The organism is Sphingobium sp., assembly GCF_003248505.1.
GTDB lineage: Bacteria > Pseudomonadota > Alphaproteobacteria > Sphingomonadales > Sphingomonadaceae > Sphingobium.
The window spans coordinates 1-114111 of the sequence record NZ_QFOA01000004.1 but is presented as its reverse complement, the minus strand read 5'-3'; the positions used below and the strand labels follow the sequence as shown (position 1 = coordinate 114111).

Annotated in this window: 111 protein-coding genes (1 of these 111 only partly in view); 51 read left to right on the top strand and 60 right to left on the bottom strand. The window is 64.5% G+C overall.

The window, feature by feature from the left end:
- From DI606_RS03290 to DI606_RS03275, 4 genes are all read right to left on the bottom strand, one after another.
- Positions 1-79: the 5' portion of a DUF2218 domain-containing protein gene (locus tag DI606_RS03290; protein WP_161731355.1), read on the bottom strand. 212 nt of this gene lie to the left of the window's left edge; 79 of the gene's 291 nt are visible here — the first part of the coding sequence; its start codon is at positions 77-79; the stop codon falls past the left edge of the window.
- 69 nt (positions 80-148) lie between these two features.
- Positions 149-439 carry a DUF1330 domain-containing protein gene (locus DI606_RS03285; protein ID WP_168847397.1) on the bottom strand — a complete coding sequence of 97 codons (291 nt, stop codon included), beginning with the start codon at positions 437-439 and terminating at the stop codon, positions 149-151.
- 61 nt (positions 440-500) lie between these two features.
- A complete protein-coding gene (locus DI606_RS03280) occupies positions 501-932 on the bottom strand; it encodes a heme-binding protein (protein WP_168847345.1) in 432 nt (143 codons plus the stop codon).
- A gap of 76 nt (positions 933-1008) precedes the next feature.
- On the bottom strand, positions 1009-2022 hold the full coding sequence (locus DI606_RS03275; RefSeq protein WP_168847344.1) for a zinc-binding alcohol dehydrogenase family protein: 1014 nt from the start codon (positions 2020-2022) through the stop codon (positions 1009-1011).
- Positions 2023-2211: 189 nt separating this feature from the next.
- On the opposite strand from DI606_RS03275, the gene DI606_RS03270 reads away from it, so the two are divergent.
- From DI606_RS03270 to DI606_RS03225, 10 genes are all read left to right on the top strand, one after another.
- Positions 2212-3332 (top strand): IS3 family transposase gene (locus tag DI606_RS03270; RefSeq protein WP_168845128.1). Its coding sequence is split into 2 segments (ribosomal slippage): positions 2212-2461 and positions 2461-3332, totalling 1122 coding nucleotides; the frame shifts between segments, so codons are not numbered across the junction.
- A gap of 505 nt (positions 3333-3837) precedes the next feature.
- Positions 3838-4443 (top strand): sulfite oxidase-like oxidoreductase, encoded by a 606-nt coding sequence (locus DI606_RS03265; RefSeq protein WP_168847189.1) that lies wholly within the window; start codon positions 3838-3840, stop codon positions 4441-4443.
- Positions 4436-5182 carry a ferredoxin reductase gene (locus DI606_RS03260; RefSeq protein ID WP_168847188.1) on the top strand — a complete coding sequence of 249 codons (747 nt, stop codon included), beginning with the start codon at positions 4436-4438 and terminating at the stop codon, positions 5180-5182. Before DI606_RS03265 ends, DI606_RS03260 begins: the two co-directional genes overlap by 8 nt.
- 66 nt (positions 5183-5248) lie before the next feature.
- Positions 5249-6514, top strand: coding sequence for a thiolase family protein (locus DI606_RS03255; protein ID WP_168847187.1), 1266 nt, complete (start codon positions 5249-5251; stop codon positions 6512-6514).
- A gap of 14 nt (positions 6515-6528) precedes the next feature.
- Positions 6529-6801 carry a glutaredoxin 3 gene (gene grxC / locus DI606_RS03250; RefSeq protein WP_168847186.1) on the top strand — a complete coding sequence of 91 codons (273 nt, stop codon included), beginning with the start codon at positions 6529-6531 and terminating at the stop codon, positions 6799-6801.
- Between the two features lie 65 nt (positions 6802-6866).
- On the top strand, positions 6867-7148 hold the full coding sequence (locus DI606_RS03245) for a DUF427 domain-containing protein (RefSeq protein ID WP_168847185.1): 282 nt from the start codon (positions 6867-6869) through the stop codon (positions 7146-7148).
- Positions 7149-7172: 24 nt separating this feature from the next.
- Entirely contained in the window at positions 7173-8915 is a 1743-nt protein-coding gene (gene argS / locus DI606_RS03240) for an arginine--tRNA ligase (RefSeq protein ID WP_168847192.1), read from the top strand.
- Between the two features lie 542 nt (positions 8916-9457).
- Entirely contained in the window at positions 9458-9952 is a 495-nt protein-coding gene (locus DI606_RS03235; RefSeq protein ID WP_168847191.1) for a DNA starvation/stationary phase protection protein, read from the top strand.
- A gap of 166 nt (positions 9953-10118) precedes the next feature.
- Positions 10119-11096 carry a phosphogluconate dehydrogenase (NAD(+)-dependent, decarboxylating) gene (gene gnd / locus DI606_RS03230; RefSeq protein ID WP_168847183.1) on the top strand — a complete coding sequence of 326 codons (978 nt, stop codon included), beginning with the start codon at positions 10119-10121 and terminating at the stop codon, positions 11094-11096.
- A 27-nt stretch (positions 11097-11123) separates the two neighbouring features.
- Positions 11124-12419, top strand: a complete 1296-nt coding sequence (locus DI606_RS03225) for a phospholipase D family protein (protein ID WP_168847182.1) — start codon at positions 11124-11126, stop codon at positions 12417-12419.
- 354 nt (positions 12420-12773) lie between these two features.
- On the opposite strand, the gene DI606_RS03220 is transcribed toward DI606_RS03225, so the two are convergent.
- Together DI606_RS03220 and DI606_RS03215 are read right to left on the bottom strand one after the other, a co-directional pair.
- Entirely contained in the window at positions 12774-13709 is a 936-nt protein-coding gene (locus DI606_RS03220; protein WP_168847181.1) for a nucleotidyl transferase AbiEii/AbiGii toxin family protein, read from the bottom strand.
- Entirely contained in the window at positions 13687-14277 is a 591-nt protein-coding gene (locus tag DI606_RS03215; protein WP_168847180.1) for a hypothetical protein, read from the bottom strand. The genes DI606_RS03220 and DI606_RS03215 overlap by 23 nt, the downstream gene beginning before the upstream one ends.
- 238 nt (positions 14278-14515) lie before the next feature.
- Here DI606_RS03215 and DI606_RS03210 point away from each other — a divergent pair, with 238 nt between their 5' ends.
- From DI606_RS03210 to DI606_RS03165, 10 genes are all read left to right on the top strand, one after another.
- Positions 14516-15445, top strand: coding sequence for a hypothetical protein (locus DI606_RS03210; RefSeq protein WP_168847179.1), 930 nt, complete (start codon positions 14516-14518; stop codon positions 15443-15445).
- Between the two features lie 155 nt (positions 15446-15600).
- Positions 15601-16332: a damage-inducible mutagenesis protein gene (locus DI606_RS03205; RefSeq protein ID WP_168847178.1), complete on the top strand. Its 732-nt coding sequence runs from the start codon at positions 15601-15603 to the stop codon at positions 16330-16332.
- On the top strand, positions 16253-17809 hold the full coding sequence (locus tag DI606_RS03200) for a DUF6504 family protein (protein WP_168847177.1): 1557 nt from the start codon (positions 16253-16255) through the stop codon (positions 17807-17809). Before DI606_RS03205 ends, DI606_RS03200 begins: the two co-directional genes overlap by 80 nt.
- Entirely contained in the window at positions 17806-21123 is a 3318-nt protein-coding gene (locus DI606_RS03195) for an error-prone DNA polymerase (protein ID WP_168847176.1), read from the top strand. Before DI606_RS03200 ends, DI606_RS03195 begins: the two co-directional genes overlap by 4 nt.
- A 6-nt stretch (positions 21124-21129) precedes the next feature.
- A complete protein-coding gene (locus tag DI606_RS03190; RefSeq protein ID WP_247650886.1) occupies positions 21130-22116 on the top strand; it encodes an endonuclease/exonuclease/phosphatase family protein in 987 nt (328 codons plus the stop codon).
- A gap of 250 nt (positions 22117-22366) precedes the next feature.
- The gene (locus tag DI606_RS03185; protein ID WP_168847175.1) at positions 22367-22558 is read left to right on the top strand and encodes a hypothetical protein; all 192 of its coding nucleotides are present in this window, start codon (positions 22367-22369) and stop codon (positions 22556-22558) included.
- Positions 22555-23886, top strand: a complete 1332-nt coding sequence (gene dcm / locus DI606_RS03180) for a DNA (cytosine-5-)-methyltransferase (RefSeq protein WP_168847174.1) — start codon at positions 22555-22557, stop codon at positions 23884-23886. Before DI606_RS03185 ends, dcm begins: the two co-directional genes overlap by 4 nt.
- Before the next feature lie 41 nt (positions 23887-23927).
- A complete protein-coding gene (locus DI606_RS03175) occupies positions 23928-25733 on the top strand; it encodes a DUF262 domain-containing protein (protein WP_168847173.1) in 1806 nt (601 codons plus the stop codon).
- Between the two features lies 1 nt (position 25734).
- Positions 25735-28587, top strand: a complete 2853-nt coding sequence (locus tag DI606_RS03170) for a Z1 domain-containing protein (protein ID WP_293979729.1) — start codon at positions 25735-25737, stop codon at positions 28585-28587.
- Positions 28584-29642 (top strand): PD-(D/E)XK motif protein, encoded by a 1059-nt coding sequence (locus tag DI606_RS03165; protein ID WP_293979727.1) that lies wholly within the window; start codon positions 28584-28586, stop codon positions 29640-29642. The genes DI606_RS03170 and DI606_RS03165 overlap by 4 nt, the downstream gene beginning before the upstream one ends.
- Before the next feature lie 628 nt (positions 29643-30270).
- Here the strand turns inward: DI606_RS03165 and DI606_RS03160 are convergent.
- The 3 genes from DI606_RS03160 to DI606_RS03150 are packed head-to-tail and all read right to left on the bottom strand — an operon-like array spanning position 30271 to position 32803.
- Positions 30271-31554: an SPOR domain-containing protein gene (locus tag DI606_RS03160; RefSeq protein ID WP_293979725.1), complete on the bottom strand. Its 1284-nt coding sequence runs from the start codon at positions 31552-31554 to the stop codon at positions 30271-30273.
- Between the two features lie 14 nt (positions 31555-31568).
- Positions 31569-32069: a hypothetical protein gene (locus DI606_RS03155; protein WP_293979723.1), complete on the bottom strand. Its 501-nt coding sequence runs from the start codon at positions 32067-32069 to the stop codon at positions 31569-31571.
- A 14-nt stretch (positions 32070-32083) separates the two neighbouring features.
- Positions 32084-32803: a ParA family protein gene (locus DI606_RS03150; protein ID WP_293979776.1), complete on the bottom strand. Its 720-nt coding sequence runs from the start codon at positions 32801-32803 to the stop codon at positions 32084-32086.
- A 185-nt stretch (positions 32804-32988) separates the two neighbouring features.
- On the opposite strand from DI606_RS03150, the gene DI606_RS03145 reads away from it, so the two are divergent.
- Positions 32989-33978 carry an SPOR domain-containing protein gene (locus DI606_RS03145; protein ID WP_293979721.1) on the top strand — a complete coding sequence of 330 codons (990 nt, stop codon included), beginning with the start codon at positions 32989-32991 and terminating at the stop codon, positions 33976-33978.
- Here DI606_RS03145 and DI606_RS03140 read toward each other — a convergent pair.
- Positions 33975-34877: a LysR substrate-binding domain-containing protein gene (locus DI606_RS03140; protein WP_293979719.1), complete on the bottom strand. Its 903-nt coding sequence runs from the start codon at positions 34875-34877 to the stop codon at positions 33975-33977. The genes DI606_RS03145 and DI606_RS03140 overlap by 4 nt on opposite strands.
- 86 nt (positions 34878-34963) lie before the next feature.
- On the opposite strand from DI606_RS03140, the gene DI606_RS03135 reads away from it, so the two are divergent.
- Positions 34964-35980 (top strand): DUF1338 family protein, encoded by a 1017-nt coding sequence (locus DI606_RS03135; RefSeq protein WP_293979717.1) that lies wholly within the window; start codon positions 34964-34966, stop codon positions 35978-35980.
- 5 nt (positions 35981-35985) lie between these two features.
- A complete protein-coding gene (gene astD / locus DI606_RS03130; protein ID WP_293979775.1) occupies positions 35986-37386 on the top strand; it encodes a succinylglutamate-semialdehyde dehydrogenase in 1401 nt (466 codons plus the stop codon).
- 53 nt (positions 37387-37439) lie between these two features.
- On the opposite strand, the gene DI606_RS03125 is transcribed toward astD (DI606_RS03130), so the two are convergent.
- The 5 genes from DI606_RS03125 to DI606_RS03105 all read right to left on the bottom strand — a co-directional run bounded on the left by DI606_RS03125 (position 37440) and on the right by DI606_RS03105 (position 41774).
- Positions 37440-37595, bottom strand: coding sequence for a hypothetical protein (locus tag DI606_RS03125; protein ID WP_293979716.1), 156 nt, complete (start codon positions 37593-37595; stop codon positions 37440-37442).
- A 468-nt stretch (positions 37596-38063) separates the two neighbouring features.
- Positions 38064-38270: a DUF2093 domain-containing protein gene (locus DI606_RS03120; RefSeq protein WP_293979715.1), complete on the bottom strand. Its 207-nt coding sequence runs from the start codon at positions 38268-38270 to the stop codon at positions 38064-38066.
- A 4-nt stretch (positions 38271-38274) separates the two neighbouring features.
- The gene (locus DI606_RS03115; RefSeq protein WP_293979774.1) at positions 38275-39678 is read right to left on the bottom strand and encodes a nitronate monooxygenase; all 1404 of its coding nucleotides are present in this window, start codon (positions 39676-39678) and stop codon (positions 38275-38277) included.
- Between the two features lie 88 nt (positions 39679-39766).
- Positions 39767-40912: a glycosyltransferase gene (locus DI606_RS03110; RefSeq protein WP_293979713.1), complete on the bottom strand. Its 1146-nt coding sequence runs from the start codon at positions 40910-40912 to the stop codon at positions 39767-39769.
- On the bottom strand, positions 40905-41774 hold the full coding sequence (locus DI606_RS03105) for an alpha/beta hydrolase (RefSeq protein ID WP_293979711.1): 870 nt from the start codon (positions 41772-41774) through the stop codon (positions 40905-40907). The genes DI606_RS03110 and DI606_RS03105 overlap by 8 nt, the downstream gene beginning before the upstream one ends.
- A 37-nt stretch (positions 41775-41811) precedes the next feature.
- Between DI606_RS03105 and DI606_RS03100 the strand changes: the two genes are divergently transcribed.
- The 8 genes from DI606_RS03100 (at position 41812) to DI606_RS03065 (ending at position 50597) form a co-directional block, all read left to right on the top strand.
- A complete protein-coding gene (locus tag DI606_RS03100; RefSeq protein WP_293979709.1) occupies positions 41812-43203 on the top strand; it encodes a protein adenylyltransferase SelO family protein in 1392 nt (463 codons plus the stop codon).
- Between the two features lie 43 nt (positions 43204-43246).
- Entirely contained in the window at positions 43247-44680 is a 1434-nt protein-coding gene (astD, locus tag DI606_RS03095; protein WP_293979707.1) for a succinylglutamate-semialdehyde dehydrogenase, read from the top strand.
- Between the two features lie 85 nt (positions 44681-44765).
- Positions 44766-45548, top strand: coding sequence for a uroporphyrinogen-III C-methyltransferase (gene cobA / locus DI606_RS03090; RefSeq protein WP_293979705.1), 783 nt, complete (start codon positions 44766-44768; stop codon positions 45546-45548).
- Positions 45545-45841 (top strand): DUF2849 domain-containing protein, encoded by a 297-nt coding sequence (locus tag DI606_RS03085; protein ID WP_293979704.1) that lies wholly within the window; start codon positions 45545-45547, stop codon positions 45839-45841. The genes cobA and DI606_RS03085 overlap by 4 nt, the downstream gene beginning before the upstream one ends.
- Positions 45842-45844: 3 nt before the next feature.
- Positions 45845-47476 (top strand): nitrite/sulfite reductase, encoded by a 1632-nt coding sequence (locus DI606_RS03080; RefSeq protein WP_293979703.1) that lies wholly within the window; start codon positions 45845-45847, stop codon positions 47474-47476.
- Positions 47469-47909, top strand: a complete 441-nt coding sequence (locus tag DI606_RS03075) for a DUF934 domain-containing protein (protein WP_293979702.1) — start codon at positions 47469-47471, stop codon at positions 47907-47909. The genes DI606_RS03080 and DI606_RS03075 overlap by 8 nt, the downstream gene beginning before the upstream one ends.
- A complete protein-coding gene (locus DI606_RS03070; protein ID WP_293979701.1) occupies positions 47902-48693 on the top strand; it encodes a phosphoadenylyl-sulfate reductase in 792 nt (263 codons plus the stop codon). Before DI606_RS03075 ends, DI606_RS03070 begins: the two co-directional genes overlap by 8 nt.
- A gap of 95 nt (positions 48694-48788) precedes the next feature.
- A complete protein-coding gene (locus DI606_RS03065) occupies positions 48789-50597 on the top strand; it encodes a DUF885 family protein (protein ID WP_293979700.1) in 1809 nt (602 codons plus the stop codon).
- Positions 50598-50649: 52 nt separating this feature from the next.
- Here the strand turns inward: DI606_RS03065 and DI606_RS03060 are convergent, their stop codons facing one another.
- Positions 50650-52134 (bottom strand): replicative DNA helicase, encoded by a 1485-nt coding sequence (locus DI606_RS03060; RefSeq protein ID WP_293979698.1) that lies wholly within the window; start codon positions 52132-52134, stop codon positions 50650-50652.
- Between the two features lie 116 nt (positions 52135-52250).
- Here DI606_RS03060 and DI606_RS03055 point away from each other — a divergent pair, with 116 nt between their 5' ends.
- The 5 genes from DI606_RS03055 to DI606_RS03035 all read left to right on the top strand — a co-directional run bounded on the left by DI606_RS03055 (position 52251) and on the right by DI606_RS03035 (position 54944).
- Complete coding sequence (locus tag DI606_RS03055; protein ID WP_293979697.1) at positions 52251-52733, top strand: UPF0262 family protein; 483 nt, start codon at positions 52251-52253, stop codon at positions 52731-52733.
- A 28-nt stretch (positions 52734-52761) separates the two neighbouring features.
- Complete coding sequence (locus DI606_RS03050; protein WP_293979773.1) at positions 52762-53430, top strand: GH25 family lysozyme; 669 nt, start codon at positions 52762-52764, stop codon at positions 53428-53430.
- Entirely contained in the window at positions 53430-53888 is a 459-nt protein-coding gene (locus tag DI606_RS03045) for a cytidine deaminase (RefSeq protein ID WP_293979696.1), read from the top strand. The genes DI606_RS03050 and DI606_RS03045 overlap by 1 nt, the downstream gene beginning before the upstream one ends.
- Positions 53889-53891: 3 nt before the next feature.
- Positions 53892-54446, top strand: a complete 555-nt coding sequence (gene dcd, locus DI606_RS03040) for a dCTP deaminase (protein ID WP_293979695.1) — start codon at positions 53892-53894, stop codon at positions 54444-54446.
- 87 nt (positions 54447-54533) lie between these two features.
- Entirely contained in the window at positions 54534-54944 is a 411-nt protein-coding gene (locus DI606_RS03035; RefSeq protein WP_293979694.1) for a hypothetical protein, read from the top strand.
- 76 nt (positions 54945-55020) lie between these two features.
- On the opposite strand, the gene DI606_RS03030 is transcribed toward DI606_RS03035, so the two are convergent.
- From DI606_RS03030 to DI606_RS03020, 3 genes are all read right to left on the bottom strand, one after another.
- The gene (locus tag DI606_RS03030; protein WP_293979772.1) at positions 55021-55635 is read right to left on the bottom strand and encodes a methyl-accepting chemotaxis protein; all 615 of its coding nucleotides are present in this window, start codon (positions 55633-55635) and stop codon (positions 55021-55023) included.
- A 145-nt stretch (positions 55636-55780) separates the two neighbouring features.
- Positions 55781-56488 carry a response regulator transcription factor CtrA gene (ctrA, locus tag DI606_RS03025; RefSeq protein ID WP_293979693.1) on the bottom strand — a complete coding sequence of 236 codons (708 nt, stop codon included), beginning with the start codon at positions 56486-56488 and terminating at the stop codon, positions 55781-55783.
- Between the two features lie 277 nt (positions 56489-56765).
- Positions 56766-57659, bottom strand: coding sequence for a LysR family transcriptional regulator (locus DI606_RS03020; RefSeq protein ID WP_293979691.1), 894 nt, complete (start codon positions 57657-57659; stop codon positions 56766-56768).
- A gap of 104 nt (positions 57660-57763) precedes the next feature.
- Between DI606_RS03020 and DI606_RS03015 the strand changes: the two genes are divergently transcribed.
- On the top strand, positions 57764-58486 hold the full coding sequence (locus DI606_RS03015; protein WP_293979689.1) for a pirin family protein: 723 nt from the start codon (positions 57764-57766) through the stop codon (positions 58484-58486).
- Between the two features lie 81 nt (positions 58487-58567).
- The gene (gene wrbA / locus DI606_RS03010) at positions 58568-59167 is read left to right on the top strand and encodes an NAD(P)H:quinone oxidoreductase (protein ID WP_293979687.1); all 600 of its coding nucleotides are present in this window, start codon (positions 58568-58570) and stop codon (positions 59165-59167) included.
- A gap of 52 nt (positions 59168-59219) precedes the next feature.
- Here the strand turns inward: wrbA and DI606_RS03005 are convergent, their stop codons facing one another.
- From DI606_RS03005 to uvrC, 10 genes are all read right to left on the bottom strand, one after another.
- Complete coding sequence (locus tag DI606_RS03005; protein WP_293979686.1) at positions 59220-60011, bottom strand: LysR family transcriptional regulator; 792 nt, start codon at positions 60009-60011, stop codon at positions 59220-59222.
- Complete coding sequence (gene apaG / locus DI606_RS03000; protein ID WP_293979685.1) at positions 60008-60406, bottom strand: Co2+/Mg2+ efflux protein ApaG; 399 nt, start codon at positions 60404-60406, stop codon at positions 60008-60010. The genes DI606_RS03005 and apaG overlap by 4 nt, the downstream gene beginning before the upstream one ends.
- Positions 60407-60439: 33 nt before the next feature.
- Positions 60440-61648, bottom strand: coding sequence for an aminotransferase class I/II-fold pyridoxal phosphate-dependent enzyme (locus DI606_RS02995; protein ID WP_293979683.1), 1209 nt, complete (start codon positions 61646-61648; stop codon positions 60440-60442).
- The gene (locus DI606_RS02990) at positions 61645-62643 is read right to left on the bottom strand and encodes a threonine dehydratase (protein WP_293979682.1); all 999 of its coding nucleotides are present in this window, start codon (positions 62641-62643) and stop codon (positions 61645-61647) included. Before DI606_RS02990 ends, DI606_RS02995 begins: the two co-directional genes overlap by 4 nt.
- 61 nt (positions 62644-62704) lie before the next feature.
- Positions 62705-63118, bottom strand: coding sequence for a hypothetical protein (locus DI606_RS02985; protein WP_293979681.1), 414 nt, complete (start codon positions 63116-63118; stop codon positions 62705-62707).
- Between the two features lie 76 nt (positions 63119-63194).
- Positions 63195-64238 (bottom strand): 3-isopropylmalate dehydrogenase, encoded by a 1044-nt coding sequence (gene leuB / locus DI606_RS02980; RefSeq protein ID WP_293979680.1) that lies wholly within the window; start codon positions 64236-64238, stop codon positions 63195-63197.
- Positions 64239-64287: 49 nt separating this feature from the next.
- Complete coding sequence (recO, locus tag DI606_RS02975) at positions 64288-65022, bottom strand: DNA repair protein RecO (protein WP_293979678.1); 735 nt, start codon at positions 65020-65022, stop codon at positions 64288-64290.
- A gap of 51 nt (positions 65023-65073) precedes the next feature.
- A complete protein-coding gene (locus tag DI606_RS02970; RefSeq protein ID WP_293979676.1) occupies positions 65074-66438 on the bottom strand; it encodes an NAD-dependent succinate-semialdehyde dehydrogenase in 1365 nt (454 codons plus the stop codon).
- 81 nt (positions 66439-66519) lie between these two features.
- Positions 66520-67137, bottom strand: a complete 618-nt coding sequence (locus tag DI606_RS02965) for a hypothetical protein (RefSeq protein WP_293979674.1) — start codon at positions 67135-67137, stop codon at positions 66520-66522.
- 88 nt (positions 67138-67225) lie between these two features.
- On the bottom strand, positions 67226-69139 hold the full coding sequence (uvrC, locus tag DI606_RS02960) for an excinuclease ABC subunit UvrC (RefSeq protein ID WP_293979672.1): 1914 nt from the start codon (positions 69137-69139) through the stop codon (positions 67226-67228).
- A gap of 122 nt (positions 69140-69261) precedes the next feature.
- On the opposite strand from uvrC, the gene DI606_RS02955 reads away from it, so the two are divergent.
- Entirely contained in the window at positions 69262-70314 is a 1053-nt protein-coding gene (locus DI606_RS02955) for an NAD(P)-dependent alcohol dehydrogenase (protein WP_293979671.1), read from the top strand.
- 36 nt (positions 70315-70350) lie between these two features.
- Here the strand turns inward: DI606_RS02955 and DI606_RS02950 are convergent, their stop codons facing one another.
- From DI606_RS02950 to DI606_RS02925, 6 genes are all read right to left on the bottom strand, one after another.
- Positions 70351-71079: an SDR family NAD(P)-dependent oxidoreductase gene (locus DI606_RS02950; RefSeq protein ID WP_293979670.1), complete on the bottom strand. Its 729-nt coding sequence runs from the start codon at positions 71077-71079 to the stop codon at positions 70351-70353.
- A gap of 128 nt (positions 71080-71207) precedes the next feature.
- A complete protein-coding gene (locus tag DI606_RS02945) occupies positions 71208-71825 on the bottom strand; it encodes a F0F1 ATP synthase subunit B (RefSeq protein WP_293979669.1) in 618 nt (205 codons plus the stop codon).
- Positions 71818-72312, bottom strand: coding sequence for an ATPase (locus DI606_RS02940; protein WP_293979668.1), 495 nt, complete (start codon positions 72310-72312; stop codon positions 71818-71820). The genes DI606_RS02945 and DI606_RS02940 overlap by 8 nt, the downstream gene beginning before the upstream one ends.
- An 88-nt stretch (positions 72313-72400) precedes the next feature.
- Positions 72401-72628 carry a F0F1 ATP synthase subunit C gene (locus DI606_RS02935; RefSeq protein WP_004207392.1) on the bottom strand — a complete coding sequence of 76 codons (228 nt, stop codon included), beginning with the start codon at positions 72626-72628 and terminating at the stop codon, positions 72401-72403.
- 52 nt (positions 72629-72680) lie between these two features.
- Positions 72681-73466: a F0F1 ATP synthase subunit A gene (locus DI606_RS02930; RefSeq protein ID WP_293979667.1), complete on the bottom strand. Its 786-nt coding sequence runs from the start codon at positions 73464-73466 to the stop codon at positions 72681-72683.
- A 38-nt stretch (positions 73467-73504) separates the two neighbouring features.
- A complete protein-coding gene (locus DI606_RS02925; protein ID WP_293979666.1) occupies positions 73505-73837 on the bottom strand; it encodes an AtpZ/AtpI family protein in 333 nt (110 codons plus the stop codon).
- A gap of 191 nt (positions 73838-74028) precedes the next feature.
- On the opposite strand from DI606_RS02925, the gene DI606_RS02920 reads away from it, so the two are divergent.
- A complete protein-coding gene (locus DI606_RS02920; RefSeq protein ID WP_293979664.1) occupies positions 74029-74379 on the top strand; it encodes a metalloregulator ArsR/SmtB family transcription factor in 351 nt (116 codons plus the stop codon).
- Here DI606_RS02920 and DI606_RS02915 read toward each other — a convergent pair.
- The 3 genes from DI606_RS02915 to DI606_RS02905 are packed head-to-tail and all read right to left on the bottom strand — an operon-like array spanning position 74358 to position 78168.
- Positions 74358-74756 (bottom strand): YdbL family protein, encoded by a 399-nt coding sequence (locus DI606_RS02915; protein WP_293979662.1) that lies wholly within the window; start codon positions 74754-74756, stop codon positions 74358-74360. The genes DI606_RS02920 and DI606_RS02915 overlap by 22 nt on opposite strands.
- Positions 74753-74941 (bottom strand): YnbE family lipoprotein, encoded by a 189-nt coding sequence (locus DI606_RS02910; protein WP_293979660.1) that lies wholly within the window; start codon positions 74939-74941, stop codon positions 74753-74755. The genes DI606_RS02915 and DI606_RS02910 overlap by 4 nt, the downstream gene beginning before the upstream one ends.
- Positions 74938-78168 (bottom strand): YdbH domain-containing protein, encoded by a 3231-nt coding sequence (locus DI606_RS02905; protein ID WP_293979658.1) that lies wholly within the window; start codon positions 78166-78168, stop codon positions 74938-74940. Before DI606_RS02905 ends, DI606_RS02910 begins: the two co-directional genes overlap by 4 nt.
- A 156-nt stretch (positions 78169-78324) precedes the next feature.
- Between DI606_RS02905 and radC the strand changes: the two genes are divergently transcribed.
- Entirely contained in the window at positions 78325-79020 is a 696-nt protein-coding gene (gene radC / locus DI606_RS02900) for a DNA repair protein RadC (protein WP_293979657.1), read from the top strand.
- 4 nt (positions 79021-79024) lie between these two features.
- Here radC and DI606_RS02895 read toward each other — a convergent pair whose 3' ends face one another.
- On the bottom strand, positions 79025-79993 hold the full coding sequence (locus tag DI606_RS02895) for an acyltransferase family protein (RefSeq protein WP_293979656.1): 969 nt from the start codon (positions 79991-79993) through the stop codon (positions 79025-79027).
- A 67-nt stretch (positions 79994-80060) separates the two neighbouring features.
- Between DI606_RS02895 and DI606_RS02890 the strand changes: the two genes are divergently transcribed.
- The 3 genes from DI606_RS02890 to DI606_RS02880 are packed head-to-tail and all read left to right on the top strand — an operon-like array spanning position 80061 to position 82832.
- Positions 80061-80738 (top strand): RluA family pseudouridine synthase, encoded by a 678-nt coding sequence (locus DI606_RS02890; protein ID WP_293979655.1) that lies wholly within the window; start codon positions 80061-80063, stop codon positions 80736-80738.
- Entirely contained in the window at positions 80725-81129 is a 405-nt protein-coding gene (arfB, locus tag DI606_RS02885) for an alternative ribosome rescue aminoacyl-tRNA hydrolase ArfB (RefSeq protein ID WP_293979653.1), read from the top strand. Before DI606_RS02890 ends, arfB begins: the two co-directional genes overlap by 14 nt.
- Positions 81130-81134: 5 nt before the next feature.
- Entirely contained in the window at positions 81135-82832 is a 1698-nt protein-coding gene (locus DI606_RS02880; protein WP_293979652.1) for a hypothetical protein, read from the top strand.
- Here DI606_RS02880 and DI606_RS02875 read toward each other — a convergent pair.
- From DI606_RS02875 to DI606_RS02860, 5 genes are read right to left on the bottom strand one after another with little or no spacing between them, the layout of a single operon-like run.
- Positions 82779-83924 carry a glycosyltransferase family 4 protein gene (locus tag DI606_RS02875; RefSeq protein WP_293979650.1) on the bottom strand — a complete coding sequence of 382 codons (1146 nt, stop codon included), beginning with the start codon at positions 83922-83924 and terminating at the stop codon, positions 82779-82781. The two genes, DI606_RS02880 and DI606_RS02875, sit on opposite strands and share 54 nt — an antisense overlap.
- 5 nt (positions 83925-83929) lie before the next feature.
- Positions 83930-84190, bottom strand: coding sequence for a hypothetical protein (locus tag DI606_RS20310; protein ID WP_367119456.1), 261 nt, complete (start codon positions 84188-84190; stop codon positions 83930-83932).
- Positions 84187-84588, bottom strand: coding sequence for a GtrA family protein (locus tag DI606_RS20305; RefSeq protein ID WP_367119455.1), 402 nt, complete (start codon positions 84586-84588; stop codon positions 84187-84189). Before DI606_RS20305 ends, DI606_RS20310 begins: the two co-directional genes overlap by 4 nt.
- Positions 84585-85328: a methyltransferase domain-containing protein gene (locus DI606_RS02865; protein ID WP_293979770.1), complete on the bottom strand. Its 744-nt coding sequence runs from the start codon at positions 85326-85328 to the stop codon at positions 84585-84587. Before DI606_RS02865 ends, DI606_RS20305 begins: the two co-directional genes overlap by 4 nt.
- Positions 85276-86529 carry a glycosyltransferase family 2 protein gene (locus DI606_RS02860; protein ID WP_293979646.1) on the bottom strand — a complete coding sequence of 418 codons (1254 nt, stop codon included), beginning with the start codon at positions 86527-86529 and terminating at the stop codon, positions 85276-85278. Before DI606_RS02860 ends, DI606_RS02865 begins: the two co-directional genes overlap by 53 nt.
- A gap of 96 nt (positions 86530-86625) precedes the next feature.
- Between DI606_RS02860 and DI606_RS02855 the strand changes: the two genes are divergently transcribed.
- Both DI606_RS02855 and DI606_RS02850 read left to right on the top strand, forming a co-directional pair.
- Complete coding sequence (locus DI606_RS02855; protein ID WP_293979644.1) at positions 86626-87111, top strand: GAF domain-containing protein; 486 nt, start codon at positions 86626-86628, stop codon at positions 87109-87111.
- Between the two features lie 128 nt (positions 87112-87239).
- Positions 87240-88277, top strand: coding sequence for an RcnB family protein (locus DI606_RS02850; protein ID WP_293979643.1), 1038 nt, complete (start codon positions 87240-87242; stop codon positions 88275-88277).
- A gap of 49 nt (positions 88278-88326) precedes the next feature.
- Here the strand turns inward: DI606_RS02850 and DI606_RS02845 are convergent, their stop codons facing one another.
- Entirely contained in the window at positions 88327-89142 is an 816-nt protein-coding gene (locus DI606_RS02845) for an arginyltransferase (RefSeq protein ID WP_293979641.1), read from the bottom strand.
- A 112-nt stretch (positions 89143-89254) separates the two neighbouring features.
- Entirely contained in the window at positions 89255-90502 is a 1248-nt protein-coding gene (locus DI606_RS02840) for a threonine ammonia-lyase (RefSeq protein WP_293979639.1), read from the bottom strand.
- Positions 90503-90598: 96 nt separating this feature from the next.
- Between DI606_RS02840 and DI606_RS02835 the strand changes: the two genes are divergently transcribed.
- Both DI606_RS02835 and DI606_RS02830 read left to right on the top strand, forming a co-directional pair.
- On the top strand, positions 90599-91468 hold the full coding sequence (locus DI606_RS02835; RefSeq protein WP_293979638.1) for an NAD(P)-dependent oxidoreductase: 870 nt from the start codon (positions 90599-90601) through the stop codon (positions 91466-91468).
- 8 nt (positions 91469-91476) lie between these two features.
- Positions 91477-93165 carry an amidohydrolase gene (locus tag DI606_RS02830; RefSeq protein ID WP_293979768.1) on the top strand — a complete coding sequence of 563 codons (1689 nt, stop codon included), beginning with the start codon at positions 91477-91479 and terminating at the stop codon, positions 93163-93165.
- A gap of 22 nt (positions 93166-93187) precedes the next feature.
- On the opposite strand, the gene DI606_RS02825 is transcribed toward DI606_RS02830, so the two are convergent.
- The 13 genes from DI606_RS02825 to DI606_RS02765 all read right to left on the bottom strand — a co-directional run bounded on the left by DI606_RS02825 (position 93188) and on the right by DI606_RS02765 (position 110191).
- Positions 93188-94555 (bottom strand): exopolysaccharide biosynthesis polyprenyl glycosylphosphotransferase, encoded by a 1368-nt coding sequence (locus tag DI606_RS02825; protein ID WP_293979637.1) that lies wholly within the window; start codon positions 94553-94555, stop codon positions 93188-93190.
- A 45-nt stretch (positions 94556-94600) separates the two neighbouring features.
- Entirely contained in the window at positions 94601-96496 is a 1896-nt protein-coding gene (locus DI606_RS02820) for an XrtA/PEP-CTERM system amidotransferase (protein WP_293979635.1), read from the bottom strand.
- Positions 96497-96507: 11 nt separating this feature from the next.
- On the bottom strand, positions 96508-98040 hold the full coding sequence (gene xrtA / locus DI606_RS02815) for an exosortase A (protein ID WP_293979766.1): 1533 nt from the start codon (positions 98038-98040) through the stop codon (positions 96508-96510).
- Entirely contained in the window at positions 98040-99257 is a 1218-nt protein-coding gene (locus DI606_RS02810; protein WP_293979633.1) for a TIGR03087 family PEP-CTERM/XrtA system glycosyltransferase, read from the bottom strand. Before DI606_RS02810 ends, xrtA begins: the two co-directional genes overlap by 1 nt.
- Positions 99254-100324, bottom strand: coding sequence for a FemAB family XrtA/PEP-CTERM system-associated protein (locus tag DI606_RS02805; protein WP_293979631.1), 1071 nt, complete (start codon positions 100322-100324; stop codon positions 99254-99256). Before DI606_RS02805 ends, DI606_RS02810 begins: the two co-directional genes overlap by 4 nt.
- Positions 100321-101166 (bottom strand): XrtA system polysaccharide deacetylase, encoded by an 846-nt coding sequence (locus tag DI606_RS02800; protein ID WP_293979629.1) that lies wholly within the window; start codon positions 101164-101166, stop codon positions 100321-100323. The genes DI606_RS02805 and DI606_RS02800 overlap by 4 nt, the downstream gene beginning before the upstream one ends.
- A 29-nt stretch (positions 101167-101195) precedes the next feature.
- Entirely contained in the window at positions 101196-102566 is a 1371-nt protein-coding gene (locus tag DI606_RS02795) for an XrtA/PEP-CTERM system-associated ATPase (protein ID WP_293979627.1), read from the bottom strand.
- 25 nt (positions 102567-102591) lie between these two features.
- Positions 102592-104145 carry a hypothetical protein gene (locus DI606_RS02790; protein ID WP_293979764.1) on the bottom strand — a complete coding sequence of 518 codons (1554 nt, stop codon included), beginning with the start codon at positions 104143-104145 and terminating at the stop codon, positions 102592-102594.
- A gap of 41 nt (positions 104146-104186) precedes the next feature.
- Positions 104187-105098 (bottom strand): P-loop NTPase, encoded by a 912-nt coding sequence (locus DI606_RS02785; RefSeq protein WP_293979625.1) that lies wholly within the window; start codon positions 105096-105098, stop codon positions 104187-104189.
- A 32-nt stretch (positions 105099-105130) separates the two neighbouring features.
- Positions 105131-106651 carry an XrtA system polysaccharide chain length determinant gene (locus DI606_RS02780; RefSeq protein ID WP_293979623.1) on the bottom strand — a complete coding sequence of 507 codons (1521 nt, stop codon included), beginning with the start codon at positions 106649-106651 and terminating at the stop codon, positions 105131-105133.
- A complete protein-coding gene (locus DI606_RS02775; RefSeq protein WP_293979621.1) occupies positions 106651-107301 on the bottom strand; it encodes an XrtA/PEP-CTERM system exopolysaccharide export protein in 651 nt (216 codons plus the stop codon). Before DI606_RS02775 ends, DI606_RS02780 begins: the two co-directional genes overlap by 1 nt.
- 134 nt (positions 107302-107435) lie before the next feature.
- On the bottom strand, positions 107436-108665 hold the full coding sequence (locus DI606_RS02770) for a pyridoxal-dependent decarboxylase, exosortase A system-associated (protein ID WP_293979619.1): 1230 nt from the start codon (positions 108663-108665) through the stop codon (positions 107436-107438).
- Positions 108662-110191: an acyl-CoA ligase (AMP-forming), exosortase A system-associated gene (locus DI606_RS02765; RefSeq protein WP_293979618.1), complete on the bottom strand. Its 1530-nt coding sequence runs from the start codon at positions 110189-110191 to the stop codon at positions 108662-108664. Before DI606_RS02765 ends, DI606_RS02770 begins: the two co-directional genes overlap by 4 nt.
- Before the next feature lie 69 nt (positions 110192-110260).
- On the opposite strand from DI606_RS02765, the gene DI606_RS02760 reads away from it, so the two are divergent.
- Together DI606_RS02760 and DI606_RS02755 are read left to right on the top strand one after the other, a co-directional pair.
- Positions 110261-111268: a GNAT family N-acetyltransferase gene (locus tag DI606_RS02760; RefSeq protein WP_293979762.1), complete on the top strand. Its 1008-nt coding sequence runs from the start codon at positions 110261-110263 to the stop codon at positions 111266-111268.
- Between the two features lie 27 nt (positions 111269-111295).
- Entirely contained in the window at positions 111296-111595 is a 300-nt protein-coding gene (locus DI606_RS02755; protein ID WP_293979616.1) for an acyl carrier protein, read from the top strand.
- A gap of 22 nt (positions 111596-111617) precedes the next feature.
- On the opposite strand, the gene trxB is transcribed toward DI606_RS02755, so the two are convergent.
- Positions 111618-112580 carry a thioredoxin-disulfide reductase gene (trxB, locus tag DI606_RS02750; RefSeq protein ID WP_293979614.1) on the bottom strand — a complete coding sequence of 321 codons (963 nt, stop codon included), beginning with the start codon at positions 112578-112580 and terminating at the stop codon, positions 111618-111620.
- Positions 112581-113068: 488 nt separating this feature from the next.
- Between trxB and DI606_RS02745 the strand changes: the two genes are divergently transcribed.
- A protein-coding gene (locus DI606_RS02745) for an IS5 family transposase (RefSeq protein ID WP_293979760.1) occupies positions 113069-113829 on the top strand; the annotation gives its coding sequence in 2 pieces (ribosomal slippage) (positions 113069-113405 and positions 113405-113829; 762 coding nt in all).
- Positions 113830-114111: the final 282 nt, after the last annotated feature.

Sequence of the window (114111 nt, the reverse complement as noted above, 5' to 3'; positions counted from 1 at the left end):
TGTGAACCCACGCCTCAGCGAGTTTCGTCAGGTATCGACTCGATTCGATCGTAGCGATGCGTGCCTCGGCCTCGATCATCTAGAAACTCCTGGTTTTCGTGCTTGGACATATACCTCGCGGTCAGCGCCGACGTTATTTGCTGGTGTTTTACTTCCGCCCCTCAACGATGAATCCGCGGTAGCGGGAACCGGCAAAGCGATGCGCGGCGATCGTCTGGTAGGCGGGGCTATGATACCAATCATGGGCGGCCTGCATCGTCGGAAACCGCAAGATGACGGCCCCCTCGATGGGCGGCCCCTCCAATTGCTCCATAGCGCCATAGGCGGCCAGAAAGGTTACGTCGTGGCCGTCGAACGATGGGCCGACGCCCGCGGAATATGTTGCGAGTTCGTGCGGATCGGTGGTTTCCTCCCGCGTGAAGACGACGAACGCTTCCATGACATGATCTTTCACAAGGTTGGATTCGCAGGCCATCGCGCCGGCGATGGCCTGATAGTCGTCAGGCTGGCAGCTCAAAGCCGATTTTCTGAAGCGCCTCGACGCAGGCATCCTGATCCTGCTGATAGTTGCCGCCGGAGATGCCGATCCCGCCGATCAACTTGCCGTCCTCCAGGATCGGATAGCCGCCGCCGACAGCAACCATCCTGGGGCGATAGGCCAGCGGCGCCACTTTCGGATCGTTGCTTACATAGTCGTTCCAGACATGGGTCGGGAACCCGAACGAGGCTGAACTCCAGGCCTTGTCGATGGCGACATCGACCGTCAGAAACGGCGCATCGTCGGTGCGCTCGAACGCGCGCAGGTTACCGGTGGCGTCGACGACGGCGACGGCGGCCGGGATGCCGATCGCACGGGCCGCGGCGATCGCCGCGTCGATAAGGGCGACCGCGGTTTCGCGGTTGATCGAGGCGGTGGCAATGGATTTGCTCATGGGATTTTCCTTCGCCGGAGGCGTGATCGGTCCGGCATACTTGAGGTCGGGGATAGATGTTTGGCGGTGGCAGCCGTCAGAAGCCTTCGAGGACGATCTTGCCCTTGGCCGCCCCACTTTCGATCAGCGCATGCACCGTCTTCAGATTGGCGGCATTGATCGGCGAGAGTCGCTTGGTCAGCGTCGTGCGGATCTTGCCAGCGTCGACCAGCACCGCCAGCGCATCGAGGATCTTGCCCTGCTCATCCATGTCGGGCGTGCCGTAGAGCGACCGTGTGAACATCAGCTCGTGGTGGATCGACACCGCCTTTCGCTTGAACAGCATGACGTCGAGTGCCTTGGGATCGTCGATGAACGCGAACCGTCCTTGCGGGGCGATCAGCTCGGCGATGTCGGCGGCATGCTGCTCGGTATGCGTGGTCGAGAACACGAAGGCGGGAGCGCCGATCCCGAGCTCGGCAATCTGTGGCGCGAGCGGCCGGGAATGGTCAAGGACGTGGTGAGCGCCGAGTCCCCTCACCCACTCCTCCGTTTCGGGCCGGGAGGCGGTGGAGATGACGGTGAGATCCGTGCGCTGTCGCGCGATCTGGATGGCGATCGACCCGACCCCGCCCGCGCCACCGATGATGAGGATCGCCGCCGCCGCACCGGGGACGGGCTTCGTCACGTCCAGGCGATCGAACATCGCTTCCCAGGCCGTCAACGTAGTGAGCGGCAGCGCCGCCGCCTCCGCCCAGTCGAGCGACGCCGGCTTGCGACCGACGATCCGGGCGTCGACGAGATGGAACTCCGCATTCGTGCCGGGCCTTATGAGCGATCCGGCATAGTAGACCTCGTCGCCTTCCACGAACTGCGTCACTTCGGGGCCGACCCCGCGCACGATCCCGGCGGCATCCCACCCGATCACCTTCCACTCGCCATTGGCGGGGGGCGTGCTGCCGCGGACTTTGTAATCCACCGGGTTGACCGAGACGGCCTTCACCTCAACGAGGATATCGAGCCCCGCAGGGACAGGCCGGGGAAGATCGATATCGACCAGCGCGGCATCCTCGGTGATTGGTCCTGGAACCTTGTAACCAACGGCTTTCATCAGCGTCTCCAGCTGCAGCACTCCGAACTCTCGATCGCTCGGATCGAAAATTCTTCCGGCATGCATTCTTTATTCAGAGGTTTCTCGCCCCGGACTATGAAGATACGGGTGCAGTATTTCCAATAGCGACTGACCTGCTCCCCAGAATTCATGCCATTGGTAAGTTAGCTCGTCAGATGGAGACGAGCGATGCGGCGAAGCCGATTTACCGAGGATCAGATCATTGGGGTGCTGCGGGAGCATGAGGCTGGCGTGAAGACGCCGGACCTTTGCCGAAAGCACGGGATCAGCGATGCGACCTTCTACAACTGGAAGTCGAAGTACGGCGGGCTGACGGTGTCCGACGCTGCGCGGTTGCGAGCGCTCGAGGATGAGAACCGACGGCTGAAGAAGCTGCTGGCGGAGTCGATGCTCGACGTGTCGGCGCTGAAGGATCTGCTGGGAAAAAACTGACCCGGTCTGCGGAGCGCTACGCTGCGGTGGAGAAGCTGATGGCCGATCACGGCTTCTCCGAGCGTCGCGCCTGCAGGCTGGTCGGGGTCAACCGGTCGGCATGGCAATATGAGCCGCTTCGCGGGCAGGACGATGTTGTCCGCGTTCGGATGCGTGAGATCGCGAACGAGCGCCGTCGGTTCGGCTATCGGCGACTGGCGATCCTGCTCAAGCGTGAGGGGAAAGGCATGAACCTGAAGAAGGTCTATCGGCTGTATCGCGAGGAACGGCTGACGGTGCGCAAGCGTGGCGGCCGGAAGCGCGCGCTGGGAACGCGAGCGCCGATGGCGATCCCGCAAGAACCCAACCAGCGCTGGTCGCTCGACTTCGTATCGGACTCGTTGGCCTGCGGCCGGCGGTTCCGCATGCTCAATGTGATCGACGATTACAGCCGGGAGTGCCTGGCCTGCATCATCGATACCTCGCTGTCCGGTCGGCGGGTCGTTCGCGAGTTGAGCGCCATCGCCGAACGTCGCGGGCTGCCATGCATAGTGGTCAGCGACAACGGGACCGAGCTGACCAGTCACGCGGTGCTGGCGTGGTGCCAGGACACCGGGGTCGAGTGGCATTACATCGCGCCGGGCAAGCCGCAGCAAAACGGCTTTGTGGAATCGTTCAATGGTCGCTTGCGCGACGAGTGCTTGAACGAGCACCTGTTCCCATCGCTGGCTGTAGCGAGACGGATCATCGAGGCATGGCGGACGGACTACAATACCGTGCGTCCGCATAGCAGTCTTGGCGGGTTGGCACCCGCCGAGTTTACGAACCGCCCCCGCCAAGGGCATATGGACACCGAAGCTAAGTTATCAACGGCCTGAAAATGGGGAGCAGGTCACGACGAAACATAGTTTCCATACCCTTAGTCGCCGTTAGGTTCGGGGATCGCACTAACGACGGGGTAGAGCGATGCAGGCAGCAGCCTCCAGGATTGAAGCCGGGCAAAGCCGGCCATCAGCGGGCATCTCGCAAAGCGTTCCGAAGACCCCTTCCCCCTTTGGCCGGCGGTTCCAGCGATTGGCAGTCGGCGTGCGCGCACCTTGCCTCCTTCGACGGGCTGGGATGAGGAAGATGCCCCTGCAGCACTGTTCCCAAGCTATAAAAACTATAGCGACGGGGTATTGGGAAATCAGACAAGCCTGGCGCTATAGTCGACGTGGAGTCATCACGTTTCATGGTGTGCGAGATCATAGCTATTCTGATTGAGCGTGTGGCCTTTTAAGTTCCAGTCGACGATCCGATCGGCAATTGCGCCGGCAAAGATCTCGCACGAGATCCTGAGCTAAAGCCGGTTCCGGTCTGTCGTGCCAAGCAAGGGGATTAGCCATGGTCACAAGAGGATTCACCGGCCGCGGCTCGGGCGGCGACCAGTCGGGTCGCATCCCCCCAGGCCAGCACCTCGTCGAGAATTTCCCGGTCCTCTCGGCCGGACCGACCCCGAACGTGGAAACCGCCGACTGGAAGTTCACGGTCAAGATCGGCCCAAAGCCCGTCAAGGTGTGGAACTGGATCGAGTTCAACGCCCTCCCGAAGACCAAGGTGACCAAGGACATCCACTGCGTCACCTCCTGGTCCAAGCTCGATACCGCCTGGGAGGGGGTACTCATCGAGGACATCCTCGCAGACGCTGGGCTCGACCATCCCACCGATTTCGTCCTTGCGCACAGCTACGATGGGTATTCGACGAACGTGCCGCTCGCGGACCTGCTCTCGGGCAAGGCGATGATCGCCCTCACCTATGCGGGCAAGCCGCTTCCCCGCGACCATGGCGGGCCGGCGCGCCTTCTGGTTCCCCACCTCTACCTCTGGAAGTCGGCCAAGTGGGTGAATGCGCTGCAGTTCACAACGCGGGACGAGGCGGGCTTCTGGGAGCTACGCGGCTATCACATCTACGGCGATCCCTGGCGCGAGCAGCGATACACCAATGACTGAGGGCGGCGCACAGCTCGCGTCGTGGCAATCATGCGTGATCGAAGAGATCGTCCAGCAGACGCCTAGCATCAAGAGCTTCTTCCTGCGGTTGAGCAAACCGTTCGCGCACATCGCTGGCCAGCACGTCGATGTTCGGCTGACCGCGCCCGACGGCTACAGCGCGATGCGCAGCTATTCGATCGCGTCGTCAGCAGCCTCGTCCCCGATCATCGAACTCGCCATCGAGCGCCTGCCGGATGGCGAGGTCTCGTCGTTCTTTCACGATGTCGCGGCGATCGGCGACGAAATCGAGCTCCGCGGTCCGCTCGGCGGTCATTTCCTGTGGCCCGAACCAGCCGTGGACGCAGTGCTGCTGATCGGCGCCGGCTCCGGCCTCGCGCCGTTGATGGCAATGATCCGACAGCGCCACGCGCTAAAGCCGGCCGTGCCGACAGCGCTGCTCCTGTCCGCACGAACCGCCGAGGACGTCCTCTTTTCGGAAGAGCTTCATTCCACCGAGATCAACGATGCGGCCTTCGTCCTGGCGCTGGCGATCACGCGCGAGGAACCGGTCCGCGCATCGGACTTCGGGCGCCGGATCGACGGCGCGATGGTCCAGGAAATTGTGGCCCGGCTTCACCGAAAGCCGACCCAGGTGTTCGTCTGCGGCTCGAACGGCTTCGTCAACATCGCGACCGAGGGCGCACTGCTGGCCGGCCTGGACGCCTCCATCATCAAGACGGAACGCTACGGTGGCTGACGGAACGAGCCGCCTCGCGTTCCGCCCATCGCGAACGTGCAGCCCGGAAATAGTTTGGAAACCAGCATGAGCCGCTTTGCCGAACCCGTCTTCGTGGCCGCCGGCCTCCGGACCCCCTTCGGCCGCGGTGGCGGAGCGCTGGCCGCCTACGACGCAGTCTCCCTGTCCGTGCCCGTGGTGCAGGCGATGGCGGCACTCGCAGAACCTGATCTGCTCCTCTGGGGAACCGTGATCCCGAATTTGGGCTGGAGCAACATCGCCCGGGAAACCTGGCTCGATGCCAAGCTCAATCCGAACGTGCCGGCACTATCTGTCGTCCTGGCATGCTCTACCAGCATGGTGGCGACCTTCGCTGCCGCAGGGATGCTGGGCGAAGGGACCGACCTCACAATGGTCGGCGGGTCCGAAGTCATGAGCCGCCCTTCCCTCGCTCTGACGGCCGATGCCTCGAAGCGGCTTACCGACCTTTTCGCGCAGGATGCCGCGGCCGCGCTTGCCGCTCTCCAGGCCCTTACTCCACGCGACTATGTGCTTCCCACCAAGGGCTGGGCCAACCGGATCACCGGCAGGACCATGGGCGATCATATGGAGGAGACCGCCAAGGCCTGGCGGATCTCGCGCGAGGCGCAGGACGATTGGGCGCTCAAGAGCCACCAGCGGGCAGTCGCTGGCTGGGAAGGCGGCTTTTTCGACGATCTCGTGATTTCACTACCAGAGCTTGCGCGCGATGCGAACCCGCGTGCCGACACGTCCGCGGAGCGGCTTGCCGCACTCAAGCCGGTATTCGATCGCGACAGTGGGAGGGGCACCCTGACCGCCGGCAACAGCTCACCGATTACCGACGGAGCCGCCGGGTGCTGGGTCGCCACTGAGGCCGGCGTGGCGAGACTGCCGGCAGGCACTCCCTACGCCCGGCTCGTCGACTATGAGGTTTCGGCCGTCGATTACCACACCGAGGGCCTGCTGATGGCGCCCTCCTATGGCATTCCGCGCCTGCTCGCCCGCCACCAAATCGGCTTCTCAGACATCGCACTTTGGGAAATCCACGAAGCCTTCGCAGCCCAGGTGCTGGCGAACGTCGCAGCCATCACCGATCGGGAGTGGGTGCGCGAAACAGCCGGTGTCCAGGCCGCCATGGGTGACTTCGATTGGGACCGCGTCAATCCAAACGGAGGCTCGGTGGCTATCGGTCATCCGTTCGGCGCCACGGGCGCGCGCGACCTCAGCCAGGCGGTGAAGGAACTCTGGGCATTGCCGGGCGGATCGCGCGCGATCGTGAGCATCTGTGCCGACGGCGGTCAGGGTACCGTCGCACTCCTCGAACGCCCCTGATCGGAGATCAGAACATGAAACCTGATATCCTCCTCTACACCATGAACTGGTGTCCATTCTGCCGACGGGCGAAGACGCTCCTCAAGGAAAAAGGAATGCAATGGAAAGAGTTCGATATCGAGGCAGATCCAGCTCACCGACCAGCCATGATTAAAGCTTCGGGTCGAAACACCGTGCCCCAGATCTTTATCAACGGCACGCATGTCGGTGGCTGTGACGAGCTTCTCGCGCTCGATGCCAAAGGCGGGCTCGACGAACTTCTCGCGCGCACGCCGGCACCGAACTGATCCTTTCGCCCGGGCCAGACAGCCCGCAAACCACGCGCCGTTGGCAAATACGAGAGGATATTCCGTTGGTCTCAGCAGTCTGGAAAGACACCACCCTCGCCACAAGCGACGAGACAATCGTCGTAGAGGGAAACCATTACTTCCCGCCCTCCTCGGTCGACCGGACCCTCCTTGAGGCGACCGCGCACACGTCCGTCTGCCCGATCAAGGGCACAGCGCGATACTTCAATGTCCGCGTGGGCGACGCGGTCAACGCCAACGCCGCCTGGACCTATCCCGATCCAAATCCGGTTGCCGAAGCCATCCGGGATCATATCGCTTTCTGGAAAGGCGTGGTCGTTGCGTAGCAATCCGGACAGGTGGCGCCGCTGATGGCGGCGGCGCTTCACACTCGCTTCCTCGATCATCTGGCGCGCGAAATCGATGCCCTACGATCGTCGGGGGATGTTCCGGCCGGCGTTGAGTTGAATGGACTGACCGTGGAACGGCCGCACGACCCGGCACACGGCGATCTATCGACCAATGCCGCGATGGTACTCGCAAACCTCGCCGGCACTCATCCGCGCCACATCGCCGAGAAGTTGGCGGAGCGGCTCGCCACGCTGTCGGAAGTTGCCGAAGTACGCGTTGCGGACCCCGGCTTCATAAATCTCCGTCTGACCGACCAGGCCTGGCGAGATGAACTGGCAATCATCGCGGAGCAGAAAGATCGCTACGGGATGTCACCAATCGGCGCGGGCAGGACGGTGAACATCGAGTTTGTCTCGGCCAACCCGACAGGCCCCATGCATATGGGACACTGCCGCGGGGCGGTCGTCGGAGATGCGCTTGCCAACCTGCTCGCCTTCACTGGCCACCGCGTCATACGCGAATATTATGTCAACGATGCCGGCGGCCAGGTCGATACTCTAGCTCGCTCTGCACACCATAGATATGGAGAGGCCCTGGGCGAGATACTCGGCGAAATCCCGGAAGGCTTGTACCCAGGTGATTATCTGAAACCTGTCGGTGAGGCGCTGGCTGCCGATTTCGGTGACCGCTACGTCCACGCCCCAGAGTCAGCTTGGCTCGCGATTTTTCGTGCGCGAACCGTCGCTGCGATGATGGAGACGATCCGCGAAGATTTGGCGCTGCTCGGCATATGCCACGACCGCTTCTCATCAGAGGCAAGCCTCGTTGCTGCCGGGAAGCCCGATGCCGCCGAGGCCTGGCTGCGCGAGCGGGATCTTGTCTACGATGGCATCCTTGAGCCGCCGAAGGGTGAAGGCTCTGAAGACTGGGAGCCGATCGAGCTGCCGCTATTCCGGTCGACGAATTTCGGTGACGACCAGGATCGGCCGATCCGCAAACCGGACGGCAGCTGGACCTATTTCGGTGTCGATCTTGCCTACCACTTCGAGAAGGCGCGCGATGCCGACGAGCTGATCGACATCTGGGGCGCAGACCATGCCGGAACCGTGAAGCGCATCGTCGCGGCCGCCGACGCTCTCACCGAAGGCCGAAAGCGGTTCGACGTCAAGCTGGTGCAGATCGTGCGGCTCCTGCGTGCGGGCGAGCCGGTCAAGATGTCCAAGCGCGCAGGCACGTTCGTTACCTTGGCCGAGGTCATCAGGGAGGTCGGAAGGGACGTTGTTCGGTTCATGATGCTGACCCGCAAGCCGGAAGCGCAGATGGACTTCGACTTCGCGACGGTGGTGGAGGCATCGAAGAGCAATCCGGTCTTCTATGTCCAGTATGCCCATGCGCGCATCTGCTCGCTTGCGAGCCGAGCGGCCGAAATTGGCATCGGGCCAGAAGACGAAGCCGATCTTGCTCTCCTGGACAGCCCGAGCCTCATGCTCGTCAAGCGTGCGGCGGAATTCCCGCGCATCGTCGAGGCCGCTGCCGCAGCGCGCGAGCCGCACCGGATTGCCTTCTTCCTTGAGGGGCTGGCCTCCGAGTTCCACACACACTGGAACTTGGGGAATGACGACCCGCAGCGGCGGTTCCTCTACCCGGAGAACGCGCCGCTTAGCCGAGCTCGATTGTTCCTGGCGGCCGCGATCGGACAGGTCATCCGGAATGGGCTGGGGGTGATGGGGGTTGAACCGAGGCATCACATGGAAAGGGCCTAATCCAGTGCAATCTCTGCCGAGAGGTCGTCGCTGGTGGCTTGAACACGCTGCGCGTCGGCTGAACTGAGATAGGTGTATGTGATGCAGCTTACGGAGTTCGATGCAGCCTTCAGAGGGCTCCCCGAGGGATACAGTCAGGGTGTGTATGAAGGCCGGCGTTTCGGCTTGACCGTCCGGCGATCAGAGGACGGTCGCCGCAACAGTCTGTTTGCCAGGGAGTTGGCAGGGACCGACCTCGTAAGCTTCAACCTGTATCGGCTCTCATCAGGCAAAACATCGCTCAAGCCATGTGAGATGTCGGCGGAGAAGGTCGTGAGCTTCGTGCTGGGCTTTCAATCAGACAGGTTGGAAGGAGAATCAGCGGTCTAATGCCCCGTGCGCGATGCCTGTCGCTCTGCACTGCAAATGTCGCTCAAGGGTATCGAAACTATAGTCGCGGGTCATTGGACTTCGCATGACGATGAACTCATCCTCCAGACTTCGCTGCCCGCGGGGAAACGGCGCTGGCTGTCGTTCAAATCATGATTGAGAAAGTAGAACCGATGACGAAAACTGGAGCTACCACCGTTTCGACGCCTTCCGATCTCGACGGATGTGCGACCATGACGGTCGCTGACGCTCTGAGAGTCATTCTGGCTGACGCCTATGCGATCTACCTGAAAACGAAGAGCTTCCACTGGCACGTCTCCGGGCCCTACTTCAGGGATTATCACCTGCTCCTCGATGAGCAGGCCGCAGAGATCCTCGCTGTCACCGATGCGATCGCCGAACGCGCCCGAAAGACGGGCAACACGACCATTCGATCGATCGGAGATATCGCCCGCCATCAGACGATCAAGGACAACGATGCCGAGTTCGTCACCCCGCAGGACATGCTGAGCGAGCTCCGCGCCGACAATCTCCACCTGGTCGAGTCGCTTCGTAGCGCCAAGGATGTCGCAGACGCGGCAAAGGACAATGCAACGTCCGGCCTGATCGATGCCTGGACGGATGAGGCGGAGCGCCGCGCGTGGTTCCTCTTCGAAGTCAGCCGCTAAGTCATCGCCCAGTCGCGACCGAGGCGCGGGACTGATCCACAGCGACGGCCCAAGGTCCGGCGTTTGTGAATCAGGCGCATTCCACGATCTAGCCCGACGCAAGACGGACGTGCACGCGCCGCGGCCGTCCGTGTAGCCGTGAAATCCTGACAGAAGGAGTAGGATAGTGCGTCTTGCAATGATCGGCCTCGGCCGGATGGGTGCCAATATCGCGCGTCGACTGATGCGCGGGGGCCATGAGATCGTCGCCTTCGACCGCGACCTTGCCGCAGTTGCTACGCTCGACGATGAAGGCGCCATCGGCGCGAATTCGCTCGCGGAAGTCGTCGCCAAGCTCACTACCCCGCGGATCTTCTGGGTGATGCTCCCGGCAGGTGTTCCCACACAGAGCACTGTCGACGAACTGACGGAATTGTCCGAGCCTGGCGACATCATCATCGATGGCGGCAACAGCTTCTACAAAGACGACATCAAACGCGGAGCCGCAGCAAAGGGGAAGCAGCTTCATTATGTCGATGTCGGCACGTCGGGCGGGGTCTGGGGGCTCGAACGCGGCTATTGCATGATGATCGGCGGCGACAAGGAAACCGTCGACCTGCTAGATCCGATCTTCGATACGCTCGCGCCGGGCTATGGCTCGATCGTCCGCACCGCCGGACGCGACGCGACCGACGATCGCGCCGAACGCGGCTATATCCATGCCGGCCCCACCGGCGCCGGCCATTTCGTCAAGATGGTCCACAACGGCATCGAATACGGCCTGATGCAGGCTTATGCCGAGGGCTTCGACATCCTCAAGGGCAAGTCGTCCGAACGGCTCGCGCCCGAGGAACGCTTCGACATCAACCTGACCGATGTAGCCGAGGTCTGGCGCCGCGGCAGCGTGATCTCGTCGTGGCTGCTCGACCTGTGCGCGATCGGCCTGGTCGGGGATCCGATGCTCGAGCAATTCACGGGCAAAGTCTCGGATTCGGGCGAGGGCCAGTGGACGATCGACGCGGCGATGGAGGAAGCCGTCCCGGCCTATGTCCTCTCGGCGGCCTTGTTCGCGCGCTATCGCAGCCGCGTTGACCACACCTTTGGTGACAAGCTTCTCTCGGCTATGCGTTTTGGCTTTGGTGGGCACGTCGAGATGCCGCAATGAGCGAGGCACCGCGCGCGCCTTCTGCTGGTGACGGCGATCGTCAATCTGGCGCGTGACGGCGATCGGGAGGGGAACGATATGGGGCGCGCACCGACGCAGCTTTTGGCTTCACTGCTAGAGAATGGCGATGACGAGCGTCATACCGACGAAATTCATCGCCACCTCGCACACGCGACTCACCTCATCTGCATCGTCGCCTTCGCCAAATTCTCCGGCTGGAAGCTCATCAGGAAAGTCCTGGGGGAGCGGGCGAAGAAAGGCTTGCAGGCGACCTTCGTCGTCGGCCTCGACTTCTATCAAAGCGAGCCGTCGGTGCTTCGCGCGATCCGGCGTCTCCAGTCCAAGGCTGCCGCTGCCGGAGGCGAGATCAACCTCTACATGGGCCAGGAACGAAGTAGGCATACGCTTCATCCCAAGGTCTATTGGTTCAAAGGGCCTGGCGGCCAGACTGCGATCGTCGGCTCGGCCAACCTGACCTCGGGCGGGCTCGCCGGTAATCACGAGTTCTCAGCTTCGCTATCGGGCCCGAACGCCAAATTGCGGGCCTGGCTTGAGCGCTGGATCGACGACCGGATCGAGGCAGAAGATATAGTCGAGGCGACCAGGGATCTGATCAATGGCTACGAAAAGCGCCGTGACATCTACCAGACCGCGATGAAGATCGCAGAGCGCCGCGCCTCCCACTCAATAGATGCCAAACCTGGCGATACCCTTGCGCTGGCGGACCTCCTGGCCGAGATGCGCGCCAACAAAGGCGCCGAAGGCTTCGACAAGTCCGTAAAGCGCCGTCGTCAAAATCTCCCCAAAGCCCGTGCGCAGCTTGCCACCCTTGCTCGTACGGCCGACCTCAAGGGTCGCGCGTTTCTCAAGGCTTATGAGGAGCTGATCCAACATTGGCACTCGGGCGGGATGCAGCGCGGCAAGACCGCGATTGCGAAGAAGCCCACCCAATTCCAGGCGGCCATTCGCGCGCTGGCAACCGAGCGATCGGATGATCCTGCCGTCCTGTTTGATCTCCTCAAGGCACATTTCGACAAGATCCCGCGTGCCGGCACCAACGTTCTCACCGAGATCCTGCACACCCGCGATCCTGGCCGTTTTCCGGTTATGAACCGCAACTCGGTAAAGGGAATGGGGCTCGCCAATATCACTGGCTATCCCCGCACACCGGCCAAGGCCTCGGTCGACGGGGCACGCTACGCGCAATTTGCTGAGGATGCCGAGCGCCTACGGCAAAGTCTTCGCCTTACAGACCTTAGCGAACTCGATGCGCTCTTCAACTTCGCTTATTGGAAGACGGACGAAGACTCAGACGAGGAGTAGGCATCGACATGGGCCGAGACGATTTCAGGTGTGACGCTTGTGGCTGGATCGTGCCGCCGCACGCACCCGACTGCGTCATCGCCGAAGCCAATCGACGCAAAGAAGCGGAACTAAAGAAACCGAGAAAATCACGGTCGAAGCGGACGTGATCGGCAACTCTCGCGCCAACGGCAAAAGGTCGATATTGCGTTGATTGCATGGCGGTTGACGTAGCAGCGCGGCCACCGGCTGCACCACCTGATCGCGCCGGCGGCACAGAGAATGCATTGGGATGCCAGAAGCTGCTGCGCCCACACTCATTCTTATCAGGCCCCGCGACGAGCCTGCTCGTCTACGCGTCCGGGATATGCACCGTCAGCTTGGCAACAGCGCAGACAGCCGCTTCACGGCCGCCACCGCTTCCTCGAATGACGGCACCTCGCTGTCGCCCGCGAATGCCATGCCTTCGACGAAGCGCGCATATTCGAGAGGATAGAGCGCGTCGGCGCGCAGGGTATCCAGCATCGCCGCCAGCCGATCGGCGGGTGCCAGCTTCGCGGTTGCCTCCCCGCCACGTCCTGTGTCTGTGACAAGCGTCTCGGCGAGCAAGGCGGGGAAATCGCTGCTCGCCGACACCGCGGCTTCAAGTGCGGCAAGATCATGAAGGTGACGCACGATCGCGGGGTCGTCCTTCGCCGATGCCCGGTCGCGCACCAGCGATCTCCAGCTGAAGGCACTGAGCTTGTCTGCGGCGGTCTCGACGGGGTCCACGCATGCGATCGCGCCGACTTCCGGATCTGCCCGGCGGAATTGCGCAACATAGGACGCCAGCGGGCGGCCTTGCACAGTGAGACGGGGCGGCTTCGCGGAGAGTTCGGCAAGGATGTGCGGACGCAGCGCGTCATGCGCATCCAGGATCGAGGGGTAATCCATCTCGAACTGGAGAAATCCATTCGCATCGCGCGCCACGACATCCGTGACGTTGAAACCGGCGGCTTTCCACGCGTCGGCCAATTTGTCCCGAAAGTCGCCGAGCGCCCTGCGCCGCTGCCCGCCGGAGAGCTCCGCAAAGGCGGCGGACAGGTTGAGCTTGAAGTCGATGTCCTCGGAGAACCGCTTGATCAGGCCGTAGCCCTTGAGCAGCGAGGTGCCGCCGGAGAATACAGGCACGATGTCCTCGCCTCCGACAGCGACGAGCACGGCGATCGCCTGGACGACAAACCAGTCCTTTTCGACAAAGGCTTCATCGACCGCCAGCGCACCGGCAACGCGGCCAAGCGTGATCGCGTCAGGCGCGTTCGAGAACGACATAATTGCCGTCGTAGCCGATACGGCGGCGAACGCGATCCTTCACGGCCAGGGTACGACCAGTCGGCACCTGCGTCGAACGGCCGCTGTTATACGCCTTGTCGAAGCTCGAAACATCGACCGCCTTGCCGAGCCGCCCAAGCGCTTCGATCGCGAGCCGGCGGATACCGACGAGAGGCGCCGGCTTGCCGTTGAACGGCGACACTTCAGCCTTGGCATAGAGGCCGTAGCCGATCTGGACGAGCTTGCCGGTCCGGGTGAGTTGCTTGAGCGCGCGTCCGACCCCATCGTAACTGCCGAGCTTATCGAAGTCGCCCCGCAGGAAAACGTTGCGCTTCGAGCGGCTGACCTTCCGGCTGATCGCCTCTGCGATCGTCCCACTCGACAAGGGCACGCTGCTGGTCGCCAGCTTGTAACGGCCCCGTCCCACCCGCGTGATCTTGCGCGCCTTGACAAGATCGCCCAACGCCCGGCCCACCGAGTCATAATTGGCAGGCAGCGTGAGATCCGCACGCGCGATCGTATCGCCGCCCGTGAAGCGCTCCAGAATCTGCTCGGTCAAGCTTGACATCGGTGCTACCAAAATACGTCGTTTCCGACATGGAGATACGCTTCATGCAGATAATTATCAAGGTGACGTTTGAGCTTGGGGCCAGCCATGCAGCCAGCGGGCGACCGGGAATTCGGAACGGTGCCCATTCCTGCGGGTTTCGGGGCCTCGCACGATCCTGGCCGGCCTCGGTTGCCAGTCGCCCGGACCGACCCAATGCCACCCCGATCCGCTGGGACCGCGGCGGCGCGCCAGCGCTATGACGCAGCGAGAAGAGCCTCTCTGGGAAGGCCGCAAGCCGCACTACACCGATCCACTGCGGGGCCGGCTGCCGGAGCTGGAACGCTGCATGATACGGCACCGCGCTTTGCAGATGATCCTGATCATCTACCATGCCGAAGAGCTGAAGCGCGAGGTGCTCGAGATCGTCGCCGCCCAGCGAGACTGCAAGAATGCCGTCAACGACGAGGATCGCCCGGCCGAGGAGGAGGTGCCCGATCGCAAGAAAGTGAAGCGTGCATTCGATGCCCTTGTACGAGACGGCGTGCTGACCCCGGACGAGCGGCGCGAGATGGTCGATTTAATCGGCAGGCGGAACAGCATCGCGCACCATCTCGACCAGGTGACCGCTGACCTCAGCACCGACGCCTGGGTTCGCGACCACCTCACGTACATGCCGGACCGGCAGGAGCACGACTATGAGGCGCTCGATCGCTTGGAGGCGATGCGCAGGCTTTTAGAGGAGCGCACCATCGCCAAACACTATGTCGGCGTGATGAGCATGCGGGGAATCTTTTTCGAGGCCACAGAGAAGGCACTGCGCGACGACATCAGGCGCCTCGATCGGAGAATTCGCAAGCTCGTCCGCGAGCGGCGGACTGCGATCCAGGCTTTGAACAAGGAGATGTCGATCGAAGCCACCGAGCTTGTCGGCGATTTCCATCCGCGCTGGCCCGAGAACCGCTATCATCGCGGCCGCCTGACACCGCGCGGCGTCGAGGTTTGCTACCGGCTATTCGACATGGGCAAATCTGCCATGGCCGTCGCGCACATTATGGAATTGTCGCTTTCCTCTGCCCGCGCCCGCGAACGTCAATGGCGCACGCTGGGTGGTGAGACACGTGCGGTTCCACAGCTGGAAAGCATCCCAAAGGTGCATATCCCGGTTCGATACGAAGATATGCGCTGACGATTCGACGATGGCCGATAGCGGACGAGGATCTCCATCCCGCACGAGCAGTTTACGGGGTTCTCTCCGCAGCGACGCGATGACCGCTTGACTCTGCTTGGCTGCGACTAGAACATAAAGGGAACGAATCAACCGCTCCCGAGTCTCATTATGTCATGCGCCAATCGACCGTCCTCGAAGATCTGCGTGCGCGTATCGCGCAGATCGAAGGCGTGGGCGCGCGTCATGACGCGATTCCCTTTGGTTTAAGCGCAATCGACGATCGACTGCCCGGCGGGGGAATCGCCAACGGCGCACTTCACGAGATCACCGGCAGCCCCGACCTTGCAGACGACGCAAGCGCGACCACTTTCTTGGCCGGCATCCTTGCCCGGATCGAAGGCCCTGTCTTCTGGTGCCTGCGCTGGCGCGACCTGTTCGCGCCGGCCCTCCATCTTGCCGGGCTCCATCCCGACCGCGTCATCTATGTCGAGGCGGGCAACGACGCCAATGTGCTGCTCGCGATGGAGGAATGCCTCCGCCATGCGGGCGTTGCCGGCGTGGTCGGCGAGATCACCAAATATTCGACGACCGCCTCGAAGCGCCTGCAGCTTGCGGCGGAAGGCTTGGGCGTGCCGGCCTTTGTCTTTCGCCGCGCCGCAAAGCTCGAGGAAGTGGGCGAAGGCTCCGCCGCCATGACGCGCTGGCGGATCACGGCGTCGCCGAGCGAAGATCTGGGCATTCCCAGTCTCGGACGCGCCCGCTGGCACGTGGCGCTCGAGCGCGTACGCGGCGGCAACCCGCATAGCTGGATTGTGGAGGGGTGCGATGCGACGGGTCGTATCGGTCTTCCTGCCGCACTGGTCGACCGACCGGCTGCGGCGGAAGAGCGCCAAGTCGCCGCCTGACGGCGCGGCGTCTCCCAGCACCATTCCACTGATCACGGCGATACCCGATCATGGGCGGCGCATCGTCGCGTCCGTGGACGGCGCCGCGCGTTCGCTTGGCATTCGGGCAGGCATGACGATCACTAAGGCGCGCTCGTTCGCGCCGGAGCTCGAGGTGGTCGACGCCGATCCCGATGCCGATTTCGAAGGCCTGCGGCGGCTCACACTCTGGGCCGGGCAGCGTTATTCGCCGGTCGTCGCGCCCGACCCGCCGGACGGAATCTGGCTCGACATCACCGGCTGCGCGCATTTGTTCACCAGCGAGCGGGCGCTGCTCAAGGATCTCCATCGGCGCGTTGCCGCATTCGGGCTCTCCGTCCAGATCGCCGTCGCCGACACTGCGGGCTGTGCGCATGCCGTGGCGCGCCACGTGCCTGCGGGGCGGCCGGTCACGATCGAGCCGGGCAAGCATCGCGAGGCGCTGGCACTCCTGCCGATCGCATCGCTGCGCTTCGAGGCCGATGCCGTCGAAGGCTTGCGGAAGCTGGGTTTCGAGCGGATCGAGCAGCTGATCGGAACGCCCCGCGGGCCGCTCGCGAAGCGGTTTGGCCGCAATCTGCATCGGCGCCTCGACCAGGCGCTGGGAACACTGCCCGAGCCGATCGACCCGATCTTTCCCGACGCCCTCCCCCGCGCCCGCCGCCGTTTCGTCGAGCCGCTCGTGACCGCGGAGGCGTTCGGGCAGGTGATCCACGATCTCGTCGCGGACATCGTCGACCAACTGAACAGGCTCGGCAAAGGTGCGCGAAGGCTCGACTGTTCTTTCCACAGGGTCGATGCCCATAACCAAGCCATCCGCGTCGGGACGGCGGCGCCCTCGCGCGATGTCCCGCATCTCGCGAAACTCCTGTGCGCCAAGCTGGAGACCGTCGACCCCGGCCTCGGGATCGAGGCGATGACACTGGTGTCGCCGCTGGTGGAGCCGATGGCGGCCAGGCAGGGCGAAGGCCTTGAAAGCTTGACGCGCCGCGGCCCCGATCTGGCGTCCCTCGTCGATGCGCTCGCCAATCGCTTCGGCCAGAACAGCCTCTATCGCTCTGCCCCGCGCGCAAGCGCGATGCCGGAGCGATCGGTCAGCGCCGCCGCCGCACTGGCAGGCGCCAGCGGCGCGGCCTGGGACGACGATCTTCCCCGCCCCTGTCGCATGCTGACGCCGCCCGAGGCGATCGACGTCACGGCCATGCTCCCCGACCATCCTCCCGCGATGTTCGTCTGGCGGCGCCAGCGCTTCCGGGTGACCCGAGCTGACGGACCTGAGCGGCTCCACGGCGAATGGTGGCGCGATGCCGGTCATGAAGCCGAGCGGCCCCACACCGTCCGCGACTATTACCAGGTCGAGACCGTGACGGGGGGGCGCTATTGGCTGTTCCGGCTTGGCGACGGCGAGAACCCCGCGACCGGTCCCATGCGCTGGTTCATCCATGGCGCCTTCGCATGAGCCAAGCTGCGCCGGCTTATGTCGAGCTTCAGGTCACGACGCATTTCAGCTTCCTGAGAGGCGCGTCGTCGCCGGAGGAGCTGTTCGCGGCCGCCGCGCTGCTGGGGCTGCCGGCGCTGGGCGTCGTCGACCGCAATAGCGTTGCGGGTATCGTCCGGGCGTGGGATGCGGAGAAGACAACCGGCGTGCGCGCCATCATCGGGTGCCGTCTCGATCTAACCGATGGCACGGCGCTGCTCGTCTATCCGACCGACCGCGCGGCCTATGGCCGGATGTGTCGCTTGCTCAGTGTCGGCAAGGCCCGCGCCGGCAAAGGGGCCTGCCATCTCGATTGGTCGGACATCGAGGAATGGAATGAAGGGCTGATCGCGATGCTGGCGCCCGACCGCGCCGATGCCGTGACGGAGGAAGCGCTCGCCCGAACGCGCCGCATCTTCGGCGACCGAGCCTATATGGCCTTGTCGATCCGCCGCCGCCCGCGCGATGCCATCCGTCTGCGCGACCTGTCGGCGCTGGCGGCCGCCGCCCGCGTCCCCACCGTCGCGACAGGCGATGTCCTCTATCATTCGCCCGATCGCCGGTTGCTGCAGGACGTCGTTACCTGCATCCGCGAGAAATGCACGATCGATGAGTTGGGCGCCCGGCGCGAGAGGTTCGCGGACCGACACCTCAAGACTGGCGCGGAGATGGAGCGCCTGTTCAGGCGCTATCTGAAGGACAGTTCGCCCGTCGCGCGCAGCGTGGAATTGGCGTCGCGCTGCACCTTCAGTCTCGAACAACTCAAATACCAATATCCCGATGAGATCCAGGTGCCCGGGCGGACGCCGCAGGAGGAACTCGAGCGCCTCATCTGGGAGAAGGCACCCGTTCGCTATCCAGAGGGGATCGATGGAAAGGTTCGGCAGCAGCTTGAGCATGAGCTCAAGCTCATCGCAGACCTCGACTATGCCCCCTATTTTCTGACCGTGCATTCGATCGTGGCGGAGGCGCGGCGGCGCGAGATCCTCTGCCAGGGCCGCGGTTCGGCCGCCAACAGCGCCGTCTGCTATGTGCTTGGGATCACCTCGATCGACCCGGTCCGATCCGAGCTGCTCTTCGAGCGCTTTGTCTCGGCCGAACGCCGCGAGCCGCCCGATATCGACGTCGATTTCGAGCATGAGCGGCGGGAAGAAGTGATCCAGTGGATCTATGAGACATATGGCCGGACGCGTAGCGCGCTGACCGCCGTCGTGACGCGCTACCGTGCGCGCGGCGCGGTCCGCGAAGTCGGCAAGGCGCTGGGACTTTCCGAGGATATTACCGCCGGTCTGTCGTCATCGGTCTGGGGCTGGAGCCGCGAGGGCGTCGAGGAGAAGCACGCCGAGGAACTGAACCTCGATATGGGCGACCGACGCCTCGCGCTCACGCTGGAACTCGCGCGCCAGCTCATCAACACCCCGCGCCATCTCTCGCAGCATCCTGGCGGGTTCGTGCTGACCCGGGATCGCCTCGACGAACTGGTCCCAATCGAACCCGCCGCGATGGAGGATCGGCAGGTTATCGAATGGGACAAGGACGATATCGACGCCCTGGGGTTCATGAAGGTCGATGTCCTCGCGCTCGGCATGCTCAGCTGCATGCGCCGAGCGTTCGAATTCATGGCCAATGACAAGGACGTCCATCTCGACCTCGCGACCATCCCCGCCGAGGACCCAGCGACCTACGCCATGATCCGCAAGGCCGACACGCTCGGCGTCTTCCAGATCGAGAGCCGCGCCCAGATGGCGTCGATTCCGCTAATGGCACCCCGGACCTTCTACGATCTGGTGATCCAGGTCGCGATCGTGCGCCCCGGCCCGATCCAGGGCGACATGGTCCATCCCTATCGACGTAGGCGCAACGGCGAGGAGGAAGTCACCTACCCTACCCCCGAACTGCGCCGTGTCCTCGAAAAGACATTGGGCGTGCCTTTGTTTCAGGAGCAGGCGATGCGCGTCGCGATCGAATGCGCGGGGTTCACCCCGAGCGAAGCGGATCTTCTCCGCCGGGCCATGGCGACCTTCAAGCTCACCGGCGGCGTCTCGCATTTCCGGGACAAGCTAATCGAAGGGATGGTCGCGCGCGGCTATGATCGCGAGTTTGCGGAAAAGACCTTCAAGCAGATCGAGGGCTTCGGCTCTTATGGCTTTCCCGAAAGCCACGCCGCCAGCTTCGCCCTTATCGCCTACGCCTCGTCCTGGGTGAAGTGCCATCACCCGGATGCCTTTTGCGCAAGCCTCCTCAACGCCCAGCCCATGGGCTTCTACGCCCCCGCGCAGATCGTGCGCGACGCACGGCAGCACGGCGTCGAGGTACGCCCGATCGACGTCAATCACAGCCGCTGGGACTGCACGCTCGAGCCGGGAAGCGGCCGCTACATGGCGGTGCGCCTGGGACTCTGCATGGTACGCGATCTTGCCAACGCCGACGGTGCTGCGATCGTCAGCGCGCGAGGCGATCAGCCCTATTCATCCGTCGAGGAGATCCAGCGACGCGCCCATGTCGGCCGCGGTGCACTGGATCGTATCGGCGATGCCGATGGGTTCGGGTCCCTCGCCCTTTCCCGCCGCGCAGGCCTTTGGGGCGTCAAAGGTCTCGGAAGCGAAGTTCTGCCACTCTTCGCCGCGGCCGACGAACGCGCGGGCAAGCTGCTCGCCGAGGCGATGGAACCTGAGGTCCTGCTCGCGCCAATGACCGAAGGATCGCAGGTCGTGGAGGACTATCGCGCGTCCGGCCTGAGCTTGCGAGCGCATCCTCTCGCCTTCCTCCGCGACGAGCTCAGGGCGAGGAAAATGATTACCTGCGAGCAGTTGCAGAGCGTCAAGGACGGGCGGTGGATCGAACTCGCCGGGATCGTGCTCGTCCGGCAGAAGCCCGGCTCGGCCAAAGGCGTGATGTTCATCACGCTCGAGGACGAAACCAACGTCGCCAACCTCGTCGTCTGGACCAAGATATTCGAGGCGAACCGGCGCACCGTGCTCGGCTCGTCCATGATGGGCGTTCGCGGCCAGGTGCAACGCGAAGGCGAGGTCATCCATCTGATCGCCCAGCGGCTTGAAGATCTGTCGCCGATGCTCGCAAGCGTGGGCAGCCGCCGCGATGTGTCCGACATCTATCGGGTCAGCAGAGCAGACGTTGCCAAAAGTCCGATATCGCCTGACCCCCGCGACCCGGCGAACAAGACCCTCGGACGCGATGCGCGCACCATCTACGTGCCGGACTTGCGGTTGGGATCTGGCATCATTCCCGGCCAGCCGACCGACGGCATCAAGATCAAACCCCGGGATTTCCGTTAGGGCTGCTTGAAGTCGCTCGCCGCCCTTCAGATCAAGAGTGGTCTCTTGCATTGCGGACGTGCGCTGTGGTCGCCACAAGGCCGTATGATCTCCCATCGTCTTCCCCTGTACGCGATTCTGCTGGCGCTCGCCGGTTGCTCAACGCAGCCCGGCCCGCCCCCACAAATCGCCGCCGCCGCCGCGCGGCCGCTGAAGCTCGCCAGCTGGAATTTGGAATTCCTCGCCGAGAAGGAGGGGACCGGCTGCGAGCCACGCGCCGCGAATGACTATCTCGCCATGCGGCGGATCGCCGACAGCCTCGATGCCGATGTCATCGCCTTCCAGGAGGCGGAGAGCGTCAAGGCGGCCGAACGGGTTTTCGACCCCGCCCGCTACACGGTGGTGATGGAGAAACGGCCGGGCGAAGCAAGCGGGACCTGCGGCGGCCGGCATCCGGACCAGGCCTTCATTCGCCAGGCTGTCGGCTTTGCGATCCGGAAAGGCATCACCTTCGATCGCAACCCCGACGTCACCAGACTGATGCTCGGCAATCCCCAGCTACGCTCGGGCATCGATATCACCGTGCGCGCACGCGGCCACGATCCGATCCGGCTACTTGGGATCCATCTGAAGTCGGGCTGTTTCGAAGGCAGCGAGGCCAAGGCTTGCCCTGTCCTCCTCCAGCAAGTTCCGGCAGTCGAGGCGTGGATCGATGCCGCGGCCACTGGGCCCGAGCGCTTCGCGGTACTCGGCGACTGGAACCGGCGCCTGGGCAGCCCCGGCGACCGCTTCTGGAGCGAAATCGACGATGGCCAGCCCGCCAATGCCGATCTCAGGCTCGCCGATGCCGGCACTCCAACCAGCTGCGACCCACGCTATGATGCATTCATCGACCATATCGTACTCGACAGGCGCGCTGGCGCGGCCATGACGGGTTTCACCGAGGCGCACTATGCCAATGGCGAAAAGCATTATTCCGACCATTGCCCGATCGCGGTGACACTTGCTCGCTAGCGTCACAGAGATTTCGCGCGCTTCAGGGGCAGTTCGAGCGACGGTGACTTGAGCAACTTTGGCGCTTTGACGTGCGGACAAGCCATAAGCCTTCCAACCGTTAAGCCGATGGTTGGGCGCGACGCGCGCATTCTTCGCCACCGTCTGGGCTGCCTAGAAGGCGTGTGGAAACAACATTTCGCCAGGGCGTCGTAAGAGCGTGCAACTTGATGAAATTTGGTGCATCATGGTGCAGGGAGGACCGAGTGGCATGGCACACCTTAAACACCAAAAAAGATTCACGGTGTCGGTCGACCAGGCTGACTACGATGCGCTCCAACAGCTCTGTTCGACCGCGACACCACCCGTCAATTTGCAGTATGTGATGCGGCTCGCCGTCCGCAATCTGCTCGAACAGCATGCATCCAGGCAATTGACCTTTCCACTGGAGCGGCGACCGTGAGGTTCATTGACCTTTTCGCGGGCCTCGGCGGGTTCCACCAGGCGCTTGAACGTCTCGGACACGAGTGCGTCTTCGCATCAGAACTCAACTCGAATCTGGCCGACCTCTACGAGCGTAACTTCGGCATTCGCCCCCATGGCGACATCCGCGAGGCCTTTGCGCTCGTGCCGGCGCACGACATTCTTTGCGCAGGCTTCCCCTGCCAGCCGTTCTCGAAGGCCGGAGACCAATTGGGCTTCGACTGTCCTCAATGGGGCGATCTCTTCGATTACATGATCAAAATCCTAGAGCGGCACGAACCTCGCTTTCTGATAATCGAGAACGTTCCGAACATCATGCGACACGATGGTGGTAACACCTGGAATAGGGTCCGGCAGCGCCTGCGCGACCTCGGCTATGAGATCGACTCCGCCCTTATGTCGCCCCACATGTTCGGAGTGCCGCAGCTTCGGCAGCGCGCGATTATTGTTGGCGCGCGCAGCAGCCTCAGTGCGTTCGAGTGGCCAGAGCCAACCCACGACTCCAACGCCGTCGATATCCGTTCGGTTCTCGACAGGAACCCAGTCGGGGCGAAACCGCTGCCCTTGGCGTTCGTGACATACCTCAACGCGTGGCAACAACTCTTGGACGCTTTGCCAGCGGACGCGGAGCTACCCTCATTCCCGATCTGGGCGATGGAGTTCGGCGCGACCTACCCCGCGCGCACTGCCACGCCGATTGGACATGGTCTCTCGGAAATAAGGTCGTTCCGCGGCTCGTTCGGGCAACCGCTGCGCAACATGACCGACGCAGAGGTCCTGGAGGCGCTGCCGCCGTACGCGCGCGATGGCAACGCTCGATTCCCGGAGTGGAAGATCCAGTTCATCGAGCAAAACCGCCGCTTCTACCAGCGCCACAAGGCCATCATCGATCCTTGGCTCCCATCCATCCGCGGCTTTGCCCCGAGCTTCCAGAAGCTCGAGTGGAACTGGAAGGATGGCCCGCGTGACCTGAGCCAGTGCATCATCCAGTTCCGCGCCTCCGGCATTCGCGCGAAGAGGCCAACCGCAGCGCCCTCCCTGGTCGCTCTGACGACTAGCCAAGTGCCCGTGATCCCTTGGGAAGGCCGCTACATGACCATGCGGGAGTGCGCACGGCTCCAGAGCATGGGCGACCTGAAGCACCTACCCGACACACAGACAGCCGCCTTCAAGGCGCTCGGGAACGCGGTGAACGTCGATGTAATCGGTGCCGTTGCCGCGGCGCTGCTTGAGGAGAAGCCGCCAACGCAGACCAAGTTGCGCCTTCCCTTCGCCAGCCGATCGGCTCAGATCGAAGCCGTTGCCTGAACCTCATAAGGGGTTCTGGCAAATTTAGAGGGGATTGCGCGTTGGAAGACCTAGACTTCGACCAGGTTGCTACGCTCCTCTCCGAGCTGTCGCAGCCCGGCGCTCTGCCAAAACTCGATGGACGGCGAAAGGTGCCCAGCCCATTCGATCCATCAGAGATAGACTTCGCGTCGAGCGCGTGGCTAGCCCGGGTGCTCGAGGTGGCAACGTGGCTCAACTTAGACTCAAGCTTCGACCAGCAGGACCCGCCAAAGGCGGTCGCCCTGCGCCTTTTCGACGAACTCTCGCCGGGCAAGGCAGAGGCTAGCTTCCAGAGCGAGGATGGCCACATCGTGCTCAATGAGATGGGCGCTCAGGTCCTCGAGGAACGACTGAGCCGGGCCGTGAGCAACCGCACCAACTTCCTACAGATGCTCGATGAAGAGCTATCGGTCGCGGCGGCCACGGAGGCGTGGGTTGACGCATGGAACGAGGCACCTGCTACCGAGCCCCTGTCGATCAACGCGACCGTCGATAAGTGGCGCATCTACGATCTTTCCGGCCGAGCTCTTCAAAATCAGCTAGAACTGAACCCGACCTACCAACGCGACTTCGTCTGGTCGAACTCCGACTCGCAGATGCTGATCGAGTCCATCCTCCGCGGCATCCCGCTTCCCTCAATCATTCTCGCGAAGGTGTCGAACAGCCAGCGATTCCAGATCGTCGACGGCAAGCAACGAGTCACTGCAATCCTCCGCTTCATGGGTGCGCATCCAGAGGGTCGCGCCAAGGCCAAGGAGTTGAAGGAATGGGAGACGTTCGACACCAACTTTGCACAGTTTGCCAGGCGGAATAACCTGCGTGCGACGGACATCCGCGAGAAGTACCTGCCCTTCAAGACGAAGAAATATACCGACGACCTTGATCCCCTCAAGCCGCTCGGCGGGCGTTACTACTGCGAGATCAAGGACAAGCAGGTCCGCATTGCCGGGGAGACGATAACCGTCGCCGAACTGTTTGAGCGGGCGTGCGACTACTTCATCCCGGTGCTCATCTACCGCGATACCCAGGTGAGGGACATCCACAAGGTTTTCCGGCTCTACAACCAGCAGGGGATGAAGCTCAACGCGGAGGAGATTCGCAACGCCGTCTTCAACCACCTGATGATCTCGCGGCTAATGCTGTTCGTGGGCGGCGACCGCCCCGAGCCCGAGATCGCGCCGGAAATGGTCAAGGCCGGGATTGATCCCACTACCGCCCACGAGAACATCAAGGCTCTCGGCTTCGGGATCACGCGGTTTAAGCGCACGAAGGTCCTATTGTGGACGGTCGCCACACTGATCTTGAAACCGGCGCAGGGCCCGGACAAGTCCTACCGAACCCCTTCGACCGCGAGCCACATCGACGAGTTCCTTAGGTCGATTGACAGCGACAGGCTCGCGCAGTTCCGATCGAGGACGACGCTTGAGAACCTCGCCAACGACCTCATCACCGCCCTCGAACTCCACCAAGCGGCCTCCGACGCCTGGCATCCGAAGTTCCGGCGCAAGGGTAAGAGCGAGATGGCGTCGCGGTGGGAGGAACTGCCAGTCGTCGCCAGTCTGCTCGCCTGCCTCGTCCTGGTCATCACCGGGCAACAGGACAGGCTCGAGGAGGAGATCGATGCGGTGCGGGAACTCACCGCCCGCATGGTCGGACCCAGCAGCACGCAGAACAAGACGCAGTGGGCGCACATCGCCAACTCCGCGACCAGCATCCTCGAGACGCTGGGCCTCAGCCTCGCGGACGCCGACGCCGCCGTGCGCGAGCGCTACGGCGACAGCGCGATCGGGGCGCTGCTCGAGATCCGCAAGATCACTATAGATTGATATGGTCGAGGGTGAGCCCAGCCTCGGCCCGGCCGCGATCGTTCCTGTTGGCGATGCGCCTTCGGCCGATTTCGAGAGATCAGGCACAACGATCGGGGGCGCGCCCTGGTGGGCGCGATACCGTGCCAGCGTGGAGGGACGGCTCTCCCCGACCGCGCTTGAGGTGCTGGAGGACGACGCACGCTACATCGTTAGGAGTGCCCTGCCGAAAGGCGGCGAAGAGTTCGACCCGGCATCCTGGCCCGAGTCCCGGGTCCGGACCGGGATGGTCGTCGGCTCCGTCCAGTCCGGCAAGACGGCCAGCATGCTGGGCGTTGCGGCATTGGCGCTCGACGCAGGCGTCGATCTGTTGATCCTGCTGGCTGGCACCCGCGTGAGCCTTTGGCTCCAGACATACGAGCGTCTGCTCGGCCAACTCGATGGGTCGACCGCGGACAACGCATACCGTCGCCGCGCGGAGCGCCTGATCCTGCCGCAGCCCGCCGACATCCTCCACGAGCAGCGGGCCGATCCGTCGCGATACCTGCAGAGGCCGCTCGCGCGGCAGGCGCTGAAAGCCGGGCGGCCCATCATCTGCGTCGTCCCCAAGGAGGACGATCACCTCCTGACGCTCAGGCGGTTCCTCGGAGAGGTCATCTCCGACAATTTCCTCGACGGCCGGACGAAGCCCTACACCATCCTAATCCTGGACGACGAGGCGGACGACGCAAGCGTGCTCGACAGCGACCGCTCGCAGAAGCTTACGCCCCGGCTGATCACGGCGCTGTGGAGTGGCGATCCCGACGTGGCCGCGACGCGCCATCCGGCGCTTCTGGCGAGCTACGTGGCCTACACCGCGACGCCGCAGGCCAACTTCCTGCAGGCGACGCACAACCCGTTGAGCCCGCGGGACTTCAACGCCGCCCTCCGCACGCCGGGACCAGTCGGGTCGGTGAGACCGCGCTCGCTCGGCTATGCTGAGACGGCGGGCATCCGCTCCTACTACTGTGGCGGCGAGATGTTCTACGAGCGGCTGCGGAAGGCGGGCGACGGCGCATTGTGCCGCACGTCGCTCTTCCCCGATCCGCGCCCCGGCGAGTCGGACGCGGAACTCGCAGACCGGCGCGAAGGCCTACGCTGGTCGATGCTATCAGACGCGCTCCGCTGCTACATGGTCGGGGCGGCGATCAGAAGCCTTGAGGCCGGCTGGGAATCTGCGTTCGATCGCGGGCGCGTCTACACCTCGGCCGAGGACGCGCGCGCCGCCGCGCGAGGTCCGCACACGATGCTGATCCACCCCTCGGCGCGCAAGGAGGACCACTTCAACACGGCGATCGACGTGGTCCGCTGGGCCATGTCGGAGCCGGGGTTCGAGGCCGCGGTGGAACCGAACGAGGAGATGGCGGAACGGCTCGACATCTCGACCGAAGGCCTGACGCGCAGGCTCGGCCTCGAGGAGGCCGAATGGTCGGCGTGGCTCGCGCGCTTTGAGGCCTCCCGAATGGCCCTATCTACCCTTCCACAGGCCCCATACACCCCGATACCGATGGCCAGGTGGCCCGAGGTTCGGAGCGCTCTGCTGGAGAGGGTCTTCCCAAACGTCCGCCTACGCGTCCTCAACAGCGACCCGGCGTCGGATGACCGCCCGCGCTTCGAGGTCGAGGATGGCGCGGACGGAGACTTCCGAATCCCCCCGGACAGCCTGTCGATATTCGTGGCAGGGAACGTGCTCTCACGCGGCCTTACCCTGGAGGGCCTGACGACGAGCCTGTTCCTCCGCGGCGCAGCCGAGCCAGCCGCTGACACGCAGATGCAAATGCAGCGCTGGTTCGGCTACCGGGGTGGCTTCCTACCCTTCTGCAGGGTCTTCACCTACGAGGACCAACTTGAGCTGTTCAGACGCTACCACGTGAACGACAACGCGCTGAAGTCGGAGGTGATCGCCTCGATGGACTGTGGTGGCGAGGCGATCGGGCCGGCGCTCGTCCTCCAGGGCGCCTCATTCGTCGCGACGAGCAAGGTCGAGGCGCGCAAGGTTCCGCTGTCGCCGGGGCCCAGGCCCTCCATCCGGCTCGTCGAATCCGAGGACGACGTCCTCGCACGGCACAACATCGATGTCGCCGCGCGATTGCTCGACGATGGGGAATGGGTGCCCCTCAGGGACGACAACGGGCTGGAACGAGGTCTGATCAGAACGGAGCCGGTCAGCCTCCAACGCATCGCCGCGACGCTCAACGACCTGCGGTTCACCCGCCACGATCCCGACCTCGGCAACGAACTGAGCCAGCGGTGGGATCACTACTCCCGGCTGCTCGGCATCGACGACCAACTCTTCACGCCGCCCATGCGGAATCCGCAGGATTACGGGGCCGAGCCCCAGTCCTGCCCTTATTCAATCGCGGCCTACCTCAGGCTGTGGTCCCACCTCACAGGTGACCACTCGGCGCCCGGATTCTACCCGACGGACCGACCGGAGGTTCCATGGAACTACGCAGACACCCTTCGCTCGGCGACGCCCATGTTTTACATCGCGTTCAGGCATGGCCAGAACATCGCACGTGACGCCCGCTTGGCGGTGAGAGGAATAAAGGCCGTGACGCGCGAACGGACACCGAACGGCCGCGCACTGCAGACCCTTTGGGGCACCCGCGGATACGGTGGCACCTACTTCGGCGACGAACTGATTGACTATTACTTCCACCGTACTGCGCCCGTGCCGAGCATCCAGGGGGGCGCAAGCTGGCGTCCCCGCGGCCATCCCGGTCTCGCCCTCCTACACGTGGTCAACGCGCCCGATCTTCCCACCGACCAGTTGGCGATCGGCCTTGGCCTGCCGCACGGCGGCCCCGACCATATCGCGGCCCTCCGAACATGAGCGACACCCACTTCGAGTCGCTTCGCAACGACCTCGAGGCACTCGCCGTTCCCGAAGGTCACACCCGGAACCTGCGGTGGTTAGGCCTGCCGCTGGCGATCGGCCGCACCGCGTCGGGCGACTACGAGATCTTCATCCGGGGTGACGAATTGAGGGCGTCGTCGTCGCTCGTCCGGCGCCACGTGCAGCACGGCGACTGGCGGCCCGAGGAGGGTGGCGACCCGTTCTCGGCGAGCAGAATTGTCCTGCCCGCGGCGCCCCATTTCGCGTCGGTCGCGGCTCTGATCGCAATCGAACTGCTCCGGGCGGGCATCGGTGGACCAGCCGGAGTCCAGCCGGCATTCACGGACGTCGAGCCCATCATCGAGATGGCGATCCGTCGCGGCGCGCTGTCGGAAGAGGTGATCATTGGACTGATCGGCGAACTGACTCTCCTTCGCCAACTCCTCCTTGCGCGTGCCGGCGAGCCGGAGAAGATGCTGCGCTGCCTAGACTACTGGCACGGGTGGAGAGAGGGCGGCCGCGACTTCCGCATCGGCAATCACGCGATCGAGGTGAAGACGACGCAAGCGAGCGTCTCCATCCACGAGTTCAGCGGTCTTCACCAACTTGAGCCGGCCCAGCTTCCGTCAGGCGAGATCGAGAGCCTACACATGATGAGCATCGGCCTCGCCGCATCAAACTCGATCGGCGAGAACCTTCCTGCGATCGTAAGCACTATCGTCAACCTGCTCTCCGCTCCAAAAATGGGCGCCGAACTGGCTGACGAGTTCCTGCGACGGGTGTCGCTCTACGGCACGGTATCAAGCAGCGGATATTCCCATTGTACCATGCAGGAGTGGAGCGCCTACGGAACGCGCTACACGCACACTTTCCTGCCGCGGCTCTACCGCGTCGACGACCCGGCGATGCTCACGCTAAGTCGGAACCTCCTCGCCCAGACATTCGTCCAAGCGCAGGGGCTTTCCTTTACGATGCACATTCCCGAGCAGGTCTCCGCCTTCAACCCCGCGCCGAGTTGGGAGGCCGAGTTGGAAACGATGGTAATAGATTGACGCCTCGTCCGCCGAGCCAATGTCGAGTGCTGGGCCCGACGCGTTCAAGCGCGCGGAGCCGCCGATTGGGCCCAAGAATCCGCTCTATGATGCGGATCGAGATGCGATTCACCACTGATTAGCGCAGGTCGCAGACCCGCCTGCCCTGAAGATCGTTCGTGCCGAAGCGGCATTTCAGTGCCGCTTCGGCACTTAAATGCCCTACCCATTGCAGCGCATTTGTCCCTTAGCCATTATCGCATCGGATCGAACCGAGAGCCAGCCGAGCTACACGTTCTCTTGAACGATGAACCGCCGGACCTCGTGCCACGATCGATTGTGAGGCCCGGTGCGAGCGCCGCGCATCGGGGATTGCCAGCCATCGCCGTAGACGATGACCAGCGATCTTCTGTCGATGGAGCAACGTTGAATTACGGGGCTATGAGAACCTATGCTGCGTTCCCGAACGTGGCACGATAACGCGTGACAATTTTCCGCGCTTCGAGCGTCGGATGCTTGAAGAAGTTCGCGATGTGAGCCAACGTGGGAGCCAGTTTTCCTTACGCATCGTACCGTCCGCCGCGCGCCAAAAAAAACGCGCGAAGCCCAATGGGCCGCGCGCGCTTCAAGGTGCTGCTGGGAGAAGGTTTCAGCGACCGGCGAACTGCCGCCCGTGGGTGGCAAGCGCCCAGCGCTGTAAGGTGGCGTCGGGGCCGGTCTGACGCACGAAGCACTGGCCATGCTGTGCCCGGATCGAGCGGCACAGGCCAAGCGCGTCGGCCCGGCCGCCAAAGCCGCTGACAGCTAGGCGATGATAGGCCTTCCCACTGACTGTCACCTGGCTCGTCACCACCGGGAAAGCCGCGATCGTGCCGCTGCGGCGTGCCATAGCGAACCATTTTTCCTTGGCCACGGCGGCGCTGTCATACGCGCCCAACTGCACTACCCAATTGCTGGCGGCACCGGCGGTGGGACGGTAAGCGGCGACCTTCGCAATGTGCGCGGTCAGCTTTTGGGAAGCGGGCTCGTCCAGGCGTGCCTTGATCGCCGCACGCTCGGCAAAGCTGATCGGTGCAGGCGCGGCTTCCTCGACCGGAACGGCAGCGGCAACGGGTTCCGCCCGCGCCATTTCGACCGGTGCGGATGCCTGGGGCGCGGCATCGGTCTGCGCCAGCGCCATCGGTGCGTCGACCGGAGCGGCCAGTGCCAGCGCGACGGGCTGACCCGGATCGGCGGCGGGCGTCACGCCCATCAGCGCGGCCACGCGCAGCGGCGCGAGCGACGGTTCGGCCATTTGGGCCCAGTCGGAAATCCGCTTGTTGGCGGCGAGCGGCTCCATGTCGAAGCCCGCCATCAAGCGCGCATCCTTCCACCGGCCCGCCAGTGCGTAAGCATAGGCCAGATTCTGGCGCGTACGGGCGGTTGCGGACGGATCGTGGATCGCTTCGGACAGGATGCGCACGCCCTCGCCGGGATCGCCCGCCATCGCCATGGCGAGGCCATAGTCCCCGGCAGGCACGATATCGGCGTGCGCCGCCAGCAAGGCGCGCGCCTCTTCCGCGCGGCCCTGCGCCACCTGCACCAGCGCCAGGCTGACGATTGTCGACGCGTCGGCATTGCCAAGCGCCATCGCGTCAGTCAACGCGCTCTGTGCCGAAGCGAAGCGTCCGGCGGCGATATAGGCGCGTCCCAGCAAGTGGCGGTAGGCGGCATTCTGCGGCGACAACTGCACGGCCGCTTCCGCCGCCTCGACCGCCTTGGCGCCGTTGTGGGCCGTGATCGCCTTGTCGGCGGCAGCGGCCAGCTTGTCCGGATCGGCCTTCGCCTGCACAGCGGACGCCGACGGACGAAACGCCGCGCCGGTGCAGCCGACCATCGTCGTGGCGATCAGCAGCGACGACAGCGCCGCCCTATGCAACATCTTACGGTTCATGGCTCTACCCACCCTTATACCTTGCCGCCGCGCACGCGCGGGAGTTGTTCGGCCAGCCGGTCGATCTCCGGCTGGTCGCTGAGAAAATCGTCGAGCGCCTGCGTCACGACCTGCTGGGCGGACCGTCCGCTGACCGCGCAGGCCAGACGCAGCTTAAGATGCCGTTCGGTATCGAGACGCAGTGTGAAAGCCGCCTTGCGCCCTTTTGCGGGTGCCGCGTCCGGCGCGATCCCCCCGGCCGCCAGACGGCGCGCCAGCGACTTGCGCTGCACGACAACAGGCGGCTCGACCGCTAAGGGCGTTATCGGCGTCAGGCCGATGGGTGATGCGGACTCCTCCACCGGATGCGGCGCGGATTCGACATCGAAGCCCATGTCGTTCCAGCCAAGATCGTCCTGCGGCATTGCAGCGGGACGCCCGAAGCCGATCGTCGGACGGCGCATCGCGGGCTGTGCCGCGCCTTTGCGCGCCAGCAAACCGGAAGTGAGGGAAGCGAGGGGTTTGGGTTCGGACATGGTCCTGACGCTCCTCACTGGCCCATCACACGGCGACCGAAGCCCTGTCCCGGCTGGCGGGTCGGCACGGTGCCGACGCTGCCTTGCGGCACGCTGAACACCGTCCGGCGGAAATTGCGCTCCAACCGGTCGGAGACATAGGTCCACAATGCCGTCACCTCGGCGGCCGAACGCCCCTTGGGATCGACCTCCATCACGGTGCGGCCGTCGATCATGGAGGCGGCGAAATCGGTGCGGTGATGCAGCGTCACCGGCGCGACGGTTCCGTGCTGCGACAGCGCCACGGCGGCTTCGGACGTGATGCGCGCCTTGGGCGTCGCAGCGTTCACGACGAAGATCAGCGGCTTGCCCGCACGTTCGCAAAGATCGACGGTAGCGCCGACCGCGCGCAGATCGTGCGGGCTGGGACGGGTCGGCACGACGATGAGTTCGGCGACCGAAATGACGCTCTGGATCGCCATGGTGATGGCGGGCGGCGTGTCGATGACGGCGAGCTTGAACCCCTGCTCCCGCAAGGTTTCCAAATCCGTCGCGAGCCGCGAGACGGTGGTCTGGGCGAAGGCGGGATACTCCGCTTCCCGCTCGTTCCACCAGTCGGCCAGCGAACCCTGAGGATCGATATCGATCAGTACGACCGGACCCGCCCCGGCGATCTGCGCCTGCACGGCAAGATGGCCCGACAGGGTGGTCTTGCCCGATCCGCCCTTCTGCGATGCCAATGCCAATATCCGCACGCGCATGTCCCCCAAGGAAATCCAGTTCCGTTACGGAATGCCACGGGCCCACCTAAAAAATGGTTAACTGAGCATCCTCGCCGGAAGCGGGCCAAAGCGGGACAGTACTTCGCGTCACTAACAGGACTTTAACCTTGTGCGCTGATAAGCATCCCTCGATCTTTGACTTGGTGGAAGTGGCGCACATGAAGCGGATGTGGAAAGGCCTGATGGTAACGGCGATGATCGCGGGGGCAATGCCCGCGCTTGCGGACGTGAAGGCCGGCGTCGATGCCTGGCAGCAGGGCGATTATGCCAAGGCGATTGCCCAGTGGCGTCCCCTTGCCGAGGCGGGCGATCCCGATGCGCAATTCAACCTGGCTCAGGCCTACAAGCTGGGACGCGGGGTGCAGCCCGACTTCAACGCCGCTATCGACTGGTATCGCAAGGCGCAGCGTCAGGGGCATCTGCGCGCCGAAGACAATCTGGGCGTGCTGCTTTTCCAGCAGGGCGACCGCGCCGGGGCGATGCCATTCCTTCAGAAATCCGCCAGCCGGGGCGAACCGCGCGCGCAATATATCGTGGCGACCACGCTCTTCAACGGTGACCTGATCGGCAAGGATTGGGTGCGCGCCTATGCGCTGATGACCCGCGCATCCGCGTCGGGCCTGCCGCAGGCCTCCAGCAGCTTGGCCGAGATGGACAAATATATCCCCGAGGATCAACGGCGAAAGGGTCTGGCGCTGGCCGCGGGGATGGAGCGCGGCGACAAGGATGTGCTGGCCGCCGCTGCTACGCCCCCGGCCCCGACGCGCGATCAACCCAAGCCGGTCCGCAAGGCCGAACTGCCGCCCGCGGCGACAGAACCGACGCCAGCACGCCCCTCCCCGCCCAAGCCCGTACGAACAGTCGTGGCCAGCAAAGCTGTCGCCGCTCCCGCCCCCGCCCCCGCTCCCGCCGCCTCGGGCGGATGGCGCGTTCAGCTGGGCGCATTCGGCGAGGAAGCCCGCGCCCGCGCGCTGTGGGGCCAACTCACAAAAAGCGTCAGCGGCCTGTCCGCCTACAAATCCTATTATGAAAAAGCGGGCAGGGTGACGCGGCTTCAGGCCGGGCCGGTCGCCAGCGCCGCCGACGCCGCGCGTCTGTGCGGGCGGATCAAGGCAGCGGGTTCGGACTGCATGCCCAAAAAGCTTTAGGCCGCTCCCCTGCCCGCCTGATCGATCAGCCAGTCGCGAAACGGCCGCAGCGGACCGTCGAGGGCGGATGACGGATAGACGAGATAATAGGCTTGGTCGGTCGACAAAGGCCGGACGAAAGGCACGACGAGCGCGCCTGCTTCCAGTTCCGGCTGGATGAGGAAGCTCGGGATCAGCGCGACCCCGGCGCCCGCCGCCGATGCCTGCGCCAGCATCAGGAAATGTTCGAACGCGGGCCCCGGCTCCAGCGCGGACGCATCGACACCCGCCGCCGCCAGCCAGCGAGGCCAGGCGTCGCGCCGCGAACTCTGGCTGAGCAGCGGGACGCTGAGCAGGTCGGCAGGCGTGCGCAGCGGATGGGCGGCCAGCCAAGCGGGAGAGCAGACCGGCACCGCCTCCTCGCGAAACAGGAAGTCCGCAACGACGCCGGGCCATTCTTCCGCGACACCGAAGTGGACAGCTGCATCGAAATCCTCATGCCCGAAATCGAACGGTTCCGACCGGGCGGCAAAGTCCACGACCAGGTCGGGATGGCGCGCGGTCAGTTGCGGCAGGCGGGGGGCAAGCCAGCGCATCCCGAAGCTCGGCAGGGTAGCGATGCGCAACGCCCTGCGCTGCCGCTGCGCCGAAGCCCGGGCGGTGGCGCGGCGAATAGCGTCAATCGCGGGCAGCAGATCGTCGGCATAGGCACGCCCCGCCTCGTTCAGTCGCACGCGGCGCCCGATCCGGTCGAACAGCGGCGTCTGGAGCATCGCCTCAAGCTGCGCGATCTGGCGGCTGACCGCGCTTTGCGTCAGGCCGATCGCTTCCCCCGCGCGGGAAAAGCCACCATGATGCACTGCCGCTTCGAAAGCGGTCAGCGCCGACATCGGCGGCAGCCATTTCGGATCGTTCTTCATTCCCATTTCGCATCTACAGATGACGATGCACCATTTGGCATCGGCTTAAATCTCTATCATATTGGCGGTGCGAAGTGGAGCCGATGATGCAATTGAAGAATATGGGCCATGTCGAGGCGATCCTATGCGCGACCCTGGGGGACCGGGCCGGGCGCGACACGCTGGCCATGCTGGACATTCCGCAGGCGCTGCTCGACCAGCGGGGCGATGCCGTGTCCCGCGCGGCCTTTGCTATGGCGATGAACGTCGGCCTGTTCCACGATCTGCTGGACCGGGTGCCGAGCGGCAGGGCCTATGTCGCCGACACGCTGGCACAGGGGCGGCGCATTCATTTCGACCATGGCGCACTTCGCACGATCCGCTTCGCCGATGGCCCGACCGGTGGGCTTCCGGGTGGTGAGGACGCCTTCACGCGCATCTTCCTGCCGCTGGGCTATGCCATGGCGGCGGTCTATCCGCTCGACCGGCTGCGCATGACCGGGCGCGCCTACCGCCACGTCGACATGCCCGATGCGATCCCCCAATTCTTCCTGTCCGAACTGCATGTCGACCGCTTCGACCCGGCGTTCGGTGAGGCGGCGCAGCGCGTCTTCGGCACGTCGCGCGATCCGCTCGACGATGCGGCGAAAGATGTCCTGCGTCGTTACGAAGCAGTTGAAGCTGTCCACATCGCTGTCGCAATAGAGGCCATGCCGACGATCCTTTCCGCCTTCGACCGGCATCATGCGCCGCCGAGCTTCGACGATTATCAGGCGCTGCTGGCACAGTCGAACGAAGCCGCCTGGATCGCGACCGAAGGCAACGCCTTCAACCATGCGACTGACCGGGTGGCCGATGTCGCCGCGCTCGCCGAGCGGTTGAAGGCGCAGGACCGCCCGATGAAGGAGCGGCTGGAAATTTCCTCGAGCGGACGGGTGCGCCAGACCGCTTTTCGCGCCGACCGGGTAGACCGCCCCTTCGCCGATGGGGAAACACGCACCGTGTCCGGCTCCTTCTTCGAATTCATCAGCCGCGACATCGACCCCGATACAGGACTGATCGACCTTGCCTTCGACACGGGCAACGCGACCGGTATCTTCGCCATGACCGGCGCGGGACGGTGAGCGCCATGCTGCAATCCTTCGACCCCGCTTCGCGCGAACTCGTCTGGGAAGGCCCGGTGTCGAGCGCCCGGGACTGTGAAGCCGCCGTCGCCCGTGCCCGCCGTGCGCTGGCGCACTGGCGTGGCCTGCCGGTGGACGAACGCATCGCGGTCGCGCGCCGCTATGCACTGGTTCTGGGCGAACGACGCGCCGCCCTTGCCGAACTCATCTCCCGCGAAACGGGGAAGCTTTTGTGGGAAAGCGACGCCGAGATCGGCTCCATGATCGCGAAGGTCGACGTGTCGATCAAGGCCCATGCCGAACGCACCGGTGAGCGGGCCGCCGACATGCCGTTCGGTCGTGCCGCGCTGCGTCATCGCGGCCATGGCGTGATGGCCGTGCTGGGCCCCTATAATTTCCCCGGCCATCTGCCCAACGGGCATATCGTCCCGGCACTGATCGCCGGCAACACGGTCGTATTCAAGCCGTCCGAAATCGCGCCTGCCACGGGCCAGGCAATGGCCGACGCATGGGCCGCCGCCGGGCTCCCCGACGGCGTGCTCAGTATCGTGCAGGGCGGGCGCGCGACGGGCGAGGCTTTGGTCGCGGCGGATATCGACGGACTGCTCTTTACCGGATCGGCGGGGGCCGGGGCGGCGCTACGCCGCGCGCTGGTCGATCGACCGCATGTGATCATGGCACTGGAACTGGGCGGCAACAATCCGCTGATCGTCTGGGATTCGCCCGAAGCGGCAGCGTCGATCATCGTCAATTCGGCCTTCATCACCACCGGCCAGCGCTGTTCCTGCGCGCGCCGCCTGATCGTTCCCGAAGGGACGATGGGCGACGCCATCGTCGAAACGACGAGGGCGCTGACCGCACGCCTGCCGATCGCGGCATGGAACGCGCCGGGCGATGCTTTCATGGGGCCGCTCGTGTCGGATCAGGCCGCCGCCGCCGCGCATCGCGCCGTTGGCGATCTGGTCGCGCGCGGAGCACGCGCAATCCTGCCGTTCGAGGGTATGGGCGGAGACAGCAGCGCCTTCGTGACGCCCGCCCTGCTCGACATGACAGGGATAGAAGCCCCCGACGCGGAGATTTTCGCACCCGTCCTGTCTGTCATCCGCGTGCACGATTTTGACGCCGCCATCGCCGCTGCGAATGCGACTGCGTTCGGCCTTTCGGCGGGACTGGTCTCGCAAGACGAAGGGTTGTGGCAACGCTTTGTCGAGGAAAGCCGGGCGGGCGTCGTCAATCGCAACCGACCCACCACGGGCGCAGCGGGCAACATGCCCTTCGGCGGTCTGGGCGCATCGGGCAACCACCGCCCGAGCGCCTATTACGCCGCCGATTATTGCGCCTATCCCATCGCGAGTTTCGAGGCGGCGTCGGTCGAGGCGGTGGCCGTGGCTGGGATCGGCGGTTGACAATTAGGGGCGTCAACGCGCCGGCGGCATCGCCCTCTACCTAAAAAGAATGGCTAAAGGCCAAGCTTCGTCCAGAAATCGTCCGCGCTGATGGCAGCATCGCGACGCGTGGGCGGCTCCCTGCGAGTCCAGCTATGATGCGGAAGGAAGATGCGCGCACCGGCGCGGGGGCTGAGCGATTCGCGATTCGGTCGGGCTCTCGCAGTCATTCGTCTTCTCCTCGTCAGGGAACACGAAACCCGCGTCGTCGCGTCGGTACCGTGCGCTTTAGCCGTTGGTGACGCGGAGCAAGCTGACATCCATCAAAAGCCGCGAAGCGATAACGCTTGAAGCTTTTTTAACATGTCTTTGAAATAGGTCGAAAAAGCTTTGGTTGGCCGCCGGGCAGCTCAACTTTATCGGTCGCGTTGAATGCGATCCGATCAGGCGACGATGCTGTAGAGGAACCAGCCGACAATTAGCAAGCTCGACACGATACAAACCCGATCACCGAATACGTCGATACGCGACATGAGGCATCATCCTTCCAAATCATGGGCGATCTCCGTCGCCTCGTGATGGAAGAATACAATAAATAGACCAACTGGCAAAGAAGAAAGTTACCGATTTCTCCGAAATCCCGTCGGTGACGATAAGCCAACGGAGTTTTTCACTGGTAACGATACCAGCAAGGCCAGTCAGCGCCCGCCGTTTCTTTCCTGCCAGGCGCGCATGGACTCGTGTGGACCGCGATAGGCCTGCTGCGCCTCTGCGCTCCAATATTTGAGGTCTTCCAGATCGATGCGCGCGCCCGACACGGCGCACAGCACGAACTGGCCAGGACGCAGGATATCGAAGTCGGCGGCGTTATACCGAAGGACAGCCAGCCCCTGAATGTCGGCCATAGCTTCAATCCCCGGTCAGGATGCGATCGACCAGTTGCTTGACGGTCGGGACGAAGCCGTTGGAATAGAAAGGGTCCTGCTTGAACTTGTAGGCGCCATGGCCGGCGAAAAGCAGGTTCTTGTCCAGGTCGCCGCCATGCACCGCTTCCTGAAGCGACTTCTGGATGCAGAAGCTCCGCGGGTCGGCAAGGCGACCGGTGGAATTGGTTTCGCTGTCCATCCAGCTGGAAAAGGCACATTGCGACAGGCAGCCCATGCAGTCGGTCTGATCCTTGCGGATTTCGCTGCGCTCTTCCTCGGTCACGAAGACAAGCGTGTTGTCCGGGGTCTTGAGCGCGGAGGTGAACCCCTGCCCAAACCATTCGCGCGCACGGTTGAGGTCGCCCACCGTCACCCAGAAATTCTTGCCTTTCACCCCGACATCGAGCTGGTGCGTATGATCGCCCGCCTGTTCGGTGCTGAACGGAATCTGGCGTTCCGAGCGCGTTTCGAGCTGGCGCAGGAAAGGATTGCGGATCGCCGAGCTGTAGAAGCCTGTGGGCGAGAAACGGTGGAGCAACACGTCGCCGGGCTCCAGTTGCATCAGCCGTTCCTTCCACAGCTGAGGGATCGGGCTTTCCTGCGTCAGCAGCGGGCGGGTGCCGAACTGGAAGGCGATGATGCCAAGTTCAGGATTGTCGATCCAGTCGTTCCAGTCCTTAAGGTGCCAGACGCCACCCGCCATGATGATCGGCACATCGTCGGAAATGCCGCCCTCGCGCATCGTGGCGCGCAGGTCGCGCACGCGGGGATAGGGGTCCTGCGGCGCGCGGGGATCTTCGGCATTGGAGAGGCCGTTGTGTCCACCTGCGAGCCAGGGGTCTTCATATACGACCGCGGCGAGCCATTCCGACGCCTTCGAATAAGCACGCTTCCACAGCGCGCGAAAGGCGCGGCCGGACGACACGATGGGAAGATAGTTGACGCCGTAAGACGCTGCGATCTCCGACAGCTTATAGGGCATGCCCGCGCCGCAGGTGACGCCCGCCACCATGCCCCGAGTCTTTTCGAGGACGCCGTGCAGCACACGTTGCGCCCCGCCCATTTCCCAGAGAACGTTGATGTTGATCGCGCCCTTGCCGCCCGCGATTTCGAACGCGCGCTTTACCTGTTCGACCGCGCCGTCGATGGCATATTCGACCAGTTCTTCATGCCGGTCGCGCCGGGTGCGGCCATGGTAGATTTGGGGGATAGGATTGCCGAAGCTGTCATAACTGTCCGCGTTTACCGCAGACACCGTGCCGATGCCGCCTGCCGCGGCCCATGCACCTGAACTCGCATGGTTGGATACAGCCACGCCCTTGCCGCCCTCGACCAGCGGCCACACTTCACGGCCGCCGTAGACGATAGGCTTCACACCCTTGAACAACGACATCTCCAATATCCGTCCCGATCCCCCGACCGGGTAAAAGCAACCCTGTAGCAGCATTCGCTGCCTATGACGAATTGCGCGCGCCCTAGCGCAAAATCAGGGGACTTGCCAGAGCTTCGCCATAGAGGCTCGCATAAGCGTCCACCATGGCGGATTCCGTGAAGTCCCGTGCCGCCCGAGCCCGGTTCGCAGCACCCAGCCGGGCGCGCAGATCGGCATCCTGCGCGAGGTTGCCAAGCGCGCCCGCCAGGGCGGCTTCGTCGCAAACGACGAACGCGCGGTTTTCGGGCGCGACCATATTGGCGACATCGCCCACGTCCATCGATGCCACGGGAACACCGGCGGCCATCGCCTCCACCAAAGAGATCGGAAACTGCTCGCTGTCGGAAGAAAGGGCGAAAATATCGAACAGGCCCACGAAGCGCCATGGGCGATCCATGAAACCGGCCATGTGCATGTCGTCCACGCCCTGCGCCGCCGCCTCCGCCAGGATCGCATCCCGTTCCGGCCCCTCGCCCACGACAACGAGTTGCAGCCGGTCCCGATGGGCCGCGACGGCGCGCACGAGGCGGGGGATGTTCTTGACCGCCCGCAGGCCCGCCAGCGTCCCTACCAGCCGCTTGCCCGGCGACCGGACGAGACCGGGGATCGCGCCGGGCGCGGGCGGTTGCATGTAGCGCGCGATGTCGATGCCGTTGCGGATAAGGTGCAGACGTTCGCCGGGCTGTTTCCAAATCCCGCGCGCGATCTGCTCCAGCCGGACGGAGGGAACGACAAGGCCGTGCGCGCTTTGTAGAGCGAGGCGGCGGAACAGGTTGCGCTTGGTCTTGAGGCGGTCGGCCTCGTCGGCGTTGAAGCCGTCCTCGTGGTGAATGAGCGGCGGCATTCCGGCGGATCGCCCGGCTAGCCGGTGCGCCATGACCGCATCCATCGCGCCCCAATTATAGGTGAGGACGAGGTCGAACGACTTCAGGAAGGCGCGGATTTCGCGATAGCGCCGCAGTCCGGGCTTTCCGGCGAAGGACGGCCCGTCGGGGAAGTCCGCCGCCACGCCCGGGTCGATGGCGTCGCGCGCGCCCATCGCCTGCGGATCGGCGCTCATGATACTGTGTCGTACCCGGTCGCCCCACATATTCATTAGGCGGACAGTGCGCGCTTCCTTGCCGCCCAGCGAGAAGCTGCCATGGACGTGGAGGATATGCGGTCGATCCGCCCGCACCGTTTCAGCCATGCATGACACGCGCGAGCAGGCGGTCGACCGCTGCCACGCTTTCCGGTTCGTCGAGGACCGGAGCGTGCCCCACATCGGCGACCGTCACCAGTTCGGCGCTGTCGCCGATGTCACTTGCCATCCGCCGCGCCGTCGCCTCGGTCAGAAGGTCGGACCGCGCCCCGCGCAGCAGCGTCGTCGGGATGCCGGTGAATGCCCGCATCACCGGCCACATATCGACCCCTGTCTCGCTGTCCATGGCGCGGATCGGTTCGGCGATCTTCATGTCATAGTCCAGCACGACGCGCCCGCCGCTATTAAGCCGATAGAGGCGCTTGGCCATCGCCAGCCATTCCTCCAGGCCATAGCGGGGATAGGCATCGGCGTTGGCTTCGGCCAGTGCGCGCGCCGCATGGACCCAGGTGGGATGGGATTGCCCCACGCCAACATAGCCCCGGATACGCGCCAGCCCGTCCTCCTCCAGCACCGGGCCGACATCGTTCAGCAGCGCGCCCGCCAGCCATTCGCGGTGGGTCGCCGCGATGAGCATGGTGATGACCCCGCCCAGCGACGTGCCGATCGCGACGAAGCGGGGAATCGCAAGGTCCGCAAGCAGACGGCTGATGTCCTGAAGATAGGTGAGCGGGGCATAGGTCATCGCGTCCTTGGCATAAGCGCTTTCCGACCGCCCCCGCATATCGGGGCAGATCAGCCGCCACTCGCCGCCAAGCCGCTGGGCCAACGGTTCGAAATCGCGCGCATTGCGCGTCAATCCCGGCAGGCAGAGCAAAGGCGGACGTCCGTCCGCGCCGCCTTCATAGTCCCGATAATGGAGCCGCAGCCCGTCAGGAGACCACCAATATGCATCCTTGTAGCGGCTCAAGCTTGATCCTCTGGCTGCCTCACCCCCATATCGCGATATGAGCCAGACCCCGCAAGCCGCCATTTACCGTCCCGCGAACGAAATCGACGCGTTGATGCCCGCCATCGCCGCGCCGGTCGCGGCGGCCGAGTTTCCTCAGGCGATCCTGCGCTATCGCAATGATCGCGCGGCGGGGTCAGTAGGACTGGCGGGCTTGAGCGACGGCGACTGGGTGCGCCATTTCGGGGGCTTCGAACCGTTGGAAGGCACCCTGCCCCAGCCGTTGGCCTTGCGTTATCACGGGCATCAGTTCCGCCACTATAATCCCGATATCGGCGACGGGCGCGGCTTCCTGTTCGCGCAGCTGCGCGATGGGGCGGACCGCTTGCTCGACCTTGGCACCAAAGGGTCGGGTCAGACGCCCTACAGCCGCTTCGGCGACGGGCGGCTGACGTTAAAGGGCGGGGTGCGGGAAATTTTGGCGACCGAGATGCTGGAGGCGCTGGGCGTCAACACGTCGAAGACCTTTTCGCTCATCGAAACGGGCGAAGCGCTGGAGCGCAATGACGAACCGTCACCGACGCGCGGATCGGTGCTTGTCCGGCTCAGCCATTCGCACATTCGCATCGGCACGTTCCAGCGCGCCGCGTTCCACGACGACAAGGCGCTGCTGGAACAGCTGACCGATTATGCACTGACACGGCTTTATCGCGATCGGCCGGGTGACAACCCTGCAGCGCAACTGCTCGGCCGCGTGGTCGAGCGGACCGCGGACTTGGCCGCCAGCTACATGGTCGCAGGCTTCGTGCATGGCGTGCTCAACAGCGACAATATCAACGTCACCGGCGAGAGCTTCGACTATGGGCCGTGGCGATTCACCCCGATGTGGGACGCGGAATTCACTGCCGCCTATTTCGATCAGGGGGGGCTATATGCCTTCGCGCGGCAGGCCGAGGCGATCCATTGGGACGTGGCGCAGCTCGCGGTGTCGCTGCGGCCGCTGACCGCCGCCGAACCTCTGGTCGAGCAACTCGAACGTTTCCCCGTGCTTTATGCCGAAGCGTTACAGCGAAGGTTCTGCTGGCGGCTGGGCGTCGAACCTGGTGCCGATGCCTCTGCAATGGTCGAAGCGGCAGTGCGCGCCATGGTGGCCACGCGGACGCCGATCGACCGCTTCTTCTTCGATTGGCGCGGCGGGATGACGAACGCCCGCTACGAAGGCGGGGACTGGGCGGCATTCGGCGAGGCGGTGAGCGCCTTCCGCCCCGTTCCTGGCGCGCGAGATCATGACTATTGGCAATCCGAAGCGCCCTGTTCCATGACCATCGAAGAGGTCGAGGCGATATGGAGCGCCATCGACCGGGACGACGACTGGCAGCCGCTTCATGACAAGGTGGCGGCGATTCGACATATGGGGGATGCGTTGGGCACGCCGCCGACCGTCCCATAAGCCTGTTTCATTCCTTAACCATTTTTGGGCATAGCCGACCCGCATGACAGGCCCCCTCACTTCGTTCGAACCCGCGACCGGCACGCTGCTGTGGCAGGGGCCGGTCGGCGATGTCGACGCGGAGGTGGAGCGGGCGTGTGCCGCCTGGCCCAAATGGGCCGCGCAGCCCATCGCCTACCGGATCGAGACGCTGCGTCGCTTCGTGAATGTCGTGCGGCGGCATGAGGACGCTCTGACCGATCTCATCGCCCGGGAAACCGGCAAGCCGCTCTGGGACGCGCGCGCCGAAGTCGCCGCCGTGATGGGCAAGGTGGATATCAGCGTCGCGGCCTATTCGGAACGGACCGGCCAGCGCAGGCTGGAAGCGAATCTGGGCGCGCGGCAATCGGTGCGGCACAAGCCTCATGGCGTCATGGCAGTGCTCGGGCCATATAATTTTCCGGCGCATCTGCCCAATGGTCACATCGTCCCCGCCCTGCTGGCCGGCAACGCAGTGGTGTTCAAACCGTCGGAAAAGACCCCGGCAGTGGGCGAGATGCTGGTGAAGCTCTATCGCGAGGCGGGCGTTCCCGCCGACGTGATACGGCTGCTGACGGGCGGCGCCGACATGGGCCGAGCGCTGGCGGCGCATCCCGATGTGGGCGGCGTGCTTTTCACCGGATCGGCGCAGACCGGCCTTGCCATCAACCGGCAATTCGCGGCCCAGCCTTCGAAAATCCTGGCGCTGGAGATGGGCGGCAACAACCCCATCCTGGTATGGGACACGCCCGAAATCCACGCCGCCGCGACCATCGTCGTGCAATCCGCCTTCATGACCAGCGGGCAGCGCTGTACGGCGGCGAGCCGCCTTATCGTGCGCAACGACCTTGCCGACCGGCTGATCGCGGAAGTGAAGAAGATCGCCGACCGGCTGATCGTCGACCATCCCCATGCCGATCCCGCGCCCTATATGGGACCGGTCATCGACAACGAGATGGCGGATGGCCTCACCGAAAGCTTCCTCTATCTGATGAGCAACGGCGGCAGGCCGATCAAGCATATGGTTCGCCCGAAAAAGGGCCTCCCCTTCGTCAGCCCCGCGATCATCGACGTGACCGATGTCAGGGAACGACCGGATGTCGAGCTTTTCGGCCCCCTGCTTCAAGTGATCCGCGTCGACGATTTCGCCGATGCCATCTGCGAAGCGAACAATACGCGCTATGGCCTTTCGGCATCGCTGATCGGCGGATCGCCCGAACAATATAACCAGTTCTGGTCGAACGTTCGCGCCGGCGTCGTCAACTGGAACCGCCCCACCAACGGATCGGCTTCCAACGCACCCTTCGGCGGCGTCGGCATTTCGGGCAACCACCGCCCCGGTGCCTATTATGCCGCCGATTACTGCGCCTATCCGGTGGTATCGGCGGAGATCGAAAGCCCCCGCGCTTCCATCGGCGTCGGTCTGAGGGACATCGACGTGGGTGCCATGGGCGATTGATCGCCGCGCCGGGCCAAATATTTCCTTATCCCCGATATACCGATTCTGATTTGAATCGTGAGGGCTCCTGCGCCATGTGGCGATCATGGCTCATTCCCCCACCGCCACCGTCTTTCTGGTTGGCGCAGGCCCCGGCGACCCCGACCTGCTGACCATCAAGGCCGCGCGCCTGATCGCAAAGGCCGACGTGATCGTGCATGACGGCCTGGTGTCCGCGCAGATTCTGGCGATGGCCGCCCCAGACGTCGAGTTCATCTCCGTCGCCAAGCAGCGTAGCCGCCATTCGATGCCGCAGGATGCGATCAACGCTCTGCTGGTCGAACTGGCGCGCGAAGGACGCCTCGTGGTGCGGCTGAAAGGCGGCGATCCCTTCATCTTCGGACGCGGCGGCGAGGAGATGGAAGCATGCCGCGCGGCAGGCGTGCCGGTCGAGGTCGTTCCCGGCATCAGCGCCGCGATGGGCAGCGCGGCACAGGCACAACTCCCCCTCACCCATCGCGCGGCGTCGAGCGCGGTGAGCTTCGTCGCGGGACAGTGCAAGGGCCTGACCGACCAGGACTGGTCGGGCCTTGCGGGAACGGGTCGCACGCTCGTCATCTACATGGGCGTGGCGACAGCGCGCGACATCGCCGATAAACTGATCGCGGACGGCGTGTCGCCCTCGCTCCCGGTGGCGGTGCTGGAAAACGGCACGCGAACGGACATGCGGACGCTGCGCACCCTGCTCGCCGACCTTGGCGACATGGTAGAGCGGGAAGAGGTCAAGAGCCCAGCCTTGATCGTGGTGGGCGACGTTGCCGCCTATGCCGATGCGCAGGACGTGCTGGGCGGATCGATGAAGGAGTTGGGTTCGGAGATGCGTGCGTGAAGATTTTGACCGGCAATGATCTGGTGACCGGCGACGTGATCTGGTGGGCGGGCGACGGCTGGTCGCGCCAGGTGGGCGACAGTGTGGACGTTGGCGGGCATGGCGACGACCTCGCCCGCGCGGAGGAAGCCGCGCTGCGCGTCGTGGGTGCCTATGTGATCGACGCCACCGTGACGGACGAGGGCATACGCCCCGCGCATATCAAGGACCGTATCCGCGCATTGGGGCCGACCGTGCGTCCCGACCTTACCTTGAAACCGAACGACGCCGATGCCGGCAACTGGGTGATCTGAACCATGTATCGTTACGACAGCTACGACCAGTCCATGGTGGACGCCCGCGTCGAGGAATTTCGCGATCAGGTGCAACGCCGCCTGACGGGCGCGTTGACCGAGGATCAGTTCAAGCCGCTGCGCCTGATGAACGGCCTCTATCTCCAACTGCACGCCTATATGCTGCGCGTCGCCATCCCCTACGGCACCCTGTCGGGCAGGCAGATGCGCAAGCTGGGCGAGATCGCGCAGAAATACGATCGGGGCTATGGCCATTTCACCACCCGGCAGAATCTTCAGTATAACTGGATCAAGCTGGCAGACGCGCCCGACATTCTGGCCGAACTGGCGAGCGTCGAGATGCACGCGATCCAGACCAGCGGCAATTGCATCCGCAACATTTCGTCCGATCAATATGCGGGCGTTTCCGCCGACGAAGTGACGGACCCCCGCCCCTGGGCCGAACTGCTGCGGCAATGGTCGAGCTTCCACCCGGAATTCACCTACCTGCCGCGCAAGTTCAAGATCGCGGTGGTCGCATCGGACGAAGACCGCAGCGCCATGCGCCTGCACGATATCGGTCTCAAGCTGGTGGAGCGCGACGGACGCATCGGTGCGGAGGTCTATGCCGGGGGTGGGATGGGCCGCACGCCCATGGTCGCGCCCCTTATCAGGGACTTCGTCGGCGAAGATGAGATCGTGTCTTATCTGGAAGCCTGCCTGCGCGTCTACAATCGCTACGGTCGCCGCGACAACAAGTACAAGGCGCGGATCAAGATCCTCGTCCATGAATTGGGGGTCGAGGAATATAAGCGCCAGGTCGAGGAAGAATTCGCCCATATGCGCACCCTCGGCCTCAACCCGCCGACCGAGGAACTGGACCGCATCCGTGCTTTCTTCGCGCCGCCCGCCTATGACACCGGCCTGCCCGAAGAGATCGACCGCACCGACCCCGCCTTCGCGCTGTGGGTGGATCGGCAGGTCGCCGCGCACAAGGCGCCGGGCTACGCCATCGTCAATATCAGCCTCAAGCCGCTGACCGGCATCCCGGGCGATGCATCGGCAGAGCAGATCGCCCTCGTCGCGGACCTTGCGGAACGCTACTCGCTCGATGAAATCCGGGTGACGCATGCGCAGAATCTCGTCCTGCCACATGTGCGCAAGGCCGATCTTCCCGCCATCTGGCAGGCGCTCGACGAAGCGGGTCTGGCCGAAGCCAATCTGGACCTCATCACCGACATCATCGCGTGCCCCGGTCTCGACTATTGCGCGCTCGCCAATGCGCGCTCTATCCCGCTGGCGCAGAAGATCGCGCAACGCTTCGCCGCATCCGAGCGGCAGGCGGAATTGGGCGAATTGAAGCTCAAGATTTCAGGCTGCATCAATGCCTGCGGCCACCATCATGCCGGGCATATCGGCATATTGGGCGTCGACCGCAAAGGCATCGAGAATTTCCAGCTTCTGCTGGGCGGATCGGGCGCGGAAGATGCGTCGCTCGGTCAGATTACCGGTCCCGGATTTTCAGAAGACGGCGTGGTCGACGCGATCGAGAAGGTAACGGACATCTATCTTGCGCAGCGCGCAGAAGGGGAACGTTTCCTCGACACCTATCGCCGTATCGGCATGAAACCGTTCAAGGAGGCGATCTATGGTTGAGTTCCTCTCCTTCCGCGATGGCGAAGCCAGTCAGGAACCGGGCGTCACCGTCGAATCCTTTACCGGTCAGTCCAATTCCACCGCCGTCCGCATCGAAGCGGGCGAGGATGCGCGCGAGCTTCTGCCGCACATCGACCGCCTGTCGCTCGTCGAAGTGCACTTCCCCGTCTATGGCGACGGGCGCGGCTATTCCGCTGCCCGCATCCTGCGCGAAGCGGGCTATGCCGGGGAACTGCGCGCGGTCGGCGACGTGCTGGTCGACCAGATCGCCGCCATGCGGCGCTGCGGCTTCGACAGTTTTCACCCGGACAAACCGCTGGACGATGCAGCGGTCGACCGGGCGCTCAACCGCTATGCCGACGTCTACCAGCAGAGCATCGACGGCCGCCGCCCTATCTGGGCCAAGCGGCACCCGGAGATTTCAGATGGCTGAACCCGCCCGCCAGATCGACATCATCGACGCCCGCCCCACCTTCACGCAGCAGCAGGCCGATGCGCTCAACGCCCGGTTCGAGGGCGTCGACGCGCTGACGATGCTGAAGGCTGTGTTCGCCGAAAAGCTGGCGGGCCATGTCGGTGTCGTCTCCTCCTTCGGGGCGGAAAGCGCGGTGCTGCTCGATCTGGTGGCGAAGGCAGATCCCGGCATTCCGGTGATCTTCGTCGACACGCTCAAGATGTTTGCGGAAACGCTGCATTATCGCGACCTGCTGGTGAAGCGCTTCGGTCTTACCGACAGCCGGATCGTCGCGCCGCGGCCCGAAACGCTCGCGGCGAAGGACGAGACGGGGTTGCGCTGGTCCTACGATCCGGACGGCTGCTGCGACATTCGTAAGGTCGAACCGATGAAGCGCGCCAAGGATGGGCTCGACGCGTGGATTTCGGGGCGCAAGGCGTTTCAGGCTTCGACCCGCAAGAACCTTCCCCGGTTCGAGGTCGAGGACGGCAAGCTCAAGATCAACCCGCTGGGCGACTGGACGAAGGACGATCTGGAGGCGTGGTTCATCGCGCACGATTTGCCGCGCCATCCGCTGGAGGCGCAAGGCTATCTGTCGATCGGGTGCGAACCCTGCACGTCGAAGGTCATGCCGGGCGAAGACCCGCGCGCGGGGCGTTGGCGCGGCTGGGACAAGGTGGAATGCGGCATTCACTCGCCCGTCTCCCCGATCGTAAGCCCCACGGTCGATCCCGACGACCCTGCCAACCTGCCGGTATTCTAACCCGGTTTCAGGCACATGGCCGGTTCGCCGGGGTGGACGGACGATCCCAGGCGCGCAATAGAGTGTCCCCTGTCGAATATCAGGGAGTCACAGCCATGGATCGCCGTCAATTTCTTGCCGCTTCAGGAGCGAGCGCGCTCGCCATAGCGGCGCCACGGGCGCTGGCGCAGAGCGCAGGAGCGGATGACGCTCGCCTTTCCGCCGCATTCGCCGCGATCTTCGACCGGCAGTTGGACCTGTCGCCCGGCATGGTCACCAGCCTTGGCCTAGACAAGGGCGCGCGGGCCGGTGCCAAGAGCCTGCTGGACGATAACAGCCGGTCGGGCATGATGAAGAAGCTGTCGGCGACGCAGGCGGCAATCAAGGAACTGGAAGGGTATAAGTCCGCCAGCCTTTCGGACGCGCAGCGGCTGAACCTTGATGTCATCCTTTATTCGCTGGCGCAGCAGACCGTCGCGCCTGCGACATTCGGCCTCAACAGCGTGCAACGCCCCTATCGCATCTTTCAGCAGGGCGGCAGCTATTTCCAGACCCCTGATTTCCTCAACACCGCCCACACGATCAACGCGGCGTCCGATTGCGAGGCCTATGTCGCGCGCCTCGACGCCTTTGCGCGCAATCTGCGCACCGACACGGCGCTGCAACGCGACGAGGCGGCGCGCGGCTATCTGGCACCGGCATGGTCGCTCGACCTGACGCTGGGGCAACTCAAGAAACTGCGCGGGCAGCCCGCGGCGGAAAGCTCCATTGTGCAGTCGCTGGTCAAGCGTGCTGCGGCCAAGGGCATCGCCGGTGAGTGGCAGGCGCAGGCAAGTGCCGTCGTCGAAAAGGCCATCTACCCTGCGCTCGACGAACAGATCGCTGCGATCGAGGCACTGAAGCCGAAAACGGCGGCGGGCGACGGCGTCTGGCGTACGCCGCGCGGCGACGAAATCTATGCTGCCGCCCTGTCCCAGGCGACGACGACCACGATGACACCCGATCAGGTGCACGCCATGGGCCTGTCCCAAGTGGCGGAGATCAGCGCACAGCTCGACGCAATCCTCAAGGGCGCGGGCCGCACGAGCGGCAGCGTCGGAGAGCGGCTGGCGGCGCTCAACATCGACCCGTCGCAGCTCTATGCCGACAGCGCCGAAGGGCGCACCGCCCTCCTGGCGCAACTCAACCGCGACGTGGAGGCGATGAAGGCGAAGCTGCCGCAGGCGTTCGCCACCATCCCCGACGCGCCGCTGGAAATCCGTGCCGTTCCCGTGGAAATTCAGGACGGTGCATCCAACGGCTATTATAATCGCGCTGCGCTCGACGGATCGCGCCCTGCAATCTACTTCATCAACCTGAAGGACATGGGTGACTGGCCGAAATATGGCCTGCCCACGCTGACCTATCATGAAGGCGTTCCGGGCCATCATCTCCAGATTTCGACCGCGCAGGCGGCGGGCGACGTGCCGATGCTACGCAAGACCGCGTTCCTGAGCGCCTATACCGAAGGCTGGGCGCTCTATGCCGAGCAGCTGGCCGATGAACTGGGTGGATATGCTACCCCGCTCGACCGGGCGGGTTTCCTCCAGTCCTTTCTCTTCCGCGCGGCGCGGCTGGTGGTCGACACCGGCATCCATGCCAAGAAGTGGAGTCGGGAGAAGGCGACCGACTACATGGTGCAGACCACCGGCTTCGCCCGCCCCCGATGCCAGCGCGAAGTCGAACGTTATTGCACGCAACCGGGGCAGGCGACCAGCTACAAGGTCGGCCATGGCGTGTGGACGAAAGCCCGTGCGCAGGCGCAGGCCGCACAAGGAAAATCCTTCGATCTCAAGCAGTTTCATGCCATTCTAGAGGAAGGGGCTATGCCGCTGTCGATGTTGGAAAAGCGCGTGGCCGAACGCGCCCGCATGGCCAAAGGCTGATCTGCATCCGCGTCGTCGCCCGGCTACCGTCCCGGGCGACGATGGTTGCGCCTTACTCGTAGCTCATATCCTCATAGCCGTCCTCGGCGAGGTCGGAGAAGCGCGTGATCTTCGCATCGAATTTCATGCGGATGCGTCCGGTCGAACCGTGACGTTGCTTGGCGACGATGACTTCCGCCTTGCCGTAGATGCGATCCATATTCTCGCGCCACGCGGCATAGGCTGTTTCGTCCTCCACCTTGGGCTCCTTGGCCGCTTCGTAATAATCCTCGCGGAACACGAACCAGACCATGTCGGCATCCTGCTCGATCGAGCCGGATTCGCGCAGGTCGGACAGTTGCGGGCGTTTGTCCTCGCGCTGCTCCACCGCACGGCTGAGCTGCGATAGGGCCAGCACCGGAAGATGAAGTTCCTTTGCCAAGGTCTTCAAACCACGGGAAATTTCCGAAATTTCGTTCACACGATTTTCGTTGCCGCGCCCCGTCCCCTGAAGCAGTTGAAGATAGTCGACGACGATGAAACCGATATCGTGCCGCCGCTTGAGACGCCGTGCACGCGTGCGCAGCGCCGCGATGGTGAGGCCAGGCGTGTCGTCGATGAAGAGCGGCAGTTCCTGCAAATTGCGGGCGGCACGGCTGAGATTCTGGAAATCGGCGCGGCTGATCTTGCCCATGCGCAGCGCTTCTCCGCTGATCCCCGATTGTTCGGCGAGCACACGTGTCGCCAACTGATCGGCGGACATTTCCAGCGAGAAGAACGCGGTTTTCGCACCCATGTTCTTTTCAGGCGAAATGCCATCGGCATTGTCCCGCACCCAGCGCGAGGCAGCGTTATAGGCGATGTTGGTGGCGAGCGAGGTCTTGCCCATGCCCGGACGCCCGGCCAGGATCATAAGGTCCGAATTGTGCAGGCCGCCGATCTTGGCGTTGAGGCTGTTAATGCCGGTCGTAATCCCCGACACGTGGCCACCGCTGTTAAGCGCGCGTTCGGCCACCTGCACCGCCATGGTGGAGGCTGCGAGGAAGCTTTTGACCGAACCCGTTTCCCCCTCGCCTTCCGACACCTTATACAGCGCGACCTCCGCCGCCTCGATCTGCTCGCGAGGGTTAACGTCCTCACTGGTATCCAATGCATTTTCAACCAGTTCGCGCCCAACGCTGACAAGCTGCCGCAACAGGGCAAGGTCGTAGATCTGGCTTGCGAAATCGCGCGCACCGATCAGCGCAGCGCCATTGCCGGTCAATTGTGCCAGATAGCCCGCGCCGCCCAACTCTTTAAGCGCCGGGTCCTGCTCGAGCATGGGCTTGAGCGTCACAGGGTTGGCGACCATGTCGCGGTCGAGCAGCCGCATGATGGCGTCGTAGATGCGGCCATGCAGCGGCTCGAAGAAATGCTCGGCCTTGAGTTTGAGCTGCACATCCTCGGCAATGCGGTTGTCGATCATGATCGCGCCCAGCAGCGCGGCTTCCGCCTCGACATTGCGCGGCAATTCGGTGCCGCCCGCTTCGGGCGGCGTGATCTTCAGCAGTTCAACCATCTCCCTCCTTTCCTCCCATGGTCGGCGCCACGCAAGGGGCAGGATGGAAACCATCTGTGGATAAGTCCCCGCTTGCATTTCGCTGCGCGCCGCCGCACTGACTGTTCGCTTCGCTTATGGCCGATCCGCGCATCATAGATATCCAGCTGGACCAGCGCACGATCCTGTGGCGCAATGCCGATGTGGAGCAGGAACGGCGGATCGCGATCTTCGATCTGCTGGAGGACAATCACTTCGCGCCCCAGCGCGTCCATGCGGACGCCTATGCCGGTCCATATAAGGTGATGTTGCGGGTCGAGGAAGGCCGACTGGTGATCGAAATCAAGCAGGAGGACGACAGCCCGCTGGAAGCGATCGTCCTCAGCCTGGGACGGTTCAGGCGTCCGATCCGCGATTATTTCGCAATTTGCGACAGCTATTACCAGGCGATCAGCAACGCATCGCCCCAGCAGATCGAAACGGTCGACATGGCCCGGCGCGCGATCCACAACGATGCCGCAGACTTGCTGAAAGAAAGGCTGGACGGCAAAATCGAAGTCGATTTCGACACGGCGCGGCGACTTTTCACGCTTATCTGCGTGCTGCATATTAAGGGATAGGGTCATCAGGGGGTTGACGTTGGGAGGCATGCTGGTCCGCGCGGGGGCGGGACTGGCGGTGATGGCAGCGCTGGCGGCAGCGCTGTGGCTCTATGCGCGCGCCTGGACGCCGGACCGGGATCATTATCCCGTGCAAGGCGTGACCGTCGACAGCACCGACGGAACGGTCGAATGGGATACGCTCGCGGCGCAGGGCGCGGACTTCGCCTATATTCGCGCCACCGACAGCATAACTGGGCGCGACCCGGCCTTCGCCGCCAACTGGCGCGGGGCGCGAAAGGCCGGGCTACGCTATGGCGCTGTGATCGAGTTCAGCCTGTGCCGCCCCCCTGCCGATCAGGGCACGGCGTTCATGACGACGGTGGCGCGGGACAATGCGGCACTCCCTCCAGCCATCCGTCTTGCCTTCGACCCGCGCTGCGCTGCGCGGCCCGGACGCGACCGGCTGCTGTCCGACCTCAATACGCTGGTCAATCTGGTCGAGGGCCATGCAGGCAAGCCCGTGCTCATCAACGTGACGGAGGATTTCAACGAAGCCTATGACATCGGATCGGGCATCAACCGCACGCTGTGGCTGGACCGCAACTTCCTTCCGCCCGATTATGCCAGTCGCCCCTGGGTGATGTGGACAGCCAGCGACATGCGGCATATCGACGGCGTCGAAAGCCCTGTCCGATGGAATGTGGTGACGCCCTGATGCCCGACGATATGCAAGTCCAGCAACTGATCGCCGCCGCGCGCAAGGCGATGGGTCACGCTCATGCGCCCTACAGCCGCTTTGCGGTCGGTGCGGCGGTGCGGCTGACCGATGGCAGCATCGTCACCGGCTGCAATTTCGAGAATGCGAGCTATGGCCTGTCGCTCTGTGCGGAGACGGTGGCGTTGGCCAGCGTCAACGCGCAGGGCCGCTTCGCCGATGTCGAGGCCATCGCCGTCGTCGGCGGGGCGATGGACAGTGCGGAGGACGCTATGGTGACACCATGCGGTCGCTGCCGCCAGATCATGAACGAAGCCGAGCAGATGGCCGGTCGCACGCTTGCGATCCACTGCGCGACGCCCGACGGCGGTCAGGTGATGACCTTCACGGTCGCCCAACTCCTTCCCCATGCCTTTGGCCCTGCCGACCTCGGCATCGGCCCCCAGACAAAGAGCTGACCGATGTCCATCCTTTCCGACAAGTGGATCCGCGAACAGGCGCTCAAGACCGCCATGATCGAACCGTTCGTGGAGAGCCAGAAGCGCGAGGGCTGCATCAGCTACGGCCTGTCCTCCTACGGATATGACGCGCGGGTGGCGGACGAATTCAAGATTTTCACCAACGTCGACAGCGCTGTGGTCGACCCCAAGGATTTTGCCGCCAACAGCTTCGTCGACCGCAAGACCGACGTGTGCATCATCCCGCCCAACAGCTTCGCCCTTGCGCGGACAGTCGAATATTTCCGGGTTCCCCGCGACGTGCTGGTGATCTGTCTCGGCAAGTCGACCTATGCGCGGTGCGGCATCATCGTCAATGTGACGCCGCTGGAACCGGGATGGGAGGGGCATGTGACGCTGGAATTTTCCAACACCACCCCATTGCCCGCGAAAATCTATGCCAATGAGGGGGCTTGCCAGTTCCTGTTCCTCAAGGGCAACGAGCCGTGCGAAGTCAGCTACGCCGACCGCGCGGGCAAGTATATGGGGCAGCAAGGCGTGACGCTTCCTCGACTATAGTTTTTATGGTCGCCGATGGGGGTAAAGGGCGATATCTTCGTTAACATGGGTAAGGCGGCTGGGGGGCCGCGCCGTAAGGGAACGGACATGCGAATGCGCCTGGTCGTGGCGGGGTGGGCGCTCGCCATGGCCCTCCTCTTCACGCCAATCGCCAGAGCGGCGCCGGAAATGCCGGACCCGCAGCTCCAACAGCGACACAGATTCGATATCCATGTTCAGCCGCTGAGCGAAGGGCTGCGGTTGCTCGCCGCGCAATCGGGTACACGCATTCTCTTTTCCTACGATGTGGCAGCGTCGATCCGTGGGCGCAGGGTCGAAGGATTCATGTCGACCGAAGAAGCGCTCAAACGCCTGTTGCAGGGGACCGACCTTAAATATTCACGTGCCGGCCTGGGCGTGCTGGCTATGCATTTTCGCCAGTCGGCGTCCTGCGCCGCCCGTTCCGTTGCGGCGTCACCCTCCACCAGGCGTGGATCGGCAGAACCGACATGTCGATGATGGATGGCCGCGACGGGTGCCGGGTTAGCGTCCGCTATCAGGAACTTGAGGGCCCTTTCTACAAGGCCCCGGTGCTTCAGGCCGCCGCCATGACCATCGCCCGCGCCCGGTCCGTCGCGGCTCGGGTGTCACCCGCCAGTTTCTTCACTTCGGCCGCTACGACCGCAAAACCGCGCCCTGCGTCGCCCGCCCGCGCGGCCTCGATCGCGGCGTTGAGCGCCAGCAGGTTGGTCTGGTTCGCAATCAGACCGATGCCGTTCACGATTTCGACGAGGCCATCTACCATCGCCTTAAGCTCAGCGCGCAGCATCTTGGGTGCGGTGATATCCGTTGCGATCTTCAATATACGCTGGACCTTCCCATCGGCGTCCAGCACGGGATTGTAGGTCGCCTGCAACCATATCTCCCGCCGGTTCTTCGCCACGCGCCGGTATTCTCCTGAATCATGCTCGCCACGAGAGAGCTTTGCCCAGAACGTTGCATATTCGGTCGAAGCTTCGTCCCCGGCCAGACAGAATATCCGATGATGCTGTCCCACGATCTCATCCAGGGCAAAGCCCATCAGATCGAGAAAAAGCTCGTTGGCCCACAGGATCGCACCGTCCGGCGCGAATTCGATCACGGCCTGGGACTTGCAGATCGCGACCCAAGCGGCATCGACACTTTCATGGCTGGCTTGGCCCACATTCAGCTCCTTTCCGTTCGTTTAGGACGATAATGGTAAAGGAGCTGTTAGCGGTCGCGCGGCGCTACGTTCCTGGGCGATTGCGAACCCGCAAACGAAAGAGGCCGACCTTACGAAAAGACCGGCCCCTTTGCATTGGATTTCCGAGCGGTCAGGCGACCTTGGCTTGTGGTTCCACTGCCTCGTCCGGGTCGCGCAACACGTAACCGCGCCCCCATACCGTCTCGATATAATTGTCACCGCCACATGCCAGCGCCAGCTTCTTGCGCAGCTTGCATATGAACACGTCGATGATCTTGAGTTCCGGCTCGTCCATCCCGCCATAAAGGTGGTTGAGGAACATTTCCTTGGTCAGCGTGGTGCCCTTGCGCAGTGAGAGCAGTTCCAGCATCGCATATTCCTTGCCGGTCAGGTGGACGCGATTGCTGTCCACCTCGACCGTCTTGGCGTCGAGATTGACCGACAGCTTTCCGGTGCGAATGACCGATTGCGAATGTCCCTTGGATCGGCGAACGACGGCGTGGATGCGCGCGATCAGTTCTTCGCGGTGGAACGGCTTGGTGACATAATCGTCCGCGCCGAAACCGAAGGAGCGGACCTTGCTGTCCATTTCGCTGATGCCCGACAGGATCAGGACCGGCGTCTGCACCTTGGCAGCGCGCAGTTTCTTGAGCACGTCATAGCCGTGCATGTCCGGCAGGTTCAGGTCCAGGCAGATGATATCGTAATCATAGAGCTTGCCGAGGTCCAAACCCTCTTCGCCCAGATCGGTGGTGTAGACGTTGAAGCCTTCGGTCGTGAGCATAAGCTCGATGGCCTTGGCAGTAGTCGGTTCGTCCTCAATCAGCAGCACGCGCATATGAAGCCCCTTGGTGTCGCGGTCCGTTCACCCCACCAGAACGGTTTCGCCTCGAAATCATTAACCAAAAAACTTCTGAAGGACAAAGGTTAATTTCTGCCTAACCCGCAGAACCGCACGAGTCGGCCGAATTTAAGACTCATTTCAGTCGAGCAAACCCGAAACGAGCCAGTCAAAGTCAAGATTAATTCGTCCCTGAAACGACTTTACGGCCCCCTTTGGTAATGCGTCTTATAGACCAAAGTCTTAAGGGATTTTGCAGCGGCGCTAACGTTTTTCAGCAATCATGGCGGCTGGCGATGAAGTCGAGCAGTGCCTCGACGCGGGCGGATCGCAGGCGCGAGGGCGGCGTGACGAGATGCAGCCCCAGCGGCGGCGGCACCCAGTCGGCCAGCACCTCTTCCAATTCGCCCGATGCCAGAGCGTCGCCCACTATGAAGTCGGGCAGGCGCGCGATCCCGACGCCCTGATGGAGGGCCGGCAGCATTGCCTCCCCGCTGTTGACGGTGATCCGGCTGCGCACCTGCACAGTGACCGTCTGCTGCCCCGGTCCTGCGAACCGCCACACGTCAGGCGTCGTGACGTTCGAATAGCAAATGCAATCGTGCATGCCGAGGTCTGAGGGATGTTGCGGACGCCCACGCTCGTCCAGGTAGAGGGGCGAGGCGACGACATGCATGGTAACGTCGCTCAGCCGCCGCGCGCGCAAGGAACTGTCTGGCATGTCGGCGACGCGAATGGTCGCGTCGAGGCCCATTTCGATGATGTCGATCTTGGCGTCGGACAGATGCAGGTCGACGTCCACCAGAGGGTTCGCCTTGGTGAATTCCGCCACCAAAGGCGCGATTCGCAACAGGCCGAATGTCATCGGGGCGCCCAGCCTGACCACACCGGACAGCGCTGCCGTCTCGTCGCGGGCCGCTTCCTCTGCCGCCTGTCCTTCCGCCAGGATGCGTTGGGCGTGATCGGCGAGCCGGCGTCCGCTTTCGGTCAAAGACAAACGGCGACTTGTCCGGTTGAACAGGCTGGTGTCGAGATGTTCCTCCAGCCGGGTTACGGCTTTCGATACGGTGGCCTTCGATACGCTCAGTGCCTTGGCCGCATCGGTAAAGCTGCGATGCTCCACCACGGCGGCGAAGATCGCCCAGGCCTCGAAGTCGGGTAAGCGCAAAGGAAACAATCCGTTTCAAAGCTGCCGGTTTAAGAAACGATACTGGCGGCTAGATTGAGGGAAATCAAGCGCGGGGCGAACGTACCCTCGCGGAAAGGCAGATCATGACCACGACCACGCAAAGCCGCATCGAGCGCCGCCCGTTCGCGTCGCTGGGGCACGCCGACCATGGCTGGCTCAACGCCCGCCATCATTTTTCCTTTGCCGATTATTATGACGATACGCGCATGGGCTGGGGCGCGATAAGGGTATGGAACGATGACGAGATCGCGCCGCGATCCGGTTTCCCGCCACATCCCCACGCGGACATGGAAATCATTACCTATGTTCGGACCGGCGCGATCACGCATCAGGACAGCCTCGGCAATCGCGGTCGGACCGCTGCTGGCGATGTTCAGGTCATGTCGGCAGGAACAGACATCCGCCACGCCGAATATAATCTGGAGGAGGAAAAGACGACGCTGTTCCAGATCTGGATCATGCCCTCCATGCGTGGCGGACAACCAAGCTGGGGTGCCAAACCCTTCCCGAAGGGCGATCGTTCTGGCAAGCTTGCGGTTCTGGCGAGCGGCCATGGAGAGGATCGCGACGCGCTGCGCATCCGGGCGGACGCGCGACTGCTCGGCGGCACGATCAAGGCGGGCGAGCAAGTCACTTATGACAGCGCTCCGGGACGTCATCTCTATCTGGTGCCCGCAACCGGACGCGTCGACATCGACGGCCAGATTTTCGAGGCGCGCGACGGAGCGGCTATCCTAGGCGGGACGACCCCCGTGACGATCACCGCCATCGACGATGCGGAGATCGTTCTGGTCGACAGCGTGTGACTTTTCAGCCTGTGCACCTCCTTTCCCTGCACAGGCGTTTCGATTTCCTTCCCTTCGTTCTCAACCCGAGGAGACATGACAATGGCTAAGGTTCTGGTTCTTTATTATTCGTCCTACGGTCACATCGAAACCATGGCGAAGGCCGTGGCCGAAGGCGCGGCGTCCGCTGGCGCGCAGGTCGATATCAAGCGCGTGCCGGAAACCGCTCCGCTGGAAGTCGCCAAGAACGCGCATTTCAAGCTGGATCAGGATGCCCCCGTCGCGACCGTCGACGATCTGGCCAACTATGATGCAATCATCGTCGGCACCGGCACGCGCTTTGGCCGTATGTCGAGCCAGATGGCGGCATTCCTCGATCAGGCGGGCGGTTTGTGGGCGCGCGGCGCGCTGAACGGCAAGGTCGGCGGCGCCTTTACCTCCACCGCGTCGCAGCATGGCGGACAGGAAACCACGCTCTTTTCGATCATCACCAACCTGCTGCATTTCGGCATGGTGATCGTCGGCCTCGACTATGGCCATACCGAGCAGATGGGCGTCGACAAGGTGCGCGGCGGGGCGCCCTATGGCGCGACGACGATTGCCGATAGCGACGGCAGCCGCCAGCCCGCCCCCGAGGAACTGGAAGGCGCGCGCTACCAGGGTCGCCGTATCGCCGAGACCGCGATCAAGCTGCACGGCTGATCGGTGTCGTGGGGAGGCGCGGCCTGCGCAGGCCGCGCCTCTTCCCTCCGTGTCAGGCCGTCAGGGCCTCGACCAGCGCCTTTACCTTCTTCTGCCGCCATTGCGGCAAGGGCGCGATGAGCCAGTAGCCGAGCGGCGTCGCAGCGATATCACCGACCTGCCTCACGCGCCCGCTCGCAATATCGGCTTCCGCCAGCACCAACGGCACGCTGGCCCGGCCAAAGCCGCTTGCCGCCGCGTCGATCGCAAGGCCTGCATCTGCCACGCGGATCGTCGCGGGCTTGTCACCGGCAGGGCAACCGGGCCAGTCGACACGGTGGTCCGGACCGCCCGCCGCCGCCTCGATTGTGACATAGGCGGCTTCTCCGATCCGCACGCCCTCATGCTCGCCCGCGCCGTCCGCAAAGCGCAGCGCAAGGTCGAGATTGGCCTCCGTAAAATCCAGGGCCTCGTCCGCCGCGATCAGTTGGAAACTGAGTTCCGGCTGGCTGGCGGCATAGGCGGCCAGACGTGGCTGAAGCCATTTGGCGGTGATGTCGCGCGGCGCGGCGATGGTGAGCGCATGGCTCGATTGCCCCGCCTGCATGGCGCGCACCGCTTCCTCGAACTCCAGAAAACCCGCGCGCAAGGCGTCGAGGCCCGCCTCGGTCTCCGGCGTCAACTCCAGCCCCTTGGGCGTTCGGCGGAACAGGACGACGCCCAGCATGTCCTCCAATGCCCGAATCTGCTGGCCGACCGCCGCTGGCGTCACCGCCAGCTCATCCGCCGCGCGGGTGAAGGACAGATGGCGCGCCGCGGCATCGAGCACGCGAAGGCCGTTCAACGGGAGGTGGGTCCGCTTCATTCGGCCACGGCCGGAGCGATGAGGGCGAAATGGGGAATGGCGATTTCGAACATGTCCCCATTCGAGCCGATCATCCGATATGTGCCCTGCATCGAGCCGGTCGGCGTATTGAGCGGGCAGCCCGAAACATAGTCATAGCTCTTTCCGGGCTGAACCACTGGCTGTTCCCCGACCACACCGTCGCCGTCGACCCGGTGCCGGTTGCCGCGCCCATCGGTGATGATCCAGTGGCGGGTGAGCAACTGCACCGGCTGGTCGCCCAGATTTTCGATTCGGATATGATAGGCCCAGAACCAGCGGCCCCGATCCGGCTCCGACTGTTCGGGCAGGAAAGTGACAGCGACGTGGACAGTTACGTCACGCGTCGTCGCGTGGAAGGGGAATAGTGCGTTCACGGCGTCAGAAATGCGCTGCAAACCCCTCGCCCGTCAACGGCCTATTGCCTTCAATGCCTGATCGAGGTCGGCGATGACGTCGTCCGCATCCTCCAGCCCCACATTGAGCCGCAGCATGTCTTCGGTAATGCCGACTTCCAGTCGCGCTTCCTCCGCCATGCCGAAATGGGTGGTCGATGCCGGGTGCGTCATCAGGGATCTCGAATCGCCGATATTGTTGCTGATATCGACCAGCTGCAGCGCGTTGAGCAGACCATGCGCCTGCGCTCGCCCACCGCCTGTATAGAGCGCGAAGATCGGACCGGCCATCTCCATCTGCTTCATCGCCAGCGCGTGCTGGGGATGACTTTCCAACCCCGGATACAGTATCTTGGGTAGCCGCGTTTCGAGGAAGGCCGCGACCTTGAGCGCGTTCTCGCTCTGGCGGCGGATGCGCAGGTCCAGCGTCTCCAGACCCTTCAGCACAACCCACGCGTTGAAGGCGGACAACGTCGGCCCGGTGTTGCGGTGGAAGGGCAGGAGCACATTGTCGATCCAGTCGCGCGTGCCGCAGACAGCGCCGGCGAGCACCCGCCCCTGCCCGTCCATCATCTTGGTCGCGCTGTAGGCAACGACATCCGCGCCGAATTCCATCGGTCGCTGCAGGGCGGGCGAGGCGAAGGCATTGTCGACGACGGTGGTGATGCCGCGCGCCTTGGCGATGGCGCACACGGCGGCCAGATCCACGACATCCATCGTCGGATTGGCGGGCGTTTCGAAAAAGAACACCTTGGTATTGGACTTCGCCGCCGCTTCCCACGCATCGGTGTCGCGCGCATCAATCGTCGTCGTTTCGATCCCGAATTTCGGCAACAACGTGTCGGTCAGCCAGCGACATGACCCGAACGCCGCCTTGGCCGCCACCACATGGTCGCCCGCCGACAACTGGCACAGCAACGCCGCCGTCATCGCGGCCATGCCGGTTGCGGTCGCACGACAGGCTTCGGCGCCTTCCAACAGGGCGATGCGCTGTTCCAGCATCTCCACTGTGGGATTTTGCAGACGGCTGTAGGTCATCCCGACCTGCTCGCCGGCAAAGCGCGCCGCAGCGTCTTCCGCCCGGTCGTAGCTGTAGCCGCTGGTGAGGAACAGCGCTTCGGACGTTTCGCCATATTCGGTGCGCGCCGTGCCGCCGCGTACCGCCAGGGTCGCGGGCTTCCAGTTCCTCGTGATAGCCCGGTCCTGTCCGCTTTTCCGCTTCATATCGCTTTCCGCATATCCATCGTGACGCGCGGCGTCGCGCCGCCCAGTATCTCGGCCATCTGGCTCCTGTCGCCATTACCGCCCGAGAGGATTACCGCAACCCGCTTGCCGCGCATCGCGTCCTTTTCCTGAAGAAGAGCGGCAAGCGCCACCGCGCCTGCTCCCTCGGCCAGATTATGCGTGTCCTCCCAATAAACGCGGATGGCGTGCGCCACCTCGTCATCGGTCACCCCAATGAAACGGTCGGCGCGCGGCCCGAAATAGTCGAGCGCCGCCTGGACCGGCGTGCATACCGCCACCCCGTCCGCGAACGTATAGGCCGTGGGGCTGGCGATGAGCCGTTTCTCTTCGAAGCTGCGCTTGGCGGCATCGACATGCGCCGATACGACGCCGACGATCCTGGTGCGAAGGCCAAGTGCGTCGCGCGCCGCGATGGTGCCGCACAGGCCCGATCCGCAGCCGACGGGCACATAGACGGTGTCGATATCGGGCACCGCGTCGAACAGTTCGAGGCCATAGCTCGCCACCCCGCGCACCAGTTCGTCATGATAGGCGGGAACCATGTAGAGGCCCTGTTCGGCGGACAGGCGTATCGCTTCCGCCTTCGCGCTGTCGAAATCATGGCCATGTTCGATCAGGGTCGCGCCGAACGCGCGCATCGCCGCATTCTTTTCCCGCGCGTTGCCGTGAGGGACGACGATCGTCGCCCTGAGGCCCGCCGCCGTGGCAGCGCGCACCTGCGCCTGTCCGTGGTTGCCGCGGGTCGCAGTGATGATCCCTTCGACTTCGGGATGGGTGCGCCGCAGCCAGTCGATATAGGTGATCGCTCCCCGCGCCTTGAACGCACCGGTGGGCGTGTGATTCTCATGCTTGACCCACAGGTCGCATCCTGTGCGCTGCGCCAGCAGGGGCCAGGCATATTGCGGCGTCGGCGGAACCTGCGCGTGCACCATGGCCGCAGCGGCGCGAAGCGAGGCGAGGGAAAGATCGTTCATCGCGCGCCTTTAGCCTTCCGGTCACGCGCGCGACAGGACCGATGGCGTGGGACTGGACCGGTCAGGCGGCGACGCGGCCTTTCGCGGGTGGCAAAAGAGGGTGAAGCTGCGCTTCCTCCCATGCCATGCGGTCCAGCAGCGCCTGTTGCAACACCGCCACGGCATGGCGATAGCCTGCCCAGTCCGCCTCCACCGCTGCGGGCGTCCATCGCTTCACATGATCGCTATAGCGCAGGAACAGAGCTACGATAGCGCGGCTCTGCTGGAAAGCGACCGGCAGATCGCGCACTGGGTTCCGGCTTTGCCGCAATGCGGTTACCGCCTCGTCCTCTCGGCCCATATGGCTACGGAACATCTGCGAAAATGCGATTCGTCGACGCGCGATATCGGCCATGTCCCGGCGATCGAGCGCCGTCATGAAATCCCGCATGATGGTGCGCAGGTCATCATGATCCTGCACGAGTTGATAGTTCATGGAAAGCGACCTCTTCTGACCTTGCTAGATCGGCCCAACCGCTTTCCAATTCCCTAAGATTTATCAAATTATCGACTTAAAGCTCCGCCAGCACCGCGTCGCCCATCTCGACCGTCGAGAGCCGCCCGCCCAGATCGGGCGAGCGCGCGCCCCCTGCCAGTGCCTGTGCCACCGCAGCCTCGATCCGGTCCGCCTGCTGCGGCAGGTCGAGCGAATAGCGCAGCATCATTGCCGCCGACAGGATGGTGGCCAACGGATTGGCCTTGCCCTGGCCCGCAATATCGGGTGCGGAACCGTGGATCGGTTCGTAGAGTCCCTGGTTGCTGTCGTTGAGTGTCGCGGACGCCAGCATCCCGATCGATCCGACACACATGCTCGCCTGATCGGACAGAATGTCGCCGAACAGGTTGCCGGTCACGATGACGTCGAACTGGCCGGGATTGCGCACCAGTTGCATGGCGGCATTGTCGACATACATGTGGCTGAGCGCCACATCGGGATAGTCGGCGGACACCTCTATCACCACGTCACGCCACAGCTGGCTGGTTTCCAGCACATTGGCCTTGTCTACCGAGCAGAGCTTGCCCCGCCGTGCGCGGGCCGCCTGGAACCCCGCATGGGCGATGCGGCGAACCTCCGCCTCATTATAGGACATGATGTCATAACCTTCGCGCAGGCCGTCGGCGGTCTTGCGGAAGCCCTTTTCGCCGAAATAGACGTCACCGTTCGTTTCCCGCACGATCAACAGGTCGATGGCAGCGGCGACTTCGGGCTTGAGCGCCGATTCGTCCGCCAGTTCGGGAAAGACCTTGGCCGGACGCAGGTTGGAAAAAAGGCCCAGTTCCTTTCGCAGCCCCAGGATCGCCTGCTCAGGGCGCAAATGCCGCTCCAGCGCGTCGCAGTCCGGATCGCCCACCGCGCCGAACAGGATCGCATCGGCGCGTTTCGCAGTGGCAAGCGTTTCGGGCGGCAGCGGATGGCCAACCGCCTTGTAGGCCACGCCGCCGACCAGCCCCTCCTCATAGGTCAGGCCGTCGATTGCCAGCGCATCGAGCACCCGCCGTGCCTGCGTCAGGATTTCGGGACCGATGCCGTCTCCGGGGAACAGGGCGATGAGCATGGCGGGACTCCTTTTATTGCGTGCCCGCCCCTTATGGAGACAGGAGCTTTCACGCAACCGCCCTTTTCAGGCGGTCGACCAGCCGCTCCCGCGCGGCGATGACGCTGGCGCGGCGGTCGGTCAGGATCGAGCGTTCGAGAAAGAAGCCCGTGAGGCGCAGCCCGTCGACGATCTGGCCCCAATCGCCCATCCCGCCTTGCAGCAGGAAGGGCGGCAGCGGCAGCAGGCGACTCTCATAGCCGAACGCTCCGGCCCGGCTGACCGCAGCGGCGCTGCGCGGGCTTACGAAGGCAAGATCGGCGGCATTCCCCGTGGCCGCGCAGCGCGTAAGGTCGAGGCCGAAACCCATCTCTGCCAGCAGCAGCATTTCATATCGCACGAGCGCGGCGGCCCAGCCCCGCGCGGCGGGTGCTGCTTCGACGGCATCGAGCAGGGCGGACAACGCGTCGAACAGCGTAGCGTGCGGGGTGCCTTCCGACAGGGCCGCCGCCGTCAGCGCGCAGCTCCATTCGATGGCTGCCGCCGGAAGCGGCTCGGCGTGCAGCGGAGCGCGGCTGTGCGCCAATTCGACGGTCAGCCCCGAAAGCTGCTCTTCGGTGCGCGACCGGAACTGCGCCACAACCGAATTGCCGGGCAGCAATATCGGTCTGAGCACGCGCGACCGCCCGCCCCGCACATATCCCGGCAACAGACCGTGATCGGGCGTCAGCAACCGCACGATCGCGCCATGCTCGCCATGATGGTGCACGGCGCAAACGATGGCGGGCGTGGCGAGCGAAGGCATGGATCAGGGCATAGAGCCATCGCGCGCGTAGCGATAGCGCGGAGCCTTTCCTTACGCCGCGCGATAGACGCTTTTGAGGTTCATGAACTCATGAAGGCCGAACGGGCCCAGTTCACGGCCGTGCCCGGACCGCTTGACCCCGCCGAACGGCGCTTCGGGCGCGGAGGCAAGCATCTGATTGACCGCGGTCATACCCGCCTGGAGGTCGCGGACGAACCGTGCCTCTTCCGCTGCATCGCGAGTCCACACGGACGATCCGAGGCCATAGGGAATGGCATTGGCGATAGCGATGGCGTCATCGGCATCCTTTGCGCGGAATAGCATCGCGACGGGTCCGAAAATCTCTTCCCCCATCAACGCGGCATCGACCGGCACATCGGTCAGGATACCTGCCGTCATGAACGCGCCCGGCCCTTCCACGACTTCCCCCCCGGTCAGGCTTGCGCCTGCGGCCTTCATGCGTGCGATCTGGTCCAGCACCGTGTCGCGCTGCTCCGCACTGGAGAGCGGCCCCATGTCGCTCCCCTCGTCGAGCGGGTCGCCCGCCTTCACTGCCGCCATGGCAGCGGTATAGCGTTCGAGGAACGCGTCGTAGATGTCGGTATGGACGATCATGCGCTTGCCGCAGATGCAGCTTTGCCCCGTGTTCTGGACACGCGCGGTCACCGCTTCCCTGACCGCCTTGTCGAGATCGGCGGACGGCATGACGATGAACGGGTCCGACCCGCCCAGTTCCAGCACCGCCTTCTTGAGCGCTTTGCCCGCCTGCTGCGCGACGGCGCGCCCCGCCCCTTCGCTGCCGGTCAGCGTCACGGCAGCGACCCTGTCGTCCACGACGATCGCAGCCACGGCATCGGACCTGATCGGCAGGTTCTGGAACAATCCCTCAGGCGCGCCGGCCTGCGTCATCATCTCCTGCATGAGCGCGGCGACGCCCTGCACATTGCTCGCATGTTTGAGCAGGCCGACATTGCCGGCAAGAACGCAGGGGGCGAGGAAGCGGACGACCTGCCAGTAAGGGAAATTCCACGGCATCACCGCCAGCACCGGGCCGATGGGGAGCCAGACGAGATCGGCCTTTCCGCCCGATGCCAGCGGGATGCTGCCGCCTTCCAGCATCGCCGGACCTTCCTTGGCGTAGTGACGGAAACAGGCGACGCATTTGTCGACTTCGGCGAGCGCGGACTTCAGCGTCTTGCCCATTTCGTCCGTTGCCATGCGTGCCAGCCGGTCCCGATGGGCGGCGTAGGTGTCGGCCAGCCGCTCCAGCAACGCCACGCGATCCGCCACGTCGCTCTGCCGCCACTGGGCGAACGCCGCGGTAGCCCGGTCCAGCGCCGCGTTCACCGCGTCGCTTGCCATCTCGTCATGTGTGGCGATGGTCTCGCCGGTAGCGGGGTTGACGCTTTTCATCATGGATCATGCTTCCCATCTTGTCTGTCAGCGCCACAAGCGCGCGAACGGCAACAGCGATCCTCGATCCTGGCAGGAAAAGCGTCAGCTATCCTTTTTTTTCCGACCGGAGATATAGCGGGAAATCTCCATTCCGAATTCTTCGGCCAGCCTTTCCCTGATGCCGCCACCACGCACCAGCATACCGGCCCAGCCTGCCCTCACGTCGACCACCTCCACCCGGAAAGACCCGACGGACGCGCCGCTGCCCGCGTCGATCACATCGACCGTCCCGCGCAGCATGTCCGCGCTCGCGCCCAGCAGGATGGCGACGGCGGCATCCGCTGTCTTGAGGTCGTCGATCGTCACCCGAAGGAATACGGGCGTTCCGCTGTCCAGCCGCCAGTCGCGCGTCACATCGCGAATCACCAGCGGGAACATCTGTTTGAAGGGCATGGTCGAATAGGCGTCGCCGTCGAAGGAGCCTGCGGGATAGCTCGCCGGGTCGAGCGGCGGCAGTTGCGCGTCCGCCCGTTTGCGCGCTGCCTTGGCGTCGCTTTCCGCCAGTTCGTCGAGAATGCCGGACGCAAAGGCCAGGTCCATGCCGGTGATCCTGACCGGTTGGCCGACAAGCGCCAAAGGCTGGATCGGCTTGACCTGCCGCGCCTGCGCGCCCGAAGCGAACAGCAGCAACGGCATCAGGGCGGCAAGGCAAAAGCGCATCGGCGGGCGTCTCCGGCAGGAAAGGCCTATCGGAATAACGCCAACGGGTTAAGTCGCCCCTTCCGCCGGTGGTTAACGCTCGGCGCGATCAGCCGTGGAAATAGTCGTAGACCTGCTGCGCCACCGCCTTCGACACGCCCGGTGCGCGTTGCAGGTCGTCCAGCGCCGCGTCGCGCACCGCACGGGCTGTCCCGAAATGCATGAGCAGCGCCTTCTTGCGCGCAGGACCGATACCCGGCACTTCGTCGAGCGACGACACGGTGATCGCCTTGCTGCGTTTCGCCCGGTGCGCGCCGATGGCGAAGCGGTGGGCTTCGTCGCGCAGGCGCTGGAGATAAAACAGCACCGGATGGTTCAGCGGGAAGGTGATCTCGCGCCCGTCCATCAAGTGGAAGACCTCCCGCCCTTCGCGACCGTGATGCGGCCCCTTGGCGACGCCGATCATATTCACGTCTTCTATCCCCATTTCCTCCAGCATCGCGCGGGCGACGGACAATTGCCCCTTGCCCCCGTCGATCAGGACGAGGTCTGGCCATTCCCCGCTCTCACGGTCCGGATCTTCCTTTTGCGCGCGCCCGAACCGCCGCTCGAACATCTCTCGCATCATCGCGAAATCGTCGTTCGAGGTTTCCGGGTTCTTCATGTTGAACTTTCGATAGGCGTTCTTGCGGAAACCCTCCGGCCCCGCCACCACCATCGCCCCCAGCGCGTGTGCGCCCTGAATATGGCTGTTGTCATAGATTTCGATCCGGTCGGGCACGCCCTCCAGCCCGAACGTCTCGACCATCTCCTCCATGATGCGGCCCTGGCTGGTCGTTTCGGCGAGCCGCCGGTCGAGCGCCTCCACCGCATTGCGCTGTGCCTGACTGATGAGGCGGGTGCGTTCGCCGCGCTGGGGCACTTCGATGCGGACGCGGCTTCCCATCCGCTCGGTCAGCGCTTGCGCCATCAGGTCGCACTCGGCGGGTTCGCGATCCGTCAGGATCAGCTTCGGCGGAGGCACTTCCTCATAGAATTGCGCCATGAAGCTCTCCAGCACTTCCTCGGTCGCCACATCGGCGGTGTGGACCGGGAAGAAGCTGCGATGCCCCCAATTCTGCCCGCCCCGGATGAAGAAGGCCTGGATGCACATCGCCCCGCCCTTTTCCGCCAGCGCGAAGATATCGGCGTCGCCCAGCCCCTCGGCATTGATCGCCTGGCTGCCCTGGATGAAGGTCAGCGCTTTCAACCTATCGCGGATGACCGCCGCCTGCTCGAAATCCATCGCGTCCGACGCGGCCTGCATCGCCGTGCCCAGCTTTTTCTGCACCGCAGTCGACTTGCCGCCGAGAAAATCCTGCGCGTCGCGCACCAGTTCGGCATAACCGTCCGCGTCGATGCGGTCGACGCAGGGCGCCGAACACCGCTTGATTTGATAGAGCAGGCAGGGGCGCGAACGGTTGGCGAAGAAGCTGTCGGTGCAGGACCGCAGCAGAAACAGCTTTTGCAGCGCGTTGATTGTGCGCGTCACCGATCCGGCACTGGCGAAGGGACCGTAATAACGCCCCTTCGCCTTGCGTGCGCCCCGATGCTTCTGGACGCGCGGAAAGGCATGGTCTTCCCGCAGCAGGATGAAAGGAAAGCTTTTGTCGTCGCGCAGCAGGACATTGTAGGGCGGGCGGTAACGCTTGATGAGCTGCGCCTCCAGCAGCAGAGCCTCCGCCTCGCTGTTGGTGGTGACGATGGTCATGCTGCGGGTCTGGGCGACCATGCGTTGCAGGCGCTTGGGCAGGCGGTCGACCTGCGTATAGTTGGCGACGCGGTTCCTGAGCGCCCGCGCCTTTCCCACATAAAGCACGTCGCCGCGCGCATCCTGCATCCGGTAAACGCCGGGTCGGATGGGCAGCGTCTTGAGCACGGTGCGGATGGCGGCCGCGCCCGTGTCGATATCCGGCTGGCTGCCGGTCACGGTGTAAGTCGCCTTGTCTTCGTTGAAACGGTCGGGGGATTGCGGGCCGGACATGGGTGTCAGATAGCGTTGCCGGGCTGTTTGGCAATGGCGGTGGGGTTGACCGCGCCGTTTGCGCTCCCATCTACAGCGCCGCGCCACCCGCGCGACTTTCCATATCCTAAAGGGACGCGTTCATGACCGTCAAAGCCTATGGCGCCTATGCCGCCGACAAACCGCTCGAACCCATCGACATCGATCGCCGCGCTGTGGGAGCGGACGACGTGCAGATCGCCATCGCCTATTGCGGGGTCTGCCATTCCGACCTGCACCAGGTTCGCTCCGAATGGGACGGCACGCTGTATCCCTGCGTCCCGGGGCATGAGATCGTTGGCAAGGTGACGGCGGTCGGCGATGCCGTCGACCAGTTCAAGGTCGGCGATCTGGTCGGCGTTGGCTGCATGGTCGATAGCTGCCAGCATTGCGCGTCCTGCGCGGAAGGGCTTGAGCAATATTGCGAGAACGGGTTCGTCGGCACCTATAACGGCCCGACCCCCGACGCGCCCGGTCACACACTGGGCGGCTATGCGCAGAGCATCGTCGTCAAGGACAAGTTCGTCCTCAAGATCGGCCATCCCGAAACGCAGCTCGCCGCCGTCGCGCCTTTGCTGTGCGCGGGCATCACCACCTGGTCGCCGCTTCGCCACTGGAATGTCGGGCCCGGCAAGAAGGTCGGGATCGTCGGCATCGGCGGCCTGGGTCATATGGGCGTGAAGCTGGCCCACGCGCTCGGCGCTCATGTCGTCGCCTTCACCACTTCCGAAGCGAAGCGACAGGACGCGCTCGATCTGGGCGCCGACGAAGTGGTGGTATCGCGCAACGAAGCGGAGATGCAGGCCCATGCCGGCAGCTTCGATTTCATCCTCAACACGGTCGCGGCCAGCCACAATCTCGACCAGTTCACCATGTTGCTGAAGCGGGACGGCACGCTGACGGTGGTCGGCGTGCCAGAACATCCCCACCCCTCGCCCAGCGTGGGCGTGCTGATTTTCGGGCGGAAGTCCATCGCCGGATCGCTCATCGGCGGCATCGCCGAAACGCAGGAGATGCTCGACTTCTGTGCGGAAAAGGGGATCACCGCCGACATCGAGATGATCAGGGCGCAGGACATCGAAACGGCCTATGCCCGAATGCAGAAGAGCGACGTCAAATATCGCTTCGTGATCGATAACGCGACACTGGCCGCCTGAACCGCGAGGCGGGCGCTCCATTGGCGGAGCGCCCGTTCAATAGGGGATGACCGTTCCGTCCCAGGCGAAGCATTGCCCCGACTGTTCCGGCGTCAAACCGTCGAGCACATCGAGAAGTCGCTGCGCCGAACAGTCGGGGGAAAAGAGTCGGCCTGCTGCCACGTTGCGCTGGAACGGCGCTGACAGGCCGGTATCCACCGTGCTGGGATGCAATGTCACTGCTATCGCGTCAGGATTGATGCGGGCAAGCTCGATCGCGACGTTGCGCACGATCATGTTGAGCGCCGCTTTCGACGCGCGGTAGGCGTGCCAGCCGCCCAGCCGATTGTCCGTAATCGAACCCACTCGCGCGGAGAGTGCCGCGAAGACGAGGCGTCCTTCGCGAGGCGGTCGGGCGAGCATGTGCTTGGCGATCAACGCAGGCCCTGTCGCGTTGACGGCGAACAGGCGGGCATAGGAGTCCGCGGTCTGCGCCCTGAGCGATTTTTCCGGCTGGGTGCCCGTATCGTGCAGCATTCCGGTCGCCACGATGATGAGGCGCGGCGGCGCGTCCGCCATCCCCGCAGCGGCGGCTTCCAGCGTTGCCTCATTCTTAAGATCGAACCGAAAAGGCCGCAGCTTCGGCCCGTCCGCAACCGAGGATCGCGCGCCTGCATGGACGATATCGATATCGTCCCTCGCTGCGATCCGGCTCGCCAATGCCGCTCCGATCCCGCCGCTCGCGCCAAATACGCACGCAGACCGTGCCGTTTCGATATCACTCATCAGGGCTAGCTAACCTGCGAGCCCGACAGCCGCCACATGGCCGATCGAACAGCGCCGATACAGCCAAAGCAAAAGAGCCGGCGCGACGAATCGCACCGGCTCTTTTAGCGTTCCACGAACACATGTCGTCAGTTGATGGTGCCGATGCCTCCGATCGCGCGGTCGACCAGAAGCTTGTCGGCCTGGGCATCGTGACCCTGCGCGATCAAGGTTGCGGCGGCAGAGGTCGCTGCGTTGACGGCCTTGGCGCGGATGCCTGCGATGGCGGCGCGTTCGGCGGCGCCGATCTTGTCCTCGGCCATCTTCTGGCGGCGAGCGACCAGTGCCTGTGCATTGACCTTCGCGTCCGCGATCAGGCTTTCGGCCTCATGCTCGGCAGCCTTGCGCAACGCTTCGGCTTCAGCGGTGGCGGCGGTCAGCTTTGCCTCATACTCGCCCTTGAGCGCTTCGGCTTCGGCGCGCAGTCTCGCTGCTTCGGCGAGCTGTTCCTTGATCTGGGCGATGCGACCGTCCAGCGCGCCGCCAATCACCGCGGGCACCTTCTTGACCAGCAAGATCAGGATGAAGACCGCCATCGCGAGGCTTACCCACGCGGTCGCGTCCATGCCGACCGCTCTGGGATCGGTATGCGGCGCAACGCCTTCATGAGCCACGGTACCGATCGGTTCCATACCCTCGGCATGGATCGCCTGGTCGAGGTTAGGCGCGGTGTCCGCGCCATTTTGCTGTGCTGCTGCCTCAGCCATGGGCCAGTGCCGCCTTTACTGCGTTGCGGGCCGCTTCGTCCGACGCTTCCACGCCGGAGATGCGCGCCACCATGTCACGCGCCGCATCGGCGGCGACGGTTTCGATCTGCGTCAAGGCAGCGTTGCTCGCTGCCTGGATGCGGGCTTCGGCAGCCGCGATCTTGGCGGCCACTTCCGCGTCCGCGGCAGCCAACTGCGTTTCCGAAGCCTTCGTCGCATCCGCCTTGGCCTTCGCCACCACCGCCTGCGCGGCGGAGCGGTTCGCCGCATCGCGGACCTTATAGTCGGCTTCGGCCTCGTCGGCACGAGCGAAGGCCGCCTTGGCCGCGTCCAGATCTCCGCTGATCTTCGCGTCGCGTGCGTCCGCCGTCCCCTGCACCTTGGGCACCATGCCAAGGCCGATGACGAAGAAAACGAAGCCGAACGTCAGCAGCAGCCAGAAAATCTGGCTGGCATATGTATCGGCGATTTGCGCGATTTGTGGCATCTTACGGGGTCCGTCCGGTCAGAGGGCGGTAAAAATCAGGGGAGCGGGCAGACCGGCCATTGCCGGACCTGCCCGCGTCCATTTCGTGTCAGGCCACGAACACCAGGATCATGGCGATAACGAACGCCAGCAGACCCAGAAGTTCCGCCGCGGCGAAACCGATGAACAGGCGGCCCTGCTGGCCGTCGGCAGCGCCCGGATTGCGCAGCGCGCCTTCCAGGAAGCTGCTGAACACGTTGCCCACACCGAGGGCGGCGATGCCCGCACCGATCGCGGCCAGGCCAGCACCGAGCAGCTTTGCAGCTTCTGCGTCCATGTCGTAAACTCCCTTGTTAAATCAGAAAAGGTTGAGGAAATCGGATAAAATCTCAGTGCAGGTTCTCGGCATCGTTGAGATAGACCGAGGTCAGCAGCGCGAACACATAGGCCTGGATGACCGCAACGAGCACTTCCAGTGCGCTGATCCCGATCATCAGGATGAAGCTGGCCGTGCCCACCGTGAAGCCGAGAGCGGGCGACGCGTTGGCGCTGTTGATGACGAAACCCGCAAGCACCTTCAGGAGCACGTGCCCGGCGGTCATCGCGACGAAGAGACGCAGGCCGAGGCTGAACGGGCGAACCATGAAGGATACGAGTTCGATGAAGAAGAGCGGCACCACCATCAGCGCCGGCGTGCCGTGCGGCACGAACAGCGAGAAGAAGTGCAGGCCATGCTTGTAGAAGCCCACGATCAGCACGATCGAGAAGCTCATGATGGCGAGCACGCCGGTGGCGGTGAAATGACTGGTGAAGGTGAAGGGGTGCAGCCCGAACAGGCCGAGCGGCAACAGACCCAGCAGGTTCGCCAGCAGAATGAACATGAAGAGCGAAAAGACGTAAGGAATATATTTGCGGCCCTTGTCACCGATATTGGCGATCAGAAGGTTCTTGATGAAGCCGGTCATATATTCGACCGCCATCTGCCAGCGACCCGGCACCAGTTCCCGCTTCATGCCGCCGACCACGAAGATCCACAGCACGATCGCAGCGGCGACCATGTAGAGCGCGCTATTGGTGAAGGCGAGATTGTAACCGCCAACCGACCAATGATCCGTACCGAACAAAGGTTCGATAGCGAATTGATGCATCGGATCGATCTTGCCGGATTCTGCCACGTTGACCCCTGTAACGTTCACGCATTCGGACTTGGGCTTCAGCGTCCCTGTTCGTCGGGACGCTTGACCGTCGTCAATCTTATGATGTTCCTGAACGCCGCCACGATCCCGAGACCGAGGAAGACGAGCAGGAGCCAGGGCGACGTACCGATCAGCCGGTCGAGGACCCAGCCGATCAACGCACCGCCGACAAGACCGCCGATCAGTTCCGCAAGCACCCTGTTGCCGAGGCGAGACCCGTCGTCCGCCTGCTGCTCCCTGGCCCCCTGCCTGACCTTTTCGACACGCTCGGCCTTCGCGATCCGTTCCTCAAGGGAAGCGATCCGCGAGTCCTCGCCCGCCGGGTCCTGTCCGGGTGTATCCGCTGCCATCATCCTGCTCCACAAAGGGTCGATCCCCAGTGGAAGGCGGCATGGCGCTTGCGGCTGCACCCGTCAAGGCGGGCTCGCTTTAGAAAGGGGATGGGGGAGTGTCAACCCGACAGAAAGACGGAAAATTCGCCGTGCCGGGCATGATCGCCAGCCGCTTGCATTTGCGTATTTTCCTATTTAGTTAAATTCGCATGGACAAGATATTCAAGGCTCTCGCGTCGGAACCGCGCCGCCGCATCCTGCATTATCTCGCCACCGAACCGATGACGGTGGGAGAGATCGCCGACAATTTCGAGATGACGATGCCGTCGATTTCCAAGCATCTGGCGGTGCTGCGCGAAGCGGAACTGGTCCGTGAGCAGAAGCACGGGCAATATATGCTCTATTCGCTGATGGCCGATCGGCTGACCGGGCAACTCTACGCGTTTCTAAGCGAATTCTGCCCGGATGCACGCGCTCTGGTCGAGACGCGCCGCAACCGGCGCGGGCGAACCCGCGCTACGGCTGTGGCGAAACCGGATCAGTCCGCGCCCGCGCAGTAGGAAGGCAAGGCAACCGCAGCGCCGCCCTTTGTCTGCCAGGCACCAGCACCGATTCGATAAGCCTGCCCCTGCCTCAGGCGGCCCAATGTCTGGCAGGCCGTCGCCGCCGCCACATCCTGCACAGTAACACCGCGCTGGCTGGCAAGCTGAGTATAGGCGGCGCGGCGCTTGATGTTGATGGCGTCGACTTCCGTCCGCACGTCCGCACCGACCGATCCCGCGATGCCAAGATAGCCATCGGCCTGTTCCCCCACCGTCCCGGCGTTCATCGCGGCGGCAACCGCACCCGATTGCGCGCGGGCGGGCGCGGAAAGCACCATGCCACCGGCCAGAGCGACCGCTGCACCGGCGGCGATCAGGATGATCTTGCGTGTCATTGCGGGAACAGCTCCGGGTTGTTCTGGATGAGCGACTGGGCGTCGCGTTGCAGGCGGACGACGACTTCCTGCTGCACCTTGACGTTGAGGTTGATCTCGATCGGCTTGTCGGGCGCTTTCACCTGAATGCATCCCCCCAGCGATAGGCCGGCTATCCCGGCGATGATGATGGCGCGCTTTCTCATTTCGGCTCCCCGTTTCGCTTAATGTCGCTGTCCAAAGGCTGAACTGCAAGCCCCTGCCGGTCGGTCACGCGCATCTTTTCCTGCGTCTGCTTGCCGATTTCGTCCCTGATGGTCTGCGTGGGATCGATATAGGACTGCGCGGTTTTCAAAAGGCCGCGGAAAGGCGCGGAAATCTTCACGTTGAAAATGAAGGGCAAGCCGATGAAATTGCGGGCGAGACCGGCGGGCGCATCGCCGATCTTACCCCGATTGATGCCGTTGAAGACGACATTGGTGACCATCTCCCCGTCGAGAGCGCCGTCCATCAGGATGCTGAGGCACTTATATTGCAGGTTCTTGAGCGCATCGAAGGCGATTTTGCCCATCGCGCCCAGATCCTCGTTAGATACCGGGCCGACATAGGATAACACGCCGCCCTGCCGCTTGGGGTCGCAAGGAATAGTAGGCAGCACGCCTTCGGGCATGATGAGCGGGGGCAGCCCCTGCTGCCGCGCGACCAGAACGCCGCCCGAAACACGCCCGCCCTGCGCATTGAAGATCAGCGGCATGATCCCGTCGAAAGTACCGGTCGCGGAGATGTTTTCCAGTTCCATAGCCTGGATGAAGGCGCCCGCGTCCAGGCCGATGACGCGGAACGTCATATAGCGATCCACATCCGCCGAAAAGTCCATCGTCGTGGGCAGCAGCACCAGCTCCCCGCCCGAAAAGGGCCATCCGCCCCCTTCTATCCGTATCTTTTGCCCCGGTTCCAGATGATAGCGAACGATGCCGTTCCGCGCCTCGACGCCCGGATTGACGGATGCGATGCGTACTTCCTGCCCCGGCGCGGAGACGAGGCCGATGAGATCGGTGAAGCGGATTTCGCCTGACAGCCCTGCAACCGGGCCGAAAGCGGCGGCGAAGCTGGCATTGTCGGTGCGGAACGTCCCGGTGCTGCGGACGTCGGACCCGGTCCAGTCGATCCGCCCCTGCCCCGTCACCGTCGCCGCGACATTGGCAACGACGCCCACGGTGAGGCGCGTCACATCCTCAGGCTGAAGCGTCGGACCGAAGTTGATGCCACGTACGGCAAGATCGGCATGACCGCGCCCGCTTCCCAGATCGTGGGCGATCGACACGTCCGCCACTTCGATGCCGCCGCGCGGCGTTGTGAGCTTGCCCGATGCGGTTATGCGCCCGGCCTTCATCGTAAGCTCCGCGTCGGGAATGGCGAGCGGTTCGAACCGCGCCGGGGACGCGGCATCGCGCACGTGCGTGGCGGCGCGTAGCGTCAGCGCGCCCGCTGCAAAGCGCCAGTCCCCCTTCCCTTCCTCCAGGATCAGCGGCACCGATCCGATCCGGCCGCCCAGTCCGCTGACCGTGCCGGCAAAACCCTGCGCGCCCGGCGCGCCTTCCAGAGCCGCCGCCGACAGGCGCACCGGCGATTCGCCCGCACCGATGCGCAGCGACGCACCCGCCAGGGCGATACGGTTACGACCCAGCGCGAAGCTGGCGCGGTCGGCTTCGAGCCGCATCGGGCTGTCTCCGCTCCGCCCGCCGATCGCGAGGTTGCGAGCGACCATGCCCCCCCGCAGACCCGATCCGCCCAGCGCCAGCATCGCGCCACCGTCCAGCGGGCACAGAGTCTGCCGCGTCGGTCCGACCGTGAAGCTGGCGTAGCGCAATTCATCCCACGCCACCGCCGCACAGTCGGGATTGACCGCCAGCGATCCATCGGGGGCGATTCGGCCCGCAATCGGCATGACAAGCCCACGCACACGGCCATCGGGCAACGGTCCGTCGAGCCGAACGGTGGTTGTAAAACGGGTCGTCCCGCTGCGATCGGCGACGAACCGCACGCGATCCAGCGCCAACCGCGCGTCGCCCGCGCCATAGGGATCCACGAACAGATCGCCGCCAAATCCGCCTGCCGGACGCCGCGCCAGCCGCAAGGCCCCATGCGGCAATCCACCGCCGCCGGTCGTGAAAGATCCGTCGAGCGCCCAGTCGAGGCCGCCACGCCGCCCTGGCCAGCCCAGCGTCAGGCTGCTGCCCTCCCCCAACCCCACACGCGCACCGCTAGCGGAAGTGAGCGCGCCATGGGTCACGGTCAGGCTGCCCCGTCCCGCCTTCTGGCGCAATGCGAAGCTGGCTCTCATCCGATTGCCGCGTTCCGCCTGCCGAACCGACGCTGCCATGCGCTCCACCAGCGGCCCGACCGGCGTCGTCCTGCTGCTGGCCGTGAACGATGCGAGCGCGTCCCGTCCCGTGCGTCGCAGGTCTTCGCCGCTCAACTGCCCGCTGGCGCCGACCGCGCCGTCGCGCAATGCCCATTCGCCGCGAAGCAAAGCGTCGCGCATGGCCATCCCTGCGCCGCCCAGCGCCTTGGCCGCGACCGTCGCGCGCCCCTTCGTCTCCTTCGCCGTCCCCTCGAACGACAAGCGACCTTCGGGCTTTGCAAGCGTCACCAGGCTGGCGCGCAGCGCGTCGCCCTTAAGATCCGCCTGCCCCTGCCAGTGTTCCAGCGCCGGGCCGAGCGTCACGTCGACAATCCCCTTAGGTCGCGCCAAGCTGAACCCTGCATGCGGACAACCGATCGCGCCAGCCTCGACCGGTCCCCGGAGGCGGGGTCGCCCGCCGCCGGTCGTTACGTCCATCACCGCCCGGACACCGGTCGCGCCGCATCCCACGACATTGCCTTTTGCCATCGCAGCGGCCAGCCTGCCGGTGAAGCCCGAACGCAGGTTGCCGTTGCCGTTCACTTGCATACCGATTCGGCCAGCCACGGTGTCCAGCGTCAGCCGCGCATCCTGCAATCCCAGCACAAGGTCAGGCAGGCGGAACGGCTCGGTCGAGGCGGGACCGCGAAACTTGTCCACTTCGCCCAGTTCGAGGACGCCGTTACGGATGGCGCCACGCAGTCTCACGCCACCCGCGCGCACTGCGGCAACGTCCGGCGCCAGTCCGGAAAAGCTGATATCGACTTCGACCCAGCGCGCCGTCAGATCGGGATGGGCGGGATCCCCCAGCACGAGATTTTCGATTCGCTGCGTGCGCAGCCCCACATCCACAAGATCGTAGTCGGCCTGTACGTCGCGGCGCGCGAGTTCGCGGTTGATGAAGTTCTCGGCGATGGGGGATCGCTGCGTCCACAATGCGATCAGTGCCAGGGCGAGCGAACCGGTGCCGACGCCCAGCCAGCGCGCCCACCCCCGGCGCACCCTGTCTTCACGGCCCGTTTCTGTCATTTTTCCTGCCAACCCCGGTTGCCGTCCCGCGCATCCGTGACGCAACCATAACGTCCGGTTCCCCCTTAATATCCTTGCCGCCCAAATCCGCAACGCATAGCGTCATGCCTCAGGGGCCAAAGACAAACGGGACAGACGAACAGGGGGAAGAGTCGCTTGGCCGATACAGATGTGAAAATCGCGCACGACGGCGCCGGGCATCGCGCGCGCCTACGTCAGAAGCTGGCGGATAGCGGCGGCGACGCGCTGCACGACCATGAACTGATCGAATATCTGCTCGCGCTCGCCATTCCGCGTCGCGACACCAAGCCATTGGCCAAGGCGCTGTTGCGCGAATTTGGCGGTATCGGCCGGTTGATGACCGCCGATTGGGCACAGATCGGTCGCGTCCCCGGAATGGGCGACACCAGCATCGCCGCGATCAAGATCGTGCAGGCGACGGCGCTTCGGATGCTGCGCAACGAAGTCGCGGCGCAGCCTGTGCTGGCGGGCTGGCAGGCGCTGCTCGACTATCTGCGCGCCGACATGGCCTATCTGACGGTGGAGCGTGTGCGGGTGCTGCACCTCAACAGCCGGAACATGCTGATCCGGGACGAGCATATGGGCGACGGGTCGATAGACCAGGCGGCGATCTACACGCGGGAGGTCATCAGGCGCGCGATCGATCTGGGATCGGCGGCGCTCATCCTCGTCCACAATCATCCCAGCGGCTCGCCCGAACCGAGCCGGCAGGATATCGACGTGACGCGCCAGATCATCGATGCGGGCAAGCGGCTCGGCATCGGGGTCCACGACCATGTCATCATTGGGACGCAGGGGCATGTCAGCCTGCGCGCCAAGGGGCTGCTGTGAAGCGTCAGCCCAGCCACCGCCGGGCCAAAGAAGAGCGGGCGATCAGCATCGACAGCCCCCATGGCCCTGCCAGCGCCAATGCCAGCAGCCAGGGTCTGCCGAGATAAGGCGTCAGATAATGGATGACGGCGACATGGACATACATGATCGTAAGCGACGCCCGCCCGAGCGCTGCGAGCGGCGCGGCGACCGGTGCAATCCGGGATGACAGGCGGAAGACCAGCAGCGACGTGGCGACGCCCGCCGCCATCGACAGCACCGGCCATCCGTAATCCCCGGCCTTCATGTTGAGCGTCGGAAAGACGCCCGCCAGCCCCGCGGCCGACAGCAAGGCCAGCGGTACGATCATGGCCCTGCGCCAACGCACCTGGCCCCATGCCTTCCCGACCCACAGCAGCACGACTGCCATCGGCACGCTCAACAGGCCGAGCGGCGAAACGTCGGTCCACCACCCAAGCCCGTAGGCGAGCGCCACGACCGGCAACAGGATCAGGCTCCATCGCCGATCCAGCGGATCGGGCAGGCGACCGATCAATAAAGTGAACACGATGCGCGCGACGATCAGGCACGGCACGAACCAGAAGATCGTGAACGGCCCCCGCAGCCACGATCCGCCCAGTAGCACCGCCCACAGATCGCCGGGCCATTGGTGAAAGATCGGCACGCCGCCCTTCATCCGCTCGATCGTCCGGTCGGCGAGGATCAGCAGCACCAGCCATGCCGCATAGGACCGCATCTGCGCCGCCAGCAATCGCCGCGCGAATGCGCCGGATGACTGCGGTCGCGCCAGCATCCCCGACAACAGGAAGAAGAGCGGCATGTGGAAGCTGTACATGGCGTCACGCACGCCCCCGCGCGTCCATATATGGCCCACGACCACCGCGACAATGCCGATGCCGCGCGCGACATCCACCCAGTCCAGCCGCTCAGTCGCCGGGCGCGGCGCGCGCCTTTCGTCCCCCCTGTTGTCCATTGCCCCCTCGCCCTATAGGAAGGCGCGTTCGCGTCAACCGCCCAACCCCATCCGATCGGACTGCCCCTTGCCTTTGCTTACCGACCATGTCCTGTTCATCGACGGCGAGGCGCTGATCCTCGACAAGCCTGCCGGTCTGCCGGTGGATGCGCCGCGCGACGGGTCGATGTCGCTGGAAAATCACCTGTCCTCGCTGACTTTCGGCTTCCAGCGTTGGCCGCTGCCCGTCCACCGGCTGGACCGCGATACGAGCGGCTGCCTGCTCCTTGCCCGCAATCCCAAGGCGCACAAGCGCTTCGCGGGGGCGTTCGAGGCGGGAACCGTGGTCAAGCGCTATGTCGCGGTTCTGGACGGCATCCCGGCAGAGGATGAAGGAACGATCGCGCTGTCGCTCAAGAAAGTCAGCACAGCGGCACAAGGCTGGCGCATGATCGCTGCAAAGGCGGGCAAGGCCGCCGTCACCCATTGGCGCAAGATCGGCGAGCATGACGGTCGCGCGCTCGTCGCCTTCACGCCGGAAACGGGACGTACGCATCAGATTCGCGTTCATGCGCAGCACGGCCTCGGCTTCGGCATCGTGGGCGACCCCGTCTATGGCCGGGGAGAAGGGCCGATGCTGCTCCACAGCCGGTTCCTGAGCGTGCCGCGCGGCGACAAGCCGCCGGCGCAAGCCACCGCGCCCCTGCCCGCAACCTTCGCTGCGGCAGGTTTCGCGCCTGAGATGCTGGACGATGCCGGGCTTTGACATACCGGAGGACGCGCTGGAGGAGCGCTTCGTCACCGGCGGGGGGCCGGGCGGCCAGAATGTGAACAAGGTGGCGACGGCGGTGCAGTTGCGCGTCAACCTGTTCCGCCTCAACCTGCCGCTCCACGCCTATCGCAAAATCAAGGAACTGGCGGGATCGCGGCTGACCTCCGCCAACGAGATCGTGATCCAGGCAAACCGCTTCCGCACGCAGGACGCCAACCGGCAGGACGCACGCGAACGGTTGGCCGACATGATCGCCAAAGCCCACGAACGCGACGCCCGCCGCATCGCCACCAAGCCCGGAAAAGCCGCCAAGGCTCGCCGCATCGACGCCAAGAAAGCCCGCGGATCGGTCAAGCAGGCGCGCGGCAAGGTGCGGATGGATTGACGGGGATGCCACAGGCTGACGTCCGAAACTGGCTCGCGCGCGCAAGCGTCGGCCTTCCCCTCTGCATCGTCGCGGCGATCGCGGTGGGGATGATCGGCGTCGTCATCGATGCCGTGCACGACAAGCGTGCATTCAGCGCGTTTCTCTTCATCCGCCAGGATTTCGCCCCCGCTATCCTGATCGCGCTGCTGGCGCGCTATGCTCTTCGGCCCTGCGAGGCATATCGCGTGCTGGCCTGGACAGATGCGCTGGCCAGGCGACCTTGGATCGTCCCCTGCCTGCTGGTCGTGCTTTGTTGGGCGGGTCATCGTTGGCTTTTGCAGGGCTATGACCTGACGCGCGACGAACAGATGACCGCGTTCGACGCCGCCATCTATGCGCACGGGCGCCTGTTCTGGCCGATCGGCCAGGAATGGCGGCCCTATGCGCAGGCGCTGAACCAGTTTTTCATCCTGCCTGTTGCCGACCGGCAGGCATGGGTTTCGGGCTATCTTCCCATCAACGCGCTGGCACATGCCATCATGGGCCGCATCGGGCTGGCCGGACTGGTCAGCCCGCTCTTTACCGGGATCGGCGCTCTGGCGCTCTGGCGCGTGACCGTCAGACTTTGGCCCGACGACCGGCAAGCATCCGCGGTGGCCATGCTCCTCTATGCCGGATCGTCGCAGGTGGTCGTGCAGGGAATGACAAGCCACGCTATGGCGGGGCATCTGGCGCTCAACATGCTCTGGCTGCTTTTTTTCCAGCGTGGCGGCTGGAGCCATGCCGGCGCGATCCTGATCGGTTTTCTCGCGACCGGTCTGCATCAACCGATCTTCCATCCCCTCTTCGTTTTCCCCATCCTGACCGGACTGCTTTTTCACAGACGCTGGCGGATCGCCGCCGTCTACGCCGTAGCCTATGCGGCGATCGGCATCTTCTGGTTCGCATGGCCCAACCTCATAGTCGATCTCGCAGGCGGTCCCCTGGCGGGGATTTCCAGCACCGGCGACCGATTGGGCTATGTCGAGAGGATCACCGCTCTGCTCCGCGATTTCGGCCCTGCCAGTCTGTGGCTGATGGCGATGAACGTCGTGCGCTTTGTCGTCTGGCAGCACCTTCTTTTCGTGCCACTGGTCGCTGCCGGCGCGACGCTGGCGTGGCGGCAACCGCTCGTGCGGCCATTGGTGGCCGGCATCCTGATCCATCTGATACTGGTCGGTCTGCTGCTCGCCTATCAGGGCCATGGTTGGGGCTATCGCTATTTGCATGGCGTCATCGGCAGTTGCTGCATTCTGGGGGGCTATGGCTGGCGCATGGCGCGACCGCTCTGGCCCTCGGCACGAGTATGGAATGGAGGCAACTCTTTCACCTTTGCCGTCCTCATGCCGATGCATATGACAATGGCCGCGTGGCTGACCGTCCCCTACGCGCAAGTGGCCAGCGCAATCGGACGCCTTCCGGCGGACGCCGTCATCGTCGACGATGGCGCAGTCGCCTTCGGCGCAGACCTTGTAGTCAATCGCCCCGATCTGTCGAACAGACCGATCCGCCTGCTTGCAAGTGAACTCGATACGGCTCAGGCAGCAGCGCTTTGCCGGCACCGCCGCATCCTGTTAGTGGATGCTACGGCTCTCTCGCCCATCGGTCGGGCGATAAACGCAGAGCCGTCAGGCGCTGCGCATATGCGAGCGCTGCGGGCCGCCTGCCCCCCGGGTCATTAACCCCTCCGCCAGGTCACAGACGCGCCGCGCCATCGCATCCCAGCGATAGCGACGCCGGGCATAGGCGGCCATCTTCTCGCGGTACGCAGCGTCCACCCTCGCCTCGTCAATCGCCAGTGAAGCGGCAGCGGCGTTTGCCTGAGGCCGGTCAATATCGATGGCGAGCGGCGTGAGGAATTGCGACCCGTCCGGGTCCGCTCTCGCGCTTTCGGCACCGCAGATGACGGGCAGGCCGCAGGCCATGGCCTCCTGAACGACCAATGGATAACCCTCACCTACGCTCGGCAGCAGTAGCAGGTCGCTCGTCCGATACAGGTCCGCAAGCGCCACGCCCGAAACGTCGCGCTTTACAGTCACGTTAGGTAAATTCCAGCGATCCGGATCGATCGGCCCTCGACCCGCCAGCAGGAAGTCGAGATCTGGACGAAGACGGGCGAGCGCCTCGATGGTGGCCAGCCCCTTCTTTTCGACGAACCGCCCGGCGAACATGATCCTGCGTCGGCGGCCTGGTTCCGCCGGAGCGGCAACCGCATCGCCTGCGTAAAAGATATCGGTGTCGACACCGTTGAAAAGCATTTGGGGCGGTGCCGCGAAGTGGACGCCCGAAAAATGCCGACATGTCGTATCGCTGATGAAGATGACCTGATCCGCCGCGGCCAGCATCCTTCTTGCCACCAGGCGGTCGGCGAGTTTCGCTACACCCCGAAGAAGGCGGCTCCTAAGCGGCAATTCGCCCACATGCTGGATCAGCAGCACGGGCCTGCGGCGCGCCTTAGCGAAGACCAATGCAGCAATCGTGGGCACGTAAAGAGCATCGTGGATCACCACCGCATCTGCATTGCCGACAGCGCGCCACAATCTGCGGAATGAGGATAGAGACGGCAACGGCATGGGAAGCCCGGTGGCGCGCTCTATTCCGTTCCACGCAGACAGCGCGATCGGCGCCGCCGTTTCCGCCGCGCACGGTTCGCCTGCCGCCGCCCAGAAAAGGCTATGCCCTTGCCCGGCGAAAGCGCGGCAAAGATGTCCCGCCACGCGCTCGATACCGCCACCATGGCCTTCGAAGAAATGCGTAACGGTCAGGATGCGCATCGGCCTTACATCGGCTCCCATCGCATCGTGATTTCGAGGGGATTGGGGAATGCTGTGGCGAAGGCACCGCGACGATATTCGCCGCCTGTCGTCTCCGCGATGCAATAGCCACTGCGCTCGGCCAGAGACTGCCATTCCGGTAAGGACAGATAGTCGGCCTTGACCATCCCGGAGAAAGGCGTGTTCCCGACGAAATCGAGAAGAGCGAGCCGGATATGATTGTTGCTGAAGTCGGGTATCCGGGAGCCTTTCAAAGATGCAATCATGCCCCACCTCTCTGGGCAAGCGCCGCCGGGCCTTCTGAGAGAATTGCCCATCGGCTCGCTATGAAATTGATGACACTCATACTCGCCGTCGAAATCGGTGCCGCTGCTAGCATCGAAAGGTGAATGCCATCGATCAGTGCCCATAGAAAAACCCATTGGATTGGAATATTGGCAAGCAATGCAGCGGCGTAGCGGATGAATCCCCGCCACGTCATTATTGTGCAGAACGTGTACCGGCTGTGCAAAACGAAACCCACCACCACCACAATGGCAAAGCTCGAAAGCAATGCGCCGCCATATCTTAGCCCGACGAGGTCGGACGCGACGAGTATAAGGTTGTGAACGCCAAAACATGTGGCGGAGACACCGCCGAAGCGAACTATTCTGGCGATAGTCACAGGGATGCCGCTTTCAAGCAACGGACAAGATAAATACAGCCATTATAGTCGCTCACCTGGTGGGGCGTCAGTTTGTCCTCGACCCACGCCCGCGCGTTCATAACTACCGCCAACGCGTTTGCGAGCACACCACCCACGACAGGAACTCTGCGAACCGCCCACGCGAAGCCCGTCAGGCGGATAATGGTCGTCGTGGCGAGGGGCCCGACGATCGACACCACCTCGTGCACCGCAAAGCCGCGCTGCTCGATATCATATTGAAGCCCGGTGCGGGTCCAGCGGCGGTGGTCTTGCGGGTGGGGATGGTAGAGCCAACTGCCATGCGTCGACAGGATGAGGGTGCCGTCATGCTTCATCGCCCGCATGGCCTCGGCGAAATAGAGGTCGAGATCGGCGACATGCTCCAGCACCTGCATCGACATCACGACGTCGGCTTGGCGAATGTCCTGCGGCAATCGCCCATCGGGTCCGATCGTCACATCTGCGTCCGAAGCGAAATCCGCGCCGCAATAGTCGAGGCCGCGCTTTTCGACCAACGCGCGGTAAGGCATGACGCCACAACCGAAGTCGAGCGCTTCCCCGCCGACACGAACGTTCGCTAGCATCCTGTCCAACTCCCGGCTCAACCCGCGCAGGACAAGCCAGTCAGTATCCCATATCCGCGGCGCACGGCGACGGGTCGCATCGTCATGATGCACGATAACGTCCCCTTCCCCCGATAACGGTAGCGAATGTCGCATCATGTCCGGCCACGATCGACAGCAGAAAACCGCCGAACATGGTTTGCAGGCCCGTCGTTCCCAGTGCCACCGTCATCACAAGGGGAACGATGTTGGGCAGCGCCCTGAAACTGCTTTGCGACCAATAGGCCGTGATGACGACCAGCGATACCGCCGCCACGATCATCATCGCGGCGCCCGCACTCAATAGATGTTCAAGAGACAGCAGATGCGACCAGCGTTCGAGCATGGGGCGGGATGGGCGATAGCCTTCCCTCACGCCCAGCAGATGCGTGGCAGCCGCCATGATGCCAGCCATATGCCCGACAACGAACATGAAGCCCGCGATCACCCCCCAACTCGCTCCGAAGGGGCCGTCACCGGTTAGCAGACCCAGGAGATGCGCCAACGTTACGGCGAAGACGATGCAGGCACCGCCCATCGCCGCCAACGCCGGAACGCCGAACACCCAGGTAGGACTCAACATCAGGAGGTAGCGCAGATGGCGCCAGCCGTCGCGCCAGGGGCGAAGATGCGGTGCGCGGTCGCGCAGATCGACGGAAAGGGTCGCGGGCACTTCTGCGATATGGAATCGGCGCAGACTCGCCTTGATGACCATTTCGCTCGCGAACTCCATCCCGCTGCCGGACAGGCGCAGCGCGATGAAACAGTCTTTGGTGATCGCGCGCAAACCGCAATGGGCGTCGCTGATGCCGGACCGGAAAAAGATGTTGAGGATGCCGGTCAGGACCGGATTGCCGATATAGCGGTTCTTCCACGGCATAGCCCCGGGCGCGATCGAACCCTTGAACCGCGACCCCATGCACAGGTCCGCACCGGCAAGCAGTTCGCCGATCATAGGAACCCCATCGGTGAAGTCGTAACTGCCGTCGGCATCGCCCATCAACAGATAGCGCCCGAACGCCCCCTCCCCGCCGCCGATCAGCGCCGCGCCATAGCCTCTTCGTGCGACCGGCACGACCCGCGCGCCCCGGTCGGTGGCGATCGTTTGACTGCCGTCCGTCGATCCGTTGTCGGCAACGACGATTTCGCCGAAGAGGCCATATCGTTCCTCGATCATCGCGAGCGCGCGTTGCGCATTGGCGATGCAGTGCGGCAGGCTGACAGCTTCGTCGAGGCAGGGCATGACGATCGACACGTCGATCGCGCGCGCTGCCCCCTTCAACTGGGAGAGGCCAAGACCGGCTTCAACGAACATCATCACCCCCGCAAGATTGGCCGATGAAGCGATAGAGGCTTTTGGTTAACGCTTTCTTGCGGACTGGCCGGGCAACGCGCGACGTCCTATATGCGCGAAATGTACGATTTTGCTCCCACCGACGCCGCCGACCGGCAATCCCTCCACGCCGACCTTCTGTCCGCCGCCGATGCGCTGACGGCGGGTGAGCCGGACGGCATCGCCAACATGGCCAATCTGGCCGCGCTCATCTGGCAGTTCCTGCCCAATCTCAACTGGGCGGGCTTTTATCGGATGGTGGGCGATGAGCTGGTGCTCGGGCCGTTCATGGGGAAGCCCGCCTGTATCCGCATTCCGCTGGGCCGGGGCGTGTGCGGCACGGCTGCCGCGACGCGTGAGACGCAACTGGTAGAGGATGTCCACGCTTTCCCCGGCCATATCGCCTGCGATGCTGCAAGCGCTTCGGAAATCGTCGTGCCGATCATGCATGAGGGACGGTTGATCGGCGTCCTCGATCTCGACAGCCCGGTGCCTGCCCGTTTCGACGCGGACGACGCGCGAGCGATGGAAACGCTGGTGGCCAAGGTCGCCCCCCGGTTGGGGTAAGAAGCCGCCCCGTTTCGGGACAGGCCGCCGCCGCCCGACCCGTGGATGGGCGCGGATCATCATGCTAAACGACGCGTTAACTTGCGATCAGCGCACCCTACGACCGGTGCGCAACAGGGAGCGTCGTGATGAAGATTTCCGCTTGCTTGGGCCTGGGGGCTGCCGCGTTGACCTGGGCCGTATCCGCTCCTGCCTTGGCCAATGGATCTGCTGCCGGCAATTGGAGCGGTGCGCCGCGCACCGTCGCGATGACGCGGCCGGGCAACGGATGGCAAGGCGGGCATCGCTGGGGACCGCGCCATCAGGGCCGCTGGTATGCGGGCTGGCGCGCGCCGGGCGGCTGGAACGCTTATCGCCGTCCGGTGGTGGGCTATGTCCTCCCGCGCTACTGGGTCAGCCCGAACTATTATATCGCCAACTACGGCGCATATGGCCTGCCCGCGCCGGCCTATGGCTATGGCTGGTCGCGCTATTATGACGATGCCGTGATGACCGATCGCTATGGCCGGGTTACGGACTATCGCAGCGACATCGACTGGGACCGCTATGAGGGCGGTTACGGCCCTGACGATGACTACGCCTATGACTCGCCGCGCCGCGACAATGGCGTGGGCGGCGCGGCCATCGGAGCGGCGGTCGGCGGTGTCGCGGGCAACCGCATCGCCGGTCGTGGCAACCGTACCGCAGGCACGTTGATCGGCGCTGGCGTCGGCGCGGTCGCAGGGCTGGCCATCGACAGGGCGGAGGACGGATCGCGCCGTGACGGCCCGCCGCCGCAGCATCGTCGCGCCGGCGCATCCTACGATAGCGATTACGATTATGGCGACGACAGCGTCACCACGCACAACGATTACGAAGGGCGCTGGACGGGCACCTGGACGACCGATGACGGGCGGCAGGTCAGCGGCACCTACGATGGCCGGTTCGAGGGAGAGGTGCGCGGTGCGGGCGTCGACTATGCCGTTCCGCCTTATGCTGCTGCGCCGCACTGGGGGGCAGGGCCTGCGGGCGGTTATGTGTCGGGCGGCTATTATTATCCCGCCCCCGTCGTGACCACCGTGACCGTGCAACCCGCCGTCACGACTACCACGACGACCACCTATGTCACCGAACGGGTCGCCTATCGCAGGCCGATCCGCCGCCGCGCGGCCTGTCGCTGCAAATAAAGAAAGACCGTCGCGCCGCCGCTTCTGGCGCGGCGCGGCGGTCGCGCCTTCAGCGACCGAGGATTGCCGCCAGTTCCTGCGGCATCGGCGCTTCCATACTGCTCGTGGGCGCGGCGCTACCCGCTTCGCCCTTGGGCTCGAACGGCACCCATCCCTGGCGGCTCAGTTTTTCCAGCGGGCGGTAGCGCACCTTGTACTGCATCCGTTGCGACCCCTCGACCCAGTAACCGAGGTAGACATAGGGCAGTCCCGCCGCAGCCGCGCGGGTCAGGTGATCCATGATGATGTAATTGCCCAGCCCCTGCCGGTGGGGCAGTTCGGTATCGAAGAAGCTGTAGATCATCGACAGACCGTCGCCCTGCCGGTCGGTCAGGCACGCACCGACCAGCTTGCCCGGTCGCCCGCCCACGCCCGCTTCGCGGTATTCGACGACATAGCTGTCGACAGGGGTCTGCTCGACCATGTCGGCAAAGTCCATCTCGTCCATTTCGGTCATCCCGCCGCCGGGATGACGCGCGGTGAGATAGCGCTGAAGCAGCGCATATTGCTCTTCCGTCGACCATGGCTTGCACGCCGTCACCTGAAGGTCGCTGTTGCGCCGGATGAGCTTGCGCTGGGTGGCATTGGGCCGGAACTGCTTCGCCACCACGCGGACCGATACGCAGGCCGAACAATCGGCGCAGCTCGGACGATAGGCCACATTCTGGCTGCGGCGGAAACCGATGCGGCCCAGCGCATCGTTCAGTTCCGACGCATTGTCGCCGCTGAGCTCGGTAAAGACCTTCCGTTCGCTCTTGCCCGGCAGATAGGGACAAGGCGAGGGATTGGTGACGAAGAAGCGCGGAAAACGGAACGCGGCAGTCACGCCTCGTTCCCCGATTCTACCGTCCGCGCCATGCCCGTCATCTTGCCGTTATGCATGGCCCGAACCCGCGAGAAAAGGGGATTTACCACGAAAATTTCACGCCGGTGACAGGTTACGCCACCTCGATCGGCGCCACCTCATACCCCGCCGCCTTGAGCGCCGCGATCAGCCGCTGGAGATGCTCGCCATCGCGCGTCTCGCACTCCACGTCGAGGCTGAGCCCCTTGGCCGGCAGGTTGGTGAAAATGCGCTGGTGCGACAGTTCGAGGATGTTGACCGCCTCCTGATCGAAGATGCGCGCAACATGGAACAGCGCGCCGGGACGATCCTGAAGGATGATGCGCAGCCGCGCCAGCCGCCCCGACCGCGCCAGATCGCGCAGCAGCACGTTGGCGAGCAGCCGCGTGTCGATATTGCCGCCCGTCAGCACCAGCCCGACATTGCGCCCGACGAACCGCTCCCTGTGAGTGAGCAGCGCCGCGAGCCCCGCCGCGCCTGCGCCTTCCACCACCGTCTTTTCGATCTGGAGCAGCAGGCTGACCGATTCCTCCAGCGTGCGTTCGGTGACCAGCAGCACGTCGTCGGCCAGCCGCTCCACCACGCGCCGCGTGATTTCGCCGGGCTGCTTGACCGCGATGCCCTCCGCCAGCGTATCGCCGTCGCACGCCAGTTCGCCGCCCTTGATGAAGCTGTACATCGAAGGATAGAGTTCGGCCTGCACGCCAATCACCTGAATGTCCGGCTTCATCGCCCGCGCCGCCGTCGCCATGCCCGAAAACAGCCCGCCGCCGCCGATCGGAATGACCAGCGTGTCGATTTCCGGCGCGTCCTCCAGCATCTCGAGCGCAACCGTGCCCTGCCCCGCCATGATATCGGGCTCGTCAAAGGGATGGACGAAGGTCAGCCCCTGCTCCACCTCCAGCTTGCGGGCATGGGCGTAGGCGTCGTCGAACTTTTCGCCATATTGAACCACGGTCGCGCCATGGCTGCGCGTCTGCGTCACTTTCACGATGGGTGTCGTCGTGGGCATGACGATGGTGACGGGAACGCCCAGCCGCTTGCCGTGATAGGCAAGGCCCTGCGCGTGATTGCCCGCCGACGCGGCGATGACGCCTTTCGTCTTCGACGCTTCGTCGAGTTGCAACAGCCGGTTGAGCGCCCCGCGTTCCTTGTAGGCGGCGGTGAACTGCAGATTCTCGAACTTCAGATAGACTTTGCAGCCCAGCATGTCCGACAGCGTCTTGCTGATCAGCGTCGGCGTCTTGACCACCGCGCCCGCGATCCGGGTGCGCGCGGCGAGGATATCGTCGACGGTGATGGGCAGCGGCAATGCGCTTTCGATCCTTGCGAGCGTGTTCATGGCCGCCGCCCTAGACGAAAATTGCCCGCGAAGGAACTGGCACTGTCGGAAAACTCGCCTTATGGCGGGGCTGCACGCATCAAATGCACGAGGCATATGGCTAACATCGCGTTTATCGGCCTGGGCGTCATGGGCGGACCCATGGCAGGGCATCTGGCGCAGGCGGGACATGATCTCACCGTCTACAACCGTTCGATCGGCAAGGCGAAGGTGTGGGCGGAAGCCTATGGCGGCGCGGTCGCGATCACGCCGGCCAAGGCGGCCGAGGGCGCGGACATCGTCATCAGCTGCGTCGGCAACGACGACGATCTCTCGCAAGTCACGCTGGGCCGCGAAGGCGCGTTCCGGTCGATGAAGGAAGGCAGCCTCTTCATCGATCACACCACCGTGTCCGCCCGCATCGCCCGTCAGCTTTTCGTCGAGGGGGAAAGCCGTGGCATCCACGCGGTCGACGCGCCGGTTTCGGGCGGTCAGGCGGGGGCGGAAAACGGTCGCCTGTCGATCATGTGCGGCGGCAGCGAGGCGGCGGTGGCCGCCGCGCGAATCGTGATGCAGTCCTATGCCGCGCGCATCGTCCATGTGGGCGGCGCAGGCGCGGGCCAGACGACCAAGATGGTGAACCAGATCTGCATCGGCGGCGTTCTTCAGGGCCTGTCCGAAGCGCTCCGCTTCGCGCAGGCGGCGGACCTCGATCTCGACAAAGTGTTCGAAGCTATTTCGGGCGGTGCCGCGCAAAGCTGGCAGATGGAAAATCGGTGGAAGACGATGGCGCAGGACAGTTTCGATTTCGGCTTCGCGGTCGACTGGATGCGCAAGGATCTGGGCCTTGCGCTGGAAGAAGCGCGCGCGAACGGCGCGACGCTGCCGGTGACGGCGATGGTCGATCAATTCTATGCCGACGTGCAGGCGATGGGCGGCCATCGTCAGGACACCAGCGCGCTGGTGCGCCGGATCACCCGCGCGTGAAGGCGCGCCTGATCGGCGCGATCGCCGCGCTTGCCCTGCCCTTCCCCGCTCTGGCATCGGGCGTCGTCGACAATGTGAACGGCATCGCGCTGGACGCGAACGGGAAGATCGTGCGTTTCGCGGCCCTCATCGTCGACGATGAGGGCAAGGTCGAAAAACTGCTTCCCGGTCGCTATCAGGAACCCGAATACAAACCCAAGAAGCCCAAGCGCGGCCAGCCATGGCCAGAACGGCCCAAAGGCCCGTCCTTCAAGCTGGACGGCGGCGGCAAGACGCTGATCCCCGGCCTTATCGACGGGCATGGCCATGTGATGGGCTATGGCCTGTCGCTCGTGACGCTGGACCTTTCAGACACGCGGTCGCTGGCCGAGGCGCAGGCGAAGATTCGCGCCTATGTCCAGGCGAACCCCGGCCTCAAATGGGTGATCGGTACCGGCTGGAACCAGGAGAAATGGGGGCTTGGCCGCTTCCCGACCGCCGCCGAACTCGATGCGGCGGAAAGTGCGACTCCGGTCTGGCTGGAGCGGGTCGACGGTCATGCCGGCTGGGCGAACAGCGCTGCCATCCGCGTGGCAGGCGTGACCGCCGCCAGCAAGGCCCCTGCGGGCGGACGGATCGAGATGGCCGCGGGAAAGCCGGCGGGCGTTTTCGTCGACAAGGCGATGGACCTTGTCCAGCGCGTCGTCCCGCCCCCCGCGCCCAAGGACCGCGACGTCGCGTTCGAAAAGGCGCAGCGCGCGCTCCTGGCCGTCGGTATCACCGGCATCGCCGACATGGGCACCAGCATCGCGGACTGGCAGGCGTTCCGCCGCTCCGCCGACCGTGGCGCGCTGCGCGTGCGGATCATGTCCTACGCCATGGGGCTCGAAAACATGGTCCTGATCGCAGGACCGGAGCCGACGCCCTGGCTTTATGACGATCATCTGCGCATGGGCGGCGTCAAGCTGCTGCTTGACGGCGCGCTGGGATCGCGCGGCGCGTGGCTGCGCGCAGATTATGTCGACGCACCGGGCCAGCGCGGCCTGCCGATGATTACCGACACCCAGTTGCGCAATTTCATGAGCCGCGCCGCGATGGACAATTTCCAGGTCGCCGTCCATGCCATCGGCGACGCCGCCAACCGCGACGTGCTGAACGCCATCGAGGAACTGGGCGACACCTACAAGGGTGATCGGCGCTGGCGCATCGAACACGCCCAGATCGTCGACCCCGCCGACCTCCCCCGCTTCAAGCCGTTGGGCGTCGTCGCGTCGATGCAGCCGGTGCATGAAGCGTCGGACTGGCGCATGGCGACCGCACGACTGGGCGAAGCGCGGCTGAAGGGCGCCTACGCGTGGAAGACGATGCTCGACAACGGCGTCCCCCTCGCTTTCGGGTCTGACGTCCCGGTCGAAAGCCCCAACCCCTTCGCCGGGATCGCCGTCGCCATGAGCCGCGAGGACGCGCAGGGCGAACCTGTGGGGGGATGGATGCCCGAACAGAAGGTCAGCTTCGAAGCGGCGCTGGACGGCTTCACGCGGCAGGCCGCCTATGCGGGCTTTGCCGAAAAGAAGTTCGGCAGCCTCCAGCCCGGCCAGCGCGCCGACTTCGTGCTGATCGACCGCGATATTTCGACGGCGCGTCCGGCGGACATCCGCCAGACGCAGGTGCTCGAAACCTGGATCGGGGGCAAGCGGGTCTATATGAAGGGGCAATAACCGCCCCTTACCGCCCCACCCCTCAATAGGCGTTGGGGTGGAACAGCACGCCCAGCGTCGCGACGATGATGCGAAGGTCGCGCCAGATCGACCAGTCGCTGACATATTCAAGGTCGGATTGAAGCCGGTCGATCAGGTCCTGATGATGGTCCGTCGCACCGCGATGGCCGCGCACCTGTGCAAGGCCGGTCATGCCCGGCTTGATGCAATGGCGCGCCCAGTAACGCGCGTCTACCTCCCAGTATAGGCTGTCCCCCGCCTTCGCGGCGGCGGCATGGGGGCGGGGCCCCACGATGCTCATGTCACCCAGCAAAACGTTGAAAAGCTGCGGCAGTTCATCGATGCTGCTGCGGCGCAGGAACGCACCGACACGCGTCACCCGGTCGTCGTCGCGCTTCGTCAGCGTCGCTGCCCGGTGATCGCTCATTTCCGAACGCATCGACCGAAACTTGTAAATGGAAAAGGACCGGGCATCCTTGCCGATGCGCGGCTGGCGGAACAGGATCGGCCCCGGACTGCTCAGCTTCACCGCCAGCGCGGCGGCAATCAGGATCGGTGACAACAGGATCGTCGCGATGCCGCCCACCACCAGGTCGAACAATCGCTTGATCAGGCGGTCGCGAAACATCAGCGGTCCGCCCGCGACAATGATCGTGGGCTGCCCGCCATACTGGTCGACGCGCGCGGGGGCGAAGCGCAACAACTCGGGCACCACGATCTCACCCCGTGCCGACAGGGATTTGAGCGCTGCGGACCAGTCGTCCATCCGGTCGAGCGGACAGGCGACGATTACCCGTTCCGCCATGCCCGCCGCCGCCGCCAGCCGCGCTGCCATGTCCGCATCATGCCGTTCGGGGTGGAGGCCCGCCGCTTGCGCTTCGATCACGTCGACGTGCGGCCCGGCGTCGATGGCGACCCCGTCCAGGATCACGGCAGTCAGGTGCGGCACCTCTCCCAGCGTGCGCACCGCCAGCCGCGCCACCGCCAGCCGCACCCCCGCCAGCGCCGCCGCGCCGAGCACGAGGCCGGTCACGAAGGTCAGACGCGAAAGCTGCTCGGCGATCTTGCCCAGATACACGATTAGCAGCATGAGCAGCGCCGCCTGCACCAACGCCCAGAGCGCGCGGGAAATGCCGCGACGGACCCGTTCGATGGTGGCGATGCCATAGGCGCCCCCCTTGATGCCGAGCAGCGCATAAAGCGGCGCGATCATGGCGAACATGACCAGGCCGTGCGGCTTGCCCGGTTCGCCCCAGAGCGCGCCCAGCACGAACCAGTTGGCAGCGAGGAAGGCGCAGAACAACCCTGCCATGTCCCCCGCCAGGCAGAGCGCATACAGGCGCAACCGCACGATTTCCTTGGAGACGGTCGCCCTTTTCCTGTCAGTCATGGCGCGCCCGTTGGCACCGCTGCGCGCCTGTTGCAAGAGGCAAGGTCACGCGCCGAACAGGCGGGTCAAAGCCTTGTCCAGCATCAGCAATTGCCACAGCAACCGGCCATGATCGGAAACACCGGCCCGGTGATCGGCGGCGACCTTGGCCAGCATACGCGCATCGAACCACTCGGTCCGCGCAAGGGCCGATCCGCCCGCGACTGCGGTCGCCTCCCCCGAAAGAGCGCCCCGGAACCAGTCGCTGATCGGGGTGACAAAGCCCATTTTCTGCCGGTAGAGAATATCCTGCGGCAGGAACGGCTCCATCGCCTTCTTCATCGCATATTTGCCGCTGTTGCCCCGGATACGCTGGGAAACGGGCAGGCGGGCAGCGAATTCGACCAGGCGATAGTCGAGCAGAGGCTCGCGCGCTTCCAGGCTGACGGCCATGCTCATGCGGTCGGTCTTGGTCAATATGTCGCCGGGCAGCCAGATGCGGATATCGGCATATTGCGCCCGGTCGAGCGCGTCGCGCGCGGGTGCGTCCGCCATTGCCTTGATATATCGGTCCTCGGCGCGATAGGCCCCCAGGCGGCTGCGCATGTCCTGGCTGAAAAGCTGCCGCCGCAGCGCGTGGGGCGTCACGCCCACCGACGCGGCGTAGGCTTCCCCTCCGTCGCCCGCCAGTTCGAGGAAGGTCGATTTGGCCCGCAGCGGGCGCGGTGCCCAGTCAGCCTTGGGATACCAGCGGCCCAGCGCCCCGAACAGCGGCTGGCGCACCGACGCGGGGATAAGTCCGCGCACCCGTTCCCCCTGCATCTGGAAACGATGGCGACGATAGCCCGCGAATGCCTCGTCCGCGCCGTCGCCCGACAACGCGACCGTCACCTCTTCCCGCGCCAGTTCGCAAACCCGGTAGGTCGGCAGCGCGGACGCGTCGGCAAACGGCTCGTCGAAATGGAACGCCAGTGTGTCGATCAGGCTGTAGTCGTCGGGCGATACGATGCGCGTGCGATGGTCGGTCGCAAAGCGGCGCGCCACCCGGTCTGCATAGGCGGTTTCGTCGAGACTGGCGACATCGAAGCCGATGGTGCAGGTCTTGACCGCGCGGCTCGACGCTTCGGCCATCAGAGCGACGACGCTGCTGCTGTCCACCCCGCCCGACAGGAACGCGCCAAGCGGCACATCGGCCACCATGCGCGAACGGACTGCCTGACGCATCAGCGCGACCAGTTCCTCCTCCAGTGCCTGCGGCGACGCCTTGGTCCGCTCGGCAAAGCTGACGTCCCAATAGCGTTGCGGCGCGCCCATGGGCCGTCCGCGCACCAGCCGCAGCGTTTCCGCCGCGCCCAGCTTGCGCACGCCCGCGACGAGGCAGGCGTCGTCGGGCACATAGCCATAGGCCATGTAATCCTCCACCGCCGACAGGTCGGGAGCACGGCGCAGCAGCGGGTGGGCGAGCAGGCTTTTGAGTTCCGATCCGAAGATCAGGCTGCCGTCGGACAGCAGCGCATAGTGCAGCGGCTTGACGCCCAGCCGGTCCCGCGCCAGCCACAGCGACTGCGCCCGCGCGTCGAACAGGGCGAAGGCGAACATGCCGTTGAAACGGTGCACACAATCCTCGCCCCACTGGCGATAGCCATGCAGGATGACTTCGGTGTCGCTCGACGTGCGAAAGACGTGGCCCTTGCTTTCCAGTTCGGCGCGCACTTCGGCGAAATTGTAGATTTCGCCGTTGAAGACGACCGCCAGGCTTTCGTCCTCGGTCAGCATCGGCTGCGCACCGCCTGCAAGGTCGATGGTCGACAGCCGCAGGTGACCGAGCCCCACGCCCGGCGCCGTCCAGGTGCCGGTGCCGTCCGGTCCGCGATGGGGCATCGCGTCCAGCATCGCGCGCACCCGCGCCGGATCGACGGGCTTGGCCGTTTCGAGGTGGAAGATGCCCGCTATGCCACACATGGCGGATATCCCTAGCGGATGCCGATGCTGCGGTCAGCCAAAAGCTGCATGCCGCCGATATCGTGGATGAAATCTGCTATGGCGGCGTCGGCGGACGTGCCCTGCCCCTCTTCCGCCGATACGAGGATCGCGACGGCGCGCTGGTCCTGCCCCAGCAGGCGGGCCGTCATCGTTTCGATCTTCACGCGGGGCTTGCTGCCGGTAAGCGGATGGCCACCGATGCCGAAGACGCTGACGACATGGCGCACCACGGGGCCGGGCGCGGTGATCTGTTCGCCAAGCCCGCCTTGCGGCGCGGGCGCGGGAGAGGACCAGACCCATTGGCTGTCGGGATCGGCGGCCCCCTGTGCGAAGCCGACCAGTTCGCGCCCCTCCTCCTGCCGGTCGAAGGTGGCGATGGCCAGGTCTACCACCCGGCCCGCTCTATCGCGGTAGCGGCCCGTCACCAGACGATCCGCGCCGTCGAAACGCGGCTGCCAGGGATAGGTCGGGCGTGCGTCTGTGCGGGTCCAGCCAACGACGCCGGGCAGGCGCAGGTCGGCGGGGAGCGGGTCGGCCGCCGCGCTGCTGAACGCCAACCAGAGCGGCGCCGCTGCGATCAACGCCAGCGCCACAGCGCCCGCCTTTGCCGGGCGAATCGCGGACGGACGCTCCGCTTCCAGGGCAGCGGGATCGAACCAGGGATCGCCAGGCTTTCGGTCGAAAAACGGCCACGCCGCCGCCATCACCACCAGCATGACGATGGCAAAGAAGACCCAGCCGTAAACGACATGATCGAACCCCACGGCGGCGTCCACCGTCGTCAGATGCGCCACCAGGATCGTCGCGAACGCCCGCACGCCGTTCGCCAGCACCGACAGGCCAAGAGCGCTGACAAGGAAGATCGCGCGGCGCGTCCAGCTTTTGAAACAGACGTTGCACACCAGCACGCCATAGGCCGCCATCGCAATTACGAACTTCGCGCCCGAACAGGCTTCGGCCACTTCGAAATAGCCGGTCGGCGTGGTGATGAAGATGCCCTCCAGATGCGCGGGCACGTTCGCCATGTCGAGCATCGCCATCGCCAGCCGCGCCGTCACCAATTGCAGCGGCGGCACGATCTCTTCGCCGAAGGGCACCATGAAGACCGCGTAGAACAGCGGGAAAAGGAGCGCGCGGCTGACCGCCCTGCCCAGCAGCGCCACCGTCGCGCCCTGTAGCATCAGCACCAGCGCGGCGTGGCGGAAAAGCGCCACGCCCGCCGCCGCGCCCAGCAGCCAGAGCAGCGCGCCGCCGCCCAGCCACACAAGGCCCGGCCACCACACCGATGGCGTCAGGCGGCGCAGCCCCGGCAACCTCTGCTGCACCAGCCAGCCGATCAGCAACGGCACGAACAGGCAATGGCCGAAAGTCGACGCCGTCCACCATATCGTCACCATCGCGCGCACATCTGCGAAGAACAACGCGAGGATCGCGAACGCCACGATGCCGAGCGCCCACAGATGCGCCCGCCACCGGATCGTGCCGGCGTCGGGCAGGGATCGCAGGGGCATTGCGCTTTCCATCACGCGGCGGCCCCGCGCGGGCGGAGCAGGTCGGGCACGCAGGCCAGCGTCGCGGACCAGCGATAGCGCGCCTCCATCCGCGCCCGCGCCGCTACGCCCAACCGCGCCGCCGCGTCCGGGTCGGCGAGCAGATCGATCACCCGCTCGGCTTCCGCCACCGGGTCGGCGGCGACGATCAGATGCGTGCCATGCACCGCGTCGATCCCTTCCGCCGCCTGTGGCGACGCGACGACCGGTCGCGCCATCGCCATCGCTTCCAGCACCTTGTTCTGGATGCCGCGCGCGATCCTCAACGGCGCGACGACGACATCCGCCGCCGCCAACCAGCCGCGCACGTCCGGCACGCCGCCCGTTACGATCACCCCCGGTTCCTTCGCCAGCGCCAGAACGGCAGGCGCGGGCGCTCGCCCGACGATGGCGAAGCGGGCATGGGGATGCACCGCCCGAACCGCAGGCAAGGTGCGTCGCACGAAACTTTCCACAGCCTCGATATTGGGGCGGTAGTCCATTTGCCCGGTGAAGACGAGCAACGGCCCGCCGGCATGATCGACCGTCGGGAAGGACGCGGCAGGATCGAAATAGTCGAGGGCCACGCCATTCTCCAGCCCCACGACCCGCTCCGCCCCCGGCCCCACCGTGTTGCGGAACAGCGCGGCTTCCGCTTCGCTGACGAACGCGCTGACCGTGGCGCGCTGCGCCGTGCGCCGTTCGAAGTCCAGCAGCACGCGCCCCTCGCGCCGGTTGATCCACGCCATCGGGCCGGACCCCTGCGCGCCATAGGCCGCATATTTGGCCGAATCGAAATCGACGAAGTCCATGAGAAAGGGCATCTCGGCGGGCAGTTGCGGCACGAAATGCGCCATCTGCGCAGAATAGGCGACGACCGCGCGGATCGGCCTTTCCTTCATCGTACCCGCAACCCAGCGATGGAGCGCGGGATGATCGAACAGCGCGACCAGCATCGGCTGACGCTTGAGCAAGCCGGTCAGGCCCGCAACCGGTTTCGACCGGTCGCGCTTCACCACGAACTGGCTCTCGGTCACGCCCGCCATCGCGTCGGCAAAGCCCATGTCGCGGTCATCGTCGGCAAAGCAGCCGACATGCACCGGCGCCAGCTCCGCCAGCCGGTGCAGCAGGTGGTAGGAGCGGATCTTGTCCCCGCGGTCGGGCGGAAAGGGTATGCGGTGGCACAGGAACAGAATGTCGCCGCCGCTCACCCCAGCCCCCGCGCGATCACCGGCCCCAGCATGTTGGCGACCGCAAGCGGCAGCTTCTTCCAAAGGTCGATGCGCCGCTGATATTTGGGATTGTTGGGATTGATGTCGCGGCTTTCCCCGTCCGCCGACCAGCTGTGATAGGCAAGCGGGCGCGGTTCGAAACCGAAGCTTTTCTTCCACGCCGCCTGCCCGCTCGCCACCTTCGAACGGCCGAAATCGAAATGCGTCATGCCCCGCGTCCGGGCGTGGCCCATCAGGCGGTAATACATCAACTCGTTGGAGCGGAGCCGCCGCGCGTCGGCGATGCCACCGCCCCAATAGGGCATGACATGGCCGCGATGATAGAGGCTGAGCACCGCCGACACCGGGCGCGCGCCATCGCGCACCAGCAGGATGTCGGCGTCCTCGCCGAAACGATCCAGCACGGCGCGAAAGAGCTTCGCGGGAAAGACCGGCGTACCAAGATTGTGCACGCTCTGCGCATAAACCCCATAATGTGCGCGGATCAGCGCGGCGCTGCGCCCGGTTTCGACCGACAGAGCGGGATTGGCCAGTGCCTTGCGCAATTCGGCGCGGTGCTTGCGCGGGACGGCGAGCAGTTCGGCCTCGTCATCCGCTGCGATGGGACGGACGAAACCCAGATGGCTGTCGCGATGCTCGGCCCAGCCTTCGCCCGGCGCAGGCCCGCCGCGCAGTTCGACCGGCGGATTGCCCAGCGTGCCCGCCAGCGAGCGCGCCGCGTCCCCCAGCCGGGCCACGACGCGCGGTTCGTCCGCCAGGATGCCGCCGTCGACGGCGAAGGCGCTCGACACGATGGCGTTGCCGAACAGGCGGCTCTTCACATGATGGAGCGGCAACACCCCCGCGATGCGGCCCGACGGCGCGACCGCCGCCAGGACCGTGGGCCGGTGCCCGGTCGCGTCATGGATCGCCCGCAGCCAGGCGGTGCGATGGAACGGGGTGCTGCAGTCATGCGCCATGACGAACGCGTCGATGGCGGCCGCCTGATCGGCGTCGCGCACGTCCATCTGCGTGATCGCCAGATCGGCGAAGGTGCCCCCGATCATGCCGCGCGCGCCGCTTCTGCCGCCGCCAGCGCATCGACCCGCGTCCAGGCGAAGTCGCGCGTCAGGCGGCGCAGCTTTCCCGCCATGGCGGACAGGTTGCTGTAATGGCGCAGCTTCGAACGGATCGGCGCATCGGCGACGCGCGGTTGGTCCGGGTCGATTTCCCACGGGTGGAAATAGATGATCGCGGGGCGCCCTTCCTGCCCGTTCACCTGCCGGATCGCCCAGCGGGAAAAGGCATAGGGCAACAGCCGGAAAAATCCCCCTCCCCCCGCCGCCAGCGTGCGGTTCCCCCATCTGGCGGTGGTGACGGGCAGTTCGACCAGCGGCGATCCCGCCACCGGTTTCCAAGCGAAACGGGGCGATTGCGGCCAGCCATAATGATCGTGCCGGATCGGCGCGACGCTGGAGGAATAGGCATAGCCTTCTTCCGCAAGAATGGCGTGCGCCCAGGGCGTGCGCGCGTCGATGGAGAAGCTGGGCGCGCGGTATCCCGTCACCGCCTGCCCGCCCGCATCCTCCAGGATCGCCCGCGCCTTGCGCAGGTCGGCGCGGAATTCTTCCGGCGTGAAGGTGAAGACGCGGGCATGGTCGTAGCCATGGCTCGCAACCTCGTGCCCCTGCTCAACGATCTGCCGCATCAGCGCGGGATAGCGTTCCGCCACCCAGCCCAGCGTGAAGAAAGTCGCCTTGACATTCGCCTGCGCAAACAGGTCCAGCACCGCACCGGTATTGCCTTCCACCCGGTGGGTCAGGCCATCCCAGTCGGCGCGGTCGATCGTGCGCTCGAACGCACCGACCTGGAACCAGTCCTCGACATCGACAGACAGGGCGTTCTGCATGGGGGTTTACGTCCGTGTTCGGTTCAGCGTCAGGCGACGGCCTGCATGTCGAGCACCTGCTCCTCGCGCTCGACCCAGTCGACCAGGAGGGTCAGCACGCGGCGCAGCGCCGTATCCTGTTCCTCGGCCCGGAATTCGAGCGAGGCAAGCCTCTCCTCGATCAGGGTGAAGCAGCCCTTGAGCGCTTCGGGGTCGATCTGCGGCGCGGCGCTCTGGGCGAAAGGCGCATGCGCCTGCATCGCGCGGAGCGAGGCGATCTCGGCCCGCAGCGCCTCGATCTCGCTCATCATGTCGCGGCGCAGCAGGTCGGCGGCAAAAGAGTCAGCGACGTGGACAGCTTCGACGCTTTCCGCGACTTCGCCGTCCTGTTCGAGGGGCAGCGCAAAGGGCGCGTCGGCGACAGGGTCGTCGGCCATCGGATTTTCATATTCTTCCGATATGTCAACGGCTTCCTCTTCGACCTCAATCGGCGGAAAAGGCGTGTAGCTGTCTACATCGCTGTCGCATTCGCCAGGCGCCGTTACCGCTTCAGGTTCGCCTTCGTCCACTGTGTCGAGGACGGAGGGCACCGCCGGTTCAGGGGCGATGTCCGTGTCGAGGCCCATGTCCGCGACCACCGCGCCCACGACATCGGCGTCGATCACCGCCAGCTGTTCAATGGCGCCCAGCAGCAGCACACGGCTGACCAGCGCGTTGAGCCGGCGCGGCACGCCGCCCGTCGCCTGGTAGAGTGCGCCATAGGCCGCCTGTGTGAAGGACGGATTGCCCTGCCATCCCGCAATCGACAGGCGATGGACGACATAGGGTTCGACCTCGCCCGCCATCATCGGCTCCAGATGATGGGTTGCGATGACGCGCTGGCGCAGTTGCTCCAGATCGGGCGACTTCAGAAGGTCGCGGAATTCGGGCTGGCCCAGCAGGAATATCTGGAGCAACGACTGCCCGCCCAGCTGGAAGTTGGAGAGCATCCGCAACTCCTCGATCGCAGACACAGACAGGTTCTGCGCCTCGTCCACGATCAACAGCGTCCGCCGCCCGGCGCGCGCTTGCGCGTAGAGATAGCTTTCGATCTGGCGCAGCGTCGCCGCCTTCGTCTGCCCGTCGGTCGCCAGGCCGAAGCTTTGTGCGGCGAGGCGCAGCATGTCGTCGCCCTCGACCTGCGTCGACACGATCTTGACGGCGGTGAGCCGCGCAGGATCGATGGTCTGCATCAGGTGCCCAACCAGCGTCGTCTTGCCCGCGCCGATGTCGCCGGTAATGACGATGAAGCCCTCTCCCTGCGCCAGCCCGTAGCCGAGGTAGGACAGCGCCTTGCGGTGCGTCGCGCTCTCGAAATAATAGGCCGGGTCGGGGGTCAGCTGGAACGGGCGGCCCTGCAATCCGTAGAATTGATCGTACATCTTCTCGTCTCCAAGGGCTTCTGCGTCAGAAGCTGTAGCGCAGGCCGACCTGCCCCATCGCGTTGATCAGCGATTCCAGATCGTCGGGCTTCACCCCGTCGATACCCAGCGACGCCGACGCCGACAGGCGACGACCGATGGTCCTGAAATAGCTGCCGTAGATGCCGTAGTTCAGCACATCGAGCCGATTGCCGCTGGCGTCGAAATAGTTGAGGTAGGTGACCACATCCACGCTGTCGCGGCTGCTGATCGCGTAGGTGGCGGTCGCATTGCCGTACCAGTTCTGGTCCTTCGATCCGCGGATGAGGACGGTCTGGCCTTCGGGCGTGATGAACTTGCGCTGCGAATAACCTGCGCCGAGGCCGAAGCCCCACGGACCCCGCTGCAACGCATATTGCCCCGCAACTCCGCGATAGCGGAAATTGGCACCGGTGATGCCGGAAAGCGCATCGTTGAAACATTGCCCCCCGCCCGTCGCGGAAAAGGCGCAGCCGGTCAGATCGCCGGTGAAGGGGTTGCGGATGACGTTGAGGTTGCTGCCCGACAGCGCCGCCACGTCGCCGGTCACGACCCGCCCGAAGCTGTCGATGCCGTCGAAAAGCGCGATGGCGATGCTGCTGTCGCGGCCCTGCCAGGTGAAGCTTCCCTGATAGGTCATGCTGCCATAGCGTTCGCCGACCCGCGCCTCCAGGCTGGTGCGGCGACTGGGGCGCCACAGCACCCCTGCGTCCCAGATGATGTCGTCGAAATCGTAGAGGAGCGCGCGCGGAGAACCCTTGTCCGTCACGTAGCGACCGTTGCGAACCTGCGGCACGCCGTTGGCGTCGAGCAGAGGGGCGCGCTGGCTGATCTCGATCTTTTCATATCCGATACCGCCCACCGCCGCGAGCGTAGGAGACACCGGAACCGTCGCATCGACCCGGCCCCACGCGTCCTCGAACCGCTGGTCGAGCTGCCGCGCGTCCTCACGCGTGTAGCCCGCGCTCGCCTTGAGGCCCACGCCCGGCAGGACCGTGTCGGGCGCGAAGCCGACCGACCCCAGCAGCGTGTGCGTCCAGCTGTCGGTAAATGCCCCGTTCCTGCCCCCACCCGGCAGGCCGAAGTCTACACTATCGTCGACCCGCGCATAGCCCAGCGTGTAGGCGGCATTGACATCGAAATCGCCAAGCTTCGTCGCATAGGACGGACCGACATAGCCCGCCCAGACCTGGCTCGAAAAGCTGTTGCGCTGCGCCAATGCACCGGACAAGCCGTCGGTCCGCACGCGCGTGCCAAGGCCCCCTGCGTGCAGCGACAGGCCCCGCGCCAGCACGATGTTGGTGGTAGCGATGCCGCTGATCGTGTCCTGGTCGGGCGCCTGGCTACCCCAGCCGAAGCTGTGCATATATTGGAGATCGGCGGCCGCTTCGACCCGGCGGGTCTGCACCGACGCGGTAACGCCCGCCGTCACATTGGTATAGGTCAGCACGTCGCCATCGCCCTTCAACGGCGCGATCACGACCTGATCGATGCCGAGATAGGGAGTCACGTCGACCTTGCGCGGGCTGGCGTTCTGCGCGAACGCAGGCGTCGCGCCCATGGCAGCGAGCGCTGCGCCCACCAACAATATCCGCCCCGCAATCACCGGTCGTCTCCCTGATGATAATAGCCGGCAAAGCGGCGCACCCCGCCCCTGAAGCGCACGCCGTTCAGCAGAAGCTGCACCTGTGCCCCGCCTTTCAGCATCCCCGCCGCTTCGCGCACCGCGCTTTCGGGCGTCACGTCGGCTCGCACGACCAGCAACGCAACCGCCGCATGGCTGGCGAGGACGGCGGCGGCCGATGCCGCGAGCAGAGGCGGCGAATCGAAGACGATGATCCGCTCGGGCCGTTCCGCCGTCAGTCGGTCGAGCAGCTGCTCCGTCCGGGCGGAGGCGAGATATTCGGTATCGGTGTTGCTCCGCTGCCCCGCAGGCAGGACGCCCAGTGTCGGGAGGTCGGTGCGGATCACGATATCCTCGATTGCGATGGCAGGGTCGGCGAGTGCGTCCATCAGGCCCGGTCCCCCTTCCAGCCCCAGCTTTCCGGGCAGGCCGGGCTTGCCGAAATCGGCATCGACCAGCAGCACCTGCCGGTCCTGCTCCGCCGCGAGGCTGAGCGCGAGGTTGATCGCGCAGAAGCTCTTGCCCTCGCCGCTGTGCGCCGAACAGACGAGGATGCGGTTGCCGCGCTTCGCTCCCTGAAGCTGCGACAGAAGATCGCGCTTCAGCAGGCGGAACTCCTCGCTGAGCGCCGTGACCGGCCCGTCGGGCAGCAGGAAGCCGCCTTCGGCCAGTGCGATGCGATCCAGCGGTTGCATAGGGCCGCGCCAGTCCGGTGCGCGAAACCCATCGGACTGCGCAGGAAAGACAGGTGCTACAGGCTCTGTCGCCGGGCCTGCCGCCAGATCGACCGCAGGCGCCGCCCGCCCCCGAAGCGCAGCGTTGAAATCGTAGATTTCGGTCGCCCGCTCGATAAGCGATCCCCGGCCCTTGAGGGGAGTAAACTGGTTCATGCCATGTGGTTCCTTCACGCCCCGGCCACTCTTCACGCCATGCCGCGCTGGATGAATTCGACGACGATCAGCAGCAGGCACACCGCCGCCAGGCCACCGCTCGCACCCGCGAACCATTTGAGCCGCTGCTTTTCCATCGTCTGCTGCGCGCCGGTCAGCGTCTGGCTGATCGAACCGGCGACCGGCAGGCCGATCGCTTTTTCGAGGCGGGCGGCGGTGGGGAAGCTGCCCTTGAGCTGGCCGAGCGCGAAAGCGACCCCGATCCCCGCCGCAAGGCCCAGCACCAGCACGCCCAGCAGCAGCAGCGGGCGGTTGGGCGCGGATGGCGCGTTGGGAGTGCTGGGCGGATTGATGACGCGGAACTGAACCGAGCCGGTTTCCGTCTTCACCTCGCCGCGCAGGCGCAAATCCTCGCGGTCGGCGGCGAGCTTGTCATATTGCGCCTTCAGCGCCGCATAGTCGCTGTCGATCTTTTCCTGTTCGGACGCGATGCCCGGTTCGTCGACCTGCTTGCTCATCATGATGTTGATGTCGGATTGCAGTTGCGCCTTGCGGGCGCTCAGCGCCTGAACGGTCGCGGCGCGTTCGGCCTGCATCGACTTGATCGACAGATAGGCGGGATTGGGTGTGCCGCCCGCGCCGCCGCCCGCGCCCGAACCGGCGTGGCGCAGGGCATCGACTTCGCGCTGGGCAGCGATTACGTCGGGGTGGCTGGCGGTCCAGCCGCGCGCGCGCATCGACGCAAGGTTCGCCTGCGCTTGCGCCAGCGGCGAAGGACCGCCCGCCCCGCCGACGCCCGGCAACGTCTGCGGTGTGCCAGCAAGCTGGCCGTTCATCGCCGACAGGGCGCTTTGCGCCTGCACCAGCTGCGAATCGATATTGCTGATTTCCATGCGCGCCGCGTCCATGCGCTGACCGATGGACCCCGCACCCGGCAGCAAGCCGCTATAACGTTGCGCGAATTCGACGCGGCGCTGGTCTGCCGCTTCGAGCTGCTTTGCGCGTTGCGCGATCTGCTGGTCAAGGAAGGCGAGACTCTGCTTTGTCTCGTTGCGCCCGCCCGAGAGGTTTTCCTCCTGGAAGATGTCGATCAGCTTCTGCACCACCTGCTGAGCGATCCGCGCGTTCGCGCCGTCGGACAGGCTGGAGTCCGCCGATACCGCGCTGATGTCGACCATGCTGGGATCGGCGAGCGCCATAACCGTGATGTTCTCCCGCAGCTTCGTGATCTTCGCAGCGACATCGCGCGGGCCGGAAATACCCTGCGACAGGTCGGTATCGCGCACGACCTTTTCGAGATTTTCCGCGCTGGTCAGCGTGTTGCGGACCCGGTCCAGATCCTGCTGCGACTGGACGGGCGTGATGCCGACCTTGTCTTCCAGAACCGACTGCGTGTTCACATAGACGCGGGCCTGGCTCTTGTAGCTGTTGGGGATGAGCGCCACGCCCAGCCAGCCCGCCATGCACACGCCCCACGCGACAGCCAGCGCCACCCAGCGGCGGCTCCAGATGCCGTGGAGCAGGACCAACAATTCGTCGTATAGGCCCGCCATCAGAACATGCTCTCGGGAATGATGATGACATCGCCCGGCGCCAGCATGACGTTGGCGCGGGTGTCGCCCTTCTTGAGCAGGTCGTTCAGGCGCACCTGATATTCGGTCTGCTTCCCGCTGTCCTTGTCGAAGCGGACGAGCCGCGCACGGTTGCCTGCCGCATATTCGCTCAGCCCCCCGACCGCGATCATCGCGTCGAGCAGGGTCATGTTGGCGCGATAGGGGATCGACGCGGGCTTTTCCGTCGCGCCGACGATCCGCACTTGCTGGCTGAACGTGCCGCTGAAATTGTTGACGATGACCGAAACCAGCGGATTTTCGATATATTGCGACAGCGCCAGCTTGATGTCGTCCGCGAGCATCTTGGGAGTCTTGCCCACGGCGGGCATGTCGGTGATGAGCGGCGTGGTGATGCGCCCGTCAGGCCGCACCTGCACCTTTGCGCCGAGTTCGGGGTTGCGCCACACGAAGATGGTGAGGTCGTCGAGCGGGCCGATCACATATTCCTCACCCGGCCCTTCCTGCGTCGAAACGAAAGACGCGGGCGGAAGCTGCTTGCCCGGCACCGCTCCGCCCGATGCGCAGCCCGACAGAACCAGCGCGGGCAAAGATGCCCCGATCAGGAACCTGGATACCGACAGGAAACGCATAGAAGAACACCCCTTGATCCCGCCGCGCGCTCCCCGCGCCCCCGGCTGAATCGGAGGCGTGGAAGCACGGGGCTTTGGGCCTCTTCATGGGCGCAAAGGGTAAAGATACCGTTAGGAGTTAAATCGCGAACAAATCATCCAAGTAAAAGCTGTCTGGCATTTGGATGTCCAAGAAACGCCGCAGGACTTGCGGACGCCCCATAGGCTCCGGCAAGGAAGATCGCGACAAGATCGCCCTCATGCACTTGGGGCAGCGCCACGCGATCGCCAAGTCGGTCGATCGGCGTACACAGGCATCCGACGACCGTCACGGGATCGGCAGGCGGCGCGCCGAAACGATTGGCCACCGCGATCGGGTAGTTGCGGCGCACCACGGTTCCAAAATTGCCGCTGGCGGCCAGTTGGTGATGCAGACCGCCGTCCACGACCACAAAGGTTTCGCCCTGGCTGGTCTTCACGTCGATGACGCGGGTCAGGTAGACGCCTGCTTCACCCACAAGCCATCGCCCGAGTTCGAGCGCAAAGCGGCTGTCGCGCAGGATGTCGGCGCGCGCCTCGACCGCGGTGTCGAGCGCGACACCGATGGGCCGGATGTCGAGCGACCGGTCGCCGGGGAAATAGGCAAGGCCAAAACCCCCGCCCAGATTGACGAGCGGAGGGGTCTCGCCCACGTCATCGGAAAGACGCGCGGCCAGTGCCATCGTCGCGGCCTGCGTTTCGATGATCGCAGCGGCGTCGAGATTCTGGCTGCCCGCAAAAATGTGCCAGCCGCGCCACTCCGCCCCGCCCGCGATCATCGCGCGGGCCAGCGCTGCCGCACGGTCGGCATCGATCCCGAAGGGCTTGGCCCCGCCGCCCATCCGCATTCCCGATCCCTTGAGATCGAAGTCCGGATTGACGCGCACCGCAAGGCGCGGAACCTTTCCGATACCATCCGCGATGGCGAGCGCGCGGCGCCCCTCCCCTTCGGATTCGAGATTCACGGTAACCCCGGCGAAGATGGCGGCTTCCAGTTCGTCGTCGCGCTTGCCGGGCCCGGCGAAGCTGATCCGGTCAGGCGCCATCCCGGCATCCAGCGCCATCGCGAGTTCGCCGCCCGATGCGATGTCGAACCCGTCGACCTCAGCCTTCATCCTTGCCAGCAGCGGGGCATAGGGGTTCGCCTTGATCGCGTAATGCAGGTCGATGGCAGCAGGCATGGCCTGGCGGAACCGGCGAACCTGCGCTTCGACGATGCCCATGTCGTAGACGAAGAGCGGCGTGTCTCCCGCTTCGTCCACCAGGCTCGCCGCGCCGCACCCGCCGATCAGCAGCATCCCCTCCTCGCCCGCGAACCATGCCGGGATCGGCCCCATCGGCTTCATGCGCCATGCTCCCGCGCCAGCGCGACCCGATCGATCTTGCCGTTGGGATTGCGGGGAAACTGGGCAAGCATGAGAATGTCCCTGGGTTGCATGAAGTTGGGAAGCTCTCGCTTCAAATGATCGGCCACCGCCGCATGGATAGCCGGATCGTGCCCGCGCAGCAGGAGCCGGACGGCCTGCCCCAGCCTCGCGTCCGCGACCCCCAGCGCAACCGCTTCGGCGACGCCGGGGACGGCAGCAGCGGCTTCCTCGATCTCGGTGGGGCTGATGCGGTTGCCCGCCGACTTGATCATCGCGTCGTCGCGCCCGACGAAATAGAGCAGGCCCTGCGCGTCCCGGCGCACGGTGTCTCCCGACCAGACCGCCATGCCGCCATGGCGAGACGCGCGCGGCGCTGGCCGGAAGCGTTCTGCCGTGCGCGCGGCGTCGCGCCAGTAGCCCTGCGCCACCAACGGCCCGCAATGAACCAGTTCGCCCGGTTCGTCATCGTCGGTGACTGTCCCGTCGGGCCGGACGACGAGGATTTCCGCAAAGGGGATGGCCCTGCCCATCGAATCGGGATGGCTCTCCACCAGAGCGGGTAGGAGATAGGTGGAACGAAAGGCTTCGGTCAGGCCATACATGGGATAAAGGTCCGCCTGCGGGAACATCGCCCGCAACTTCGCCACCAGGGGGCGGGTCAGCGCGCCGCCGCTGTTGGTAAGCCGCCTGAGCTTTGCGGCAGCTTCGGCGGGCCAGTCCAGTTCGGTCAGCTGGACCCAGAGCGGCGGCACGCCCGCCAGCGTCGTGATGTCCCGCCGATCGACCAGCTTTACCACGTCACGTGGCGTCAGATAGTCGAGCGGATAGACGCAGCCGCCCGCGATCCAGGTCGAAAACAGCTGGTTCTGTCCATAATCGAAGCTGAAAGGCAGGACACAGGCCGTGCGGTCGTCGGGCGTCAGTTCAAGGTAATCGGCGACCGCCACAGCGCCCAGCCAAAGATTGGCGTGCGACAGCATCACCCCCTTGGGCCGCCCGGTCGATCCGCTGGTATAAAGGATCGCGGCAAGATCGTCGGGCGCTGCGGCTGACGGGCCGAGAGCCTCACCACCGCTCAGCGCGCAGGCGGCGTCCTCCTCGCGGTGGAGGCGGCAACCGACGGGCACGTCCCCCTGCCCCAGCGTGTCCAGCCGAGCGGCGCTGCCAATCAACAGCGCCGCGCCGCTGTCCGACAGGATATGCGCCACCTGCGCATGTTTGAGCAGCGGGTTGACCGGAACATGGACAAGGCCCGCCCGCGGTGCCGCAAGCGGCAGGAGAGCCGCAACCGGCCCTTTGGCCATCCAGCTTGCGACGCGCGCACCCGACCCCAGGTCGAACCCGGCCAGCCACGCCGCCAGCCGTCCCAGCGCTCGTTCCAGTTCCGCATAGTCGTAGGTGCCGGACCGACCGTCGAGCGCAAGGCGCGACGAGTCGCCGCCCCGCAGCAGATGGTCGATGGGGCTGACCTCCACCCCATCGGTCGTGGATCGACCGTCAGTCACCGACGCTTAACTCCATGGCGATGTTTTGATCCTATGCATGAACCCTTGAGCGCTCATGGAGATAGTCGGTTGCTGACGGCAAGGGAATATCACAGCCTGGAAGAGGTGCGCCGATGGATCGCACCCCGGCTGGGAGACGTCGCGCCGCCCTTGTTCGCCGGGCCGGATTGGTTCGAAGCGCTGCATAACCACTGCTTTATCGACACCCCCGTGCGCGTCGTCACGGCGGCCCGGGGCCGGGCCGAGGCATGGCTGTTCCTGCATGACGGGGACCGGCGGCGGTCGAGCGCACTGGCGAACTGGTACAGCTTTGCCTGGTCGCCGCTCTTCCTCGGCGATCCAGACGCGGCATTGCAGGCGCAGTTGCTGGAAGCCATCGCCACACGCCTGCTGAAGGATCGCGCGCAGATCGACCTGTATCCCTTGGAGGACGACGCGCCGATGCTGGCTGCACTGCGCAAGGCGGGATGGTTCGCGGTAGCAAGGACCATGGGCAGAAGGCATGTGCTGGACGTTGGAGGACGCGATTTCGCCACTTACTGGGCGGCGCGACCGGGGCGCCTGAAAGAGCTGGTGAGGCGCAAGGGGCGTCAATCCCCGTTCGAGCTTACCGTTCACCACGCATTCGACGACCGGCTGTGGCAGGATTATGCGCAGGTCCATGCACAAAGCTGGAAGGAGGCGGAGCCGGGGGGCGGGCTGGCATTGTTGCGGGACATTGCCGAACGCGAAGGTCGGGCAGGCCGCTTGCGGCTGGGATTTGCGCGCCGGAGTGACCAAGCGGTCGCGACCCAGCTGTGGACGATCGACGGCGGCACTGCGCTTATCCACAAGCTGTGTCACGACCGCGCTTTCGACGCGCATTCCCCCGGCACGCTGCTCAGCCATGCGATGTTCGCTCACGTCATCGACCGTGACCGGGCGGCACGGATCGATTATGGGACGGGCGACAACGCCTACAAGAACGACTGGATGGAAACGCGCATCCCGCTCCATCGCATCGACGCCTTCAATCCGCGCGCCGCGTCGGCTTGGCTCCCCGCCGCCCGCGCCGCCATTTCCGCGCTTGTCGGTTAAGCCGCCAGCGATTAGGTAGCGCGCATCATGCAGGCCCATCACACCCAGCCGGTCGACCGGACGCCCGATGTGGAAACCCAGCTTCGCGCCGTGCTGCGCGACGTGCTCGGTCTATCGCAGGATCGGGTCGATGGCTTCGACCCGGCGACACCGCTGTTCGGCGCACTGCCCGAACTCGATTCCATGGCAGTCGCGGGATTGCTGACCGAGATGGAAGATCGCTTCGGCTTCCTCATCGACGACGAGGACATCGACGGCGAAACATTCGAGACGTTCGGCTCCCTCCTCGCGTTCACGCGGGAAAAAGTAGGGGCGAAGATCGACTGACCCCCGCCCGCGCGGCGGAGGCTTATGCCTCCACCAGTTCCTCGAAATCCTGTTCCTGAAGAAAACGCTCGACATCGAGCGCCGCCATGCAACCCATCCCCGCAGCCGTCACAGCCTGGCGATATATTTTGTCGGTCACATCGCCCGCCGCGAAGACGCCAGGGATCGAAGTGTGCGAGGTTCCCCTCTCCACAACGATATAACCTTCGTCGAGCGGCAGCTTGTCGGCAAACAATTCGGTGGCGGGATGATGGCCGATCGCCACGAACCCGCCGTCGGTCGGAATATGGGACTTCTCGCCCGTCACCGTGTCGATGAGATCGACACCCACCAGTCCTTCCGGCATGCCGCCGCCGACGAACCGGTCGACCGCCTTGTTCCACAGCACCTTGATATTGGGATGGGCGAAAAGACGCTGCTGAAGTATCTTTTCGGCGCGCAGGCTGTCGCGGCGGTGAATGAGCGTCACGTCATGGCTGTGGTTGGTAAGGTAGAGCGCTTCCTCGACAGCGGTGTTGCCGCCGCCGATCACCACCACCTTCTTACCGCGATAGAAAAAGCCGTCGCAAGTGGCGCAGGCGCTGACACCCTTGCCCTGGAGATGCTCCTCGCCCTCCACGCCCAGCCATTTTGCCTGTGCGCCGGTGCAGATGACCAATGTGTCGGCGACATAAAGCGTCCCGCTGTCGCCACGCAGGCGGAAAGGGCGTTCGGACAGATCGACGTCGACGATCTGGTCATACATCATCTGCGCGCCGACATGCTCGGCCTGCGCCTGCATCTGCTCCATCAGCCATGGCCCCTGGATCACGTCACGGAAGCCGGGATAATTTTCCACATCGGTGGTGATGGTCAGCTGCCCCCCCGGCTGCATTCCCTGCACCACGATCGGCGCAAGCCCCGCGCGCGCGCCATAGATGGCGGCGGACAGGCCGGCGGGGCCGGACCCCAGGATCAACATACGGGTAGAATGGGTAGCGCTCATGTCAGGCTTTCATCTGCGATTCGAATGAAGCGTAGAGATAGGCAGCGCCAACCCGCACGCCAAGCGATGGATTATCATCCATGCTCGCCCGTTGCCGGATCGCACGATGGCTTAAAACCCTGCCCAGCATATTGAATCCCACACTCGACCCACCGGGCACCCACCGAATAGAGACAAAAGCGGATAAATAAGACAAACGACCCAATGTTGGGCCGAAAGCGCGAGCCCCAAAGTTTTCCGAGTTTTGCTTGGCTTACGATACTCGAATAGTGCTTCGATTTAGCTTGTTTATCGTATTCCTGAAAAGTCAAGTTGACCGATACCCCGCACTCACCCCGGACCTTTTTGGCCGATACCGGAATGTCGGGTTCCGGTGGCCGGGGGGCGATAGCAGCCGGTCCTTTTTCAGTACTAGGGCGTAAACTCATAAAATGACTTGAGGATCGGCGGTTTGCGTGATTCAGAAGCCTCCTGATTTGGAGGGTTTGATGGCACGCCGGCGGTATGAATTGACAGATCGGGAATGGTCGATCATCGAGTCCTTGCTGCCCAACAAGCCGCGTGGCGTGGCGCGAGTGGATGACCGGCGGGTTCTCAACGGGATCATGTGGCGCTTCCGGTCTGGCGCGACGTGGGCTGAAGTTCCCGAGCGCTACGGGCCTTCGACAACCTGCTACAACCGGTTCGTTCGCTGGCGTAAAGCCGGGGTTTGGGACCGACTGCTGGCAGCGGTTTCTGCCGGATATAATGGCGAATTGGTCATGATCGATTCCACCTGCATGCGCGTCCACCAGAATGGTGCGACGGGTAAAAAGGGGGAAGTTGTGATCGTGGCATGGGACGTTCCCGGGGTGGCCTCACCAGCAAACTCCACGCTCTTGTCGATGCTGACGGACGCTCTGTCAGCCTGAGATTGACCGGCGGACAGATCCATGATGCATGCGAGGCCGAGGCGCTGATCGAGGCCATCCCAGAAGGCGCGACCCTGCTGGGCGACAAGGGATATGACAGCAACGCCATCCGCGAGGCTGCTGCGGTCAGGAACGTCTGGGCCAACATCCCCAATCGATCCAACCGCAAGCAGCGCTTCGCCTTCTCGCCATGGCTCTATAAACAGCGAAACCTCGTCGAGCGCTTCTTCAACCGCATCAAACAATTTCGCGGCATCGCTACCCGTTACGACAAAGATCCAGCCAACTTCCTCGCCGCCATCAAACTCATCTGCGTGCGCCTCTGGTGCGACGCTTAATGAGTCTACGCGCTAGCGAATGGTCACAGGCGGAAATAGCTGCCGGTCGCCCATCGACCAGTGGCGGACATATCGCCGTAATCCGGGCTCGCTCTGAAGCGGACGCTGACGGGAATTACCTGAATGTCACGATGCAATTGGTTTTTTTAAAAATCCGCCTAACAGAGCGATCATGAAGGCGTTGCTGTTGATTGCCGCTGAGAAGTGACCCGGGGAGGCCAGTAATTTCCACTGAGAAGTGACCCATGTTTGAACACGTCCCTTAGCTTTGAGCGGGGGACC

Excerpts from the sequence above, each read along its gene's own strand:
- DI606_RS03285 (WP_168847397.1), bottom strand. The coding sequence starts at position 439 with ATGGAAGCGTTCGTCGTCTTCACGCGGGAGGAAACCACCGATCCGCAC.
- DI606_RS03280 (WP_168847345.1), bottom strand. The coding sequence starts at position 932 with ATGAGCAAATCCATTGCCACCGCCTCGATCAACCGCGAAACCGCGGTC.
- DI606_RS03275 (WP_168847344.1), bottom strand. The coding sequence starts at position 2,022 with ATGAAAGCCGTTGGTTACAAGGTTCCAGGACCAATCACCGAGGATGCC.
- DI606_RS03265 (WP_168847189.1), top strand. The coding sequence starts at position 3,838 with ATGGTCACAAGAGGATTCACCGGCCGCGGCTCGGGCGGCGACCAGTCG.
- DI606_RS03260 (WP_168847188.1), top strand. The coding sequence starts at position 4,436 with ATGACTGAGGGCGGCGCACAGCTCGCGTCGTGGCAATCATGCGTGATC.
- DI606_RS03255 (WP_168847187.1), top strand. The coding sequence starts at position 5,249 with ATGAGCCGCTTTGCCGAACCCGTCTTCGTGGCCGCCGGCCTCCGGACC.
- grxC (WP_168847186.1), top strand. The coding sequence starts at position 6,529 with ATGAAACCTGATATCCTCCTCTACACCATGAACTGGTGTCCATTCTGC.
- argS (WP_168847192.1), top strand. The coding sequence starts at position 7,173 with ATGGCGGCGGCGCTTCACACTCGCTTCCTCGATCATCTGGCGCGCGAA.
- DI606_RS03235 (WP_168847191.1), top strand. The coding sequence starts at position 9,458 with ATGACGAAAACTGGAGCTACCACCGTTTCGACGCCTTCCGATCTCGAC.
- DI606_RS03220 (WP_168847181.1), bottom strand. The coding sequence starts at position 13,709 with ATGTCGTTCTCGAACGCGCCTGACGCGATCACGCTTGGCCGCGTTGCC.
- DI606_RS03215 (WP_168847180.1), bottom strand. The coding sequence starts at position 14,277 with ATGTCAAGCTTGACCGAGCAGATTCTGGAGCGCTTCACGGGCGGCGAT.
- DI606_RS03210 (WP_168847179.1), top strand. The coding sequence starts at position 14,516 with ATGACGCAGCGAGAAGAGCCTCTCTGGGAAGGCCGCAAGCCGCACTAC.
- DI606_RS03205 (WP_168847178.1), top strand. The coding sequence starts at position 15,601 with ATGCGCCAATCGACCGTCCTCGAAGATCTGCGTGCGCGTATCGCGCAG.
- DI606_RS03200 (WP_168847177.1), top strand. The coding sequence starts at position 16,253 with ATGCGACGGGTCGTATCGGTCTTCCTGCCGCACTGGTCGACCGACCGG.
- DI606_RS03195 (WP_168847176.1), top strand. The coding sequence starts at position 17,806 with ATGAGCCAAGCTGCGCCGGCTTATGTCGAGCTTCAGGTCACGACGCAT.
- DI606_RS03185 (WP_168847175.1), top strand. The coding sequence starts at position 22,367 with ATGGCACACCTTAAACACCAAAAAAGATTCACGGTGTCGGTCGACCAG.
- DI606_RS03170 (WP_293979729.1), top strand. The coding sequence starts at position 25,735 with ATGGTCGAGGGTGAGCCCAGCCTCGGCCCGGCCGCGATCGTTCCTGTT.
- DI606_RS03165 (WP_293979727.1), top strand. The coding sequence starts at position 28,584 with ATGAGCGACACCCACTTCGAGTCGCTTCGCAACGACCTCGAGGCACTC.
- DI606_RS03160 (WP_293979725.1), bottom strand. The coding sequence starts at position 31,554 with ATGAACCGTAAGATGTTGCATAGGGCGGCGCTGTCGTCGCTGCTGATC.
- DI606_RS03155 (WP_293979723.1), bottom strand. The coding sequence starts at position 32,069 with ATGTCCGAACCCAAACCCCTCGCTTCCCTCACTTCCGGTTTGCTGGCG.
- DI606_RS03145 (WP_293979721.1), top strand. The coding sequence starts at position 32,989 with ATGAAGCGGATGTGGAAAGGCCTGATGGTAACGGCGATGATCGCGGGG.
- DI606_RS03140 (WP_293979719.1), bottom strand. The coding sequence starts at position 34,877 with ATGAAGAACGATCCGAAATGGCTGCCGCCGATGTCGGCGCTGACCGCT.
- DI606_RS03135 (WP_293979717.1), top strand. The coding sequence starts at position 34,964 with ATGCAATTGAAGAATATGGGCCATGTCGAGGCGATCCTATGCGCGACC.
- astD (WP_293979775.1), top strand. The coding sequence starts at position 35,986 with ATGCTGCAATCCTTCGACCCCGCTTCGCGCGAACTCGTCTGGGAAGGC.
- DI606_RS03125 (WP_293979716.1), bottom strand. The coding sequence starts at position 37,595 with ATGACTGCGAGAGCCCGACCGAATCGCGAATCGCTCAGCCCCCGCGCC.
- DI606_RS03120 (WP_293979715.1), bottom strand. The coding sequence starts at position 38,270 with ATGGCCGACATTCAGGGGCTGGCTGTCCTTCGGTATAACGCCGCCGAC.
- DI606_RS03110 (WP_293979713.1), bottom strand. The coding sequence starts at position 40,912 with ATGGCTGAAACGGTGCGGGCGGATCGACCGCATATCCTCCACGTCCAT.
- DI606_RS03100 (WP_293979709.1), top strand. The coding sequence starts at position 41,812 with ATGAGCCAGACCCCGCAAGCCGCCATTTACCGTCCCGCGAACGAAATC.
- astD (WP_293979707.1), top strand. The coding sequence starts at position 43,247 with ATGACAGGCCCCCTCACTTCGTTCGAACCCGCGACCGGCACGCTGCTG.
- cobA (WP_293979705.1), top strand. The coding sequence starts at position 44,766 with ATGGCTCATTCCCCCACCGCCACCGTCTTTCTGGTTGGCGCAGGCCCC.
- DI606_RS03080 (WP_293979703.1), top strand. The coding sequence starts at position 45,845 with ATGTATCGTTACGACAGCTACGACCAGTCCATGGTGGACGCCCGCGTC.
- DI606_RS03075 (WP_293979702.1), top strand. The coding sequence starts at position 47,469 with ATGGTTGAGTTCCTCTCCTTCCGCGATGGCGAAGCCAGTCAGGAACCG.
- DI606_RS03070 (WP_293979701.1), top strand. The coding sequence starts at position 47,902 with ATGGCTGAACCCGCCCGCCAGATCGACATCATCGACGCCCGCCCCACC.
- DI606_RS03065 (WP_293979700.1), top strand. The coding sequence starts at position 48,789 with ATGGATCGCCGTCAATTTCTTGCCGCTTCAGGAGCGAGCGCGCTCGCC.
- DI606_RS03060 (WP_293979698.1), bottom strand. The coding sequence starts at position 52,134 with ATGGTTGAACTGCTGAAGATCACGCCGCCCGAAGCGGGCGGCACCGAA.
- DI606_RS03055 (WP_293979697.1), top strand. The coding sequence starts at position 52,251 with ATGGCCGATCCGCGCATCATAGATATCCAGCTGGACCAGCGCACGATC.
- DI606_RS03050 (WP_293979773.1), top strand. The coding sequence starts at position 52,762 with ATGCTGGTCCGCGCGGGGGCGGGACTGGCGGTGATGGCAGCGCTGGCG.
- DI606_RS03045 (WP_293979696.1), top strand. The coding sequence starts at position 53,430 with ATGCCCGACGATATGCAAGTCCAGCAACTGATCGCCGCCGCGCGCAAG.
- dcd (WP_293979695.1), top strand. The coding sequence starts at position 53,892 with ATGTCCATCCTTTCCGACAAGTGGATCCGCGAACAGGCGCTCAAGACC.
- DI606_RS03035 (WP_293979694.1), top strand. The coding sequence starts at position 54,534 with ATGCGAATGCGCCTGGTCGTGGCGGGGTGGGCGCTCGCCATGGCCCTC.
- ctrA (WP_293979693.1), bottom strand. The coding sequence starts at position 56,488 with ATGCGCGTGCTGCTGATTGAGGACGAACCGACTACTGCCAAGGCCATC.
- DI606_RS03015 (WP_293979689.1), top strand. The coding sequence starts at position 57,764 with ATGACCACGACCACGCAAAGCCGCATCGAGCGCCGCCCGTTCGCGTCG.
- wrbA (WP_293979687.1), top strand. The coding sequence starts at position 58,568 with ATGGCTAAGGTTCTGGTTCTTTATTATTCGTCCTACGGTCACATCGAA.
- DI606_RS03005 (WP_293979686.1), bottom strand. The coding sequence starts at position 60,011 with ATGAAGCGGACCCACCTCCCGTTGAACGGCCTTCGCGTGCTCGATGCC.
- DI606_RS02995 (WP_293979683.1), bottom strand. The coding sequence starts at position 61,648 with ATGAAGCGGAAAAGCGGACAGGACCGGGCTATCACGAGGAACTGGAAG.
- DI606_RS02990 (WP_293979682.1), bottom strand. The coding sequence starts at position 62,643 with ATGAACGATCTTTCCCTCGCCTCGCTTCGCGCCGCTGCGGCCATGGTG.
- DI606_RS02985 (WP_293979681.1), bottom strand. The coding sequence starts at position 63,118 with ATGAACTATCAACTCGTGCAGGATCATGATGACCTGCGCACCATCATG.
- leuB (WP_293979680.1), bottom strand. The coding sequence starts at position 64,238 with ATGCTCATCGCCCTGTTCCCCGGAGACGGCATCGGTCCCGAAATCCTG.
- recO (WP_293979678.1), bottom strand. The coding sequence starts at position 65,022 with ATGCCTTCGCTCGCCACGCCCGCCATCGTTTGCGCCGTGCACCATCAT.
- DI606_RS02970 (WP_293979676.1), bottom strand. The coding sequence starts at position 66,438 with ATGATGAAAAGCGTCAACCCCGCTACCGGCGAGACCATCGCCACACAT.
- DI606_RS02965 (WP_293979674.1), bottom strand. The coding sequence starts at position 67,137 with ATGCGCTTTTGCCTTGCCGCCCTGATGCCGTTGCTGCTGTTCGCTTCG.
- uvrC (WP_293979672.1), bottom strand. The coding sequence starts at position 69,139 with ATGTCCGGCCCGCAATCCCCCGACCGTTTCAACGAAGACAAGGCGACT.
- DI606_RS02955 (WP_293979671.1), top strand. The coding sequence starts at position 69,262 with ATGACCGTCAAAGCCTATGGCGCCTATGCCGCCGACAAACCGCTCGAA.
- DI606_RS02950 (WP_293979670.1), bottom strand. The coding sequence starts at position 71,079 with ATGAGTGATATCGAAACGGCACGGTCTGCGTGCGTATTTGGCGCGAGC.
- DI606_RS02945 (WP_293979669.1), bottom strand. The coding sequence starts at position 71,825 with ATGGCTGAGGCAGCAGCACAGCAAAATGGCGCGGACACCGCGCCTAAC.
- DI606_RS02940 (WP_293979668.1), bottom strand. The coding sequence starts at position 72,312 with ATGCCACAAATCGCGCAAATCGCCGATACATATGCCAGCCAGATTTTC.
- DI606_RS02935 (WP_004207392.1), bottom strand. The coding sequence starts at position 72,628 with ATGGACGCAGAAGCTGCAAAGCTGCTCGGTGCTGGCCTGGCCGCGATC.
- DI606_RS02925 (WP_293979666.1), bottom strand. The coding sequence starts at position 73,837 with ATGGCAGCGGATACACCCGGACAGGACCCGGCGGGCGAGGACTCGCGG.
- DI606_RS02920 (WP_293979664.1), top strand. The coding sequence starts at position 74,029 with ATGGACAAGATATTCAAGGCTCTCGCGTCGGAACCGCGCCGCCGCATC.
- DI606_RS02915 (WP_293979662.1), bottom strand. The coding sequence starts at position 74,756 with ATGACACGCAAGATCATCCTGATCGCCGCCGGTGCAGCGGTCGCTCTG.
- DI606_RS02910 (WP_293979660.1), bottom strand. The coding sequence starts at position 74,941 with ATGAGAAAGCGCGCCATCATCATCGCCGGGATAGCCGGCCTATCGCTG.
- DI606_RS02905 (WP_293979658.1), bottom strand. The coding sequence starts at position 78,168 with ATGACAGAAACGGGCCGTGAAGACAGGGTGCGCCGGGGGTGGGCGCGC.
- DI606_RS02895 (WP_293979656.1), bottom strand. The coding sequence starts at position 79,993 with ATGGACAACAGGGGGGACGAAAGGCGCGCGCCGCGCCCGGCGACTGAG.
- arfB (WP_293979653.1), top strand. The coding sequence starts at position 80,725 with ATGCCGGGCTTTGACATACCGGAGGACGCGCTGGAGGAGCGCTTCGTC.
- DI606_RS02880 (WP_293979652.1), top strand. The coding sequence starts at position 81,135 with ATGCCACAGGCTGACGTCCGAAACTGGCTCGCGCGCGCAAGCGTCGGC.
- DI606_RS02875 (WP_293979650.1), bottom strand. The coding sequence starts at position 83,924 with ATGCGCATCCTGACCGTTACGCATTTCTTCGAAGGCCATGGTGGCGGT.
- DI606_RS20310 (WP_367119456.1), bottom strand. The coding sequence starts at position 84,190 with ATGATTGCATCTTTGAAAGGCTCCCGGATACCCGACTTCAGCAACAAT.
- DI606_RS02865 (WP_293979770.1), bottom strand. The coding sequence starts at position 85,328 with ATGCGACATTCGCTACCGTTATCGGGGGAAGGGGACGTTATCGTGCAT.
- DI606_RS02860 (WP_293979646.1), bottom strand. The coding sequence starts at position 86,529 with ATGATGTTCGTTGAAGCCGGTCTTGGCCTCTCCCAGTTGAAGGGGGCA.
- DI606_RS02855 (WP_293979644.1), top strand. The coding sequence starts at position 86,626 with ATGTACGATTTTGCTCCCACCGACGCCGCCGACCGGCAATCCCTCCAC.
- DI606_RS02850 (WP_293979643.1), top strand. The coding sequence starts at position 87,240 with ATGAAGATTTCCGCTTGCTTGGGCCTGGGGGCTGCCGCGTTGACCTGG.
- DI606_RS02840 (WP_293979639.1), bottom strand. The coding sequence starts at position 90,502 with ATGAACACGCTCGCAAGGATCGAAAGCGCATTGCCGCTGCCCATCACC.
- DI606_RS02835 (WP_293979638.1), top strand. The coding sequence starts at position 90,599 with ATGGCTAACATCGCGTTTATCGGCCTGGGCGTCATGGGCGGACCCATG.
- DI606_RS02825 (WP_293979637.1), bottom strand. The coding sequence starts at position 94,555 with ATGACTGACAGGAAAAGGGCGACCGTCTCCAAGGAAATCGTGCGGTTG.
- DI606_RS02820 (WP_293979635.1), bottom strand. The coding sequence starts at position 96,496 with ATGTGTGGCATAGCGGGCATCTTCCACCTCGAAACGGCCAAGCCCGTC.
- xrtA (WP_293979766.1), bottom strand. The coding sequence starts at position 98,040 with ATGGAAAGCGCAATGCCCCTGCGATCCCTGCCCGACGCCGGCACGATC.
- DI606_RS02805 (WP_293979631.1), bottom strand. The coding sequence starts at position 100,324 with ATGATCGGGGGCACCTTCGCCGATCTGGCGATCACGCAGATGGACGTG.
- DI606_RS02800 (WP_293979629.1), bottom strand. The coding sequence starts at position 101,166 with ATGCAGAACGCCCTGTCTGTCGATGTCGAGGACTGGTTCCAGGTCGGT.
- DI606_RS02795 (WP_293979627.1), bottom strand. The coding sequence starts at position 102,566 with ATGTACGATCAATTCTACGGATTGCAGGGCCGCCCGTTCCAGCTGACC.
- DI606_RS02790 (WP_293979764.1), bottom strand. The coding sequence starts at position 104,145 with ATGGGCGCGACGCCTGCGTTCGCGCAGAACGCCAGCCCGCGCAAGGTC.
- DI606_RS02785 (WP_293979625.1), bottom strand. The coding sequence starts at position 105,098 with ATGAACCAGTTTACTCCCCTCAAGGGCCGGGGATCGCTTATCGAGCGG.
- DI606_RS02780 (WP_293979623.1), bottom strand. The coding sequence starts at position 106,651 with ATGGCGGGCCTATACGACGAATTGTTGGTCCTGCTCCACGGCATCTGG.
- DI606_RS02775 (WP_293979621.1), bottom strand. The coding sequence starts at position 107,301 with ATGCGTTTCCTGTCGGTATCCAGGTTCCTGATCGGGGCATCTTTGCCC.
- DI606_RS02770 (WP_293979619.1), bottom strand. The coding sequence starts at position 108,665 with ATGAAGCCGATGGGGCCGATCCCGGCATGGTTCGCGGGCGAGGAGGGG.
- DI606_RS02755 (WP_293979616.1), top strand. The coding sequence starts at position 111,296 with ATGCAGGCCCATCACACCCAGCCGGTCGACCGGACGCCCGATGTGGAA.
- trxB (WP_293979614.1), bottom strand. The coding sequence starts at position 112,580 with ATGAGCGCTACCCATTCTACCCGTATGTTGATCCTGGGGTCCGGCCCC.